The following is a 94,978-nucleotide window of genomic DNA, read 5'->3' as shown; positions in this document are numbered from 1 at the left end:
GGGGGAGGTAGGCGCTAACCCGTGTTCCGTGTCCTCCCCCTCCGTCACCTGCGGTGACACCTCCCCCTGGCGGGGGAGGATCAGAAGTTTCGCCGTCTCGATACGCTGGCTGCAGCGACTACGTAGGACGAACGGATGGGGTGAGGGCCGGGGCGTCTACCGCCGGTCGCGCAACCACACGAGGACCGCTGCCGCGACGCCGACCCCGGTCCCGATCAGAAACCCCGGCGTCGCCTGCCCGATCGCGAAACCGACTCCCGCGCCGCCGAGCATGCCGAGCGCAACGAGGAATCCGCCCGCGGCACTGGGGTCCTTGTGGGGGGGAAGGGGTTCGCGGGAAGTCGGATCGGCCATCGCCCTGTCCTGCCACGCGCGACCGTGGGATGCCAGTCACAGCGACATGCCCACGTCTACGCCGCGCGCGTTCGGCCGCGCCGACGAAACGTGGCGGAAATACGGCGTTACATACTGTTCCGCCACGACAAGCCCGGCTAGGAGCCGGATATGGTGTTCCGCGTCGCGCGAGCCGGGCCGGCCGCCGCCTTTTTCGTTCTGACGACCGCCGTGGCCGCGTCCGGGGCGGGGGCGCAGACCGCGCCTGCGCCTGCGCAGACCACACCGGCCGATACGCCGATGTCGCTGGATCCCAATTCGCCGCTCGCCGCGCTGCCCGATATCGGTGTCGCCTGGCCCGATCTTGCGAGCGCACCGATCGACCCGGCGACGACGATCGCGACGGTCGATGCCAATACGGAGAGCCGCTATGCCTGGCGGATCGACGGCATCGACGGGATCAACGACACGCTGCTGCGGCAGCGGTTCGCCGCGCTGTCGACGCTGGACGCGAACGATCACCAGCCCGCCAACGCTGCGCAACTCGATCGCCGCGCGCACGAGGACGCCGACCTGCTCAACAGCCTGCTGCGCGCCGCGGGCTATTACGATGCCGCCGTCGTCACGCGGGTCGAGCCCGGCGCGAAGCCGATGGTCGTGCTGTCGGCGGCGCCGGGCACGCTCTACACCTTCAAGGGGGTGACGATCGACGGCCTCGCCGCTGCGGGCGACAAGGCGCCGGACCTGGCGGCCGCGTTCGGCGTGAAGCCCGCGGATCCGGTCAATTCGGACGCGATCGTCGCGGGGCAGGCCAAGCTGACGACGCAGATCGGGCGCGAGGGGTTTCCGTTCGCCAAGGTCGGCGATCCGGCGATCGTCGTCGATCACGCCACCCGCACCGCGACGCTCGATCTGTCGGTGGAGCCCGGCGGCGCGCGCAAATTCGGCGCGATCCGCGCGTTGCCCGGCAACCGCGTGTTCGGCGCGGATCATGTCGCGGAGATCGCGCGCTTCTCGCCCGGCGATATGTACGACGCGGCCAAGCTCGACGATCTGCGCCGCGCGTTGGTCCAGACCAGCCTCGTGTCCGCGGTCGATCTGAAGCCGGTGCAGGGCGCCACGCCCGACACCGTCGACGTCGCGGTCAAGCTCGATCCGGCGCCGCCGCGCACCGTCGCGGGCGAGCTCGGCTATGGCACGGGCGAGGGCGCACGCGCGGAACTCAGCTGGACGCATCGCAACCTGTTCCCGCCCGAGGGCGCGCTGACGGTGCGCGGCGTGCTGGGGACGCAGGAGCAGCTCGGCTCGATCGTGTTCCGGCGCAACAATTTCCACGCGCGCGACCGGGTTCTCACGCTCCAGGCGTCCGGGGTGCATACCAATCGCGATGCGTATGACGCGAAGACCTTCTCGCTCGCGGGCAGCCTGGAACGGCAGACCAACATCTTCTTCCAGAAGACCTGGACCTGGTCATTGGGCGCCGAGCTGATCGCATCGGACGAGCGCGACGTCATCGTATCGACGGGCGCGCCGCGGCGGCGAACGTTCTTCATCGGGGCGCTGCCGACCACGCTCAATTACGACGGCTCGGACGATCTGCTGAACCCGACCAAGGGGTTCCGCCTTGGTGCGCGGCTCAGCCCCGAGGTCTCGTTGCAGAATTCGGTGTTCGGCTATGCGCGCACGCAGTTCGACGGCAGCGTGTACCAGCCGTTCGGCGACCGCGTGGTGCTCGCGGCGCGCACCCGGCTCGGCACGATCGTCGGCGCACCGCGCGACGAGGTCGCCCCCTCGCGGCGGTTCTACGCGGGCGGCGGCGCGTCGGTGCGCGGCTATGGCTATCAGTCGATCGGGCCGCGCGATCCCAACAACGACCCGATCGGTGGGCGCAGCCTGACCGAATTCTCGATCGAGGCGCGCGTGCGCGTCCTGGGCAGTTTCGGGATCGTGCCGTTCCTCGACGCGGGCAACATCTATACGTCGCCACTGCCCAAATTCACCGGGCTGCAATACGGCACCGGTATCGGCGTGCGCTATTATTCGAACTTCGGCCCGATCCGGCTCGACGTCGGCACGCCGATCAACCCGCAGCCGGGCGATAGCCGCATCGCGGTGTACGTATCGCTGGGGCAGGCGTTTTGAGCGAAGACGCCGCTCTCCCAAAGCCTCGCATCGCGTGGTGGCGGTGGATCGTCAGCGCGGTCATGGCGCTGCTCGTGATCGTCGGGACCGCATTGCTGATCGTCGACACGGGAATCGGCCACCGCTTCGTCGCGGACCGCATTGCGGCGATCAGGACCGCCAACGGGCTGCGCTTTACGGTCGGGCGGATCGAGGGATCGCTGTACGGCGATACGCGGTTGGTCGATTTGCGCGTGTATGATCTGGAAGGGCTGGTCTTCCAGGCGCCCAATGTCGAACTCGACTGGTCGCCGTTCGACTGGTTTTCGAACCGGCTCGAGATCCAGCGGCTGATCGTCGATCGCGCGATCCTGACGCATACGCCGCGGACTCGCCCGTCGCAGACCCGTGGCCCGATCCTGCCCGATTTCGATATCCATATCGGCCAGCTCTCGGTCGGGCGGCTGACGCTGGCGAAGCGCGTGCTGGGGACGCAGCGGATCGGCACGCTCGACGGACGCGCCGACATCCGCTCGGGGCGCGCGCTGGTCGACCTGAAAGCCCGCGTCGCCGGCAGCGACGATCTGAAGCTGCGGATCGATGCCGAACCCGCGCGCGACCGCTTCGACATCGACGTCGCCGCAAAGGGCGCGGCCAACGGCGTCCTCGCGCGGATGGTCAGGGCGAAGGGCCCGGTCGCGCTCGCGGTCACCGGCGACGGCAGCTGGGCGAAATGGAGCGGCCGCGCGAACGGCATGATCGGGACGACCCGAGTCGTCGACCTCGCGCTCGCGCAGGTTGCGGGGCGTTACACGCTGTCGGGCACGCTCTCGCCGTCGTCGCTCCTCAAGGGCAGGCTGCAACGGCTGACCGCGCCGCGCGTGCTCGTCAACGGCAGCGCCGGGTTCGCCAACCGCCGGCTGGACGGTACCCTCTCGCTGCGCACGCCTGCACTCGCGATCGACACAACCGGCATCGTCGATCTCGGCACGAACGCGTATCGCAACGTCCGGATAAAGGCGCGGCTGCTGAGGCCGCAGGCGTTGTTCGACACCATGACCGGCAACATGGTCGAGCTGCGTGCGATCCTCGACGGGCCGTTCGCGACCGCGGCGTTCGACTACCGGATCGATGCGGGCCGTTTCGCCTTCGATCAGACCGGGTTCGAGAACGCGCACGCGGCAGGCAAAGGGCGCCTGTCCGCCGCGCCGGTCACCGTGCCGATCCGCTTCACCGCCGCGCGCGTGACCGGGGTCGGCAGCGTGGCGGGGGGCATCCTACGCAACCTGTCGGTCGACGGACTGCTCCGCGTGACGCCGACGCTACTGACCGGCGACGCGCTCCGTTTGCGGTCCGACAAGCTCAGCGGCAGCATCAATCTGGCAGTCGATCTGCGCAGCGGCCAGTTCGAGGTTGGTATCAACGGCGGGCTCGGGCGGTATCTGATCCCCGGCCTCGGCATCGTCGACGTCAAATCGACGTTGCGCGTAGTGCCCGGTCCGAACCGCAAGGGCACGCGCGTGATCGGGCAGGGCAGCGCGCAGATGGTGCGGCTCGACAACGCGTTCTTCCGCAGCCTCGCGGGCGGCCTGCCGCGAATCACCACCAATCTCGAACGCACCACCGACGGCGTGCTGCACTTCACCAACCTGGTGCTGACCGCGCCGCAGATCCGGCTGACCGGCAACGGCTATCGCAGGCGTGACGGGACGTTCCACTTCGAGGGCGGCGGGCGGCAAGCCACCTACGGCCCGGTGACGCTGAACCTCGACGGTCAGATCGAGAAACCGGCGCTCGACCTCGTTTTTGCCAGCCCCAACGCCACGCTCGGCCTGTCGAACGTCCGCGCGCATCTCGACCCGACGCCGCAGGGCTTCGCGTTCACCGCGGCGGGCGGATCGCGGCTGGGGCCGTTCACCAGCAACGGCGCGATCCTGCTGCCACCGGGCGCGGGGGCGACGATCCAGATCGCGGCGCTGAACGTCGCCGGGACGCGCGCAAGCGGCGCTGTCGCGGTCGTCGATGGCGGCTTCAACGGACAGTTGGCGGTCGCGGGCGGCGGTATCTCGGGCGAACTCCTGTTCCGCCCGGTCGGGCAGATCCAGCGCATCGAGGGACATCTCGCTGCCAAGGCCGCGACACTCGACACCGTTACGCTGCGCCAGGGTAAGCTCGATTTCGTCACCTTGCTCGATCCCGCCGGCACGTCGATCGAGGCGAAAGCGACCGGCCTCGGGCTGCGTCGCGGCCCGCTCAGCCTTGCGCGATTCACCGGCGCGGCCTCGCTGCGCGGCGGCGTCGGCACGATCCGCGCGTCGATCGCGGGGTCGCGCGGGCGGGCGTTCGATATCCAGAGCGTCACGCAGGTCACTGCCAACAGCTACGCGGTCTCCGCGCAAGGCACGCTCGACGGTCGCCCGCTGAAACTGCTCACTCCCGCGGTCCTGACCCAGGCCGAGGACGGCTGGCACCTCGCGCCGACCAGACTCAGCTTCGGCGGCGGCGAGGCGCAGGTCGGCGGGCGTTTCACCGGCAATAGCACGGCGGTCGACGCCAGCCTGACGCGCATGCCGCTTGCATTGCTCGACATCGGCTATCCCGGGCTGGGGCTCAGTGGTTCGGCGTCGGGTCGCGTCAACATCGCCACCGCGAACGGCGCCGCGCCGACCGGCAAGGCCGATCTCACGATCCGCGGGCTCAGCCGCGCTGGTCTCGTCCTGTCGTCGCGTCCGATCGACGTCGGTGTCGCTGCGGTGCTCTCGCCCGACAAGCTCGGCGTGCGCGCGGTGATCGCCTCGGGCGGCAAGACGATCGGCCGCGCGCAGGCACAGCTGGCACCGTTGGGGCAGGGGGACCTCGCCGCGCGCATCACCAACGCGCGCCTGTTCGGTCAGCTTCGCTACAGCGGGCCTGCCGACACGCTCTGGCGGCTCACCGGGGTCGAATTGTTCGACCTGTCGGGTCCGGTCGCGATCGGTGCGGACGTCGTCGGCACGCTCGCCAACCCGACGCTGCGCGGCGTCGTCCAGGCGAACGGCGCGCGGATCGAGAGCGCGACCACCGGCACCGTCCTCACCAACGTGCAGGCGACGGGTCGGTTCGGCGGATCGCGCCTCGTGATCGACCGGTTCGGCGCGGATGCGGGCAAGGGGGGCCGGGTCACCGGCAGCGGCCAGTTCGAATTCGCCGCCGCGGCGGGGATTGGGCTCGACCTGACGCTGCAGGCCGACAAGGCGGTGATGATCAATCGCGACGATATCGGCGCGACCGTCTCGGGGCCGCTGACGTTCAGGTCTAACGGCTCGGGCGGCACGATCGCGGGCGACGTGGTGCTGAACAAGAGCCGCTACCGTCTCGGCCAGGCGACCGCCGCCAGCGCGGTGCCGCAGCTCAACATCCGTGAGATCAACCTGCCCGACGGCGGCGAGGAAGTCGCGACGCCGACCAAGCCTTGGGCGCTGGCGATCAAGGCGCGTGCGCCGAACCAGGTGATGGTCAGCGGCCTGGGGCTGACCAGCGAATGGTCCGCCAACCTCCAGATCGCCGGCCAGCCCGACAATCCCGCGATCACTGGACGCGCCACGCTGATTCGCGGCGATTACGAGTTTGCCGGTCGCCAGTTCGAGCTCGCGCGCGGTGTCATCCGCTTCGACGGGCAGGTGCCCGCCAACCCCGCGCTCGATATCGAGGCGAATGCCGATTCGACCGGGCTCAGCGCGTCGATCCGGGTGACGGGCTATGCGCTCAAACCCGAGATCGGTTTTACCAGCACGCCCGCTTTACCCGAGGATGAGCTGCTCTCGCGGCTGTTGTTCGGCACCTCGATCACCAATCTTTCCGCGCCCGAGGCGTTGCAGCTGGCCGCGGCGGTGGCGGCGTTGCAGGGGGGCGGCAATGGCCTGAACCCGATCAACGCGGTGCGCCGCGCCGCCGGGCTCGACCGCCTGCGTATCCTGCCCGCCGATCCGCAGACCGGGCAGGGTACCTCGATCGCGGCGGGCAAATACGTCACGCGGCGGCTGTATGCGGAGATCGTCACCGACGGGCAGGGCTATTCGGCGACTCAGGTCGAGTTCCAGGTCACGCGCTGGCTATCGCTGCTGTCGAGCATATCGACGCTAGGCCGCCAGAGCGCGAACGTGCGCGTGTCGAAGGATTATTGAGCACCCCCGTTCGGGCTGAGCGAAGTCAACGCCAACTCCGGTGGGCAGGCCCTTCGACTTCGCTCAGGGCGAACGATAAGAGAATTTTTTCGGTTTAGGACCCAGTCATGAAGCCCGTCATCTTCGGCCTGTCCGGCCCCGTCCTCACCGCCGCCGAGCGCGCGTTCTTCGCCGCGTGCGAGCCCGCTGGCTACATTCTGTTCAAGCGTAACATCGTCGACCGCGCGCAGGTCCGCGCGCTCACGGATTCGCTGCGCGCGCTGGCGGGTCGTGACGATCTGGCGATCCTGATCGACCAGGAGGGTGGCCGCGTCGCGCGGATGGGGCCGCCCGAATGGCCGGCGTTTCCGGCGGGGCCGGTGTTCGACGCGGCGTATGAGCGCGCGCCGATGACCGCGATCCAGGCGGCGCGCGCGAACGGGCAGGCGCTGGGGGTGATGCTCAGCGAGGTCGGCATCAGCGTCGACTGCGCGCCGCTGCTCGACGTGTCGCAGCCCGATACGACCGAGGCGGTGTCCTGCCGGACCTACGGGTCGGACCCGATGCGCGTTGCCGCGCTCGGCCGTGCGATGCTCGAGGGGCTGGCCGAGGGCGGCGTCGTCGGGATCGTCAAGCACATGCCCGGCCATGGTCGCGCGAAGCTCGACACGCATCATCACCTGCCGACCGTGACCGCGACCGATGCCGAGCTCGCGGTTGACCTCGAACCCTTCCGCACGCTCAATCAGGCGCCGATGGGGATGACGTCGCACATCGTGTTCGATGCCTGGGATGCCGATCGCCCCGCGACCTTGTCGCCGATCGTGATCGATCGGATCATTCGCGACCGGATCGGATTCGACGGGCTGTTGATGACCGACGATATCGACATGAGGGCGTTGTCAGGAACGGCGGGCGACAAGGCGGCCGGCGCGATCGCCGCGGGGTGCGACGTCGTGCTCGATTGCTGGGCGCGGATGGACGAGATGGTCGAGATCGCCGATCGGCTCGCGCCGATGTCCGCCGTGTCGCGCGCGCGGCTCGATCGGGCGATGGCGTCGGTCGGCGGCGGCACCGGCGATCTTGCCGCGCTGATCGCCACGCGTGACGCCTTGTTGCAGGCGTCGGGCGCGGCGTAGCCAGCGGCGTTAGAAGGACTCGAACCCGTCGTCGTCGAACGTTGCCGCATCTGCCATCGCGGCAACCTTCGCGGGCGGTGACCAGGCCTCGCGCCGCGGCGGTTCCGCCCAAACTGCGCTGCGCCCGCCGCCATAGCCGCCCGCGGACCGGTGGGCGTACTGCGTCGGCTGTGCTGACGGTGCGCCGTGGCCGGGCGCAGCGCCGATGCGGAACTTCGCGGCCTGGTCCGACAGCGCGGCGACCTCCGAGGTCAGGTTGCGCGCGGCGGACGACGCCTGCTCGACCATCGCCGCGTTCTGCTGCGTCGCCTGGTCCATCGCGGTGACCGCGGCGCTGACCTCGGTTATGGCGGTCGATTGCGCGCGGTTGTCATCGGCGATTTCCGCGAGCAGCGCGTGCACGCCGCGGACGTCCGCCGAGATCGCCGACAACGCGCCGTCGACGCGCTGCACGCGCTCCACCGCGGTGCCGATATCGGCCTGCGTCGCGGTCAGCTGGTCGCGCGCGCGCCCGGCCTCTTCCTCGGCGCGCATCGCGAGCGCGGACACGAGATCGGCGACCACCGCGAACCCGCGTCCGGCCTCGCCCGCACGTCCCGCCTCGACCGCGGCGTTCATCGCCAGCACGCGTGTCTGGAACGCGATCTTGTCGAGCCCCTCGATCACGCTGTCGATTCCCTTCGCGCTCTCGCTCACCCGGGTCATCGCCTGGACCGCCTCGTCGGCGATCACGCGACCGCCGGCGACCGTGGCGATCGCGCCGTCCGCGCGCTCGACCGTCTGCCCGGCGGCGACCGCGGTCGCCTGCAACCGCTGGTCCATCTGCGCGATCGCGGCGGCGGTCTGTTCCAGGCTGGCGGCATTGCCTTCGGTGCGGCGCGCGAGATCCTCGCTCGCCTGAGCGATCTCCCTCGATCCTGTGCTGATCGTCGTCGTCGCCTGCGCAACCGATCCGATGACGTCGCGCAGGCTGTCGATCGCGCTGTTGAAATTATCCTTGAGCCCGGTGAACGGCGCGTGGAGATCGGCGACGATCTCCACGGTCAGGTCGCCGTCCGCCAACGCGGTGAGCCCCGTGCCCAAGCTGTCGACGATCAGCGTAGCCTGCGCCCGTTTCTCGGCGTCGGCCGCCTGCAGCTGGTTGCGGAACGCCAGAATGGCCCTGGCCATGTCGCCGAGTTCGTCGCCGCGATCCGCCCCCGTCACATCGGCCGCGAGATTGCCGTCCCCGAGCGCGCGCATCGTGTCCGCAAGGCCGATGATCGGCTGCACGACGCGCCGCGCCGCCATCGTCACGAAGACGATGGTCCCGGCACTGCCGACCGCCAGCGCGATGACGAGAGCGACCATCGCGATCGTGCCGATCCGCGCCGCACTGCGCGCGGACCGCTGTGCATTCGCCTCAATCGCCGCCCCCGCCGAGTCCATCGCGACGTCGAGGCGGCGGAACCGATCGAAGAAACCGGGCAGCATCGCGCGCGCAGCGGCGGGATCGGTGCCGCTGCGATCGACGAGCTGCGTGGCGGACCGGACATAGGCGCGCGTCGGCGCCGACAGCCTGGAGGTGGCCGCGGCGACCGAGGCGTCGCCCGTATACGCGGCGTCCGCCGCGATGCGTTTGCGCAGCGCGACGAGATGCGCGCGGAAGTCGTCTGGGATCTCGTTGCGTCCGAGCATGCCCCCCGGCGCTGCGACCTGGAATGCGGCGAGCACGTCGCTGCGGATCGCATCCTGCATCATGGCCGCGGCTTCGTGATTGGCGAACAGTGCGGTCGCCGCGGTATGGCGGTGCGACGCCGCCGTCTGCATCCAGGCGGCGGCGATGCCGGTCGCGCCGCATAACAGCACGAGTCCGAACAAAACCGCCCCCGCAATCCGGATGGCACGGTTCAACGACGCATCGCGCGTTCTGGAACTCGGCTGTGACATGGTTCGGCAACCTCTTCCAGGCTCGGGCGGAATGACATTCCTATAATAGGACAGGTTGAGCTGACCCGAGGATCGCAGAGCAATATTGTGTCGGCATACGTCGCATCCTGCCGGCATTGCGCCGGTCGGGGGCCCAGGCGCCTTCTGCCGCTGCGCGCTGCACCCGATCGCGGCCGTCGCGCGCTGTCGACCGCGTGTCGATCGAGCAGGAATCCGCCGCTGCCCAATCGGGTGCGATGCTGTACCGTCGGGCGATGGACGACGCACACTTGACGCTAGACCTGGACGGTTGGGAGGGGCCGCTCGACCTGTTGCTGACGCTGGCGCGCGCGCAGAAGGTCGATCTGCGGCGGATCTCGATCCTGGCGCTGGTCGAGCAATATCTGGGCTATGTCGAGACCGCGCGCGCGCTCAAGCTCGAGCTTGCCGCCGACTATCTCGTGATGGCGGCGTGGCTCGCCTATCTGAAATCGGCGCTGCTGCTGCCCCGCGATCCGCTGGCCGACCCCGATCCCGAGGCGCTGGCGTTGCGGCTGCAGCGCCGGCTCGAGCGGCTGAGTGCGATGCGCGAGGCGGGCGCGCGGCTGATGGCGCGCGATCGCAGCGGGCGCGACGTGTTCTCCCGTGGCGCCCCCGAAGGACTGCGGACGGTGCGCAAGGCGGTGTGGCAGGCCGAGATCTTCGATCTGATCGCTGCCTATGGCCGCATCTCGGCGCGGACGCGGCCGGTGATGCACGTCGTCGCCGATCGCGAGGTGATGACGCTCGAGGCAGCGCTCGACCGCGTCTCGACGCTGATCGGCGAACGGATCGACTGGAGCGCGATCGAGAGTTTCCTGCCCGAGGCGGGCGAGAAGTTGCGACGTTCTGCGCTCGCGTCGAGCTTCGTCGCCGCGCTCGAACTCGCGCGACAGGGGCGGATCGAACTGCGCCAAGCTGCGCCGTTCGCGCCGCTCTATCTGCGCGCTCGCGCATCGTCCCGCGCATCGTGACGCCGCCCGATGCCCTCACCCGCGCGGTCGAGGCGGTGCTGTTCGCCACCGACGCGCCGCTCACCGTCGATATGATCCGTGCGCATGTCGGGGCAGGCGATGTCCGCGCCGCGCTGAACCGGCTGGCGGACGACTATGCGGGCCGCGGGATCGTCGTCGTCCGGCGCGGTGATCGATGGCAATTCCAGACCGCCCCGGAGATGGCGCACATGCTGCGCCGCGACCGCGAGGAGCCGCGCCGACTGAGCCGCGCGGGGATCGAAACGCTCGCGATCATCGCCTATCACGAGCCGGTCACGCGCGCGGAGATCGAGGCGATCCGCGGCGTCCAGATCTCGAAGGGGACGCTCGACGTGCTGATGGAGGCGGGCTGGGCGAAACCGGCGGGGCGGCGCGATGTCCCGGGGCGGCCGCTGATGTTCGCGACGACGCCCGAATTCCTCATCCATTTCGGGCTGACGAGCCGCCGCGACCTGCCGGGAATCGACGATCTGCGTGCTGCCGGGCTGCTCGATCCGGTCGATCTCGCCTTTGATCGGCTCGAAGACGGCGAAGATCGAGCGGGGGATGGCGAGGTGGCTGGCAATGCGGCGAGATGAGGCTTAGATAGGGTTCAGTTTCCAGGAGAATTGCCATGGGCGGTTTTAGCCCGATTCACTTGCTCGTCCTCGCGGTCGTCGCGATCCTCCTTCTCGGCGGTGGCCGGTTCTCGAACCTGATGGGCGACGTCGCCAAGGGCGTGAAAAATTTCAAGAAGGGTATGTCCGAGAATGACGACGACACGCCCGCCAAGCCTTCGGCCCGGATCGAAGCGCAGAAGTCGGCCGATCCGGCGTTCGACCGCGACGGCAATCGCGTCCGCGACGACCGTCCTGCCTGAAGCCGGCGGACTTGACGACTTTAGATAGGCGCGGCTGAATGTTCGATATCGCGCCCTCCGAGTTTCTGCTCGTGGCCTTCGTCGCGCTGGTCGTGATTGGCCCGAAGGATCTGCCAAAGGCGATGCGCGTGGTCGGCTATTGGGTCGGCAAGGCGCGTGGTGTCGCGCGCCAGTTTCGTTCCGGTTTCGATTCGATGGTTCGCGAGGCCGAACTCGAGGAAATGGAAAAGCGCTGGGCGGCGGAAAACGAACGGATCATGCGCGAGCATCCGCAATCTGGTCCGGGCGCGGAGACTACGCAGGTCGTGCATTCGCCGGAGACCGAGGAGCATCGTCGCGATTATCGCTCGATCGACGCGGTCGATGATCATACGAGCGAGCCCGTGATGGTCGAGAAACCGGTTGTCGCCGCCGCGCCGCCGCACGCATCGCCTGCCGCCGCGGACCCGCCCTTTGAGGACCCCGGTGTTGACCCGATCGCGCCGCCGGCGGCTGTTCCGGTCGTTCCGGCGATAGGTCATCCCGATGACAAGACCGGCAAGTCCGACGTCGCGTCGTCATGAGCGGGACTGCCGTAAGCGTGACCCCCGTGATCGCCTCCAATAACGCCGAAAGCACAGCATGAGCGAGATCGACGCAAGCCGGGCGCCGTTGCTCGACCATCTGATCGAGCTGCGGCGGCGGCTGCTCTATTGCATCGCCGCGCTGATCGTGACGTTCGGAATCGCGATGTACTTCGCCGAGGATATCTTCGGCTTCCTCGTTCACCCACTGCTCGCGGCGGGACAGAACAAGGTCATCTATACCGAGATTTTCGAGGCCTTCTTCGTCCAGATCAAGGTCGCGTTCTTCGCCGCCATGATGCTGTCGTTCCCGGTGATCGCGAACCAGCTGTGGCAGTTCGTCGCCCCCGGCCTCTACAAGAAGGAGAAGCGCGCGCTCCTGCCATTTATCCTCGCGACGCCGGTGCTATTCCTGACCGGCGCGGCAATGGCCTATTACATCGCCATCCCGATGGCGCTGCACTTCCTGCTCGGGTTTGACGGCATGGTCGGCGGCATCCACCGCGAGGCATTGCCCGCGATCGGGAACTACCTGTCGTTCACGATGCAGTTCCTGTTCGGCTTCGGCATATCGTTCCTGCTGCCCGTGCTGCTGATGCTGCTCGAGCGCGCGGGGATCGTGACGCGTAAACAGCTGATCGGCGCGCGGCGCTATGCGATCGTCGCGGCGTTCGCGATCGCTGCGGTGCTGACCCCGCCGGATATCGGGTCGCAGCTGCTGCTCGCGATCCCACTCGTCATCCTGTACGAACTCGCGCTGATCGGAATCTGGTTTACTGAACGCAGCCGGGCCAAAGCCAAGGCGGTCGAAGGCGAGTCCACCGACATCGTCGAAAGCTGATCTTCGGTCGAGCACCGAAACGAAAACGGGGTCCGGTGCGTGTGCACCGGACCCCGTCCCGTATCGGAAGCGCCAGGGCTTACTTGGCGTTGTCTGCGGTCTTTGCGACGGTCTTGCCTGCCGACGCGACGTCCTTGCCTGCACCCTCAACCGTGTTGCATGCCGACACCATGAGCGCGCCCGCGACGACGACCAGTCCAACCAACTTACGCATATAACTTCCTCCAAGACGGGCTTGAATGCCACCGGAGGTGCAATGTTCGGGGGGCGTATTCGTTCCGATCACGAAACCAGAATGCCGCTATTTCGCGCGGCATGCGAACCGTCACGGCCGATCGAACGATAAAGGCCCGGAAGCATCACCGGGGGGGGGAGGGTGCTGCTTCCGGGCCTATGACTTGGACAGCGAGAGCGGGGGGGCATAAAGTCGCTGTCCGAAATGTTGAACGGCGATCGCGCTGATCCGTTCCCTATCGATTATGATTTTTTGAAAAAAAGTTCGGCCCTGATCTCGGTTAATTACTGAACTTGCTACGAATTAATCGCGACCTTTAACAGCGAATGCGATTTCATACGCGCCAACCAGCGGGTCGTGATGCAACGGGGCGCGCAACTGCCGCGACAGGCCTTCCATGACGCGGCCATAGCGCGACGCCGCCTCGCGCAGCGCGTCGCTTTCGACCAGCGCACGCGATACGACGCGGAGCAGCGCACGATCGGGCAGGTCCGACGGTTTGACGACGATCCGGATCTGTGCGGCGGGATCGCATGTCATCGCCAGCTCGATCGTCTCGGTGGCGAGGAACGCGATCGCGACCGCGACGTCCTGATTGACCAGGTACGGATCGATGTCGAGCGTGATGCCCAGGCCATGCGAGCGATCGGAGGCGGTCGCGCGGATGTTCGCCGAGAGTTCGCCGATCATCGTCCGCAGGTTAAGGCCACGGTTTTCTTCGAGTTCGGCGAAGTGATTGCGGTGGACGACCGCCAATGCGTCGACGCGGCGCTGGATCGAGGCGTAGGCGGCGGTCGCGTCCGCGCTCGGCGCACTGCGCGCATGGAAGTTGATCAGGCTGGAAATGACCTGCAGGTTGTTCTTCACGCGATGATGGACTTCGCGCGTCAGCTTGGTCTGGCGCACCAACCCTTCGGCAAGGCCCGCTTCGTGCAGCGCCACAGTCTGGCTGATCGCCTGGAAGGTATCGCCGAGCTCGCGGATTTCCTGCGCAGGCAATGTACGGACGGCGCCCAAATCGAGCGCCTCGCCCGGCGTGAACGCCGCGACCGCGCCCCGCAGTCGGCGTAGCGGTCGGATCAGGAGCCGGTCGACGACGAACCAGGCGATGCTCGCCGCGGCGATCCACATCAGCAGCGGTAACAGCATCGCGACGACCAGCGACGACGTCACCGGAGCGCTGCGGATGCTGGTGCGCAAGGCAATGCCGGCGATCCCCAGATCAGTCCGCATCGTCTCCATGCGGTCGAGCGGACGCTCGTCGGGGATCGTCTCGAGCGTCAACGCATCCTGATCGAGAACCAGTGCGCTGCCGAAGATCAGCGCACGGCTCGACGGACGCCCGATCCGTTCGAGAAACGGCTGCGGGAAATAGGCGCGCGCCGACGTATCGCCACCGGGGCCGGAGATTGCCAGTACAAGACCGCGACGCGGAATGATTGCCGCGGTAATCGGCATATCGTCCTGATGCAGCGTGACGGGATTGGGGATCGGCGTTCCGCACAGGACGGTGCCGTCGCGGTCGGTGATGACGAAACGCGTTCCCGCGGAGGATTGCTGCGCGAAGACGCCCTGCGCACGCGCGCAACTCGGTGCATCGGCGGGGTCGTTACCCAGCGCGTTCACCGCCACCCGGAGCGCGGTCATATCGCCGACCAGCTCGATCGCGATCGCGCGCGCGCTTTCGTTCGCCGTAACGCGCAGACGCGCACGGGCTTCGGTATCGGCAAGCCGTGTGGTCTGGAACGTGGCAAACACTGCGATCAGCGCCAGTGGGAGCAACGCGGCGCTCAAGATAAGGAACAGCTTCGCGCCCGTAGGCAGGCGTCCCATTGCGGCCGTCAGACGCGTTTCCCCTGGTCCGCCGACGTCCGATGACGGCGTTGGCGCGCTATCCGGCATCGATTGCGAGGCCATGCGGCCCGCGCTCAGTCGAGCTTGCCGAGAAGGTCGAGCAGATCGTCCGGGATCGCTTCGTCGACGGTCTTCTGATATACCGAACGCAACGCCGATCCCATTTGCTGGTCCTTATCCGGAACCTGCGCGGGTTTCGTGGCAGGCACCGTATTCTGCGTGTCGTGGCCCAAACTCAAAACTTCCCCCTGCACGACGCGAACCGAGCCATCTGGCAAATCATGTCACATAGAGACGATACACGCCGCCTGCTCGACGGATATCAAGCGGGCGGCGGAGTCGCCAAAGATGTTCGTGAAACCAAACACGCTGTCGTTAGTTCCACGCCTGAGCGAAAAACACGTCCTCGTTACCGGTCGGCTTGCATGCTGACAGGCGAATCGGGCGGGGTAGTGGTTTTCGGGCGCGTGGTTTTTCGGCCGCCGCCATTGCAATGACGCGAGCCACCCGACACATGAAGGGCCGCGTAGATCAGGGAGTATTCGTTACCCATGTCGCTTGGACAGCAACTTGCACCGCACCTTCCCTTTTTGCGGCGCTATGGCCGGGCCCTGACCGGCAGTCAGATGCACGGTGATAAATACGTGCGCGCCACGCTCGAGGCGATCGTTGCCGCGCCCGAGGAATTTCCGCGCGACGTCGATCCCCGTCTCGGACTCTACCGCATGTTCCAGGGTATCTGGAACTCGGCGAATTTCGACGAACTCGCCGACGAGGGCGCGAATGATGCGGAAGGCCATGAGGCTGTCGCGCGCGCACGGCTTTCGCGGATGACGCCGCTGTCACGCCAGGCGCTTCTGCTGACCGCGATGGAAGGCTTCACCCCCGAGGATGCCGCGTATCTGATCGAGGTCGAGACGAGCGAGGTCGACGACCTCGTCGCCGAAGCGTTGACGGAAATCGAAAGCCAGACGCGCGCCAAGGTTCTCATCATCGAGGACGAGCCGATCATCGCGATGGATATCGAGACGATCGTTCGCGATCTCGGCCACGACGTCACCGGTGTCGCCGTCACGCGTGACGAGGCAGTGGCACTGGCGATGGAAATGCGGCCCGGCCTCGTTCTTGCCGACATCCAGCTCGCCGACGACAGTTCGGGTATCGATGCCGTCAAAGATATCTTGGCAGAGTTCGAGGTCCCGGTGATCTTCATTACCGCCTTCCCCGAGCGCTTGCTGACCGGTGAACGTCCTGAGCCGACGTTCCTGATCACCAAGCCGTTCCAGCGCTCGACCGTGAAGGCCGCAATCAGTCAGGCGTTGTTCTTCGATCAGGCGACCGTCCCCGCCGTTTAACGGCCGCGGCGTTCAATACCGCTGGCAACCGCTTGATTGTGTGGCGGTATCGCTGCATCCTGGGTCCGCTTCCACAAATGGTTGCGGACCCAAAACGGTTTTCGAGGGTTTACTCGCTATGGCTGACCCGAACGAACGCATTCACATCGAGACGAACGACGCGCGCGCTGGCGCTACACCAGGCATTACGCGCTACATTCTGGCGATCTCGCTTGTCCTCGTAATCGTTATCTTTGGTTTTCTCGTCCTGCGCTGACCTGGGTTTACCGCGGATGACTGGCATTGGCGGTTGGAGCGCCTATGTCTGTCGTCACGCGATATATCCCGCGGGTCGGCGACGACGCCCGCAAAGTATGACGACTATCGGAATTGATAGGATTTCCATGATTCAGCCTGCTCCACACGCCGATGACGACGGTGACATCGACGAAGTCGTCGCGCCGGTGGAGCATGTCTCGCTGTCCGATGCGGAGTTCAAAGTTCAGCTCGCGCAAGTGATCCCGCATCTCCGCGCGTTTGGACGCTCGCTGTCGGGTAGCCGCGATCTTGCCGATGATCTGGTTCAGGAAACGCTGCTCAAGGCGTGGGCGGCGCGGTTGCGTTTCCAGGCGGGAACCAACATGCGGGCGTGGACCTTCATCATCCTGCGCAACCTGTATCTGTCGCAGATGCGCCGCGCGCGCTTCAAGGGCGAGTGGGACGATCTGGTCGCCGATCGCATCCTTGCCGCGCCGGCAAGCCAGGATCGGCACGTCGAGCTCGGCGATATGCAACGTGCGCTGATGCATCTCCCGCAGCCCCAGCGAGAGGCGCTGATCCTGGTCGGTGCCGGCGGCTTCGCCTATGAAGAGGCGGCTGAGATTTGTAACGTCGCGGTCGGTACGATCAAGAGCCGGGTCGCGCGTGGCCGCGTCGCGCTTGAGACGATACTGACCGACGGATCGCTGCCGTCACGCCGCGACCACGAGACCGATACCAGCAAGACCGCGCTCGACTCAATCATGGGGGATGTCGAACATCTGAGCCGCGGGCGATGACTCGCGCAGGTCGCTAGAAATTTGGCTGGTCTGGCATATAAATTGACGTATCTTGGAAACTGTCGGCGCGTTTCGATCAAATTTGCCAAAAGATGGTTGGAGTATAATAGGCGCTACGTCTTGTTTGGCCAACTGGGGCCATTTCTCATGTGTTACCTCGTCACCATCCTGACGGCGTCTTGATCAATGAATACTCCGGCCCGTGCCATCGAGTCGGCTCAGTAGTTGGGCCATGTCGTCGGGCACGCTATTCTGTTCGCTAAAGGCATTGCGCAACGCATGACCGACCGCGTCGGTGACGCGCGGCCGCCGTACGACCTGTTGGCCATCCGTTTCGCGTTTGATCGTGAGAGAAGAATACATCATACCGCGCACAACGTGCGACGGCGCAGTTCGTTGCTGTCGTTTGTCAAGCGATACTTTTATTATCGAGTATTGCGGGATGACCAGAGTGAACACTGAACATAAGTTAAATAACGCGATCGATCGCGCTCGCCGGTGGTCGCCATTTCTGTCGATGATCCTCGACCGCGAGCCGGCGATCGCGCAATCCCTCGCCCAAGGTCATCTCGATCTGGACCTGTCGAGCGCCGCGCTGGACATGCCCGTTGCCAAGCGGCTGCGGCTTGCGCGACGCGCGATGGCGCTCAACGTTGCGATCGGCGATCTCGCGGGGGTTCTCGATCTCACCGCGGTGACGGGCGCGTTGACGCGGTTTGCCGATCAGGCGCTCGATACCGCGATCCGCGCTGCCATCGAGGAGCGGACGCCGGGGGCCGAGCCGCTTGGCTTCACCGCGATAGCGCTTGGGAAGCAGGGGAGCGGCGAACTCAATTATTCATCCGATATCGATCCGATCCTCTTGTTCGATCCGGTGACGCTGCCGCGAAAACCGCGCGAGGAGCCCGAACAGGCCGCGGTCAGGATCGGCAAGCGCGTGGTCGAACTGCTCCAGGCCCGCGATGGCGATGGCTATGTCCTGCGCGTCGACTTGCGGTTGCGGCCGTCGCCCGAGATCACACCGATCGTCCTGCCGGTGGAGGCGGCGATCGGCTATTACGAGGCACAGGCGCTGCCGTGGGAGCGGGCCGCGTTCATCCGCGCGCGCGCAGCGGCGGGCGACATTGCGCTGGGCCAGCGGTTTCTCGACACAATCCGCCCGTTCGTCTGGCGGCGCGCGCTCGATTTCGGTGCAATCGGCGAGATCCGCGGTATCTCGGCGCGTATCCGCGACCATCATTCACAGGGGCAGGCGTTCGGCCCGGGCTATGACCTCAAGCGCGGGCGCGGCGGCATTCGCGAGGCGGAGTTCTTCGCGCAGATCCACCAATTGATCCACGGCGGCCGTGATGCCACCTTGCGCGCGCCGGCGACCCGCGACGCGCTCGCCCGGCTGGCCGGGGCGGGTTGGATCGGTACCTCCGAAGCGCAGGCGCTGATCGACGGTTATACGCTGCTCCGGACGATCGAGCACCGCGTGCAGATGATCGACGATCGCCAGACGCACGCGCTACCGACCGGCGACGCGCTCGACCGTGTTGCGAAGCTGCACGGGCTGGATGATGCAGGCGCGTTGCTGGCGCTTCTGTCACCGCACGTCGCGGCGACCGGGCGCATCTACGACGCGCTCGACGACACGGAGCGGCCTGCGTTCTCGCATGACGCGGTGACGCTGGAGACCGACCTGGCCGCCGCCGGGTTCGTCGCGCCCGAGCCTGCGCGTCGCCGGATCGAAGCATGGCGGGGGGGCGCCTACCCTGCACTGCGCAGTCCTGCCGCGCGCGAGGCGCTGGAGGCGGTGCTCCCGACTCTCGTCAACGCATTTGCCACCGCGCCGGTGCCGCAGGCCGCGTTGCTGAGGCTTGATGCGCTGCTCGAACGCCTGCCGAGCGCGATCAACATCTTTCGCCTGCTTGAGGCGCGGCCGGGGCTGGCGACGTTGCTCGCGGCGATCCTCAGTCACGCGCCGACGCTCGCCGACGATCTCGGGCGGCGGCCGGACCTGCTCGACGGGCTGATCGATGCCACCGCGCTTGAGCCGGTCGACGACATCGCGGCACTCGAGGCGTCGATGCGCGCGGGCGATGCCGGCGGCGATTATCAGGCGCGGCTCGATCATGTCCGGCGGGTGGTTGGTGAACGACGGTTCGCGCTAGGGGCGCAGATCGTTGCGGGAGCGTCGGATCCGCTTGACGTCGCTGCCGGCTATGCTCGCGTTGCGGAGGCGGCGATCGCGGTACTCGCGCGCGCGACGATCGACGAGTTCGCCAAGGCGCATGGGGCGGTGCCGGGCAGCGAACTCGTCATTCTGGCGCTCGGCCGGATGGGCGGGGCGATGCTCACGCACGCATCCGACCTCGACCTGATCTATCTGTTCACGGGGGACTTCACCGCAGAGTCCGATGGCGCAAAGCCGTTGGGTGCGACGCTGTATTACAACCGCCTGGCGCAGCGCGTGACCGCGGCGCTGTCGGTCGCGACCGCCGCCGGGCCGCTATACCAGATCGACACGCGGCTGCGGCCATCGGGCGGGCAGGGGCCGCTGGTCGTCACGCTCGACAGCTTCGCCCGCTATCAGCGCGAAGATGCGTGGACGTGGGAGCATATGGCGCTGACCCGCGCGCGCGCGGTATTCGGCTCGATGGCCGCGCGTACCGCGGTCGCGGATACCGTGCGTACGGTGCTCGAGGGCGACCGCCCGACGCGGGACGTGGTGGCCGATGCCGGGTCGATGCGGGCGGATATGGCGGCGCACAAGCCACCCAAGGGGCCGTTAGACGCCAAGCTGCTCCCCGGTGGGCTCGTCGACCTCGAGTTCGCGGTGCACGTCGTCCAGCTGGTCCATCGTACCGGCTTCGATGCCGACCTCGGCAAGGCAATCGATACGCTGATCCAGCGAGGGCTCGTCCCGGCGTCCCTACGCGGCGCGCATGACGTGCTGACCCGGTTGCTCGTCACGCTCCGGCTCGTCGCGCCCGATGCCAGTCCGCCGGGCCATGCGACCGAGGACCTGATCGCGCGTGCGATCGGGGTTGCCGATTGGCCCGCCGTGGTTGCCACCCTCGAATCGACACGGCAGGAGGTAAGCCGGTTCTGGGCTGAATTGACGGGAGAGCAGGATGGATGAAGGCGCTAAGATTCCCGACGTGACGGTCACGATCGACGCCGCGGACGTGTCGCTGGCGAACCTGGGCGCACCGCTCGTGGTGTATTTCTATCCGAAGGACGACACCGCGGGCTGCACCGCCGAGGCAAAGGACTTTTCCGCGCTCGCCGAAGCGTTCGAGTCGGCCGGTGTGACGGTCGTCGGCATCTCGAAGGACACGCCTGCCTCGCATGCGAAATTCATTGCCAAGCACGCGCTTGCAGTTCGTCTCGCGAGCGATGGCGAGGGCGTCGCCTGTGATGCGTTTGGCGTCTGGGTCGAGAAGGCGATGTACGGCCGCAAATATATGGGCATCGAGCGCGCGACTTTCCTGTTCGGCGCCGACGGGACGCTGGCAAAGGCGTGGCGCAAGGTCCGCGTGCCCGGCCATGCGGAGGCGGTTTTGGCAGCCGTAAAGGCCCTATGAAGACTAGGTAGTAACACGTGGAGATTCGCCGACATTTCGCGCCGAAGATCCGAGGTCTCATCCTGTTCCACGGCAATCGTATCAATTCGCTTCAACTCGCCGCAACAACCTGCCGCTCCGCCGCGCGGACGGCATAATGCTATTGCTCGGGGCAGTGGGATCCGGCCTAACCCACAATGTCTGGTGCGCGGAGGGGCTGCGAGTCAGGACAGAGTTTCGGAGCCGTCCGCTGCAAGGGCGAACGGCCCTGTATTTTTTTGTCGGGGACCAATGGTCGATTTTACCGGTGCAGCGATCGTGACCCGTCTCAAGGGCGTGATCGTGGTGTATAAGGCGTTTACGGGTCGCCGGTTGGCAATGGCCGCGACGGTGATGGGTCTGGCCGCTTTTGGCGCCGCGGCCGAGGCGCAGGTCGCGCCGCACGCCACCGCGGAAAAGGTCGCGTACCGCTCGGTCGAGACCGGCACGGGCGGCCCGATGATCGCCGCCAACACCGTAGAGGCGAGCGCCGATCTGCGCGCCGACGCGCAGTTCCGCACCTTGTTCCAGACCTGGAAGAAGCTCGACGCTACGCAGCAGGGCGTGATCGCGATCCCGTCGGTGCAGCCGGTTCACTCGCTCTCGTTCACCAGTAATTTCGGCATTCGCTCGGATCCGTTCCGCGGCACCGCGGCGATGCATGCCGGCGTCGACATTCCCGGCCCGATCGGCACGCCGATCTATGCGACGGCAGACGGTATCATCGCGCATGCGGGTCGTCAGGGCGGCTACGGCAACATGGTCGAGATCAGCCACGGCAAGGGTATCGCGACGCGCTACGGCCATCTCTCGAAGATCCTTGTCGGTGACAATGTCCGCGTCACCCGTGGCCAGTTGATCGCGCTGATGGGCTCGACCGGCCGCTCGACCGGGTCGCATCTTCACTATGAGGTGCGTATCGACGGGCATGCGGTGAACCCCATCCCATTCCTGACGACCGCCGATTACCTGCTCGCGGCACAGGATCGCTCGGTCAACGCGATCCCGGTCTCGACCGGCGGCCCCGCCGCGCAGGACTAATGGGGGCACGAGCCCTCCCCCAATAACCCCAAGCCCGACCCGTCATTCCAGCGAAAGCTGGGATCTCCCTCCACGGGGACGGACCATCGATAGAAGACAATGGCGGCCCCGCGGTCGCGCCGACGAGCCAGCCCTCCGCCCCACGGGCAAGCCCAAGGTTGCCGCGGATAGCGCAACCTCCTATCTCCAGCCCATGGCAACGCTGGCTCCCGACATCATCCTCACCCCCTCCGCCGCGGCGCGCGTCGCCGCGATCGCCGTCAAGCAGGGGAAGCCGGCGATCCTCCGGCTGTCCGTCGACGGTGGGGGCTGTTCGGGGTTCCAGTACAAGTTCGGTTTTGCCGATTCTGTCGAGGACGACGACGTGATCGCGGAACATGACGGCGTGAAGCTCGTCGTCGACAGCGTCAGCATCGACCTCGTCCGCGGATGTGCGGTGGATTACGTCGAGTCGCTGGCCGGGGCCGCGTTCAAGGTCGAGAACCCGAATGCCGCGTCGGGTTGCGGTTGCGGCTCCAGTTTCTCGGTCTGATCGCCTCATGAAAATCGTCACGTACAACGTCAACGGCATCAAGGCGAGGTTGGCGCGGCTGATCGAGTATCTCGTCGAGGCGCAGCCCGACATCGTCTGCCTCCAGGAGCTGAAATCGAGCGACGATACGTTCCCGATCGCCGATATTGAGGCGGCGGGGTACGGCGCGATCTGGCATGGCCAGAAGGCGTGGAACGGCGTGGCGATCCTCGCCAAGAGCGGAACGCCCAAGGTGCGCCAGCGTGGTCTCGACGGCGAACCCGAAGACGAGCACAGCCGATATATCGAAGCGGAGATTGACGGCCTGATCGTCGCCGCGCTCTATCTCCCCAACGGCAACCCGCAGCCCGGTCCGAAGTTCGACTATAAACTACGCTGGATGGATCGCCTCGCCGACCGTGCCCGCGTGCTGCTCGCGGAGGAAAAACCGGTCATCCTCGCGGGCGATTACAATGTCATCGCCAACGACGACGACACCTACTCGGTGCGCGCGATGCAGAACGACGCGTTGATGCAGCCCGAAAGCCGCGAGCATTACCGTGCGCTCGTCGCGCAGGGTTGGACCGACGCGCTGCGCACGCAATTTCCAAAGGGTGGCGTGTGGACGTTCTGGGATTATCAGGCCGGCGCATGGCAGCGCGACGCAGGCTTCCGGATCGACCATCTGCTGCTCAGCCCGCAGGCTGCCGACCGGATGATCGATGCCGGCGTCGACAAGGCGTATCGCGGCCGTGAAAAGGCGAGCGACCATGCGCCGACCTGGGTCCGGTTGCGATGAGCCGAGCGCTGCTCGGCGTCGCGCTCGCCACACTGGGTTTCGCCGGTGCCGCGGCGGCACAGGAGCGGGACTATTGTCCCGACCGGCCGGGCATCGATACGCCGGCCTGCACGATCGCACCGGGTCGCATCTCGGTCGAGACGTCGCTGGCCGACTGGACGCGCGACAACCAGCCCGGATCGCGTGAGGACAATATCCTGTTCGGCGACACGCTGGTCCGGGTCGGTCTCAGCGACACGATCGAGGCGCGGATCGGCTTTACGCCGTTCGGGCATGACCGGATGCGCGATCCGAGCGGGGTTGAGACGGTCGACGGGATCGGCGACGTATCGCTGGGCATGAAGGCGAACCTGCTCCACCCCGACGGATCCGACCTGTCGGTCTCGGTCCTGCCGTTCGTGACGCTGCCGGTCGGGCGATCTGCGATCGGTGCGGGTGACTGGGGGGCGGGGTTTCTCGTCCCCGTGACGTACGAATTGTCGGATGCCGTATCGCTTGACCTGACGCCGGAGATCGATGCGGCGGTCGACGAGGGCGGCAATGGCCGCCATCTCGCCTATAGCTCGACCGCTGGCCTGTCCGTGAAGGTCGCCAAGGCGTTCACGCTGACCGGCGAGGTGCAGGCGTTGCGTGACGACGACCCCGATCGGCATGCGACGCAGGCGGTGGCGGCGCTGTCGCTGGCATGGATGGCGAACGACGATCTGCAGTTTGACATATTCGGCGCTGCCGGGCTGACCGCCGATACCCCCGATGCCCGGCTCTATGCCGGCATATCGCGCCGCTTCTAGGTGCTGGTCGGCCTGCTCCTGCTGCAAGCGGTAGCAGGGCCGCCGCTCCCGCCCGAATTGCGCAGGCGCAGGCCGCGCGCGACGATGCCGTGCCCGGTCCAGACCGATCCCGATGGCGAAATCGTCGTCTGCGCGCGGCCGACCGACCAGCGGCTCGCGACGCTGGGCGCGCCGGTCCAGCCTTTACGCGGCGATCCGCTGTCGTTCCGCCTGCCAGGCGGGGGCAGGGGGAATGTCCATGCGATCCGCACCGAACTGCCCGGTGCGTCCGGGCAGGGGGTAGCGGTGACGCTCAAGATCCCGTTCGGGAAGGGAAAGCGGGAGTAGCGCGGGCATTCCGCCGCGGGTCTCCGCCACCCTATTCTCCCGCGAAGGCGGGAGCCCAGACCGGGTCTTCGCCTTCGCGGTCAAACATTGTCGCGCGCGTTCTACAGCGTCCGTTCATAGACCTGATAGACCTTGTTCACCCGGCTCTCGATCGTCTCGGCGATCGATCGCATCCCCTGGTTGTCGTCGAGGATCCAGCCGATCTCCGCGCGCTGGGCGCCGTAATGCTCAACCGAGGCGCGGCGGATATATTCGATCATCATGAAGGCGAGCTGGCTCGCCATCCGCGACGCCTGCAAGTCCTTGACCACCCCCATCAGCGGCACGCGCACCGTCCGCACCTTGGGTTTGCGGAGCCACCACAACAGCTTGGCCCAGCCGAACGGGAACAGGCTGCCCTTCAACGGCTTGATCGCCTCGTTCAGGTCGGGGAGCGTGATCATGAACGCGCAGGGCCGGCCGTCGACCTCGGCGATGCGGATCAGGTCGTTGAAGACGATCGGCTTCAGCTTGACGCCGACATCCTTGATCTCGGGCGGGGTGAGGGGCACGAAGCCCCAATTGTCCTTCCACGCATCGTTGAGGATCGACAGGATGATCGCCGCCTCCTCCTCGAACTTCGTCTTGTCGACGTTGCGGATGACGATGCGCGGGTTCTTCTCGCCCGACTTAATGATGCGCTGGACGATCGGCGGGAACTGCTTCGTGACGTCGACCTCATAGGTCATCAACTGCTTGATCGGGCGATACTGTGCCCATTCGATCCAGCCGCGATATTCGCGCTTGGCATGCCCCATCATGATCGTCGGCGGATGATCATAGCCGTCGATCAACAGCCCCGGCTCCTCCCAGATCGACATGCTGATCGGGCCGAGCGCGCGCGTCATGCCCTGATCGCGCAGCCAGCCTTCCGCGCGCGCGAGCAGCGCCTGGAAGATGTCCTGGCGTTCGGCCTCCATCAGTCCCCATTGGCCGACGCCGGGGCCGAAGCCCTGCTCGGCGGGCATCGTCAGCGCGAGCGTATCGATGTGCGCGGAGATGCGACCGACCACGCGGCCATCCTCCTCGGCGAGGAACTGCTGCACCTTGGCATGGCTGAACCAGCCGTTCTTCTCGGGCGTGATCAGCCCGAGCGCCTCCGACTTCAGCGGCGGCACCCAATTGGGATCGTCGGCATACAGGCGGAACGGCAGATCGATGAAGATCTTGCGATCCTTCAGCGTCTCGACCGGTCGAATGATGATGTTAGCCATGTGTCGTTCCCGAATACGCAGTCGCGCGTGTCTAGCCAGCGTGGCCGACAAAGGCGAGAGTCACATGGATCATCGTAAAAACCTGTCAGGGTGATCGTGTTTCCTTGGAGCGGCGGCAGCGACACGGCCTGTAAATGCCACGCTGCGGCCACTATCTTCGGGCAATGGATATGCCCATGGACACCTCGCTCAGCCTCGCTCGCGGCACGGCCGCTCCCGTTCCAGCCACACCCGTAGCCGGTGCCGGGGTGGTGCGTATCGCCGACGACAAGGCGATGCTGCGCGCGGCCGCGGATCTGACCCGCGATCTCGTGAAGCCGCGGCCGATGGTGTATTGGGGCGACCTGATCGCGTCGGTCGCTCTCGGCTATGGTGCGCTGGTTGTGGCGGCGACGAGCGGTTCGACCGCGGTCGTGGTGGTCGCCGCGATCGTGTCGGTGCTCGGGCTGTACCGTGGCTTGAGCTTCATCCACGAAGTCAGTCACATGAAGCATGCGTCGGTGCCCAACTTCCGGCTGTGCTGGAACATCCTGGTCGGCGTGCCGATGATGACGCCGTCGTTCATGTATGAGGGCGTTCACAACCTGCACCACGCCAAGACCCGCTATGGCACGGTCGAGGATCCCGAATATCTACCGCTCGCGCTGATGAAGCCGTGGACGTTGCCGCTGTTCATCGTCGTGTCTGCGCTGGCACCGATCGCGCTGCTGATCCGGTTTGCGGTCCTGTCGCCGCTCTCGCTCCTGTCGCCAAAGCTGCGGACGATGGTGGTCGAGCGTTATTCGGCCCTGGCGATCAACCCGCAATTTCGTCGTCGTGCGCCGGAGGGCGAGGCGAAGGCCTATTGGAACCATCTCGAAGTCGCTGCGAGCCTATGGGCGATAACGCTGATCGGCATCACCGCGGCGGGCGTTCTGCCGCTGCGCGCGTTCCTGACGATCCTCGGCGTGGCATCGGCGTTTGCGGTCCTCAACCAGGTCCGCACGCTGGTCGCGCATCTGTGGGAGAATGACGGCGAGACGATGACGGTGACCGCGCAGTATCTCGACACGGTCAACGTGCCACCGCCGGCTTTGCTGCCGGCGCTGTGGGCGCCGGTGGGGCTGCGCTATCACGCGCTGCATCACTTGTTGCCGGGGCTCCCGTATCACGCGCTGGGTGAGGCGCATCGCCGGATCTCGGCGGAGCTGGATGCAATGTCGCCTTATCACAAGGCGAGCTATCCCGGGCTCCCGGGTCTGGTCAGCAAGATCGCGCGCAGCACGATGGTCCGCCGCTGAGACCGGCCTCCCGCGTTGGCCCGCGTTGCGAGGCCAAAAGCTGGATTATTCCTCGGAGCGGATCAACACCGCTTCGCCGATCAACAAGAACAGCAGGAACGGCGCCCACGCGGCGAGGAACGGCGGGTAGGCGCCGAGATTGCCCATCGCGAGCGCGAAATTGTCCGCGACGAAGAACGCGAAGCCCAGCGCCATGCCGATCACCGCGCGGACGAACAGCTTGCCCGATCGCGCGATACCGAAGGCAGCGACCGCGCCGAGCAGCGGCATCAGCACCGATGAGAGCGGCCCCGACAGCTTGTGCCACAGTGAACCCTCGAGCGCCTTGGTAGGCCGGCCAGCGTCGGACAGGTCGGCGATCGCGGCCTTGAGCGCGCCGAACGACAGCCCGTCCGCATCGACGCTCGCCAACGTGAACTGATCGGGTCGAACATCCTTGCCGATCACCACGGAGCCGAGCTTGGTATCGGTGCCGCGTGCGACGTCGAACCGAGTCGCAGGGCCGACCAGCCAGCCGCCGGCGGGGGCGCGCTTGCCATGATCGGCGCGCAGGATCGCTACGAGGTTACCGCCGGTCCGATCGTACAGCGTGATCCCGCCAAGCCGGGTCGCGTCACCGCGGCCTCGGATCTGCGCCACCTCGATCAGGTCGTCACCGTCGCGCACCCACACATTGGCGCGGTCGCCGCGATCGATCGGCAGCTTGCCATAATTCACCTTCTGCCACTGGTTCAGCGTCGCGGTCGCGCGCGCCACCACCCGGTCGTTGAAGACGAAGCTGATCACCGCGACGCCGAGGCTGGCGACCAGCAGCGGCGCGAGCACCTGGTGCGCGGACAGGCCCGACCCCTTCAGCGCGACGATCTCGCTGTTCTGGTTCATCGTGATCAGCGTCAGGATCGTGCCGAGCAGCACCGAGAAGGGCAGGAAGCGCGAGACGATCTGCGGCACGCGCAGCGATACATATTGCCACACCTGCGCATCGCCATTGCCCGGGAAGGCGAGGATGTCGCCCGACTCGCTCAACAGGTCGAGCGCCTGGAGGACGAGCACGAGCGCGGCCAGCACGGCGAACGTCCGCAACAGGAACATCCGGCCCATGTAGATCGCGACCGTGCGCGACGGGAAGAAGCTGACGGTTTTCATGCGGCCTTGCTCTTGCGGAAGCCCGGAATGCGTTTCGTGATGGCCTTGAACGTCTTCGAGAAGACGCGTTCGAGCGCACCGATCGGCTGGCCGCCCGGGACATAGGCGATCGTGTAGTACATCCACAGGATCAACCCGGCGAAGATCGTGAACGGCACCCACAAGGCAATGATCGGGTCGATTCGGCCAAGTTCGCCGACATCGGCGGCGTACTGGTTCACCTTGTGATAGGTGACGATCATCACGATCGACAGGAACACGCCGAGCGCGGACGACGAGCGCTTGGGCGGGACTCCGAGTGCGAGCGCGAGCAGCGGCAACAGGAACATCGTCGCGACTTCGGCGAGGCGGAAATGGAATTCGGAGCGGCTGCCGTCGCGCTGCTCGAGCGTCGCGCCGCGTTGGCCCTGCTTTGCGAGTTCGGGCAGCGTGTATTCGAGATTGCGCCCGCCGCGGACTCGGAAGCTCTCGAACTTGGGCAGGTTGATCGGCAGATCGTGGCTGGTGAAGGTGAGCACGCGCGGCGTCTTGAACTCGGGTCGGTTGTGGACGAGCGTGCCGTTGGCGAGCCGGAAGATGATGACGTTGGGATCGTCGGTCGCCAGGAACTTGCCCTTCTCCGCGGTCACGCCCAGCCAGTCGCCAGTCTGGCTCTGCGCATGGACGAAGATGCCCGACAGCTCGCGGCCCTTGTCCTTGCTCTCCTCGATCCGCAGGGTCATCTTGCTGCCGAGATTGGTGAACTCGCCGACCTTGATCGACGCGCCGAGCGCCCCCGTGCGCAGCTCGAACCGGAGCCCCTCGTAATAATAGCGCGCGATCGGCTGGACATAGCCGACGATCGCGAGGTTCAGCAGCGCCAGCGCGATCGTGTACATATAGGGCACGCGCAGCAGCCGGTTGTAGCTCATGCCGACGCCGCGCAGCACGTCGAGCTCGGACGAGGTCGACAGCCGGCGGAAGGCAAGCAAAATGCCGAGCATCAGCCCGATCGGGATGCCTAGCCCCAGATATTCGGGCAGCAGATTGGCGAGCATCCGCCACACGACGCTGATCGGCCCGCCCTGCGTCGCGACGAAATTGAACAGCCCGAGCATGCGATCGAGCACGAACAGCATGACCGCGATCAGCAGCGTCGAGAACAGCGGCACCGCGATCAGCCGGGCCATGTAGCGGTCGATGGATTTCATGCGCGGATAGGGCTCGGTATGCTGGGTCGCGCGGGTATAGGGGGGCGGGGGCAAAGCGTCATCCCCAATCGCATCGGCTTAGTGAACGATCATTCAGCGGCGATCCGGTCGCGCGCCATCGGGCGATCCGTGGCCAGCGCCGTCATGACCGCGCGCTCCAGCGCCATGAGCGTGAACGGCTTGCGCAAGACCTCGTGCCCACCGAACTGCGCGACGTTCACTTCGCCGGCGAACCCGGTGACGAACAGCACTGCGACATGCGGGTAGAGCGGGGCAAGCGCGGCGATCATCTCGGGGCCGGTCTGGCGTGGCATCAGCACGTCGGAGATGATCAGCCCGATCGACGGATTCTCCGCCAGCAGGGCAGGGGCGGCAAGCGGATCATCGCACGCGATCGGGTGATGTCCGATCTCCTCCAGCGCGCCGGTCGTCGCCGCCAGCACGCGCGGATCGTCCTCGACGACCAGGATATGCAACAGGTCGGGCGTCGTCGGTGCGGCCGGCTCGGCTGTCGCGACCAAGGCGGTCGATAGCGGAACGGCGGGCAGTGCTGCGGCGCGCGGAAAATAGAGCGTGACCGCCGTGCCTTCGCCCGGCGCGGAGACGATGCCTACCTCGCCCTGCAACTGCTGGACGAGCGCAAAAATCTGGCTCAGGCCAAGCCCGGTCCCCTTGCCGACTTCCTTGGTAGTGAAGAACGGCTCGAACACGCGCTCGGCGATGTCGGGGGCCATGCCACAACCGTCGTCATCGACCCTGATCGTCACATAGTCGCCCGCCGCACACCGTCCGACCTGCTCTGCGAGCAATGTCGTCGTGCCGGTAGAGACCGTCAGCGTGCCACGGCCGTTCATCGCATCGCGCGCGTTGACCGCAAGGTTAAGGACCGCATTCTCAAGCTGGACACGGTCGGCGCGGATGCAGCCGCCGACGGCATCGTCGCGGACGATGACCGTGATCGCATCGCCGAGTGTGCGATCGAGCAGGTCGGACATGCCGCAGACTAGCGCGGCAGCGTCGATCGTCTCGGTTTTCAACGACTCCTCGCGGCTGAAGGCGAGCAGGCGGCGGGTCAGCGCTGCCGCCCGGTTCGCGCCCTCGGTCGCGCTGTCGATGTGGCGGCGCGCCGTGACAGGATCGACCGCGACACAGCGGCGCGCAAGTTCGAGCCCTCCGAGCACCACCGCCAGCATGTTGTTGAAGTCGTGCGCGATGCCACCCGTGAGCTGGCCGACGGCCTCCATCTTCTGGATCTGCCGCAGCTTGGCTTCCTGCACGCGCAGTTCGGCGGTGGCGGTGGCGACCGCGGCGGTCAGTTCGTCGGCGCGCTCGCGTTCGAGCTCGGCATCGGCCTGCGCGACCGCGCGATCACCGACCGCCCGGATCGTGAGCCAGCCGAGCATCAACGCGCCCAGCACGATCAGCACGCCGAACACCGCGAGCACCCCCGCGATCCAGCTGGAGCGTTCGACCGAGCCCATTGCCGCCGCCGTCCGGTCGTCGAGCAGCGCACGTTCGCGGGCGATCAGCGTGTCGAGCGTGGTGTTGATCTCGGTGAGCGTCGGCGCTTTGCGCCCCTGGTAATAGCGCGCGAGCGCCTGGCCGTTCTTGCCATAGCTCGTGTTGAGCGCGGTCAGCGACAGCTCGCGGCCGCGTGCGTCGTATGCGGCGCGCAGCCGGTCGATCCGCGGTTGCTGCTCGGCATTGTCGTTGGTGACCTGGTCGAGCCGGTCGATCTGCGTGCCCGCCAGCAGCCATTCGTCGAAGTACAGCTGGCCGAGCTGCTTGTCGCCGCTGATGACATAGCGGCCGAGCGACGCCTCGGACCGCGCGATCGTCCCTGACAGCGTGCGGGCGAGGATCATCACGTCATAGCTGTGCGCCTGCAATTCGAGCGCGCGATCGCGCTGGCGGTTGGCGTTGCCCAGCGTGACGATGAGCGCGACGAGAACCGCCGCGCCAAGCAGCCCCATCGCGACGAGCATGACGATCCGCCATGTCGTTCCGTCACCTGACGTCGCGGTTCTGGCCTCGCTTCGCATCACGCGTACATCCTAGCGAGTCGTTGCCACCGCGCAATGATTTCGATTTCGGGGGGAGGGTGACTGGTTCCTCCGGGGTGGAGATGACCCAAAGCCGCCGCCATCCTGACCAAAGCCAGGATGACGAGGTCCCGGTACGAAACTTACCCCCCGCCCGTTAGCTGGGCTTAGTCGATCACGCCGACCGCGCGGCCCGCAGCCTCGAACATCGTGAGGATCTTCGCGACCTGCGCGTCGGTGTGCTCCGCGCACAGCGAGCAGCGTAGCAGGAACGTGCCGGCGGGCGTTGCGGGCGGGCGCGCCATGTTCACGTAGAGACCGCCCTCGAGCAGCGACTGCCAGATCGCGATCGCCTGTTCCTGGTCGGTCAGGATGATCGCGATGATCGCCGAATCGGACGTCTCGGTGCCGAGCTTGAAGCCCATCGCCTTGAGACCGGCATGCATCGCCCGTGCGTTCTTCCAGAGTTGCGCGCGCTTGTCATGCGCGGTCATCAGCTTGCGGATCGAGGTGGCGGCGGTGGCGACGACCGACGGCGGCAGCGAGGCGGTAAAGATGTAGGGACGGCAGGCGAAGCGGACCATCTCGAACTTGGGATGGTTCGACACGACGAACCCGCCGACCGTGCCGACCGACTTCGAGAAGGTGCCGACGACGAAATCGACTTGGTCGGTCAGCCCCATCTCCTCGTACACGCCGCGGCCATTGGGGCCGAAAAAGCCCATCGAATGCGCCTCGTCGACCAAAACCATGCAGCCATGCTTCTTGGCGACCGCGACCATTTCCTTCAGCGGCGCGATGTCGCCGAGCATCGAATAGACGCCTTCGAGCACCACCAGCTTGCCGGCTTCCTTGGGCAGGCGGCCGAGCCGTTTGTCGAGATCGGTGACGTCGTTGTGGCGGAAGCGGACGATCTCGGCATTGCCCTGCTTGCAGCCGTCGTAGATCGAGGCGTGGCTGTCCGCGTCGAGGATGACGTATTCGCCCTTGCCCGCGAGCGTCGAGATGATCCCGAGATTGGCCATGTAGCCGGTCGAGAACACGATCGCGCCGGTCATGTCGTAGAAGTCGCGCAGGGCTTGCTCGACGTCGATATGGTCGTGGAACGTGCCGTTGAGCATGCGGCTGCCGTTGGTGCCCGACCCGAACTTATCGAGCGCGTCCTTGCCGGCCTGGATGACGTCCGGGTCGAACGTCATGCCCATGTAGTTGTAGGTGCCGAGCAGGATTGTATCCTTGCCGCGGATCACCGCCTGCGTGGGCGACTTCACCTCGTCCATCACGATCGTGAACGGGTTGCGCACGCCGGACCGTACCAGCGCCTCGCGTTCGGCGATGAGGCCGTCGAACTTCGACATCAGGTCGCGTTCGGGGGCGACCTCGGCGATGTCGAGGGGGAGGGCGTGGGCGGTGGTGGCGGCTTCGGTCATGTTCGGTTCCAGATCAGGACGGTATCGCCCCCTGCCGTTCGCCCTGAGCGAAGTCGAAGGGCCTTGGTACCATGTGCTTCGACTTCGCTCAGTACGAACGGGTGGGGGGTATGGGCGTGCTCAGGCGGCCTTAAGCTTCGCGACCGCGTCGACCAGCTGGCCGACGGTTTCGATCTCGGCCTGCATGTTCATCGTGATGATGATGTCGAATTCGTCCTCGATCGCGGCGACGAAATCCATGACGGTAAGGCTGTCCCATTCGAGATCGCCCTGGAACGTCGTCGCATCGGTGAGCGCGACGCCCTTCTTGTTGAAGGGCTCGATCTGCGCGGTGACGGTGTCGTAGATCTGCTGACGGTCGCTCATGATAATCCCTTCGGTGTCGCCAGCATCCCTGACAGGGAATTGCGGCGGCTTTTCGGCGCTATAGCAGCCCCGCGGCGCGATACCATGCGGCGGTTTGCGCCAGCGCTTGGCGGGTCGGGACGCTGGGAGTCCACAGCGCAGGCGGGGGTGGCTTGTGCGAGACCCAGTCGGGGTGGCAGAAATAGCTGACACGGTCGCGCGTCAGCTTTGCCTTGCGGCGCCGGACGAGCCGGTCGGCGGCGGACGCAAGCTTCAACAGGGGGCGGGGTGTCGAGAAGACCTTGACCGGCTTGCCCACCGCCCCGTTCACGGCCGTGCCGATCGCGAGCGCGAAGTCACGGTTGTCCCACCCGTTCGGCACCCCGTCGTCGGGTTCCATGATCGCCGGTGTATCGGCACTCTCGGCGAGCGCGAGCAGCAGCGCGGTCAGGTCCTCGACATACAGCAACGAGACGCGCGTGCCCTTGGGGGGCATAGGCACATAGCCCGATCGCGCAGCCTTGAAGACGTCGAGCAGGTCGTGATCGCGCGGGCCGAAGATCGCGGGCGGGCGGACGATCGTCCAGTCCAGCGCGGATATCTGCACGCGCGTTTCCGCCTCTGCCTTCGACCAGCCGTAATTCGACAGTGCCGGCTCGCGCGCGGCGAGCGAGGAGACGTGGACGAAGCGGCGGATGCCGGCATGCTTCGTCGCCTGGAGGATCCCTTCGGTACCGGCGACATTGCCGTCGGCAAACCCCGCGCGGTCGGCGGCGTTGACCACGCCGGCGACGTGGATCACCGCATCGGCGCCTTCTACCAGCGTAGCGAGGCTCTTTGGACGATCGAGCGCGCCCTCGACCCACGTCACGCCGATGCGCTTGGCCTGCGGCTTGCGGGCGAGCGCGCGGACGGTATGGCCGGTCTCCAGCGCGTGGTCGATCAGGTGGCTGCCGACGAACCCGGTGCCGCCGGTGATTGCGAGGATCATGACCGTGCTCTCGAGGTAGCTGTCCGCCAGATCGAAGCTTGTTCACCCGCGAAGGCCGGTACCCAGACGGGGCACCGGCCTTCGCGGGTGAACGTTGCGCGGCTGGTCATACCAGCGCCAGGTGATTGCGGTGTACCAACGCGGATCTTGGAGCGTACCCCAGGATCGCCGCATGATCGTCACTATGGCGACCGAGCAGACGCACAGTATCTGCCGCGTCATACTCGGCAAGCCCGCGCGCGATCGTACCCGCAGGTCCCTCGATCGTCACCAGATCGCCGCGCGTGAAACCGCCGTCGATCCGGGTCGCGCCGGCCGCGAGCAAACTCCGGCCCTGGCCGAGCGCTGCCGCAGCACCCGCATCGACATGGATCGCCCCCTTCGCGGTCAGCCCACCCGCCAGCCAGGCTTTCCGCGCAGACGCCGTGCGCTCGGCGGTGAACATCGTGTGGCGGGCAGGGGTCGACAGCGGGTGCGCGATCCGACCCGACGCGATCGCCAGCGGGATGCCCGCCCCGGTCGCGATCCGCGCGGCGGCGATCTTCGAGGCCATGCCGCCCGATCCCATCCCCGAGCCCGATCCGTCGTCCGCCATGCCCGCGACCGCGTCGATCCGGGGGACGGTGGCTATATGAGTCGCGGACGGATCGGTGTGCGGGTTGGCGGTATAGAGTCCGTCTACGTCGGAGAGCAGGATCACGCCCTGCGCGCCCGCCGCCTGCGCGACGCGCGCGGCGAGGCGGTCATTGTCGCCGAAGCGGATCTCCTCGGTCGCGACGCTGTCATTCTCGTTGATGACGGGGACGACCTTGAGCGACAGCAGGCGGTTGAGCGTGGCGGCGGCGTTGAGGTAGCGGCGGCGGTCTTCGAGATCGTCGAGCGTGACGAGCATCTGCGCGGCGTTGAGCCCCTGCGCCGCGAGCAGTTCGGCCCAGACCTGGCTCAGCGCGATCTGGCCGGTCGCGGCGGCGGCCTGCGCGTCCTCGAGACTCGCGCGTCCACCCTTCGACAGGCCGAGTCGGCGCGCGCCCAATGCGATAGCGCCGGACGATACGATCGCGATCTGTTGGCCCTCAGCGGTGCGCCCGGTGATGTCGGCGACGAGGCCCGTAAGCCAGTCGCGTCGAACGCTGCCGTCGGGATCGACGAGCAGCGCCGAGCCGATCTTCACGATCAGCCGCGCGCAAGACGACGGTGGAAACATCATGCGTTCCCCTCCCGCTTGCGGGAGCGGTTAGGGGAGGGGAGGGCATGACCTGTCATCGAGAAAGCCCTCCCCCGACCCCTCCCGCAAGCGGGAGGGGAGAAATTCGGAGCAGACCCACTTCCCAAAGGGGAGAGGGCTAAGAAGGCCCCTACAGCGGCGACCATGCGACCGGGACTTCGCCCTCTTCGAGGTCCTTCGCCGCGCCCGGCGCCGGGCCGATCGCGCCGATCAGCTTGTCGAGCACCGCCTCGATCCCCGCACCGCTCGCGCCCGAGATCGCCATCACCTCGGCGCCGCTGGCTTCCGCCAGCTCCGCCGACAGCGCCGCGATCAGCTCGGCATCGAGCATGTCGATCTTGTTGAGCGCGACGATGACGTTCTTGTCGGTCAGCCCCTCGCCGTAATTCGCCAGCTCGTCGCGCACGATCCGGTACGATTCGGCGACGTCCGCGTCGTTTGCGTCGACCAGATGCAGCAACACCCGGCACCGCTCGATATGTCCGAGAAACCGGTCGCCGATGCCGGCACCCTCGGCCGCGCCCTGGATCAGGCCCGGAATATCCGCGACCACGAACTCGCGCTGCTTGTGACGCACCACGCCCAGCTGCGGCCGCGTGGTCGTGAAGGCGTATTCGCCGACCTTGGCCTGCGCGTTGGTCACCTGGTTGATGAAGGTCGACTTGCCCGCGTTCGGCAGCCCGACGAGACCCGCATCCGCGAGCAGCTTCAGTCGCAGCCAGACCCACGCCTCGCCATAGGGCCAGCCGGTGCCGTGCTGGCGCGGGGTGCGGTTGGTCGAGGTCTTGTAGCTGGCGTTACCGCGCCCGCCGTCGCCGCCGCGGAACAGCACTTCGCGCTGGCCGACCTGCGTGAAGTCGATCAGCACCTCTTCCTTGTCCTCCGACAGCACCTGCGTGCCGAGCGGGACGCGGATCACGAGGTCCTCGCCGCCCGCGCCGGTGCGGTTCGAGCCCGAGCCGCCCGAGCCGCGCGGCGCGCGGAAATGCTGCGTGTAGCGGAAGTCGATCAGCGTGTTCAGGCCGGCGATGCACTCGAACACGATGTCGCCGCCCTTGCCGCCATTGCCGCCATCGGGGCCGCCATATTCGATATATTTCTCGCGGCGGAAGCTGACGGCACCGGGGCCGCCCTCACCCGAACGAACGTAGATCTTGGCTTGGTCTAGAAAATGCATCGCCGCCCCATAGCGAAATTGGCGAAAATCGCCAGTGTCTGCGATTCGGGTTCCCGGGCCGGGTTGCTCAGGCCGATGGGCCGGCGGCGGCGTCCTTGCTCGCGAGCAGTGCGTCGAGTGCGAGTTCGCGCGCTCTCGACGCGGGCAGGCCCAGCGCGCGGGCCATCGGCGCCCCCATCAGCGCGTCGCCGAGCGCCATCAGCACCAGCGTCAACGTCTGGTCCTGGATCGGCTGGTCGCCGGGCATGTCACCCTCGGCGAGTTCGTCGACCAGATCGTGGATCGCGGTGAGAATCGGGTCGAGCGCGTCGGTATTGCCCGACAGGATCATCCAGCTCGCCAGCGCGCCCGCGCCGCCCTTGCCGAACGCGTCGAACGTCATCTCGACGACTTCGCGCGGATCGAGCTCGCCAGCACGCACGCGCAGCACCGCGGCGCCGATCGTGCCGACGATGTCCGCCGCCATCCGCGTGATCAGTGCGGTGTGCAGCGCCTCCGCCGAGCCGAAATGGTGGAGCAGATTAGCATGCGTTCGCCCGACCCGGCCTGCCACCGCCTTCAAGGTGACGGCGCTGGGGCCGCTTTCGACAAGCAGCGCACGCGCGGCTTCCACGGCGGCGTCACGCGATTCGGTGGGGGAGAGGCGCTTGCGCGGTGTTGACGTCACGGACCGGGAAACCTATTTACATCAATGTAAGTAACGAATGTTGATCCCTGTTTGGAGGTTTCCGTGGCGAAAGCAACCACGCCGGCCGATCTGACGATTACCCCGCGCGACCGGCGCTTCGGTCGGGGCGCGATGATTCGTCGCTGGTGGCTGAACGACGATCCGATCGCGACCGCGTTCTACAACGCGCTGTCGGTGACGTTTCCCAAGGGCGAAGGCTATTTCGTCGATAGCGTGCGCAAGTTCCGCGACGACACGCCGCCCAAGCTGACCGCCGAGATCAACGCCTTCATCAAGCAGGAGGTGATCCACACGCGCGAGCATGTCGCGTTCAACCGCCATGTGACCGACCAAGGCTATGACGTCGCGCCGTTGATGGCGGATGTCGATGCACAGTTGGCGATCACCAAGGACAAGCCCGCGATCGCGAGTCTCGCGGCGACCACCGCGCTCGAGCATTTTACCGCGATGCTCGCGCACGAACTGATCGCCAACCCGAGGCATCTCGCGGGCGGCGACGAACAGGCGGCGGCATTGTGGCGCTGGCATGCGGCGGAGGAGATCGAGCACAAGGGCGTCGCCTACGACACTTGGCTGCATGCGACTCGCGATTGGCCGCGGCTGCTGCGATGGCGGATCAAGTCGCGGGTGATGCTGATCACGACGTGGCGCTTCTTCACCGGGCGTGCGCGTGGGATGGCTGAACTGCTGCGGCAGGATGGCCTGACCGGGCCGCGGGTTTGGGCGCGGATGGCGTGGTATGCGTTTGGCAATCCGGGAATGGCGCGCAAGGTTGCAGGCGTCTGGGCGGCGTATTTCCTGCCGGGTTTCCACCCCTGGAAGCATGACGACCGCGCGCTGATCGGGTTGGCCGAAAGCGAATATGAGGCGGCGGTGCTGCCTGTGGCGAAGCGAGTGGCGGCGGTGGCGTGACGCGGTCCGTCATCCCGACCACATCCTAGGTCACCCGCGAAGGCGGGAGCCCAGAATCGCAACCGGCACCGACCGCGACTCCTGACCCCCGCCGTCGCGGGGGAACCGCGGAGATGAGCCGCACCGTCGCCAGATGTACCACCCCGGCGGAGGCCGGGGCCCAGCTGGAAAGGGTCTGGTAACGGAGCATTGAGCTCCGTCAGCAACGTTCCCCAATTGGGCCCCGGCCTTCGCCGGGATAGTGGGTCATATTCTAAGGGCTGCCGCGCGATTCACGCCGCCATCGGCATCGGCGCGCATCGATCCTCATCGAGATCCAGCTCGAACATCACTGCAGGCGCCTCGCCACCGCGCCCGCGCGAGGTCCGCGGCTCGATCCGGCCCGTTGGCCGGAACCCGAGCTTTGCCAGCACGCGCCCCGATGCCGGGTTGTCGACGAAGTGAAACGCATCCAGCCGCCGCAATCCCAGCGCATGTCGGGCCATCGCCACCACTGCCTCCCCAGCCTCGGTCGCATAGCCGCGACCCCAGGCGTCCGGCGCCAGCCAATAACCGAGCTCATGGCCCGTCTTCGCCGCCCGGATGGCGATCCCGCCGACGAGTCGTGGCGTACCGGCGTCCATCGTCTCGATCATAAAATGCGGATCGTGCGCGCCGCGCGGCTGCGCCAGGAACGCCTCGGCATCGCCCAGCGTATAGGGCCAGGGCGCACGCGCCAGCTTGGCGATCACCGATTCGTGGCCGATCGCCCGCGCCAATGCAGGCGCATCTTCCGGCCAGCCCGGCCGCAACGTCAGTCTCTTGGTGCGCGCGAACACGGCTCTCTCCTTCACGCATCGCGCCTGACGCCCTGCCATGTCCGGATGACAGGGCAGCGACAGGCGAGGGGGAGGGAGCAATAAAAAAGGGAGCCGGGGTGACCCGCCTCCCTTGTTCAGGTTCGCTTTCGCGACCCGGGTCACCCTGGTGGGCAACCCGGATGGTTACCCGATGTTATTCGGCTGCTGCTGCCATGTCGGCACCGTCTTGACCGGCGTCGTTCGCTGCCATCTCGACCGAGCAGAACTTGCGCCCAAGTTTGCCCTGGCTGAACACGACGCGACCATCGACCAGCGCGAACAGCGTGTGGTCCGTGCCGATGCCGACGTTCGTGCCCGGGTAGAACTTCGTCCCGCGCTGACGCACGAGGATGTTGCCGGCGACGCACGCCTGGCCACCGAACTTCTTGACGCCGAGGCGACGACCGGCCGAATCGCGACCGTTGCGCGAAGAGCCGCCTGCTTTCTTATGTGCCATCTGAAGCTACTCCTTATGCCTGAGCGGCCGGGGCGGTGTCGCCCTGGTTGCTCTTGGCGGTCTGGCCACCAACGCTGACGATCTTCAGGATCGTGTGCTGCTGGCGATGGCCGTTCTTGCGACGATAGTTGTGACGACGACGCTTCTTGAAGACGATGACCTTGTCCGCCTTCGCCTGCGCGATGATCTCTGCGGCGACGGTGAAACCCTCGACCGAGCGCAGCTCCGAGCCTTCGCCCGCCAGCAGCACATCACCCAGCGTCACCGACGCACCTGCATCGCCCTCGATCTTCTCGACGACGATCTTATCTCCGGCGGCGACGCGATACTGCTTGCCGCCCGTGCGCACGACTGCGAACATGGCCCTTGTCACTTTCCAAATACATGTGCCCCACGAACGCAGGGTCCGCCGGGAGAAGCCGGGCAGCTAAGCGAGGGGGGCGGCGTTGTCAACCGCGAACGGGCGCGGCACGACGGTTTAGGAGCAAGGAAACGATGCGCTTCGCCACGCGCCGGACCTGGTCCGCAAGCAATGGCGTCGCGAATCAGCATGGCGTCGCGCATCACTAGCGACGATGGACGCCGGACCATCACGCCCCGCTGGCAAGGGAGGTGATTCGCCTCAGTGGCGGTGGACCTGCCGCAACGCGTATCGCCCGTCCGCATAGTCGCTGAACAACCCCGAGATCGCGGGATGATCGACGGGCTCGTCGCTATCGTCGGGGACCAGATTCTGCTGGCTGACATAGGCGACGTAGCTCGACTCCATGTTCTCCGCGAGCAGATGGTAGAAGGGCTGGTCCTTGCGCGGGCGAATGTCCTCGGGGATCGCCGCATACCATTCGTCGCTGTTCGCAAACACCGGATCAACATCGAAGATCACGCCGCGGAAATCGAACAGGCGGTGCCGCACCACGTCGCCGATCGAAAAACTTGCGTGCGAGATCGGCGGCGCGACCACCTCGACGGGGATAAGCGGGCTGGTGATGTCGTGAGCGATACTGTCGTGTCGGGGCATATCCGTCAATTTAGGGTCTGTTTTGCGCTGCACAAGGAAAACGCGTCAGGCGGTGCGTGTGAGGCCAAAATCCGCTTGCGTCCCCGGGGGCACTTCATTAGAGGCCGCGCTTCGACCGATCGGAGGCGCTGTTCGCAGAGCTTCGGATGACCTGCGGAGAGGTGGCAGAGTGGTCGAACGTACCGCACTCGAAATGCGGCGTACCCGCGAGGGTACCGTGGGTTCGAATCCCACCCTCTCCGCCACTACTGTCCTAAGTGATTGTTCCCCCTCAACTCTCTCGCAAATCGTCGCTTTTCACCGTCCGGGTGTTACGAAGCGATGCTACAAAATGCGATTGATGGCCCGTGTCCGAACAACCAGTGATGGGGGAGGCGAATCGTCGTCCCAGCCGGGCTTCGATCGACGATCGGCAAAACGAACCTCACGCAGGGCCTTGAGCGGCTTCCAAAAGCTGAGGTTAATCGTCGCGCAGGCCCAGTAATCGAACGATTCCAAGCCCAGATTGCGCGGGCGAGCGGAGGGTCAGGCGATGAGCCAGCGGACGGGGACACGGCTCCTCGTGCAACCGCGTCTCACAGCGCATCGGTTATCGTCAGGCCGACGCTGATGGCATTATTTGACGGCTATGTTCGAGAGCGGCAGCCGTCACCGGCCACGATCAAACGGTGGCGGCCCGTGATCGCCAATCTGGCTCACCATCTAGGTCATAATGAAGCCCCGCGGGTCAGCGCCGATGACACCGTAGATTGGAAAGAGGCGCTTATGGACCATGGCGTAAGCGGTCGAACCATCCGGGGAACTCTATCTGGCGGCGGCGAAAGTTATGTTCCCTTGGGCTGTCGAGAACCGCAAGCTGGCAACGAACCCGGCGACGGGATTTTTAGTTTGCGTTCCAAAGCGCGTCCGGTCTCGGGGGCCGAGCTTCACCGCAATGGAGGTGCGCACCATTCTGTCTGGGTCGCTTGTCATGGATCAGGGGCGCGTCAGCCCCGAGCATGCACTGGCTCGACGATGGATACCTTGGATGTGCGCCTATAGCGGTGCGCGTGTCGGCGAAATCGCCCAGATGCGCGGGTCCGACATTGTCGAGATAGAAGGAGTGTGGGCAATGCGTATCACTCCGGAGGCCGGGTCAACGAAGAACGGGCACAGCGGGATCGTCGCTCTGCACCCGCACCTACTGGAGCAGGGTCTGCTGACGATTGCCCGCCGAGCCGGGGTAAGCCGATCATCTATGACCCCGAGCGGACGCGCGGAGGTTTGGCTGGAAACGCGCACCATAAGAAGGTCGGCGAGCGGTTGGCCGGATAGGTGCGCGATTTGGGGGTGGACGACCCTCACGTCCAACCGAACCATGGCTGAAGGCACCTGTTCAAAACGTTAGCCCGTCGAGCGGGGATCGCGCCGGAGGTGCGACATGCTATTCAAGGGGACGTGCCGCGTAGCGTAGGCGAGGCCTATGCCGAATGGCCAATCGATGTCCGCGCGCAGGCTATCCGCTTCTTGCCGAGATTTGATGTGGGATAGGCGATCCCTGAAGTCGTCCCCGCAGGCGGGAACGAGTGTCAGTTTATAGCACCCAGACGTTGAAAAAGCGACGATGTGCGAGAGAGTTGAGGGCGAACAATCACTCGGGAAAGTAATGGCGGAGAGCGTGGGAAGCCCTGCTCCAAGCCCGATCTCTCTGCGTCACGTGCGATTTCAAGGTGGGCGGATAGCAGATTGTCGCGCTGGAAGTGCTGCTTGCTGCCGTCATCTCAAGCGGCATCTCGCATGAATGCCCGGTCGTATCGGAAACGACCGGTTTCGATACTATGTGTGAGGAGGTCGTGCTGATGCAGTCCGACATTCACAGCATGTTCGATGCCGGATGCGATTTCCTGGCTCCTGTCTGTCACCACGGCAACACGCTGGTGATAGGGCCGGACCGCTATCGATTCGGCGATTACCGAAGGCTGGGTCTGCTGCTGTCGATCCGCGTCATCGTATTCAGGACGCCGTCGATCGCGTGGATCGCTCCGCGGACAGCGGGCACAGCTTACGATGATGTCTCTCTTCCCATTGATTAGCCATCGTCGGCAGCCGGCGTTAAATGGCCGGAATGATGAAGAGCCAAATCAATCCGCGCGTGTTTTGGGGTGCGTCCGCCATCATTGCCTTGCTCCTGGCGACGACGCTCGCGATGCCGGGTACCGCAGACGCCGCTTTCAAGGCGGCGCAAAGTTGGGCGATCGACACCTTTGGATGGTTCTACGTTGCATCGGTGGCCGTATTCCTGGTGGTGGTGCTCACACTGGGTTTCGGGCCGGCAGGTAAGCTGAAGCTCGGGCCGGATGATTCCGAACCCGATTTCCCGTATCTGTCATGGCTTGCGATGCTCTTCGCCGCAGGCATGGGCATTGGGCTCATGTATTTCGCCGTGGCCGAACCTATCCAGCATTACATCAAGCCCCCAGAGGCCGAGAGCGGCACCATTCTGGCCGCGCGCGAGGCGATGGCAATCACCTTTCACCATTACGGTGTTCATGCCTGGGCTATCTATGCCCTGGTAGGGCTTAGCCTGGCCTATTTCACCTATCGGAAGGGCATGCCGCTGACGTTGCGGTCTGGCTTGTTGCCGATCCTGGGCAAACGCATCAACGGTCCGCTGGGGGACGCAATCGACATCTTCGCGGTGTGCGGGACGGTCTTCGGCGTCTCGACCTCCCTCGGCTTCGGCGTCTCCCAGATGACCGCGGGCCTCGCTTATAACTACGGCCTGCCCGATACGATCACGACCAAGGTCATCGTGATCGTGCTCGTCATGGGGGCTGCCACGATGTCGGTGCTGAGTGGCGCAGACCGCGGCATCCGGCGCCTGTCAGAACTCAATCTAACGGTCGCCGTGCTGCTAATGCTGTTCGTTATGGCGGTCGGCCCGACGCTGTTTCTGCTGCGTGCGCTGGTGCAGAACTTCGGCCTGTACCTCGACCATTTCGTGATGCGCACCTTTACCCTGTACGCCTACGAACCACGCGCGTGGATGGCGGACTGGACATTGTTCTACTGGGCGTGGTGGATCGCATGGTCGCCATTCGTCGGCATGTTCATCGCCCGTATTTCGCGCGGGCGGACGATCCGTGAGTTCGTCATCGGCGTCCTGTTCGTCCCCACCGCCTTCACGTTCCTGTGGATGACCGTCTTCGGCAACACTGCCATTTCGCTAGATCTGGGCCCTGCGGCAGGCGGGATCGCAGATGCGGTGCAGGCGGACCTGTCCACGGCCCTGTTCAAGTTTCTCGAATATCTGCCGGCCGCAGGCGTTACCTCCACACTCGCGATCGCACTGGTTGCAATCTTCTTCATCACCTCTGCGGATTCGGGAGCACTGGTGATCGACACGCTGGCATCTGGGGGTGCCGAGGACACGCCGCGCTGGCAGCGCGTCTATTGGTGTGTTCTACTGGGCGTCACGGCTACGTTGTTGCTGGTGGCGGGGGGACTTGGCGCGCTGCAAGCCGCGACGCTGCTCGCAGCGCTGCCATTCTGTTTCATCATGCTGCTGCTGGCGGTCGGCCTCGTTCGCCAGACCAACGCCGATCTGGCCGGCATAACGCTGGCGGACGACGCGCCTGCGGTTAGCGAACGGATCAAGCGACTGCTCGTCCCGGCCCGTCGTACCGACATCATCGAACAGCTGGCGCGTAACGGGGAACCGGCGATCAGGTCGGTATATGACGCTATGCAGGTAGAGGGCTGGACGACCAATGAACTAGCGGTTGAGGAGGGCCTGATCGTGCTAACGGTCGGCACTGGCGGTGACAATTCATTCGTCTACCGTCTGGCGCCACGAGCCCGACCTCTTGCAGCCTATACCGCATTGGAGGCGTCGGAAGCCCGCCGCACCATGGCTTGGACGTTGGCAGCGCAGACGAATAGCGGAACCCGGTTTCGCGACCTGACCGGCTTCTCTTCTGATCAAATCGTCAGCGACGTGCTAACCCAACTGGAACGATGGCGTCTTGCTGGAACCACAGGCGCTCGATGATGCCGTGAGTTAATGAGGCGCTGCCTCCCGCAAAAGCTGAACGGTCATTGCTGGAAAGGTGCGTAGCCAAAGGCTTACGCCCGATTGCGCTAATCACAGCGTAACATGCCTTGGCGTCGCACGGCTTTTGGCCGTACTCGTGCTAACGCTGCTTTTGTGGATCGCGGTATGGATGTCCGGTATCGACGCGACGGTCGCCGGCGAGCTGGCCGCCCGCCTGGACCCGATCCGCAAGCCACACGGCGCGCCCGATGCGAAGAATTCGCCGCTGCATCCGCTCAAGCATGGCTTGCAACCCAGGTTGGCGTTCGTGATCGTGCCGATCATCGGGTTTGCGAATGCCGGAGTTGCACTTGGTGGCGTGGGCGCGGGCAGGCTGATGATGCCGTTGCCCGCCGGCGTCGCGGCCGGGTTGTTCATCAGCAGACAGGTTGGTGTGCGCGGCGCGGTCTTGGGTGCCACAAAGCCAGGCCGGGCATCCCGTCCGCGCTGGGCATCATGGGGGCAGCCCTATGACGCCGCGCCGTCGTGCGGGATCGGCTTTACGATGAGCCTTTTCAAAGGCGGCCTCGCTTTTGCCTATCCCATGTCGGTTGACGAGGTGAAGATCGGCGCGCTCGCGGGCTCGATCCTATAGGCGCTGGCCGGCTATACCGCCCGGCGGATCGCCGCCAGCAAACCTTAACGCCCTGTTGGCACTACCTCGATGATCCGGTCGCCGGCTTCCAGCACGGCGACTTGCGGCTGCCAGAAACCGTAGCGCTGGTCGCCGCGATAGATACGCAGGCCGAGGCCGGTAGCAATCTTTGATAGCGGCTGGCCGATCTCGTGCGGTGCGACCGCGCGTTCGTGCAGCGACACCGCGCCGTGGAGCCCGGCCAGGTCCATCATATAGTCGGCCAGATGCGGACCGCTGGTCGAGCCGGCGAGCAGCAATCCTGCGAAGCTGGCCGGGTTGATGACGGTATTGGCACCCGCCTGAGTCGCGAGCGCCTCATTATCCTCCGACCGGATGACGACGCTGATCGGCAGGTCGGCGGCAAGACGCCGTGCGGTCAGCACGATCAGGATCGACGTATCGTCACGCCCCGCGGCGACGATCAGCGCGCTCGCGCGGGCGATCTTTACCGCCTCCAGAGTCGCGTTGCGCGTGGCGTCACCGGCCAGCACGACGACGCCATCAGCCTCGGCTTTGTCGAGTGCATCGGCGCGTGGGTCGATCACGACGATCTCACCGGGCTTGCGATCCCGCCGTATGAGTTCGGCTACCGCTTCCATGCCGCTGGTGCCGTGACCGGCGACGATGACGTGACCGTGAAGGTCGCGTTGCAGGACGCGCATGCGCCACTTCTCCCAAACCTGCTTGAAAACGAAGTTATACGCGGTGCCGAGAAAGATCAGCCACACGAACAGACGGACCGGCGTCACCACGAACGTATCGAACAGTCGCGCCCGGTCGGTGACGGGCACGATGTCGCCATAGCCGACCGTGGTGACGGTGATCATCGTGAAATAGACGACATCGATCAGGCTCACATGGCCGTCGCTGTTGTCGCGCAGGCCTTCCCGGTCGAACCAGTGGACCGCCAGCGCCACCCCGATCAGCGCGAGCGCGAGCAGGATGCGCCATGACAGCGCGAGCCACACGGGTGTCCGGCTGCGTTGACGCAACATCGGTAGAAGCTCTGTAGATTTCCGGTTTCGGGGCGGCATGAATGCAGGTTTAGCGCGTATCGAAGCGTTGGACAGCCATCTGTCTTCCTGCCAGCAACGGCAAAACAGGTGCGCAGGCGAGTGACGTGGTCGATAATCTGGTGGCGATAGTCGCTGCGCATCAGCCGATGCTGGGCCTCGCCTTCGTGGCCGCGCTCTTGATCGCGTTTGCGACCGGGCGGTTTCCGCCGGTGACGATCGCGGTGTTCGGTGCGGGCGTGATGATCGCGCTGGGTTGGCTCACCCCCAAGCTCGTCACTGCGGCCTTTGCCAATTCCGCCCCTATCACGATCGCGGCGTTCTTCGTTCTCTCGGGCGCACTCGTTCGCCCCGGCACGATCGAGGCGCTAGCCAGCGTTATCGTTCGCCGAGCGGCAAAAGCGCCGAGACGGACCGTTGCTGAAATGCTGGCAGGGGCTGCGATCGCGCCGGCCTTCATCAACAATACCCCGGTCGTGATCGTGCTGATCCCGCATGTGTGGCGCCTCGCGAAAACAGTGGGTATCCCGGCGACACGGCTGCTCATTTCACTGTCCTACCTGTCCATCCTGGGCGGCACGATGACGCTGATCGGTACCTCGACCAACCTGCTCGTCGATGGCGTGGCGCGCTAACGGGCAGGCTGCTTTCGGCATCTTCGAGATCACCGGGGTCGGGCTAGCCGCCATGCTGGCCGGCGTGCTGACGATGCTCGTGCTGGGGCCAAAGCTCCTCCCGGCACGGCCTGACAACGAGATAGCAGATCGGCATCACCTCGATCGTCACAGCGCAAGGGATGGCCCGCTGGGGCGACCCCGCCGGGTCCGCGCCGGAAAGAGCCGTCGGAAGGTGACGGAGCGCCACCCGCGGGGCATAAGCCCAACGAATGAATGATTTGGCCGCTGCACGATCCGACCTGACCAACCGATTGGCGCGCCTCGCGCTGTATCGCTGGTGGCGACGATCGGTTGTGGGCCGGGTCGATCATGAAACGGTAATCGCGCGGATCGTCGAAGATAGCGGATGGTCGCCGCGCTACGCGTTCATGACGATGATGTCGGCGGGTATCGCCGTGCTCGGTCTGCTGCTGTCTTCGCCAGCCGTAGTCATCGGCGCGATGCTGATCTCGCCGTTAATGAGCCCTATTCTCGGCTTCGGTTTCAGCCTCGCGCTCTTCGATTTCGGCGAGCTGCGTCGGTCTTTGAAGGCCTTGGCGCTGGGCGCTGTCGCAGCGATTGCGTTCACCGCGCTGATCGTCACCATCTCGCCGCTTCAGGCGCCTACCGCGGAGATCGTCGCGCGGACCAGACCCAATTTGTTCGATCTTGCGGTTGCGCTTTTTGCAGCGCTTGCCGGAAGTTTTGCGATCATCCGCGGTCGCGGCGAGACGATCGTCGGTGTCGCGATCGCCACCGCGCTGATGCCGCCACTCGCGGTCGTCGGCTACGGCATCGCAACGCGCAATATGCCCGTGGGGGCAGGGGCGTTCGCGCTGTTCGTCACCAATTTTATCACCATCGCGTTGTCGGCGACCGCGATGGCGCGCTTCTATGGGTTCGGCCATCACCTGTCCCGGCGGCAAAGCTGGATGCAGACGATCGTCTTGCTCTTCGTCTTCGTCGCGATGGCAGTTCCGCTTGGCATATCGCTGAACACGATCGGACGTGAGGCGGTGGCGGTCTCGCAGGCGCGCTCCCTGCTGACGGCCAAGTTCGGCGACGAAGCCCGCGTCACGCAGCTCGATCTCGATTTTGCCGCCCAGCCGCTGGTCGTACGGGCCGTGGTGATTACCCCGCGTGGTAAGATGCAGAAGACGCCGATGATCCAGGCGGCGCTGATCGAGACGCTTGGCCGCCCCGTCCGGCTCGATCTCGATCAGATCCTGCTCGAGCCGGGGGCAGGAGCATTGGAGGCACAACGCGAAGAGCTTCGTCAGGCGGGCGATACCCCCAGTCCCGAAGCGCAGCGCATAAGGTCTCTAGCCAAGATGATTGCCCTGGTGACGGGTATCGCGTCCGACGAGGTCACGATCGATCGTGACCATCGCCGCGCTACCGCGTCGGCCGCGGCGTTACCCGGAGCGACTGTTGCGACCTATCGTACGCTCGAGGCACGCGCGGCGGCAGAGACCGAAGGCTGGTCGGTCGTGATCGTACCGCCGCAGGGGCCGCTGCCCGAGATCGCGTTTGCCGACAATGTGGACGCGCTGGACGATGCGGCCCGCGCCGGCGTCGCGACGTCGATCTGGGCGGCACGGCGCTGGAACATGCCGGCGCTTGGCGTGCCGGGCCTTCCGGAGGGGCAGGCGCCGGCGGCACCGAGCCTTCCCCAGCGCAGGGCGCTTGCGATCGCGACGCTGATGCGCACGCAGGGCCTCACCCCCGTTCCAGCCCCGCCTGCCGGCCAGCGTTTCGCGCTCGTCACCGGCGTGACGGCGCCTGCGCAATGATCGGCGGTCTCGCGCTCACGCCGTTCGCTGCCGCCGCGATCCGGATCGTACTCGCTGCGGCCCTCGCGCTGGGTCTTCCCGATGGTCCGGCACGGTCGGTCATTCTCGCGGCGACGTATAGCGTCGTCCTCTTCTGCGTTATCGGCCAGGGCGGCACCATCAAGCGCGTCCTCGAACGTCTGACAGCCAAGGAAACGACCCGATGAGGGCACGATTGCTCCGTCTCGCCCACCAGTTGCGCGAGAGCTACTGGTTCGTCCCCACGGTGATGGCAGTCGGCGCCCTGCTGCTCGCGGCCGGTATGGTGTGGCTGGACAGTCATCATGCGACGCAGTGGATGGACCGGCTGCCGTGGCTCTATGCCGCACGCCCCGACGGCGCGCGCAGCCTGTTGTCGTCGATCGGCGGGTCGATGATCGGGGTCGCCGGCACGACCTTCTCGGTAACGATCGCCGCCGTCGTCTACGCATCGGGACAATATGGCCCGCGGCTGTTGAGCAACTTCATGTCGGACCGGGGCAACCAGGTGACGCTCGGCACCTTCATCGCGACCTTTCTCTATTCACTGGTCGTGGTGCGGACGATCCGGTCACCGGGTGAGGCCGCGGGGGAGGCGGCGTTCGTGCCGCAGCTGGCGGTGCTGGTCGGCGTGCTCCTCGTATTGTGCTCGATCGCGGTGCTGATCTACTTCATCCACCACGTTCCCAGCCGTATCCACATCAACAGCGTGATCGAACGTATCGGCGATAGTCTGTTAAAGGAAATCGACGAGCGATTTCCCGTGTTCGTCGGCAAGGCGCTAGACCAGCGCGACGACGACCGTATCCCCGACGCGTTCCGCCCCGACGCCAGCACCACTGCGATCGAGCGCCGGGCTGGTATCCGTGCCAAGCATACCGGCTATATCCAGCTGATCGACGAGGACGCGCTGATCTGCGCCGCGCGTGAAAGCAAGCTGGTCTTGCGGCTGCAATATCAGTCCGGCGACTTCGTGCATCGCGGCAGCATTCTGGTCGAGGCGTGGCCCGGCGACGCGCTCGAGGATGAAGCACAGACCGCTCTACGCGCCGCCTTTGCGATCGGATCGCGGCGAACAGGCATGCAGGACCTGCGCTTCCTGATCGACGAACTGGTCGAGATCGCGGCGCGCGCGCTGTCGCCGGGCGTCAACGACCCGTTTACTGCCAACTCCTGTCTCGACTGGCTGGGGGCGGCGCTGTCCGATCTCGCACGGCGCGACCTGCCGTCGCGGCTGCGCGCCGATGACGACGGGGAGCTGCGGGTCATCGCGCATCCGCTGACCTTTGCCGGGTTCATCGACCGGGGGTTCGGCGCGCTGGCGCAATATGCGTCCGCCGACATGATCGCGGGCAAGCGTTTCCTCGCCGCGCTAGGGGACGTCGCGCTGAGCTGTGGCGCCGCATCGCGGGTTGCGATCCTCGCCAAGCAGGCCAGCCAGTTCCGCGACCTCGCCGATGGCGCGCTGAAGGGCTCGAACCGCGATGCCGTTCTCGACCGCGCGGACGAGTTGCTGCGCGCACTCGCCCAACCCGATTACAGACGCCGGCTTCGCGACAGCCAGGCTTGGCTGGGAGGTACTGCATGATCGTCGCCATTGCACTGGTCGTCGCCCTGATCGTCACGCTGGCGCTGACCTTCGGCACGTTCGCACGGAGCGACGGATGGCGCGCGACCGTAACCCCGCTCGCGTCGATCATCGGCTCCGGGTTCCTGATCTGCGGCCCGTTGCTCGCGCGCGAATTCGGCAGCGCCGCGATCCTTGCGATGGCGACGCTGCTTGCGATTGCCTACGCCGCAGGCTGGGTCATCCGGTTCAACATCGTTCACGTCGAAAATCACCTTGCGAACGCGCCGTTCAACGATCCCATCGCCTGGATCGCGCGGATCACCCAAGGCGTGCTCGCGCTCGCCTATGCGGTGTCGGTCGCCTATTACCTGAAGCTTCTCGCCGAATTCTCGCTGAAGCCGGTGTCGATCGACCCGGCGTAGCAGCCAGTTGCCGCCAACATCATCGTCCTCATGACCGTGCTCGCGCTCGGCGGGAGTCTGCGCAGGGTCGAGCATCTGGCGCACGGGACGGTGTCGATCAAGATCGGGATCATCTCGGGCCTGCTGGTCGCGCTCGGAATCGCCTGGCTGACGAATGGCATCACCGACCCGTTGCCGCCGGTGCGGCTGTCCTGGGCGAGCATTCCGATGTTGCTCGGCCTGATCATCACCGTGCAGGGGTTCGAGACGTCGCGCTATCTCGGGCATGACTACCCCGCTGAGATGCGGATCCGGACGATGCGTCACGCACAGTGGATCGCCTCGGGCATCTACCTCGCCTTCATCGCGCTGCTGACGCCGTTCCTGTCGCGGGCTGCAACGACGGAAGGCGTTGCCGGTATTCTCGACATCATGGATTTGATCGCGCCGGCGCTAGGTATCTTCGTCCTGATCGGTGCGGTGTCGAGCCAGCTGAGCGCCGCGGTCGCGGACGAGGCAAAGATAACCCCGTCGCGCGTGCGGGTGGTGCTGCGGCGGCATGGATCACCGTGCGACTGGCGCATACGGCAAGCCGCCCGCACCGCGCTCCACCGCTTGGCGGAAGCCTCCGAGGGAACCAGAGCGGGTCACCGTCCGACCATCGAGGCGTTCGACGGACCCCGGACTGTTGGATTCGAGCTGTAAGCCAACCGGCGGAAGGCTGGCGGGATCGGCTACGATCGGACATGGAGCCGGGGTCGACGTCGCCTAGGAGTACGCACCCCATGTTTCTGAAAGGTGCGTTTGGTTTGGCGCTTGCCGTGATACTCGGCAGTTGCTCGAAACCCGCAGTGTCGACAGTAAGCCTGTCACCGGACGGAACCATCGGTATCGACGCCGGAATCTCGTCTGCCGGCGCGTTCCAGGTTTCGATCCAGCATCGCAACAAAACGCTGATCTATCCGTCACCGGTAGGGATCCTCCTGGCAGACCGTCCCTTCAGGTCTCTGGTGGAAACAGGCCGCCAGGCCTTCGTCCCGGCGTTCGGCTGCTCAGGCGAGCGGCTGAGCGCCCGCGAGAAGGTTCAGGGTGGTCGGATGGTCGTCCTCGAGACTAGCGCCTGCGATGACGGTGCAGCATTCCGGCTTATCGTCCCGGCGATGGCGGGGCCGGGCAAATGGCGTGTCACCGGAGAGTCGACCCGCTTTGTCACGGCGCGCAACGACGCCTGTCTGGGCGTTCGCCATGCGGAGTTCTTCAACAGTCACGAAGGCGACTACCGGCCCGTTCGCCTGCGCGCGCTGACGCACGACGATCTCTACGATCTCCCCCTTACCTGTGCGACCGGTCAGGCGGGCGAAACCTATGCGCTTACCGAGAGCAACATCGAAAATTACGCCGCTGCGTATCTGACGGGTACGGCATCTGGTGACGGCGTCTCGATCCGACTGACGCCGCGCCCCGATGACGACCGTCTGGCCGCCATATTACCGGTCCGGCAGCCGATCACGACGCCGTGGCGCATCGTGATGATCGCCGACCGCCCGGAACGGCTGGTTGAAAATCAAATGGTTCAGCGGCTCGCTGCAAAATCGCGGCTTGCCGATACGACGTGGATACAGCCTGGCAAGGCCGCGTGGGGTTGGTGGTCGGGCCTGCTCGCACCGGATGTGCCCAATGCCGGTCATAATATGGCGACGTACCGGCGCTACATCGACTTTGCCGGGCGCATGGGGCTCCGCTACTATGTCATCGATCAGGGCTGGGCATCCACGCCATCGGGGAGGGGCCGTCCTGCCGATGTGCTGACCCCGGCCAAGGGCATCGACGTGCCTGAACTGGTCGAATATGCCCGGCGCCGCGGTGTCAGGATCTGGTTGTGGACCGACTGGAAATCGCTCGACGGACGCATGGATACCGTCCTGGCGCGCTGGCAGGGCTGGGGCGTGGCGGGGATGAAGGTCGACTTCATCTATCGCCAAGATCAGGCCGTCGTCGGTTTTTATCACCGTCTGCTCGCCACGGCAGCCCAGCGCCGCATGCTGATCAACATGCACGCCGCGTTCGTGCCGCATGGGCTGGAAACGACGTACCCCAATTTCCTCACCCAGGAAGGGGCGATGGGCAACGAGTATAACCGTTGGAGCCGCAAGGTCACCGCGGGCTATGATGTCAGGGCGGCCTATACGCGTGCGACGATCGGGCCGATGGATTATACGCCGGGCGGGTTCCGCAACGTCACGCCGGCCGCGTTCTCGCCGCAGGCGCCTGCTCCCGAGGTGATGACGACGCGGGCGCATCAACTCGCGCTGTTCGTGCTCTATCCCAGTCCCCTGACGAGCCTTGCCGACGCGCCGGTTGCGTATCGGACATCAGACGGGCGTTGGGCGCCAGGCGTCACCTTCCTCCGCGACGTGCCGACCACATGGGACGCAACCCGCGGCATTGCGGGTGCGATGGGCGAATGGATCGCCGTCGCTCGCCGCAAAGGCAACCGTTGGTACGTGGGCGCGATAACCGACGGCAGGACGAGGGCCGTTTCCCTGCCACTCGCCTTCCTGAAGGACGGACGGTGGACGGTCCGCGCCTGGCTTGACGGCACCACGCCCACCGCGCTCGATCGACGGACAGGCGAGGTCGGCGCTACCGGCACACTGGGCGTCCGCATGTCCGCAAACGGTGGTGCTGCCCTTATTTTCGAACGACCATGAGTCGAAGCCCCACGTGCTGATGGCAAGGTGACGTTCTCATAACTGGGATATGTCAGGGACCAATATCGATAGCATCGGCATTTGCAGGCAACTGTCTCGCCCCGTCGTCATCGTCCTGCACCCACCCGTCGATGCCAAGCCGGTGACACTCGAGACTATGGGGCGACGCGCGTTTGGCAGCCTGTGGGGCCTACCGGTTCACCGTCGGGCCGTCTTGGTGAGGCTCAGTCATGGGCGCTGACTGAGTCTCTGATATGGGGTGGAAGCGCAGATCGCGCTGCGGCACCGGCATCGTGACGCCGTGTTCCTTGAACAGGTCCCAGATGCGAAAGAACACGTCGCTCGTGACGTTCCCGACTCCCGCTTCGGGACTGTCGATCCAGATCCGCAGGTCAAATTCGACCCCGTTGTCGCCGAACGCCTTGATCCAGCAGACAGGGGCAGGGTCGGTGAGCACGCGTGGCGAGACGCTCGCGGCCTCGACCGCAAGCCTTTGCGCCAGCCGCAGATCGCAATCGAACGAAACCCGAAACCCGACATGAACCCTGACGTCCCGGCTCGAGAAGGACCAGTTCTCGACTTCGTCGGTCATCAGCCGTTCGTTCGGGATCAGATGCTCCTTGCCGTCACGGGTCAACACCGAAACCGCGCGGACACCGATCTTGTTGACCCAACCGAAGGTATCCCCGACCGCGATGACGTCGCCGGGCTTGATCGATCGATCGAGCAGCAGGATCAGTCCCGCGATCAGGTTGCCGAGTGTCTTCTGGAGGCCGAAACCGATCGCCAGCCCGAACGCTCCCGAGAATACGGCAAGCGCGGTGAGATCAATGCCGAGCAGGTCGATGCCGATGAAAATCGCGAAGGTGACGACCGCGATCTGCGCGAGCTTCTGGAACAGCACCCGTTGCGCCGCATCGAGCACACGTGCCTGGCCGATCCAGCGTAGGATCAAGCCGAGCAACGCGCGGGCGGCGAGGAACAGGAGAAGCGACAACCCCACCGCGTTGACGACGTCGAGCAGCGAGATGCGGCGGGTGCCGATACCCATGCTGGCGCGGTCCAATCCGGCTACCAACGGGGTCAGGCCACCCAGGCGACTTGCGAGCACGATGAACAGCAACGCTGCCGCGATCAGCGACGCCGGCCGGCTTTGCAGGCCAAGCGAACGGGCATTTCATACGCGAACGCGGCAACGGCGATGGCGAGCGCGGCGGCGAGAAGAAGATCTGCGCCCGGGTCCAGGCCACGGATGCCGAGGAACGCCGCCAGAATCAGGGCTGTCACGCCGGAGCGTGTGAGCGCCATCAGCCGCGATGAGATCACGTCAGCATATTTCGGCGCCAAGGCAGGCAGAAGGTATCGGCAGGCGAGGCGCGCTGCGAGGACGCCAAGAAGAAGCGCGGTACTCAGGATCGCGACAGCGGCAATCAGGTCATGGAACGGTAGCGCCGCCCAACGGTTCAGATAGCTCTGCCACCAAGCAACATGGTCCAACCGGTTTCTCCAATGCCGGTTCCTTAGCGCTGTTCGCCTGACGCGGAAATGCGCTCTCCTTGCTAAAACGTGATGCAGATATCATCGCCTTTAATGAACGTACGTTCAGGTTTCTGGTTGAGAGCGTCGACCCAGGGGCGTGGACCGTGCAAGGACGAGCCTCACGGCCTCTGGAGAATTGACGATGGCCCTGATGGCCCTGCTGCTATTGCCGTTCGCTGCCGCGGCGCTGTTGGCGCTTTGCGCGCGCACGTCGCGCGGCGTCCATATGGCGATCGCGGCAGGGGCGAGCGCGGCGGGGCTGGTCGTGCTGCTGGTCGCGGCGCCGGCCGTGCTTGCGGGGACACCGATGGTCACGCGGATCGGCTGGGTGCCGGCGCTTGGGCTGAATCTGGACCTCTGGCTCGATCCGTTGGGGTTGCTGTTCGCGGGGCTGATCCTCGGGATCGGCCTGCTCGTCGTGATCTATGCGCAGGGGTATCTTGCGAAAAGCGAGGCGACGGGGCGGTTCCTGTCATGCCTGATGCTGTTCCAGGGGGCGATGGTCGGTATCGCGCTGTCGAGCAACATCCTGTTGATGCTCGTCTTCTGGGAATTGACCAGTCTTTCGTCGTTCTTGCTCATCGGGTTCTGGCGCGATCGTGCCGATGCCCGCCAAGGCGCGCGCATGGCGCTGGCGATCACGGGCGGTGGCGGGCTCGCGCTGATTGGCGGCATGCTGCTGCTCGGCCAGGCGGCGGGGTCCTATGACCTCGCGACGATCCTCGGTCGCGTCGACCAGGTCCAGGCCTCGCCGCTCTATCCCGCGATCCTCCTGCTCGTCCTGCTCGGCGCGTTCACCAAGTCGGCGCAGTTCCCGTTTCACTTCTGGTTGCCGCACGCCATGGCTGCCCCGACCCCGGTCAGCGCCTATCTGCACTCTGCGACGATGGTGAAGGCCGGCGTGTTCCTGCTGGCGCGGCTCTGGCCGGTGCTCGCGGGGACCGAGCCATGGTTCTACATCGTCGCCTCGACCGGCCTGGTCACGATGATCTTCGGCGCGGCAGTCGCGCTGTTCCGGGATGATCTGAAGGCGATCCTGGCCTATTCGACGATCAGCCAGCTCGGGCTGATGGTGATGCTGCTCGGGTTCGGCACGCCCGCCGCCGCCACCGCCGCGATCTTCCACATCCTCAACCATGCCGCCTTCAAGGCGGCGCTGTTCATGAACGCGGGCATTGTCGATCACGAGACGGGCACGCGCGACATCCGCCGGCTCGGCGGGCTGGCCGCGCTGATGCCGATCACCGCGACGCTGGGGACGCTCGCGGTCGCGGCGATGGCGGGACTGCCGCCGCTTGGTGGGTTTATCTCGAAGGAGATGATGCTCGAGCAAAGCGCGCATACCGTCTTTGCGGGTCAGGCCCTCGTCGTGCCGCTGCTGGCGACGATCGCGGCCGTCCTGTCGGTTGCCTATTCGCTGCGCTATGCCACCGGCCTGTTCTTCGGCACACGCCGCACCGGCGAGGTTGCCGCGCCGCACGACCCGAACATGGCGATGTTGGCGCCGCCGGCGATACTCGTACTGATTGCGCTCGCGCTGGGTCTGCTGCCGATGACGGTCGCCGGGCCGCTCGTCGCGGCTGCGGCCGGCGCGGTGGTCGGTGGCCCTGCACCCTCGCTGGACCTGGCGCTCTGGCACGGCATCAATCCGGCACTTGCGATGAGTGTGGCCGCGGTCGCGATCGGTGCCCTCCTGCTTTGGCGACGCGCACCGATCGCGGCATGGCTGGACGGCCGGGCGGCGCTAGACGCCCGGCGCATGTTCGACGCTGCGATGGAGGCGATCGTCGGCGGTACGCGCCGGTTTACGCTCGCGCTGCATGCCGGATCGCTGCAACGCTATCTGCTCGCACTGTTCGTGGTGGCGATCGTGCTGGGCTTCGACGCGGCGCTGACGCCGGGTGGACTGCCGGGCGGGGTCCGGCCGACGATCCCGGCCTCGCCGGTCGCCGTCGTTGCGTGGATCGCGCTGGTCGCGGCCACGCTGGTCGTCGTCATCCGGCAACGGCAGCGTTTTCTCGCGCTGATCGTCATCAGCGTCATCGGCCTCGTCATCGCGCTCATCTTTGTCCACCTTTCGGCGCCCGACCTCGCGCTGACCCAGGTCGCGGTCGAGGTCGTCACCATCCTGCTGATGCTCTTGGCGCTCCACCTCCTGCCCAAGGCGCCGCCGAGCCTGTCGAGCGTATCGCGCAAGGTCCGTGACGCCGTCGTCGGCATCGTCGCAGGGATCGGCACCGGCTGGACCGCCTGGGCGGTGATGACGCGCGAAACACGCGACACCGTGTCGTCCTATCATTGGGCGAACAGCTATTCGGGCGGCGGCGGCAAGAACGTCGTGAACGTGACCCTCGTCGATTTCCGCGCCTTCGACACGCTGGGCGAGATCATCGTGCTGGGCATTGCGGGGCTGGCGATCTTCGCGCTGCTGGAGCCCGCCGCTCGGGGCGTCGCCGGGCGACGGCTGCGCGCATGGCGGGAAGACCTGCCGCATTCGCCCGAGCGCCATCCGATGATGTTCGTCATGGCGGCGCGGTTGCTGATGCCGCTCGCGCTGCTCGTCGGCATGTACATCTTCCTGCGGGGGCATAATCAGCCGGGCGGCGGTTTCATCGCGGCGCTGGTGTTCGCGATCGCGATTCTGCTCCAGTATCTCGCCTCGGGCTTCGACTGGACCGACGAGCGGCGCCGGATCGGGGAGCATCCGCTGATCGCGTCGGGCGTCCTGATCGCAGCCGCGACCGGACTCGGTTCGCTCGTCTTCGGTGCGCCGTTCCTGTCGAGCAGCTTCGGCTATTTCGACGTGCCGCTGATCGGCGAAGTCGAACTGGCGACCGCGACGCTGTTCGACGTCGGCGTGACGTGCGTGGTGCTGGGCGCCGTCATGATGGCGCTGGCGCAACTCAGCCACGTCGCCCAGCGTGCCGCGCGCCACGCCGAGGCCAATGACGAGACGGACGCCATCGACGGAGAGCAGACGCGATGAGCCTGGAATTCCTGATAGCCAGCGCGATCACCGTGCTGACCGCGGGCGGCGTGTATCTCAGCCTGCGCGGTCGCACCTTCCAGGTCGTGCTCGGGCTGACATTGTTGTCCTATGCGGTGAACCTGTTCCTGTTCGCGATCGGTCGGCTGGTCATCGATCGGCCGCCGCTGTTCACAAAGGGCGTGACCGAGCATGCCGACCCCTTGCCACAGGCGCTCGTGCTGACCGCGATCGTCATTACCTTCGGCATGACGGCGCTGGTCGTCATCCTGTCGCTGCGCAGCTTTCTCGAAAGCGGTTCGGACCAGGTCGACGGCATCGCCGACGCGGCCGAGACCCCGGACGACACAAATTTCCGGAAAAACCCGCAATGACCGCGCTCGATCATCTCGTCATCGCGCCGGTCGTGATCCCCGCGGTCGTCGCGCCGTTCGCGCTGCTCGCGATGCGGCGGCGGCGGCGGGTCGGCGTGGCGATCTCGCTTGCCGGGTGCGTCGTGCTGCTCGTCGCCGCGGTCGCGTTGTTCGGCGTGGCGCAGGACGACGCGATCCGCGCCTATCCGCTCGGCGGCTGGCCCGCACCGTTCGGTATCGTCCTCGTGCTCGACCGCCTGTCGGCGATGATGCTGGTGCTGGCGTCCGTCCTTGCGCTCGTCGTGATGATCCATGCGATCGTGACCGCGGTCGATCGCAAGGGCTGGCATTTCCATCCGCTCTTTCATTTCCAGCTGCTCGGCCTCAACGGTGCGTTCCTGACCGGCGACCTGTTCAACCTGTTCGTGTTCTTCGAGGTGTTGCTGATCGCCTCCTACGGCTTGATGCTCCACGGGCAGGGTGGCGCGCGGCTGAAGGCTGGCGTCGCCTATGTCGTCGTGAACATCGTCGGCTCCGCGATATTCCTGATCGCGCTGGGGCTGCTCTACGGCCTGACCGGAACGCTCAACATGGCCGATCTCGCGCGGCGGATCGCGGTGCTCGGCGCGCCCGATCAGGGGCTCGTCCGCCTCGCCGGGCTGCTTCTGCTTACCGTCTTCGCGCTGAAGGCCGCGGTCGTGCCGCTCCATCTGTGGTTGCCGCGTACCTACGCCGCGACGATGCCCGTCGTCGCCGCGCTGTTTGCGATCATGACCAAGGTCGGCGTCTATGCGATGATCCGCACCGTGCCGCTGATCTTTGGCGACGCGGCGGGGGCGGCGGCCTGGGTGCCCGCCCCGTGGTTGCTGCCTGCGGCCGTGCTGACCGCGGTCATCGGCTTTGCCGGGGTGCTAGCGGCGCGCGCGATGCGTGAACAGGCTGCGTTCGCGATCCTGGGATCGACGGGGACGCTGTTGCTCGCGGTTTCGTGCTGGACGCAGGCGACGACCGCGGCGGCGCTCTTCTATCTCTTCCACGCGACGCTGGCCGGTGCCGCGCTGTTCCTGGTGGCGGACGTGACCTTGCGCCGGCGCGGTCAATATGGCGACGCGGTCGTACCCAGTCCGCGCTTCGAGGGACAACAGGCCATCGGATTGCTGTTCCTCGGTGCGACGATCGCCGCGGTCGGCCTGCCGCCGCTATCGGGGTTCGTGGCCAAGCTGTTCATCCTCCAGACGACCGCTGGCACCCCGGGCTGGATCGTGATCTGGGCGACCGTGCTCGGTACGACGCTGATCGGCGTCATCGGCTTTTCGCGCAGCGGCAGCACGCTGTTCTGGAAGCCGGCAGCCGAGGATGCCGATTCGATCGCGTGCCCCGACCGAACGCGCGCCGAACTCGCCGCGCCTGTCCTGCTGGTGGCATTGCTCGCGGTGCTGACGCTGGCCGCCGGCTGGGCGACCGCACAGACCCAGGCGACCGCCGCACAGATCTTCGCGCCCGAGCGCTATGTCGCTGCCGTTCTGCAGAGAGACCCCCGATGATGAAGCGCGTCCTGCCGCACCCCGCTCTGTCGGCGATGCTGGTCGTCGTCTGGCTGCTGATGGCCAACGAGATCACGCTCGGGGGCTTCCTACTCGGCGGGCTGTTCGGGTTGATCCTGCCCAAGTTCACCGAACCCTTCTGGCCCGATCGGCCGCGGGTCCGGTTCGGCCGCGCGGCGATCGGCTATGTCGGCATCGTCCTGTTCGACATCGTCGTCGCCAATTTCCAGGTTGCCCGCCTCATCCTGTTTCGCCGCAACCGCGATCTTCGGTCGCGCTGGCTGGTCGTTCCGATCGACCTGCAGACACCCGAGGCCATCACGGTATTGGCAGGCACGATCAGCCTGACGCCGGGCACGGTATCCTCCGACGTTTCGGCGGACGGTCTCTCGTTGCTGGTCCATGCGCTAGACGTCGACGACCCGGACGCGGAGATTGCCCGGATCAAATCGCGCTACGAAGCGCGGCTGCAGCGGGTGTTCGCATGATCGCCATCGCCCTTCAGGTCGCGACGGGGTGCGTCGCGCTCGCGCTGCTGTGCAACGGATGGCGCCTGCTCAAGGGGCCGGCGCTCGGCGACCGGATCGTCGCTCTCGACACCATGGTCATCAATGCGATCGCGCTGATCATATTGATCGGGATGATCGGCGAGACCTCGAGCTATTTCGAAGCGGCGCTACTGTTGGCCATGGTCGGTTTCGTCAGCACGATCGCCTATTGCAAGTTCATCCTGCGCGGGGACATCGTCGAATGAGCCAGCTTGTCGATATCGCCGTCACGGCGTTGGTGCTGCTTGGCGCCACTTTCGTCCTCATCGGCAGCTGGGGGCTCGTGCGGCTCCCGTCGACGATGGAGCGATTGCATGGCCCGACCAAGGCTACGACGCTGGGGCTGGGGTCTCTCCTGCTGGCATCGGTCGTCTATTTTCACGGCCGGCTCGGCATCTGGACGGCGCATGAGTTGTTGATATCGCTGTTCCTGTTCATCACGGCGCCGATCTCGGCGAACATGATCGCAAAGGTTCATCTGCACCGTCTTCGCATCGCGGAGATCGTGGAGCCCGACAGCATCGCCGGCCCGCCGCCAAGGCCCGAGGGCGATGGCGACTGGGCGACGTTCGAGGCCCCGAAGCGGAACACGCCAGCCTCCACCGCCAATAGCTGACGCGTTCGATAGGCATTTCACCAGAGAACAGCTGCAACGGACCGCCGTGCGCGCGGACGATGCAGTGACCACGCGTTATCTGTGCCGTCGGAGCAGGACGGCGATGTGGCTTGCGCTGTCCTGGCGCAGGTTGTGGCACCGGTAGCGCGATCGACTGTCTTGTGACTTTGACCGGAATAGCGGAGTTATGGTTGGGGTGGCGCATCCTTCTGCGCCGCAGGTTGGGCGGCTTCGGCGCGGTTCATGCCCTCGACCTCGGCAGCCGTCTTGAAGTCCAGCAATTCGACCTGGAAGACGAGATCGGAATTGGCGGGAATAGGCCCCGAAGCCTGGGCGCCATACCCCATGGCTGCCGGAATGCAGAAACGCGCGACCCCGGACCGGGCCATCGTCTGTAATCCTTGCGAGAACCCCGGAATCACGCCGTTAACTGGCAAAGGAGACCGCATTCCCTGGTCGAACACGGCCCCTGTCGTCGCGAGATAGCCAATATAATTTACCAGCACGACATCGCCTGCTGCCGGCTTGGCCCCGGAGCCTGCTCGCAGCATCGTCGATCCCAAGCCGGACGGTGCCGTCGTTGAACACCGCCGTTGCGCTGCCGGTACCACGGGGTTCAGCGGCAACGCGATTATCGTGTTATCCGTCTTGGCATTGGCCTGTCCTGCGGGACGCGGCTTCTGCGCTGGGTTCGCCGCTGCGGTCGCCGGCAGCAGAGCAGTGAGTAGCGGCAGGATCGCGGCGAGGACGAGGCGGGATGAGGCGTGCGAAATGAATGGCATGGCCCCGGCTATATGCAAGGCGCGCTGTCGGCGCCAACTCGTTATCAGGCGAGATGCCACTCCGTCCCCTGGGAACAGCGTCTGCCCGCCGGATCACCGCTTGTGGCGGGACAGGCACGTCCACATCACCTCGTTGCTAACGACCGACCAACTATGCCGCCCGCCCCGCATCACGCGCGCAGCGACGGAGGTGCGGTCGGCGCATTGTGCGTACCTCTGTTCGTACGAACAGGCAGTGACGGCGCGCGCATATGGTCTCGAGCAGCCGTCCAAGGTCGCCCAGCGGTGCAGCGCTGCCGACTGCGAATACTGCCAATAAGTTGCGCCAGCGCCACCCCCAGCGATCGGGTTGGTCGTGTCAGCATCTCCTGCGAAGGTCAGGCCGGGCATAGGCTACGCCGGTGCGACAGTCGCGGGACCGGCTTGTCTCGAATCGGCCGCGAGTACGCGCGTTCCGGCTTCGACGACGGTGATTGACGTCCCGGGATCGTTGATTGCGGGCGACAGCGCGCGACGCAATCTCCGATCGGACCTCAGGCCAAAGCGTGGGTCGTGATCGCAAGGGTGCCTGTCGGGGACTGTAAAGACTCCCTGGATCCGACCGAACTGACCCGCGTCGGGTCTTGTCCGCGAGCATCGGAATAGATCGTCGGCGGCCGGGTCATATTCACCACGCCAATCAGCATATCCGGGGCAATGTTCGTTCCATCGTTTCTTCGATGTCCGAGCGTAAAATTGCTAGTGGTCTGTCTTCTCCATGTCTGACGACCAGCTGGCTCATACAAAATGCGGTGTATTTGATGATGAGCTATCGTATGGACTCAAAAAATACTTTTACATTTTAGAATATAGAGGTGCTATCTCGGGCCCTACTCTCTAAGCCATTATTTGCCTAAATGGCGGGAACTCCAAATATTTCGGACAAAGCGCCGCGTTGTACCGTGGTGGTGCGAACTGCGATTGATGGCGCATGTCCGAACGTCGAATGATGATTGGATTCTTATTTCTGCATGCGGCAAAACGCTATGTCGGCCGCGGATGGTCTGGCTGGGCTTCATGATACTCGTCCGACGTCTTGCGCCCGCGCGCCGACGCGTCGTTTCGGTTGCCCCCGATCCGACGCCGGCGCACACTAGGGTGGTCTACCAATGAGGAACAATCGCATGAACGCTACCGATGACCGTCGCCGAGCCGGAAGAAGGCACCTCTTGATTGCGGCCGTCGTCGTTCTCGTGGCGATCACAAACTATACCGGCGTGAAAGACGCTGTTCGCGACTTTGAGCATGGCTTCCGGGACGGCTTCGGCGGGCGTTGAGCGGCGCGCCCTCCAACCCGTGTCGCCTATCAAAGCCTGCAACAGGCTGACCGCTTTCCCGCTACGGCCACAGCATCGAGCCCGGCTTGCTTCACCCGTGGCGCGACGGGTTCAGATCGCGTCCGCGATGGGACGGACATGGCCTCCGCCGGCACGTTGGCGTCGATGTGCGCCATCAGCGTCGCAACGATCACCTTCCCGTGACCGTGATGCTAGGGATCGACCGCGATATCGATGATGTGGAGGAACAGCGCTCCGTCTCCGCATGATGCGACCCATGCCGACCGTCCGGTCAATCCTCTCGCCACGACCACGTCGCGACAGCAGCTGCGGCGCGCATGTGCGCAAGGCGTGACCGCGACCTCGCTCTGCCGGCAGGCGCCCGCGACGTTTGCCGGCCAAGTATAGTGGCAGGTTTTATCTTCGGCGATGCGCAGACTCGCGCGACCAACGCTACGCTGGCGACATTCCAATAGGCATCATCAAGTTCAGCGGTTGCGAGAAACTTTACCGGACAAGCAAACGCCCGGACCGTTGCCGATCCGGGCGCCTGCGTGACGATCGCTCGTCAGCCCCCATTTTTGTGCTTCCGCTCTGCACCTTGGGTGCGGCGTAAAAGCAGTCCCCGAACCACGGCCGTTGCCTGTGTCTCAGCGAGGTTTTTGCTAGTTATGTCAGCGGGCTTTGTCACGGTATTTGCGAGAGTGCTGGCACGATTGGATAGGCCCTGTGGCGATTGCGCAACATACCAATCTAGCCATGCGGCAGGACGCAACCAATGGCAGCGCGTGACGCGGGCGCGGTTGCCTCGCGCGGGGCCGCGTCCTAGAGCCACTGGACTGTTTCCCTAACGATCGAACCCGGTTGCCCATGATCCTGTCCCGCTACGAACGGATGATAGCCCGCCGCTATCTGCTGCCGGGCAAGGGCGAGGCGTTCATCTTCCTCGTCGCCTCGATCAGCCTGGTCGCGGTGATGCTCGGCGTCGCCGCGCTCGTCATCGTGATGAGCGTGATGAACGGCTTCCGCGCCGAACTGTTCGACAAGATCGTCGGGCTCAATGGCCATGCGGTGGTGCAGGGAGTCGGCGGCAAGCTGCCCGACTGGCGCGAGATCGTCGCGCAGGCGCGTTCCACGCCGGGCGTGACCAGCGCGGTGCCGCTGATCGAACAGCCGCTCGCCGCCACCTATAACGGGCGTGCCGAGGCGGTGCTGGTGCGCGGCATGCGCGTCGACGACATCCGCCGCAATTCGACGATCCAGAACAAGATCGTGATGGGCTCGCTGTCCTCGATCACGCAAGGGTCCGGCCGGATCGCGATCGGCTCGCGGCTCGCCGAATCGCTCGGCGCGCAGGTCGGGTCGGACATCTCGCTGTTCAGTCCTCAAGGGCAGACCACGCCGTTCGGCACGGTGCCGCGGATCGTCAGCTACACCGTCGGCGCGATCTTCGAGATCGGCGTCTATGATTACGACAAGGCCTACATCATCATGCCGATCGAGGATGCGCAGACGCTGCTCCTGATGGGCGACGCCGCGGGCATGGTCGAGCTGAAGACGGTGAATGCGGACAAGGTCGGCGAAATCCTCAAGCCGCTCGCCGACAGGATCGGCGGCCGCGCGATCATCCAGGACTGGCGGACGATGAACGCGCAGCTGTTCGAGGCGCTCGCGGTCGAGCGGGTGGCGATGTTCACCGTGCTGTCGATCATCATTTTGGTCGCGGTGTTCAACATCCTGTCGTCGCTGATCATGCTGGTGCGCGCCAAGACGCGCGACATCGCGATCCTGCGGACGATGGGCGCGACGCGGGGCGGGCTGATGCGGATCTTCATCGTCGTCGGCACGACGATCGGCGCGCTCGGGACGCTCGCGGGTCTCGTGCTCGGCTTCATCTTCCTGTTCTACCGCCAGGGGGTGGTGAACTTCGTCCAGCTCGTCACCGGCCAGAACCTGTGGGATCCCTCGATCCGCTATCTGACCGAACTTCCGTCGAAGACCGACCCCGTCGAGATCGTCGTGATCGCGGCGATGGCGCTGATCTTCAGCTTCCTCGCGACGCTCTATCCGGCCTGGAAAGCGGCGAGTACCGACCCCGTGCAGGTGCTGCGTTATGAATAATGGCCTGAAGATCGACCGCCAGATCGAGCGCGACCATGGCTATGTCCTCCAGACGAGCGGGCTGACCAAGAGCTTCACGCAGGGTGGCGCGACGATCGACGTGCTGCGCGGCGTGGATCTCGCGATCGCACCGGGCGAGATCGTCGCGTTGCTCGGGCCGTCGGGGTCGGGCAAGTCGACGCTGTTGCAGGCGGTCGGGCTGCTCGAAGGTGGCTTCCAGGGATCTATCAAGATCGCGGGGACCGAGGCGTCGAAGCTCAACGCGCATGAGCGCACCGTCGTGCGCCGCGACAGCCTGGGCTTCGTGTACCAATTCCATCACCTGCTCCCAGATTTTAACGCGACCGAGAACGTCGTCCTGCCGCAGCTTGTCCACGGCGCCACGCGCGCCGAGGCGGATGCGCGGTCGGCGGAGTTGCTGACTCAGCTCGGCCTCGGCCACCGCCTGACGCACCGCCCGAGCCAGCTTTCGGGCGGCGAGCAGCAGCGCGTCGCGGTCGCCCGCGCGCTCGCCAACAAGCCCGCGCTGGTGCTGGCGGACGAGCCGACGGGCAATCTCGACGAGCATACCGCCGACATCGTCTTTGCCGAGTTCGTCCGGCTGGTGCGCGAACAGGGCACCGCGGCGGTCGTCGCGACTCACAATGAACGGCTCGCCGCGCGGATGGACCGCGTGCTGCGGCTGCACGAGGGACGGCTGGCATGAGCTGGGACGCGACGCCGACACTCGTCGGGCGTCACGTCACGCTCCGCCCGCTGGTCGCAGACGACAAGGACGCGTTGGTCGCCGCCGCGTCGGCGGACGATCTGTGGGACCTGTTCTACGCCAATGTCGCGATGATGAAGGCGCCCGATCGCTGGTTCGCCGCCGCGTTGCGCGAACAGGATTTCGGCCGCGCGCGGATCTTCGCGGTGGTCGCGGGCGACGCCGTGGTCGGCTCGACCCGCTTCATGCGGATGAACGCCGGCAACAAGCGGCTCGAGATCGGCGGCACCTTCTACGCCACCGCGGTACAGCGCACCGGCGTCAACACCGAGGCCAAGCTGATGCTGCTGACCCATGCGTTCGAGACGCTCGGCTGCGAATGCGTCCAGATCCGCACCGACAGCCTCAACAAGCGGTCGCAGGCCGCGATCGAGCGGCTCGGCGCGAAACGCGACGGCGTGCTGCGCGGGCATCAGGTGATGGCGGACGGCCGCTTGCGCGATACCGTCGTGTACAGCATCTTGGCGCACGAATGGCCGGGCGTGCGTCAGAACCTGACGTATCTGCTGAGCCGCCACGGGTGTGCTGCATGACCGCGATCACCGATTTCACCGTCAAGGCCGCCGACGGCACGCCCGCCTCGCTCGAGGCGTATCGCGGCAAGGTGCTGCTGATCGTCAACACCGCGTCGAAATGCGGGTTCACGCCGCAATATGAGGGGCTTGAGGCGCTCCACCGCGACTATGCCGAGCGCGGGTTCGAGGTGCTCGGCTTCCCGTGCAACCAGTTCGGCGGGCAGGAGCCGGGCGATGCGGCGGAGATCGCGAATTTCTGTTCGCTGACCTACGACGTGACGTTTCCGGTGTTCGCGAAGGTGGACGTCAACGGGGGGGATGCGGACCCGTTGTTCGAGCGGCTGAAGGCGGATGCGCCGGGCGTGCTGGGGTCGAAGGCGATCAAATGGAACTTTACCAAGTTCCTCGTCGATCGGGAGGGGAGGGTCGTCGATCGCTATGCGCCGACGACCAAGCCTGCGGATATTCGGGCGGATATCGAAAAGCTGCTCTAAAGCGGCTGCCACCACCGGCACATCGGCTACCACCCCGGCCCGTCCTACCACCCCGGCGAAGGCCGGGGCCCAAATGGAAAGGTCGCAGTAACGACGCGCAGGCCTTAGTTCGCAACGCCCCCCAATTGGGCCCCGGCCTTCGCCGGGGTGGTGGTGGTGGTGGTGGTGGTGGTGGGCAGCACCCTCACCAAAAGGGTGTTCCCCCGCGAAGGCGGGGGCCCAGACTGGACTCCCGCCTTCGCGGGAGAACAATGCTAACCGAAAACGCGAGCGCGCCCGTCTTGCGTGCCGGCGCCGTCCTCAACCCACACTCCCGTCATCCTGACGAAAGTCAGGATCCAGAGTCACGCAGTCCGCCGTCCGCGGCTCTGGATCCTGGGTCGAGCCCAGGATGACGGGGGCAGGGCGGACGACCCCCGCGCCCCCGGCAACCCCCGCCTCGGTTCGTCGCGTCGGCGCGTGCATCGCCCCCCAACGCGACTGGTCGAATCACGCTCGAGCGCCTACCTGCAATCGATGCATTCCGGTTACGTCCCGCTCCGCGTCTTCTCCTGCTACACCATGCTCGACGGCGCCATCGATCCGAAGGCGATTGCCAAGCAGGCGCGCGCGCTCGGCTTTCCCGCCGCGGCGCTGACCGATCGCAACGGGCTGTATGCCGCGATGGCCTATTCGGACGCCGCCAAGAAGGACGGCGTCCAGCCGATCATCGGCGTGATGCTCGGGGTGAGCCGCCCCGACATGCCCGACGGCGTCGCCACCCCGTTCGACTGGATCGCGCTCTATGCGCAGAACACGACCGGCTACGACAATCTGTGCGCGCTCGTCTCGATGGCGCATCTCGACCGCCCGATCGAGATGCCCGCTCATGTCGATTTCGCAGCGCTCGAGCGTCACACCGACGGGCTGATCGCGTTGACCGCGGGGGGCGAGGGCGGTCTCGCGCGGCTTTTCGCCGAAGGGCAGCCCAACCGTGCGCGCGCCTATCTCGACCGGCTGCAGGGGCTTTTCGGAGACCGCCTCTATATCGAGCTCTCGCGCCGCGGCGATGCGACCGAGATCGCCGCCGAGGCGGCGCTGATCGATATCGCCTATGAGCGCAACCTGCCGCTGGTCGCGACCAACCCGTGTTGCTTCACCGAAAGCGCGTTCGGCGACGCGCATGACGCCATGCTCTGCATCGCGCACTCGACCTATGTCGAGACCGAGGACCGCATCCGCAGCTGTCCAGAGGCCTGGATGAAGCCGGCCGCGGTAATGCACGAGATGTTCGCCGACCTGCCCGAGGCGATCGCCAACACGCTCGTCGTCGCCCAGCGCTGCGCGGTGATGGCGCCGTACCGCAAGCCGATCCTCCCCAGCCTCGCCGGCGATATCGAAGGCGAGGCCAAGCTGCTGCGCGACGACGCCGAGGCCGGTCTCGAAAAGCGTCTGGCGCGGATCACCGAGCTTCACGGGGAAGGCGAGGACGGCTGGCGCGAGGTGTATCGCAAGCGCCTCGCGTTCGAGGTCGACGTGATCGTCCAGATGGGGTTTCCCGGCTATTTCCTGATCGTCGCCGACTTCATCAAATGGGCGAAGGATCACGACATTCCGGTCGGCCCGGGCCGTGGCTCGGGCGCAGGCTCGGTCGTCGCCTGGGCGCTGACGATCACCGATCTCGATCCGATCAAGCTGGGGCTGCTGTTCGAGCGCTTCCTGAACCCGGAACGTGTGTCGATGCCCGACTTCGACATCGATTTCTGCGAAACCCGCCGCGTCGAGGTGATCCGCTACGTCCAGGAGAAATACGGCCGCGATCAGGTCGCGCAGATCATCACCTTCGGAAAGCTGAAGGCACGCGCGGTGCTCAAGGATACCGGCCGCGTGCTGCAGATGAGCTATGGCCAGATCGACCGGCTGGCAAAGCTCGTCCCCAACCACCCGACCGATCCCTGGACGCTCGAGCGCGCGCTGAACGGTGTCGGCGAGCTCGCCAAGGAATATGCCAACGACAATGGCGTGCGAAAGCTGCTCGATCTGGCGATGAAGCTGGAGGGGCTGCCGCGCCACTCGTCGACCCACGCGGCCGGCGTGGTGATCGGCGACCGGCCGCTCGCGCAGCTCGTGCCGCTCTACCGCGATCCGCGCTCGGACATGCCCGTCACGCAGTTCGACATGAAATATGTTGAGGGTGCGGGCCTCGTGAAGTTCGATTTTCTCGGGCTGAAGACGCTGTCGGTGCTGCAGAAGGGCGTGCAATTGCTCGCCAAGCGCGGCGTCAAGGTCGATCTCGACGCGCTCGAATGGGACGACGCCGGCGTCTACGCGCTGCTCCAGAAGGGCGACACGGTCGGCGTGTTCCAGCTCGAATCGGAGGGCATGCGCCGCACGCTGTCCGCGGTGCGACCGTCCAATTTCGGCGACATCATCGCGCTCGTGTCGCTGTACCGACCGGGCCCGATGGACAATATCCCGTCGTTCGGCAGGCGTAAGAACGGCACCGAGACGATCGAATATCCGCACCCTGCGCTCGAAACGATCCTGTCGGAGACCTACGGGATCTTCGTGTACCAGGAACAGGTCATGCAGGCCGCGCAGATCCTCGCGGGCTTCTCGCTCGGCGGCGCCGATCTGCTGCGCCGCGCGATGGGCAAGAAGATCAAGGCCGAGATGGACGCGCAGCGCGCGATCTTCGTCGAGGGCTGCGCCAAGGTGAACAATATCCCGAAGGCGAAGGCGAACGAACTGTTCGACTTGATCGACAAGTTCGCAGGGTACGGCTTCAACAAGAGCCACGCGGCCGCCTATGCGCTGCTCGCCTATCAGACCGCGTGGCTGAAGGCGCATTACCCGCACGAATTCTTCGCCGCCTCGATGTGCTACGATCTGCACCAGACCGACAAGCTGGCGATTTTCACCGACGACATGCGGCGTCTGGGGATCACGTCGCTGCCGCCGTGCATCAATGCGAGCCAGGCCGAGTTCGACGTCGAGGCGCATGAGGATGGGCTCGCCGTCCGCTATGCGCTCGGCGCGCTCAAGAGCGTCGGCGAAGGCGCGATGGAGAAGCTCGTCGTCGAGCGCGTCGAGAACGGTCCGTTCGCCGGGCTCGACCAGCTCGCCAAGCGCGTCGATCCGCGTCTGCTCAACAAGCGCCAGCTCGAGACGCTCGCGGCTGCGGGCGCGTTCGACTCGTTCGAGCCCAACCGCGCCGGCATCCACGCGACCGCCGAGACGATCCTCGCGATCGCCGCGCGCACGCACGAACAGAAGACCAGCGGGCAGGGCGGGCTGTTCGGCGATGCCGAACCCGCGGGCGATGCGATCAAGCTGCCGCCGTCGGTGCGCTGGACGCTCAGCCAGCGGATGGACCAGGAAAAGGAGGCGTTCGGCTTCTATTTCTCCGCGCACCCGGTCGATCGCCACCGCCACATCGCCAACAGCCACGGCGCGCGCGCCTATACTGCGCTGTCCGAACTCAACATCCCCGACGACGGCAGCCGCGCGGGCGCGACGATGGCGGTGCTGGTCGAGGACGCGCGCTACCGCACCTCCGCGCGCGGCAAGCGGTTCATGATGGCGCAGTGCTCGGACGCCAGCGGCCAGTTCATGGCGACGTGCTTCGACGAGCAGGTCTCGAAGGATCTCGAGGAAGCCGCCAAGGCCGGCGGATGCGGGCTCATCACCGTTGAGCTCGATCGCAAGCCCGGCGAGGACACGCCGCGCGTCAGCATCAAGCGCATCCAGCCGTTCGAGGGGCTCGCCAACCTCGCGCGATTCCAGGTGGTGGTGACGATCTCGGACATGGCCGCGTTCGCCGGGCTCGCATCGTTGCTCGCCGACCATCGCGGTGCGCGCGGCGAGGTTCGCGTGAAGGCGCAACTGCCCGATGGCGAGCTGTGCGTGCTGCTCGGCCGCGACTTCCTGCTCGACGGCGAACTTGCGGAGCACATCGAGTCGTTGCACGGTGTGACCAAGGTAGAGCTAAAGACCTCTGAAACGAGGCTCGCTCTGGTCGGATAACTGCTTGGGAGAGCGTGAATGCGTGGTGGAATGCAGGATTTCGAGCTTCGAGTCCCCCGGCTGATCGACCACGCCGCCCGCGAACACGGCCATCGGGAACTCGTCAGCTACTGGGCCGACGGCCGCGAGACCCGCACGAACTGGTCCGGTGTATCGCGCGACGCCCGCAAGCTCGCGCAGGCGCTCGAAAAGCTCGGCGTCGCGGCCGGTGACCGCGTCGCGACGCTGGCGATGAACCACGCGCATCACCTCGTCGCCTGGTACGGCACGATCGGGATGGGCGGCGTGATCCACACGATCAACCCGCGCCTGTTCGACGAACAGCTCGTGTACATCGCCAACCACGCTGAAGACCGCGTGATGCTCTACGACAAGGCGTTCCAGCCACTCGTCGACCGTCTGCGCAGCCAGTGGACCAGCGTCCGGCATTATATCTGCTTCGACGACCTCGGTCCCGACGGTTTCCAGGCGCTGCTCGACGCCGAGGATGGCGATTACGACTGGGTCGAAGGGCCGGAGCGCGATCCGTGCATGCTCTGCTACACCAGCGGCACCACGGGTAATCCCAAGGGCGTGCTCTACACGCACCGCTCGACGATGATCCACGCGATGGCCGAGGTCGCGCCCTGGGTGTTCGATCTGTCCCCCAATGCCGTGGTGTTGCCGGTCGTGCCGATGTTCCACGCCGCTGCCTGGGGGCTGCCGTTCGCCTGCGCGCTGTCGGGGGCGAAGGTGGTCTATTCCGCGGTCAACGATCCCACGGTGCTGTGCCGGCTGATGAACGACGAGAAGGTGACGCACTCCGCCGGCGTGCCGACCGTGTGGCTTGCGATGTTCGGCCATATGGACGCGACCGGCGATGCGCCGCGCCATCTGAAGCAGGTGACGATCGGCGGATCGGCGGCGCCGCGCGCGATGATCGACCGGATCATGCGAATGGGCGCCACCGTGAAGCATCTCTGGGGCATGACCGAGACCTCGCCGATCGGCACCGCAGGCTTCGCGCCGCCGCACTGGGACGACATGACGCACGACGAGAAGCTCGATCTCGTCGGCAAGCAGGGCAGCGTGCCCTTCGGGATCGAACTGCGCATCGTCGACGACGAGGGGAAGGTCCTCCCGCGCGACGGCTCGATCGCGGGCAAGCTCCAGGTCCGCGGGCCGTGGGTGGTCCAGCGCTATTTCGGCGCGGACGCGGATGCGGTCGACGCGGACGGCTGGTTCGACACCGGCGACGTCGCGATGCTCCACACCGACGGCACGATGCAGATCACCGATCGCTCGAAGGACGTCATCAAGTCCGGCGGCGAATGGATCAGTTCGGTCGATCTCGAAAACGCTGCGGTCGGCTGTCCCGGCGTCGCGGAAGCGGCGGCGATCGGCGTGTATCATCCCAAATGGGACGAACGCCCGCTGCTGATCGTGGTGCGCAAACCCGGCGGCGACGTCGGCGATCAGGCGATCCTCGATCACCTGTCGAAGCACGTCGCCAAATGGTGGCTCCCCGACGCGATCGTCTTCGTCGATGAGCTGCCGCACACCGCGACGGGGAAGCTGCTCAAAACGGCGTTGCGCGACCGCTTCAAGGATTTCGCGCTGGCGGCGGCGTAAGGCGGCGGCGTTCGACTGACTCGCCGCGCCACTGACGTTTGAGACACCGAAGTCGGCCACAGCAACGTCCGTCATCCCAGCGCAAGCTGGGATCTCCCGGTTCGGGTCTCGGCGCACACCACGCAGAGATCCCAGCGTTCGCTGGGATGACGGATCGGGCGAAGCGGCGGACGGGAGAGGTTGGTCAATACGCCGAAGGGAGGCACCACGGCGTACTAACCCGCCCCAACATTTCGCACTTGCACAATGCCTACGATCCAGCGAGCTTGTCACAATGACAGTCGGCCCCCCGATCCTGCGTACCGGCGCGAACGAGGCGAATGCCGTCACGCTGCCCGCGCGGCCGGAGGCGCTGCGTCTCGATCCCGCCGAAACCGCGGTGATCGTCATCGACATGCAGAACGCCTATGCGTCGCCCGGCGGTTATGTCGACACCGCCGGCTTCGACATCGCCGGATCGGCCGCCACGATCGCGCAGATCATTAAGGTCCTCGCCACCGCGCGCGCCGCGGCGATGCCAGTGGTCTTCCTCCAGAACGGCTGGGACGCGGACTATGTCGAGGCGGGCGGTCCCGGCTCGCCGAACTGGCACAAGTCCAATGCGCTCAAGACGATGCGCGCGCGTCCCGAGCTGCACGGCCGCTTCCTCGCGCGCGGCGGGTGGGATTACGAGATCGTCGACGCGCTGAAACCCCAGCCGGGCGACATCCGCGTTCACAAGACGCGCTATTCGGCGTTCTTCAATTCGCAGCTCGACAGCATCCTGCGGTCGCGCGGCGTCCGCAACCTCGTCTTCGTCGGCATCGCCACCAATGTCTGCGTCGAGAGCACGCTGCGCGACGGCTTCCACCTCGAATATTTCGGGGTGATGCTGGAGGATGCGACGCATCACCTCGGGCCGCCCGAGATGCAGGCCGCCACCGTCTACAATGTCGAGAAATTCTTCGGCTGGGTCAGCACCGTCGGCGATTTCTGCGGTTCGTTCGGGCAGTTGCCCGGATGACGTATCAAGAATACCCGTTCGTGCTGAGCGAAGTCGAAGCACCGCCACCCCCCATGCCCTTCGACTTCGCTCAGGGCGAACGGAGGTAGAGGAGCCGATCATGCCGTTCGACGCCATCAACCCGCCGCAGTTCCCGACCCCGATCGCACCCTATTCGGCGGCGGCGAAGGCCGGCAACACGGTGTACGTCTCGGGGGTGCTGGCGCTGGGCGAGGGGGGCATCGTGTTGCATGTCGGCGACGCCGCGGCGCAGACCCGCGCGGTGCTGGAGACGATCAAGACCACGCTCGAGGCCGCGGGCGCGACGATGGCGGATATCGCCTTCAACCATATCTTCCTGAAAGACCTCGCCGACTATGCCGCGTTCAACACGGTGTATGCGGAGTATTTCCCCGGCCCCAAGCCCGCGCGCTACTGCATCAAGACCGAGCTGGTGAAACCCGACTGCCTTGTCGAGATCGCCAGCATCGCCCACCTCGCCTGATGCCCGACGCAGGCGGCATCCACTGGGAGTCGCACGGCCAGCCGGACGGGCCGGCGATCCTGTTATCGAGCGGTCTTGGCGGATCGGGCAGCTATTGGCAGACCAATCTCGCCGCGCTCGGCGCCCGCCACCGCGTCATCACCTATGATCACCGCGGCACCGGTCGCTCCGATCGCCAAGTCGCGGGCGATCTCACCGTGGAGGCGATGGCCGCGGACGTCGTCGCGCTGATGGATGCGATCGGGCTCGATCGCTGCACCTTTATCGGCCACGCGCTCGGCGGGCATATCGGGCTCGCGCTCGCGCTCGTCGCACCCACTCGGCTCGACCGGCTCGTCGTGATCAACGGCTGGGCCAAGCTCGACCTCCACACCGCGCGCTGTTTCGACACGCGGCTCGCGCTGCTGCGCAACAGCGGTCCGCGCGCCTATCTCCACGCGCAGCCGCTGTTCCTCTACCCGCCGCAATGGATCGCCGATCACCACGACGCGCTCCAGGACGAGGAGGAGGCGCTGCTCGCGCACTTCCCCGGCGCGGACATGATCGAGCGTCGTGTCGCGGCGGTGCGGCGCTTCAACATCGCCGGCCGCCTCGACGAGATCCGCGTGCCGACTCTGCTGGTCGCGTCTGACGACGACATGCTGGTGCCGCCGTCCGCCTCCGAAAAGCTCGCCGCGGGCATACCCGGCGCGCTGCTCGCGCGGATGGCGGTCGGCGCGCACGCCTGCAACGTGACGCGGGCGGCGCATTTCAACATGTGGCTGCTCGACTGGCTCGACGGCGAATAGGAGCGGCATATGCAGGTCGGCGTCTTCGTTCCCATCAACAACAATGGCTGGCTGATCAGCGAGACTGCGCCGCAGTACAAACCGAGCTTCGATCTCAACAAGGCGATCGCGCAGGCGGCCGAGAAGCATGGCCTCGATTTCCTGCTGTCGATGATCAAGCTGCGCGGCTTTGGCGGCAAGACCGAGTTCTGGGACTACGGGCTGGAGAGCTTCACGCTGATGGCCGGGCTTGCCGCGGTCACCGAGCGGATCAAGATCTTCGCGACCTGCCCGACGCTGCTGATTCCGCCCGCGTATGCCGCGCGGATGTGCAACACGATCGATTCGATCAGCCATGGCCGGTTCGGGCTGAACCTCATCACCGGCTGGCAGCCGCCCGAATATACGCAGATGGGGATGTGGCCCGGCGACGAACATTTCCGCAACCGCTACGCGATGCTCGACGAATATGCGCACATCCTACGCGAGCTGTGGGACGAGGGGACGTCCGACTTCAAGGGCGACTATTACCAGATGACCGACTGCCGCGTCTGGCCCAGGCCGACCGGCGACATGAAGATCATCTGCGCGGGATCGTCCGACGACGGCCTCGCCTTCTCCGCCAAATGGGCGGACTATGCGTTCTGCCTGGGGAAGGGCGTCAACACGCCCACCGCGTTCGCGGTCAACAACGAACGCCTCGCGGTCGCGACCGCGAAGACCGGGCGCGACGTGCAGGTCTTCGTCCTGATCATGATCATCGCCGCCGAAACCGACGACGAAGCGATGGCCAAATGGCAGCATTACAACGCTGGCGTCGATGTCGAGGCGATCGCGTGGCTGATGGATCAGGGCGCGAAGGATACGCACAATAAGGACACCAACGTCCGCCAGCTCGCGGCCCCCGAGGGCGCGGTGAACATCAACATGGGCACGTTGGTCGGCTCGTACGAAAGCGTCGCGCGGATGCTCGACGAGATGGCCGCGGTGCCGAACACCGGGGGTGTGTTGCTGACCTTCGACGATTTTCTGGAGGGGGTGGAGGCGTTTGGGACGCGGATCCAGCCGCTGATGACGAGCCGGGTGAGTGTAGCCTGAGGCTGCACGCGCCTGCACCAGAGCCGCGCGTTGCCCATCGCCAGCGTCTCTCCTGCTAAAAGTGGATGGCAGGGGCGGGGGAAGAGCGAGCGGTTGAACGAGCGCCATCCATGCACCACCCCGGCGAAGGCCGGGGCCCAATTGGGGGACGGTGATAACGATGCGTAGCTGTCCGTTACTGCGACCTCTCCACTTTGGCCCCGGCCTTCGCCGGGGTGGTGAATAGCGTGGCGTGACTGCACCCGGAACGTCGTCCGTCGCGCGCGCTTGCGCCCCACGCAACCCTGTTTCCCCGCGAAGGCGGGGACCCAGACTGGACTCGCGCCTTCGCGGGAGAACAATCAGCGCGATGACCGGAGGCGCTAAGCCGAGCGCGGCGTACGCTTGGCCTTCCGGATGCGCGGCTCGACCAGCATGTCTGCCGCCTTCTTGATTTCCTGCCGAAGCTCGTCGCGCTTCTCGTGGATCGACGCGATCACCGGGCCCATTGCCACGCCGAGATCGACCAGCACCGCCTCGGCCAGCTGGAGCGAACTCTCCAGCGTCTCGGGCACCGCATCGGTCACGCCGGCGCGGTAGAGCTCGGCAGCATGTGCGGTATCGCGGGCGCGCGCGACGATCGGCAGGTCCGGCGCCAACGCGCGCACCCGCCGCGCGAGCCGTACCGTCAGCACCGGGTCGTCCATCGTCAGAATCAGCGCCTTGGCGGTGTGCAGCTTCAGTCGATCGACCAGCTCCGCGCGCGAGACGTCGCCGAACAGCACCGGGTGCCCTTGCCGCCGCGCGGCTTCGACCGAGTCGATGTCCGCCTCGACCGCAACATATTTCTGCCCGTGGATCGCGAGCATGTCCGCCACCATCCGCCCGACCCGGCCAAAGCCGATCACGACCGTGCCCGGCCCCTCGTCGTCAATCTCGATATCGCCCGGATCGGCTACCGACCGGCTCTCCAGGTGACGCGAGACGGTGCGGCCGAGCTTGGCGAGCAACGGGGTGATCGTCAGCCCGATCGCGGTGACGGTCTGCCAGAACGACGCGGTCGACGGCAGGATCAGCTGCGCCTGCGCGGCGGTGGCGAGCACGATCAGCGTCGTCTCGGACGGGCTGCCCATCAGCAGGCCGGTCTCGGCCGCCACGCCGCGCCGCGAATTGGCCACGCGCAGGAACAGGAACGTCACGATCGCCTTGACCGCGACGACGCCCGTCACCGCGAGCAGCAGCGACGGCCAGTTCTGCGCGATCAGCCGCAGGTCGAGGCTCATGCCGACCGAGATCAGGAACACGCCGAGCGCGAGGCCCTTGAACGGCGCGGTGATGACCTCGACCTCGCTGTGATATTCGGTCTCGGCGATCAGCAGGCCTGCGAGCAGCGCGCCGACGATCGGCGACAGCCCGGCGGCGGTGGTCGCGACGCTGGCGACGATGACGACCAGCAGCGACGCCGCAAGGAACAGCTCGGGGCTCTTGGTCCGCGCGGCCTGGCCGAACAGCCGCGGCAGGACGACACGTCCGCCGACATACATCGCGACCACCGTCAGGCCCCCGCGCAACGCCACCCCGGCGATGTCCGCCCAGCCATCGGCGCTCGCGGTCGGCGCGAGCGCACCGAGCACGAAGATGATCGGGACGAGCGCCAGATCCTCGAACAGCAGCATCGCAAACGCGCCGCGGCCGACCGCGCCGGTGGTGCCGACGAGCGGCAGGACCAGCGCGGTGGACGAGAGCGCGAGCGCGAAGCCCAGCCCGATCGCGCCGGCCCATCCCTGGCCGATAAAGTGGAGCGCGACGCCGATGATCAGCGCGGAGCCGATCAGCTCGGCCGCGCCGGTACCGAACACCAGCCGCTTCATCGACCATAGCCGCTTGAAGGAAAGTTCGAGCCCGATCGAAAAGAGCAGCAGGATGATCCCGAACTCGGCGAACGGCTCGATCGATTCGGGGTTCGAGATAGTGAGGTAATACAGCCACGGCGCGACGCCGGTGAGGGCTCCGAGCCCGGCGGGACCGACCAGCAATCCGACCAGGATGAACCCGATGACCGGGCTCACCCTGAATCGGGCAAATGCGGGGATCACCAGCCCGGCAGCGCCGAGAATGACGAGCGCATCGCTGAAACCGTGATTGTCGAGCCTGAGTGCCATCCGCCTACCCTAGGGGCAGGGCGGTGCGGTTAGAAGCCGCATCAGTCCTCCTTGGTGGAAAGACCGCCTTTCGCCGCGAGCACATAGGGCTTCACGCTCTCGGGCTTGTTCATATAGGGGGTCCGCCGCGCGGCCTTGAGCCGATCCTTGCCGAAGCGGTCGAAGCACACCTGATCGCTCTGGTTGCCCCCGATCACGTGATAGGCGTCGGAATCCTCGCCCACATACAGCGCGACATGGCCGCCGCCCGGCCGGATGAAGGTCAGCACGTCGCCCAGCGCCGGCTGTCCCGCGGGTTCGCCAAACTTGCCCCAGTTCAACGCCCAGAGCGGATCGACCGGGGGCGTCTTGCCGGCGCGCTTGGCGACGATCGCCATGAACAGCCCGCACCAGGGAATCGAATCGGCGGTGAACACGTCTTCGACCTTGCCGCCGAGTTCGTCGGCCCAGCCGAGGATCGTCGGGTTGTTAACGGCACCGGGTTTTTCGAGGACGCCGACCAGCTTGCGCGCCTCGGTCACCACGCGCGGCAAGGTGCCGACGGTATCGAGCCAAATATAGTTCTTTGACGTGATAGGCATCTGCTGTCTCCGGATCGTCGCCAAACGCAAAAACCCGGAGCGTCTGGGACGCCCCGGGTGATGTATTGGTTGGGTAGTCGGAGAAGTACAGGCCGATCGCGTCGGAAACGATCGCGATCGGCCTGTCTATAGTCGGGCTATAGTTATGCCCAGTTGGCCATTTCGGTTTCAAGGTTCGCGCGGACCTGCTCGAAGAACTGCTCGGTCGTCATCCAGGGCTGGTCGGGGCCGATCAGGATCGCGAGATCCTTGGTCATGTGGCCGTTCTCGACGGTCTGGACGCAGACGCGCTCGAGCGTCTCGGCGAACTTCGTGACGTCGGGCGTATCGTCGAACTTGCCGCGATACTTCAGGCCACCGGTCCATGCGAAGATCGACGCGATCGGGTTGGTCGAGGTTGCCTTGCCCTGCTCGTGCATGCGGAAGTGACGCGTGACCGTGCCATGCGCGGCTTCGGCCTCGACGGTCTTGCCGTCCGGGGTCAGCAGGATCGAGGTCATCAAACCCAGCGACCCGAACCCTTGCGCGACCTGGTCCGACTGGACGTCGCCGTCATAGTTCTTGCAGGCCCAGACGAACTCGCCGTTCCACTTGAGTGCAGAGGCCACCATGTCGTCGATCAGGCGGTGCTCGTAGACGATGCCCGCTTCCTTGAACTTGTCCTTGAACTCGGCCTCGAACACTTCGGCGAACAGATCCTTGAAGCGGCCGTCATAGGCCTTGAGGATCGTGTTCTTGGTCGACAGGTACACCGGCCACTTCAGGTTCAGGCCGTAATGCATCGAGGCGCGCGCGAAATCGCGGATCGAGTCGTCGAGATTGTACATCGCCATCGCGACGCCTGCGGACGGGAACTGGAACACCTCGCGGTCGATCGTCGCGCCGTCATCGCCTTCGAAAACGAGACGCAGCTTGCCGGGGCCGGGGACGAGGAAATCGGTCGCGCGATACTGGTCGCCGAACGCGTGACGGCCGACGACGATCGGGTGAGTCCAGCCCGGGATCAGGCGCGGGACGTTCTTGATGACGATCGGCTCGCGGAAGATCGTGCCGCCCAGGATGTTGCGGATCGTGCCGTTCGGCGACTTCCACATCTTCTTCAGGCCGAATTCGGTCACGCGCTGCTCGTCGGGCGTGATCGTCGCGCACTTGACCGCGACGCCGTGCTTCTGCGTGGCGAGCGCGCTGTCGATCGTGACCTGGTCGTCGGTGGCGTCGCGATGCTCGACGCCGAGATCGTAATAATCGAGCTGGATGTCGAGATACGGCTTGATCAGGCGCTCACGGATCCATTCCCAAATGATCCGCGTCATCTCGTCGCCGTCGATCTCAACGATCGGATTCTTAACCTTGATCTTCGCCATGTGCGCGTCCTTCGGGGAGGGGTTTGGGGAGCGTCTAGGGGAGCGCGCCGCGTCGATCAACCGTTGGGCACCCCCCGAGGCAAGCATTGCGCAACCGTTGGCCCTGTCAGGAAAAGCCGGTTCATCGTTGTATCGCGCGTCGTGCACGGATAGACCCGCGCGTTATGGCATCGCTCGACAAGCCGCCCGTCACGACCTCCACGGTCAAATGGCGATTTCCCGCAGTCCATCCGGAAGGCCACAAATACGTCGCGATCGCGACCGGCATCACGCTGCTGCTGACGATCGTCAGCCACGTGCTGTTCTGGCCGATGGTCGGCGTGGTGATCTGGGTCGCGACGTTTTTCCGCGATCCGGTCCGCACCACGCCGCAGGGCGAGGGGCTGGTCGTCGCACCGGCGGACGGGCTGATCACGATGATCCAGCGCGTTCCCATCCCGCGCGAACTCGCCGGCGAGAATGGTCTGGGTGACGCGCCGCTGGTCCGCGTCTCGATCTTCATGTCGGTGTTCGACGTGCACATCAACCGCACCCCGATCGCGGGGACGATCCGTCAGGTGGTCTATATCTCGGGCAAGTTCCTCAACGCCGATCTCGACAAGGCGAGCGAAGAAAATGAGCGCCAGCATTTCGTGGTCGAGGACCGCAGCGGAATGCGGATCGGCTTCACGCAGATCGCCGGCCTCGTCGCGCGCCGTATCCTCGGCTTCGTGAAGGCGGGTGACATGGTCGCAGCCGGGCAGCGGATCGGCCTGATCCGGTTCGGCAGCCGTGTCGACGTGTATCTGCCCGACCATGTCGTGCCGCAAGTGTGCCTTGGTCAGCGCAGCATCGCGGGCGAGACCATTCTCGGTCGCGTCGGTGGCGTGCCTGTCGGGGGTATCGCGCAGTGATGGACCGCAACGACATTGACGACGGCTCGACCGATTCGATCGAAGGACGCGGGCGTGGCCGCTTCGGCCGCACGCGCCGTGCGCCGCGTGGGCTTCCGTTGCGCGCGGTGGCGCCGAATGCGGTAACCGCGCTCGCGCTCTGCTCGGGTCTCAGCGGCGTGCGATTCGCGATCGGAGGGCAGTGGGAAAGCGCGGTTGCGATGATCATGGTCGCGGGCGTGCTCGACGGCCTCGACGGCCGGATCGCGCGGATGCTTCATGGCGAGAGCCGGTTCGGTGCCGAGCTCGATTCGCTGTCGGACGCAATCTCGTTCGGCGTCGCGCCGGCTTTGATCGTCTATCTCTGGTCGCTCGCAGCGCTGCCGCGGGTGGGCTGGATCTGCGCGCTGATCTTCGCGGTATTCTGCGCGCTGCGCCTCGCGCGGTTCAACGCGAAGATCGACGAGAGCCACCAGCCGCATAAATCGGCCGGGTTCCTGACCGGCGTGCCCGCGCCCGCGGGTGCCGGCCTTGCACTGATGCCGATGTTCTTCTGGTTCTGGACCGACGAGGCGCGCTTCGCATCGCCCTATTTCGTCGCGCCGTGGGTCGCGTTCATCGCGTTGCTGATGGTGTCGAGCGTCGCGACCTATTCCTGGGGCTCGCTCAAGCTCCGCAGCAACGTGCGGTTCGAGGCACTCGCGCTCGTCGTCCTGCTCGGTGCCGCGATGGTGAGCGCGCCGTGGCATACGCTCAGCATCATCTGCGTCCTGTACCTGATCTCAATGCCGTTCAGCATCGCCAGCTATGCCAAGATCAGGCGGCAGCGTTCCAGCGGCGCGCGGACGACGGAGCCTTCGTCGACGCCCAGCGCCTGACGGCGATCCGGCGCTCGGCGACAGCAAGCGTCCGGAGCGGCTGGAAGGCGGGTTCGACATTGCCCAGCGCGAGCCGGACAATGCGATCCCATTGCGGCGCGATCGACGATACGATCATCATGCCTGCGACCGCGAATGCACCTGCAAAAACCATGAAGCTCAGAACCAACATCACGTCCGCCTTCCTATGAGTTGCGAACAAATTCCTAATATCCGCAAACACTTGGTCAGAAACATCGTTCCACTCGTCGCATTTCGAATCTCGCCCTGCCGGGGTGATTCCGCGCCGAGTCGAACATCTGTTCCTCTCTGAGCCCTTTATGTTCTCATTGCGTTCCGTGAGTCAAGCTGTGGTTGAGCGATTGCCTTTCGGATAAAGCCACGCTAAGGGGCGCGCCTCTAACCCCGCATGGGAAGCATCATAGCCCGGTGCGTCACGGTCATTCGGCCAGGACGTCATCCGCTTCCCAGAGGCACAACCGGAAGGATATATCCCTATGGCGGCACCAGTCGTCTCCATGCAGCAGCTCATTGAAACGGGCGCGCATTTCGGCCACCAGACTCACCGGTGGAACCCCAAGATGAAGCCTTACATCTTCGGCGATCGTAACGGCGTCCACATCCTCGACCTCTCGCAGACCGTGCCGTTGTTCGCACGCGCGCTCGAGTTCGTCTCGTCGGCCGTCGCCGGTGGTGGCAAGGTCCTGTTCGTCGGCACCAAGCGCCAGGCGCAGGAGCCCGTCGCGGACGCCGCGCGTCGCTCGGGTCAGCACTTCGTCAACCATCGCTGGCTGGGCGGCATGCTCACCAACTGGAAGACCATCTCGGGTTCGATCAAGCGTCTCAAGACGCTCGAGGAAATGCTGTCGGGCGACACCGTCGGCCTGACCAAGAAGGAAGTCCTTCAGCTCACCCGCGAGAAGGACAAGCTCGAGCTTTCGCTCGGCGGCATCCGCGACATGGGCGGCATTCCCGACGTGATGTTCGTGATCGACGCGAACAAGGAAGAGCTGGCGATCAAGGAAGCGAACACGCTGGGTATTCCCGTCGTCGCGATCCTCGATTCGAACGTGTCGCCGGACGGCATCGCCTTCCCGGTTCCCGCGAACGACGACGCTGCCCGCGCCATCCGCCTGTACTGCGAGGCGATCGCGATCGCCGCGACGCGTGGCGGCCAGGAGCAGCAGCGCCGCACCGGCACCGACATCGGCGCGATGATCGAGCCGCCGAAGGAAGAGGCCGTCGCTGAGCCGGTCGTCGAGGCAACCGCCGACACGGCGCAGGTTGCGGCGAATGCGGATACCGCTGCCGAGTTCGCAGCCGAGGGTGAGCGCCAGATCGACGCGTAAGCGTCGTCGCCGAACCGTCATGCGGGCGGGGTAGGGCATTCGCCTTACCTCGCCCGCAACTACATTCAGACCTAAACAAGGATGAGAGACATGGCCGATATCACGGCAGCAATGGTCAAGGATCTGCGCGAAAAGAGCGGCGCGGGCATGATGGATTGCAAGAAGGCGCTCAGTGAGAACGCCGGCGACATGGATCAGGCGATGGATTGGCTGCGGACCAAGGGTCTTGCTGCTGCCGCCAAGAAGTCCAGCCGTACCGCGGCCGAGGGCCTGGTCGGCGTCGCCGTGTCGGGCACCAAGGGAGCAGCGGTCGAAGTGAACTCGGAAACCGATTTCGTCGCCAAGAACGACCAGTTCCAGTCGTTCGTCCGTGACGTGACGCAGATCGCGCTCGCGAAGGGCGGCGACATCGAGTCGCTCAAGTCGCAGGCGATGCCATCGGGCAAGACCGTCGAGGAAGTCCTGACGAACAACGTCGCGACGATCGGCGAGAACCAGTCGCTGCGCCGCTCGCGCACGCTGGAAGTCAGCAAGGGCGCGGTCGTGCCCTACATCCACAATGCAGCCGCGCCCGGCCTCGGCAAGATCGGCGTGCTCGTCGCGCTTGAATCGGAGGCTTCAGACGAGGTTCTCCAGGCGCTCGGCAAGCAGCTCGCGATGCACATCGCCGCTGCGTTCCCGAAGGCGCTGAACGAAGCCGACCTCGACGAGTCCGAGATCGAGCGCGAGCGCGCGATCGCGACCGAGAAGGCTGCCGAGTCGGGCAAGCCTGCCGACATCATCGCCAAGATGGTCGAGGGCGGCATCGCCAAGTACCGCAAGGAGCATGCGCTGGTCAGCCAGCTGTTCGTGATGGACGGCAAGACCAAGATCTCCGACGTCGTCGCCAAGGCCGGCAAGGATGCGGGCGCCGAGATCAAGCTGGTGGACTATGTCCGCTTCCAGCTCGGCGAAGGCATCGAGAAGGAACAGTCCGACTTCGCCGCCGAAGTCGCTGCCGCTTCGGGCGTTCCGCAGGCCTAAGCCGACTTCCTCCCTCGCCCCTCCGGGGAGAGGGAAGGGGCTCGCGGCTACTTGGCCGTGGGAGGGGTGAGGGGAGTGGCAAGGTCTCGAACCTCACGCCCCCTCATCCGGCCCTGCCGGGCCACCTTCTCCCCAAGGGGCGAAGGATTAAGGCGGTGGCACTCCACCTGCCTCGTCATCCTCGCGCAGGCGGGGATCCATATCCTCCCCGGGCGGTGATCGATCGCGACGCCAGCCGCTATGGGTTCCCGCCTCCGCGGGAATGCCGGTAATGTCTTGTGCGCACTCCTGCGACGGATGATTTTCCGTCGCTTTGCCGTCCAGATTCGGTGCAACCGCCGCGCAGCGCTTCCCATCGCCGCCCCCGCCGCCTAAGGTCCGCGCCGCCCCGCCAATCACAATTCGAGATTTATGACGCCTCCGCGCTACAACCGTATCCTGCTGAAACTGTCGGGCGAGGTCCTGATGGGACCGTCCGGCCTGTCGATCGATCCCACAGTAACCGCGCGCGTCGCGCAGGAGATCGCGGACATCAAGGCCAAGGGCTATGAGATCTGCATCGTCGTCGGCGGGGGGAACATCTTCCGCGGCATGGCCGGCGCCGCACGCGGCATGGACCGCGCGACCGGCGATTACATGGGCATGCTCGCGACCGTGATGAACGCGCTCGCGGTGCAGAACGCGCTAGAGCAGATCGGCGTTGACACGCGCGTCCAGTCTGCGATCCCGATGGCGAGCGTGTGCGAGCCGTTCATCCGCCGCCGCGCCGAACGCCACCTCGAAAAGGGCCGCGTCGTGATCTTCGCGGCGGGTGTCGGCAGCCCTTATTTCACCACCGATTCGGGCGCCGCATTGCGTGCCGCCGAGATGAAGTGCGACGCGCTGTTCAAGGGCACATCGGTCGACGGCGTCTACAACGCCGACCCGAAGACTCACCCCGACGCGGTGCGGTACGAAACGGTGTCGTACAGCCGCGTGCTGTCCGACGACCTCAAGGTCATGGACGCGAGCGCAATCGCGCTGTGCCGCGACAACAATATCCCGATCGTCGTCTTTAACATCCGCGAACCCGGCAATCTCGCCGCTGTGCTGGCGGGTGATGGTGTGTCGACGGTCGTTCAGAACGAGCAGGAGCTTTAAGATGGCCGCATACGACAAGACCGATCTGGAACGCCGCATGGCAGGCGCCGTCGAAGCGCTGAAGCATGATCTGGCCGGCCTGCGTACCGGCCGTGCGTCGACCGCGTTGCTCGATCCTGTGATGGTCACGGTGTACGGCTCGTCGATGCCGCTCAACCAGGTTGCGACCGTGTCCGCGCCCGAGCCGCGGATGCTGTCGGTGCAGGTCTGGGACAAGTCGAACGTCGGCCCGACCGACAAGGCGATCCGCTCGGCGGGCCTCGGGCTCAACCCGATCGTCGACGGCCAGACGCTGCGTCTGCCGATCCCCGACCTGACCGAGGAGCGCCGCAAGGAACTCGCCAAGCTTGCCGGCCAGTATGCCGAAAAGGCGCGCATCGCGGTCCGCAACGTGCGCCGCGACGGGATGGATTCGCTGAAGGTCGATGAGAAGAAGGGCGTGTTCGGCGAGGACGAGCGCAAGCGTCACGAAACCGAAGTCCAGAAGCTGACCGACAGTATCATCGCCGAGCTCGATGCGACCGCGACCGCCAAGGAAAAGGAAATCCTGGGCAAGTGAGGCCGTTGGCCTCTTCGACTGCGCCGTTGGCTGCCGTCCCGTCGGGCGGGGCGGTGCCGCGTCATGTCGCGATCATCATGGACGGCAATGGCCGCTGGGCGAAGAAGCGGTTCCTGCCGCGCTTCGCCGGGCACAAGGCCGGCGTAGAGGCGGTGCGCAAGGTCACGCGCGCCGCACGCGCGATGGGGATCGAGGCGCTGACGCTCTACGCGTTCTCGTCGGAGAATTGGCGGCGTCCGCCCGAAGAGGTCAGCGACCTGATGGGGTTGCTCAGGCATTTCATCCGCAGCGATCTCGACGAACTGGCACGCGAGAACGTCCGTCTGCGCGTGATCGGCGATTATCACAGCTTCTCGCCCGATCTGGTGGCAATGGTCGACGATGCGATCGCGCGGACCGCGAGCAATACCGGCCCCATTCTGGCGATCGCGCTTAACTACGGCGCGCATGCCGAGTTGGTGGGGGCCGCGCGGCGCCTGGCGGAGCGCGCGCGCGACGGTGCACTCGACCCTGCGAGCATCGACGCGACGACGATCGAGGCGGAACTCGATACGCACGATCTGCCGCCGCTCGATCTGATGATCCGCACCTCGGGCGAACAACGGCTGTCGAACTTTCTGCTGTGGCAGGCGGCCTATGCCGAGTTGCTCTTCGTCGACACGCTCTGGCCCGATTTCGATGCCGCCGCGCTCGCCGATGCGGTCACGGCGTTCGGGCAACGCCAGCGCCGCTACGGTGGTCTGTGACTCCGCTGTTCCCGCGCGAGCGCGGGGGGGCGGGGAAAAATACTCGGTTTGGAGTGGCCTTTTGACGACTCTGCCAGACCCGGCGAACGCGCCCGATCAGGTGCTGCGAACGCCTTCAAACCTCAAACTTCGGATGATCGCCAGCGTCGCGATGATCGTCGTTGCCAGCCTTGCGCTGACGCTTGGCGGGATCGCGTTTTGGCTGTTGGGCGTGGTTGCTGCGCTGTTCATGATGGCGGAATGGTCGACGCTGCACGGTGCCGACGCCAAGACCAAGCGGATGACGCAGTTCGCGCTGTCGGTGCCGCTCGCGCTGATGGCACCCGCATCGCTGATCCTTGTGATCCATGATTTCTTCACGCTTGGCCTGCTCGCGGGCGCGGCGTTCTTCGTCGTCATCACCACGCGCCGGCCGCAGCTCGCGCTTGGTATCCTGTACTGCGGGCTTCCCGTGCTGGCGCTGATGATCATCCGGCGGCAGGACGACGGCATTCTCTATACGCTCTGGGCGCTGTCGCTGGTGTGGGCGTGCGACATCGGTGCGTTCTTCACCGGGCGGACGCTGCGCGGGCCCAAGCTCGCGCCCGTGATCAGCCCGAACAAGACCTGGTCGGGGCTGATTGGTGGCGTTGTGCTGGCCGGTGCGGTCGCGGCGGTCCTGCACACGCAGCACGGCTTGCCGATTCGGCTGGCGCTCGCGACCCCCGTGCTCGCCGTGCTGGCGCAGATGGGCGATCTTTATGAGAGTTGGATGAAGCGGGTGGCGGGTGTGAAGGACAGCGGGAATATCCTGCCGGGGCATGGCGGCGTGATGGATCGGCTCGACGGACTGGTCCCGGTCGCGCCGGTCGCGGCGTTCCTCGTCCTGTTGCCGCATTTCTACGCATGAAGAGCGTGACGATTTTGGGCGCGACCGGCTCGGTCGGCACGTCGACGCTCGACCTGATCGAGCGGGAGCCCGACCGTTTTCGCGTCGTCGCGCTGACCGCGAATTGCGACGTGGCCAAGCTCGCCGCCGCCGCGATCCGGACCAAGGCGGAATTTGCCGTCGTTGCCGATGCGGGCTGCCTTCCCGATCTTCGTGACGCGCTGGCCGGCACGGGGATCCGTGCGGGTGGCGGCGCCGAGGCGATCGCCGAGGCGGCAGCGTCGGGCGCCGATTGGACGATGGGCGCGATCGTCGGGTGCGCGGGGCTGAAGCCGGTGATGGCGGCGATCGAGCAGGGGGGCACCGTCGTCATCGCCAACAAGGAGCCGCTGGTCTCCGCGGGCGACGTCATCCTCGCCGCGGCGAAGCGGACCGGCGCGACGCTGCTCCCTGCCGATTCCGAACATAACGCGATCTTCCAGTGTTTCGACGCGAGCCGGCCCGAGCGCGTCCGCCGGATCATCCTGACGTGCAGCGGCGGCCCCTTTCGCGACTGGACAACCGAGCAGATGCGCGGCGTCACGCTCGAACAGGCGGTCAAGCATCCCAACTGGTCGATGGGCGCGAAGATCTCGGTCGATTCGGCGACCTGCATGAACAAAGGCCTCGAACTGATCGAGGCCGCACGGCTGTTCCCGATTCCGCACGACCGGATCGAGATCGTCATCCACCCGCAATCGGTCGTCCACAGCCTCGTCGATTACGTCGATGGGTCCGTTTTGGCGCAACTTGGTCCCCCCGACATGCGGACGCCGATCGCCCACACACTAGCATGGCCCGACCGGATGGCGACGCCGATGGCGCCGCTCGACCTGGTAGCGATCGGCCGACTCGACTTCGAGGCCCCCGATCCGGTGCGCTTTCCGGCGCTGCGACTCGCGCGCGAGGCGTTGGATGCGGGGGGCGCGCGGCCGGCGATCCTCAACGCCGCCAACGAGGTCGCGGTCGAGGCCTTCCTCAAGCGCCGCATTCGTTTCCTCGAAATTGCCGCAATCGTGGAGGATACGCTAGAACGCTACAACCCGGCCGCACCGGACAGCGTCGATGCCGTACTGGCGATCGACGCCGAGGCGCGGGTCCTGGCGGGCGAGCGTGTGAAGGATTGCGCGGTTTGATCGAAACACCCGGTATCCTGTTGACCGTCCTGTCGTTCGCCCTGGTGATCGGGCCGCTCGTGTTCGTGCACGAGATGGGGCATTACCTCGCCGGACGCTTTTTCGGGATCAAGGCGGATGCGTTCGCGATCGGCTTCGGTCGCGAGATCGCCGGATTCACCGATCGCCGCGGCACCCGCTGGAAGTTCGGCTGGCTCCCGCTCGGCGGCTATGTAAAGTTTGCGGGGGACATGAACCCGGCGAGCCAGCCCTCGGCCGAATGGCTGTCGCTGCCGGCCGACGAGCGCCAGCGCACCTTCCAATCGAAGCCGGTATGGCAGCGTGCGATCGTCGTCGCGGCAGGGCCGGTCGTCAATTTCGTCGTCGCGATCCTGATTCTCGGCGGCTTCGCCCTGGCTTATGGCGACATCCGCATGCCACCGGTCGTTGGCGGCACGGTGCCTGGCAGCGCGGCCGCGGCGGCGGGATTGCAGGTCGGCGACCGGATCACCGCGATCGGCGGGCGGTCGGTCGAGACGTTCGACGACCTCGCTCGCTTCGCGCGCATCCGCGCCGGCGAGCGCACGCAGATCGATGCGGTGCGCGGCGACCAGATGGTCTCGCGCGATCTCGTGATCGGCACCGAGCTCCAGCGCGATCGGTTCGGCAACGAATACAAGATCGGTCGGCTGGGGATCGCCGGCGCCAAGCCCGTGATCGTCCCCGTCAGCCTGATCGAGGCGCCGGTCGTCGCGGTGAAGCGCACGGGGCAGATCGTCTCTATGATGGTCGAGACGCTCAGTCAGGTCGTCACCGGGCGTCGGTCGGTGAAGGAACTCGGCGGCCCGCTGAGCATCGCCAAGGTGTCGGGCGAGCAGATGTCGCTGGGGCTCGATGCCTATGTGTTCCTGATCGCGCTGGTTTCGATCAATCTGGGGTTCATCAATCTGCTGCCAGTGCCGATGCTCGATGGCGGTCATCTGTTCTTCTATGCGATCGAAGCGGTGCGCAGGCGCCCGGTCGAGCCGCAGGTGCAGGAATGGGCGTATCGCGGTGGCCTTGCGGCGATCCTGGCGCTGATGCTGATTGTGACCTTCAACGATCTCGGCAATTTCGGGCTCTGGAAGAATCTGGCTGGCTTGATCGGCTGACCTCGATAGGGCAGGGCGGGCGCGCCTTGTATGTGCACGTTTTTAGGGTGGGTTTGGTGACAGCGATCAACGGTTACGATTTCGCGCGGAAGGGCGCCCTGCTTTTGGCAGGCACGATCCTGTCCGGCGTGCCCGCGTTCGCGCAGACGGCGCCTACGGCACCAGCTACGCCCTCGTCGACCACGCCGCCCGCGCGGAACGCGGTCAACGGTGCGACGAATGCTGTAACGCCGGTAACGGCGCCCGTATCCGTCCGGACGATCAAGACTTTGCGGGTCGAAGGGTCGCAGCGCATCGAGCCCGAGACGGTGCTGTCCTACACCAAGCTTCGGCTTGGCATTCCCTACACGGCCGAGACGCTCGACCAGGCGCTGAAGGATCTTCAGGCGAGCGACCTGTTCGCGGATTATTCGATCGCCGGCGTCGAAGACGGTAACATCGTGTTGCGCGTCCGGGAGAACCCGATCATCAACCGCGTGATCATCGAGGGCAATAAGGCGCTCAAGAGCGACAAGATCACCAAAGAGATCAAGCTCGCGCCGCGCCAGATCTTCACGCGCACCGCGGTCCGTCAGGACATCTCGCGGATCATCGAACTCTACCGCCGTCAGGGGCGCTTCGCGGCAGTGATCGACCCGAAGATGGTCAATCTCGACCAGAACCGCGTCGACGTCGTGTTCGAGATCAGCGAAGGGCCGAAGTCGAAGGTCCGCCAGATCAACATCCTCGGCAACGAGGTGTTTTCCGACGATCAGATCCGTGGCCAAATGGCGACCAAGCAGGCGCGGCTGTTCCGCCTCCTGTCGTCGGCGACCAGCTATGATCAGGATCGCCTGTCCTACGACCAGCAGAAGTTGCGCCAGTTCTACCTGACGCAGGGCTATGCCGATTTCCGCGTCACCTCGGCGGTCGCCGAACTGACGCCGGATAAAAAGGACTTCATCATCACGTACGTGGTGGAAGAAGGGAAGCGCTACAAGTTCGGCGACGTGACCGTCGACAGCCAGATCCGCGACTTCGACAACTCGAAGCTCGCCGCTACGCTGCCGCTCAAGAAGGGTGATTGGTACAACGCCAAGCTGGTCGAGGATTCGGTCGATAACCTTAGCCAGACCGCGGGCCTGTTCGGCTACGCCTTCACCGAGGTGAACCCGGAGTTCCAGAAGGACGCCGAAACGCTGACGATGGGGATTAATTTCAACATCGCCGAAGCCAAGCGGACCTATGTCGAGCGGATCGAGATCAACGGGAACACGCAGACGCAGGACAAGGTCGTCCGCCGCGAGATCCGTCTGGCGGAGGGCGATGCGTTCAACAGCTTCCAGGTGAAGCGCTCGCAGGATCGCATCAACTCGCTCGGCTATTTCGCCGACAAGATGGAGATCAAGCAGCTGCCGGGTTCGGCGCCCGACCGCGTGATTCTCGAGACCAACCTCGAAGAGAAGTCGACCGGCGAGCTCCAGCTGTCGGCAGGCTATTCGAGCCTCGAACGCTTCATTATCCAGGCGAACATCACGCAGCGCAACTTCCGCGGCAAGGGTCAGGAACTGCGTGCGGGCGTGAACTATTCGAGCTATTCGAAGTCGGTCGAGCTGGGCTTCACCGAGCCGTATCTGTTCGACAAGAACATCGCGCTCGGTGGCGACATCTTCCGTCGCGATTACAACTCGTTCAGCTTCAGCGGGAACGATCGCCAGACCAATTATTCGCAGGTCTCGACCGGCTTCCAGTTGCGCGCCGGTGTGCCGCTCACCGAATTCTGGTCGCTGTCGGGTCGTTATGGTCTGTCGTACGATCAGGTGACGCTCGACAACCAGTTCTTGAACGCGGACGGCACGTGTAACAGGCTCCAGGCCGGTAATTATCTGTGCGATGCGATCGGCAATCGCTGGACGTCGTCGATCGGCTACTCGCTCAGCCGCGATACGCTCAACAGTCGCCTGCGCCCGACCGCGGGCTCGCGTTTCTCGTTCAGCCAGGATTTCGCCGGGCTTGGCGGCGACGTGAAGTATCTCCGTACGCGTCTCGAAGGATCGAAATACGCGAACCTTGGTAGCGGCTTCATCGGCTCGATCATTGCGGAGGGTGGCTATATCCATCCGCTCGAAAAGAGCCCGGGCCCCGGACGCGACCCCATCCGCATCACCGACCGCTTCTATCTCGGCGAACCGCAGTTCCGCGGCTTCGACATTCGCGGCGTCGGACCCCGCGTCTTGCGAGCTGCGTATATCAACAATGCCGACGGCACGCAGTCGGTGCAGACGAGCCGCGACCAGCTGCAGGACGACGCGCTCGGTGGTCGCGCTTATTATCTGGCCCGCGCGGAGATCGAGATCCCGTTGGGGTCGGGTGCACGCGAGCTGGGGCTGCGTCCGTCGATTTATGCGCAGGTGGGCAGCCTCTTCGGTATCAAGAAGCCGCTCCCGACCGCAGATTTTCCGTTCACGCTCGATAAAAACGGTAACCGGGTCTACCAGGCCCTGCCGCTTCGCGACGGCGCAAACAACATCCTGTACAACAACGTCTACACCCCGACGGGCACGACGGTACCGGTGACTCGCCTGACGACGTGCTCCGCGGGCTATTCCGCGACGCCCACCACCGGAAACGCAGGGTGTGTCGGTGGCGAGTCCAACACGGTCGCGCCGGGTACCGCGCCATTCCAGGAGACTTTCCTCGGCAATTCGGCCAAGCCGCGTCTGTCGGTCGGTATCGGCGTGAACTGGAACTCGCCGTTCGGCCCGCTCCGGATCGATCTCGCCAAGGCCTTGCTCACCCAGAAGGGTGACGACCCCAAGCTTATCACTTTCAACGTAGGGACACAGTTCTGATGACGACGTTCAAGACGCTTCTCCTCGCCGCAGCGCTCGTCGCACCGGCTGCCATGACCGCGACCGCTGCTGATGCACAGGTTTCGGGCGTGGCCGTTGCCGACGCGCAGGGCGCGATCGCCAACTCGAAGGCCTGGAACGCGGCTCGCGCCCAGATCGAGACGACCTACAAGGCACAGCTCGACCAGGCCGAGACGCGCCGCCAGGCCGTCGCGCGCGAGCTCCAGCCGCTGGTCACCGCGTTCCAGACCGCACAGCGTGCGCCCGGCGCGACCGAAGCGACGCTTCGTCCGCAGGCTCAGGCGATCCAGACGCGCGAGAATGCCGCCAACCAGGAACTCGCTCGCCTGACGCAGCCGGCGCAGCGCGCACAGCAATATGCGATCGAGCAGATCCAGGCGAAGCTCAGCGACGCCGTGACTGCCGCGGTGCGCGCGAAGAACGTCAGCCTGTTGCTGCGTCCTGAGGCTGCGCTGTTCGCACAGCCGACCGCCGACATCACCGCCGCGATCACGACCGAGCTCGATCGCCTGGTGCCATCGGTCAGCACGGCCGTGCCCGCGAACTGGCAGCCGAACCAGCAGGGTGGCCAGCAGCAGGGCGCCGCGGCGGCGCCAGCCGCGCGTGCGCCAGCCGCGACGCGCACCCCGCAGGGTCGCTAAGCCGAACCGATGAGCGAGATCGACACTGCCGACAACGCGGCTGAGTCCGACGGCAAGACCGGCATGGGCCCGCTCGACATAGGGCGCGTCATGGCGGCCTTGCCGCATCGCTACCCGATGCTGCTGGTCGATCGTGTCGAGGATCTGATCCTCGACACGTCGATCACCGCGATCAAGGCGGTGTCGATGAACGAGCAGTTCTTTCAGGGGCATTTTCCCGGTCGGCCGATCATGCCGGGCGTGTTGATCGTCGAGGCGATGGCGCAGGCTGCGGGAATTCTCGCGGTCGAGTCGCTGGGGCTCGCGGGCTCGGGCAAGCTTGTCTATTTCATGGCGATCGACGGCGCGAAGTTTCGTAAGCCCGTCGAACCTGGCGTGCTGCTCAAGCTCGAGGTGAATTTCGTCCAGAAGCGCAGCGCGGTGTGCAAGTTTGCCGGCCGCGCCCTGGTCGATGGGCAATTGGTGGCCGAGGCGAACTTCACGGCGATGATCGCCGACCCACCCAAGGCCTGACATCGAGGCAATCTTGTCAATTCAGGCGCGTCCGTGTACGGGCGCGCCTTCCATTTCAGGCTGGTCGGAACCAGCCACCTACCGGAGAAGTCCCATGAAGGCCGATACGCATCCCGATTATCACATGATCACCGTCCAGATGACCGATGGCAGCAAGTACCAGACTCGCACCACCTGGGGTAAGGAAGGTGACGTGATGACGCTTGAGATCGATCCGCTCGCGCATCCGGCATGGACCGGCGGCCGTGGCACGATGCTGGACACTGGCGGGCAGGTTGCGCGCTTCAACAAGCGCTTCGGAGGCGGTCTCACGCTGCGCAAGTAAGTACGCAAACTCCTCAAAACGGGTTCGAATTTCTCCAAAATGGCTGCGTTTGTTAACACAGCGTTAGCCATCGGCGACTTAGACTGGGTTCATAAGAACGAGGTCATCATGTTCGCCGCCGAATTCGAACCCGCAGAAAGTTCAAGCCGGCGCCGCTCCCCGCGTGCGCCGGTTTCGCTTGATGTGCGGATCGGCAAGGCGGGACGGACGCTGTGCAAGGTCGTCGATCTCTCGGTGCACGGCGCACGCCTGCAGACCTATTCGGCGCTCAAGCGCGGTACCAGTATCTGGTTGACCCTTCCCCAGATCGGACAGGTCGTTGCCGAGATCATGTGGGCCGACGATTTTACCGCCGGCTGCCAGTTCCGTACGCCGCTTCCGATCGAGGCCTTCGAAGCGCTCGTCGGTAAGGATGCAACGCACTGAGCTGTCTCGGGCGTGACCGCTTGTCGGCGGTTTGCCACTATCCAACGATTTACGACCGGCCCAGTGATCCAGCCCCTTCGCAAAATCGTTCACGATGCCTGCAAACGCATTCGCCGACCATGGCCTGATACAAACTCCCGGTTCTGACGCGGTCATCCCGATCTGCCGCTCGTCTAAGACCGCGCGCGTCGGGCATCCTGTTTTACGACCATGTGGCACGCTCGCTTGTGGCCAGCTTGGATCTGCGCTGAGATGGTGCCCGTAGGTGCACGAGGGCGAAGCCTGGGGCGCGCTGTGGCGCCAGAAATTCAAAAATTGCCACAAATATGCAAAAAAGCGTTTGACGGGTTTGTGGAGTGGTCCTAGAGGGGTGTCACCGCAGCGAACGGCCCCATGGTCTGGTTGCTTCGGTCGCAAAAAACCAGATGCTCCAAGCTTCTCGAAAGGGAGGTTATGCGAGTGTCGGTATTTTTGTCGGCTCTTTGACATTGTAGGTTTAGATG

General features: G+C 65.6%; 90 protein-coding genes, 1 tRNA gene and 1 pseudogene. 63 read left to right on the top strand and 29 right to left on the bottom strand.

Annotation, left to right across the window (positions count from 1 at the left end; translation table 11 throughout):
• Positions 1-156: 156 nt before the first annotated feature.
• Positions 157-354, bottom strand: a complete 198-nt coding sequence (locus ASE88_RS15970) for a hypothetical protein (protein ID WP_055880930.1) — start codon at positions 352-354, stop codon at positions 157-159.
• Between the two features lie 150 nt (positions 355-504).
• Between ASE88_RS15970 and ASE88_RS15965 the strand changes: the two genes are divergently transcribed.
• From ASE88_RS15965 to ASE88_RS15955, 3 genes are all read left to right on the top strand, one after another.
• Positions 505-2,475 carry an autotransporter assembly complex protein TamA gene (locus ASE88_RS15965; protein ID WP_056479816.1) on the top strand — a complete coding sequence of 657 codons (1,971 nt, stop codon included), beginning with the start codon at positions 505-507 and terminating at the stop codon, positions 2,473-2,475.
• 62 nt (positions 2,476-2,537) lie between these two features.
• Positions 2,538-6,617 (top strand): translocation/assembly module TamB domain-containing protein, encoded by a 4,080-nt coding sequence (locus ASE88_RS15960; protein WP_056479813.1) that lies wholly within the window; start codon positions 2,538-2,540, stop codon positions 6,615-6,617.
• Positions 6,618-6,724: 107 nt separating this feature from the next.
• Positions 6,725-7,735 carry a glycoside hydrolase family 3 N-terminal domain-containing protein gene (locus ASE88_RS15955; RefSeq protein WP_056479810.1) on the top strand — a complete coding sequence of 337 codons (1,011 nt, stop codon included), beginning with the start codon at positions 6,725-6,727 and terminating at the stop codon, positions 7,733-7,735.
• A gap of 9 nt (positions 7,736-7,744) precedes the next feature.
• Here ASE88_RS15955 and ASE88_RS15950 read toward each other — a convergent pair whose 3' ends face one another.
• Entirely contained in the window at positions 7,745-9,628 is a 1,884-nt protein-coding gene (locus tag ASE88_RS15950; RefSeq protein WP_321163432.1) for a methyl-accepting chemotaxis protein, read from the bottom strand.
• 290 nt (positions 9,629-9,918) lie between these two features.
• Between ASE88_RS15950 and ASE88_RS15945 the strand changes: the two genes are divergently transcribed.
• Genes ASE88_RS15945 through tatC form a run of 5 tightly spaced genes read left to right on the top strand, consistent with a single transcriptional unit; the run spans position 9,919 to position 12,940 of the window.
• The gene (locus tag ASE88_RS15945; protein ID WP_056480361.1) at positions 9,919-10,656 is read left to right on the top strand and encodes a segregation and condensation protein A; all 738 of its coding nucleotides are present in this window, start codon (positions 9,919-9,921) and stop codon (positions 10,654-10,656) included.
• The gene (scpB, locus tag ASE88_RS15940; protein ID WP_056479807.1) at positions 10,653-11,255 is read left to right on the top strand and encodes an SMC-Scp complex subunit ScpB; all 603 of its coding nucleotides are present in this window, start codon (positions 10,653-10,655) and stop codon (positions 11,253-11,255) included. The genes ASE88_RS15945 and scpB overlap by 4 nt, the downstream gene beginning before the upstream one ends.
• Positions 11,256-11,290: 35 nt before the next feature.
• Positions 11,291-11,536: a Sec-independent protein translocase subunit TatA gene (locus ASE88_RS15935; RefSeq protein WP_055880913.1), complete on the top strand. Its 246-nt coding sequence runs from the start codon at positions 11,291-11,293 to the stop codon at positions 11,534-11,536.
• A 38-nt stretch (positions 11,537-11,574) separates the two neighbouring features.
• Entirely contained in the window at positions 11,575-12,099 is a 525-nt protein-coding gene (gene tatB, locus ASE88_RS18480) for a Sec-independent protein translocase protein TatB (protein ID WP_082466607.1), read from the top strand.
• Positions 12,100-12,157: 58 nt separating this feature from the next.
• Positions 12,158-12,940 (top strand): twin-arginine translocase subunit TatC, encoded by a 783-nt coding sequence (tatC, locus tag ASE88_RS15925; protein WP_055880910.1) that lies wholly within the window; start codon positions 12,158-12,160, stop codon positions 12,938-12,940.
• Positions 12,941-13,019: 79 nt separating this feature from the next.
• Here the strand turns inward: tatC and ASE88_RS15920 are convergent, their stop codons facing one another.
• From ASE88_RS15920 to ASE88_RS19625, 3 genes are all read right to left on the bottom strand, one after another.
• Entirely contained in the window at positions 13,020-13,154 is a 135-nt protein-coding gene (locus ASE88_RS15920; protein WP_056479804.1) for an entericidin A/B family lipoprotein, read from the bottom strand.
• A 324-nt stretch (positions 13,155-13,478) separates the two neighbouring features.
• Complete coding sequence (locus ASE88_RS15915; RefSeq protein ID WP_055880905.1) at positions 13,479-15,008, bottom strand: sensor histidine kinase; 1,530 nt, start codon at positions 15,006-15,008, stop codon at positions 13,479-13,481.
• Positions 15,009-15,103: 95 nt separating this feature from the next.
• Positions 15,104-15,307 carry a NepR family anti-sigma factor gene (locus tag ASE88_RS19625; protein ID WP_156348386.1) on the bottom strand — a complete coding sequence of 68 codons (204 nt, stop codon included), beginning with the start codon at positions 15,305-15,307 and terminating at the stop codon, positions 15,104-15,106.
• Positions 15,308-15,580: 273 nt separating this feature from the next.
• On the opposite strand from ASE88_RS19625, the gene ASE88_RS15910 reads away from it, so the two are divergent.
• The 3 genes from ASE88_RS15910 to ASE88_RS15900 all read left to right on the top strand — a co-directional run bounded on the left by ASE88_RS15910 (position 15,581) and on the right by ASE88_RS15900 (position 17,421).
• Complete coding sequence (locus ASE88_RS15910; protein ID WP_056479801.1) at positions 15,581-16,384, top strand: response regulator; 804 nt, start codon at positions 15,581-15,583, stop codon at positions 16,382-16,384.
• A 118-nt stretch (positions 16,385-16,502) separates the two neighbouring features.
• Positions 16,503-16,640: a hypothetical protein gene (locus ASE88_RS19260; RefSeq protein WP_055880899.1), complete on the top strand. Its 138-nt coding sequence runs from the start codon at positions 16,503-16,505 to the stop codon at positions 16,638-16,640.
• Positions 16,641-16,767: 127 nt separating this feature from the next.
• Positions 16,768-17,421 carry a sigma-70 family RNA polymerase sigma factor gene (locus ASE88_RS15900; RefSeq protein ID WP_055880895.1) on the top strand — a complete coding sequence of 218 codons (654 nt, stop codon included), beginning with the start codon at positions 16,768-16,770 and terminating at the stop codon, positions 17,419-17,421.
• A 183-nt stretch (positions 17,422-17,604) separates the two neighbouring features.
• Here ASE88_RS15900 and ASE88_RS19015 read toward each other — a convergent pair whose 3' ends face one another.
• The gene (locus tag ASE88_RS19015; RefSeq protein WP_162233425.1) at positions 17,605-17,880 is read right to left on the bottom strand and encodes a hypothetical protein; all 276 of its coding nucleotides are present in this window, start codon (positions 17,878-17,880) and stop codon (positions 17,605-17,607) included.
• Here ASE88_RS19015 and ASE88_RS15895 point away from each other — a divergent pair.
• The 7 genes from ASE88_RS15895 (at position 17,864) to ASE88_RS15865 (ending at position 24,480) form a co-directional block, all read left to right on the top strand.
• Positions 17,864-20,548, top strand: a complete 2,685-nt coding sequence (locus ASE88_RS15895) for a bifunctional [glutamine synthetase] adenylyltransferase/[glutamine synthetase]-adenylyl-L-tyrosine phosphorylase (RefSeq protein WP_056479798.1) — start codon at positions 17,864-17,866, stop codon at positions 20,546-20,548. The genes ASE88_RS19015 and ASE88_RS15895 overlap by 17 nt on opposite strands.
• Positions 20,541-20,993 (top strand): peroxiredoxin, encoded by a 453-nt coding sequence (locus ASE88_RS15890; protein ID WP_055880887.1) that lies wholly within the window; start codon positions 20,541-20,543, stop codon positions 20,991-20,993. The genes ASE88_RS15895 and ASE88_RS15890 overlap by 8 nt, the downstream gene beginning before the upstream one ends.
• 270 nt (positions 20,994-21,263) lie before the next feature.
• Positions 21,264-22,052, top strand: coding sequence for a M23 family metallopeptidase (locus ASE88_RS15885; RefSeq protein ID WP_055880884.1), 789 nt, complete (start codon positions 21,264-21,266; stop codon positions 22,050-22,052).
• 193 nt (positions 22,053-22,245) lie between these two features.
• Positions 22,246-22,584: an iron-sulfur cluster insertion protein ErpA gene (gene erpA, locus ASE88_RS15880; RefSeq protein ID WP_055880881.1), complete on the top strand. Its 339-nt coding sequence runs from the start codon at positions 22,246-22,248 to the stop codon at positions 22,582-22,584.
• Positions 22,585-22,591: 7 nt separating this feature from the next.
• Positions 22,592-23,362, top strand: coding sequence for an exodeoxyribonuclease III (gene xth, locus ASE88_RS15875; RefSeq protein WP_055880879.1), 771 nt, complete (start codon positions 22,592-22,594; stop codon positions 23,360-23,362).
• Positions 23,359-24,153, top strand: coding sequence for a transporter (locus tag ASE88_RS15870; RefSeq protein WP_056479796.1), 795 nt, complete (start codon positions 23,359-23,361; stop codon positions 24,151-24,153). The genes xth and ASE88_RS15870 overlap by 4 nt, the downstream gene beginning before the upstream one ends.
• Before the next feature lie 84 nt (positions 24,154-24,237).
• On the top strand, positions 24,238-24,480 hold the full coding sequence (locus tag ASE88_RS15865) for a hypothetical protein (protein WP_162233427.1): 243 nt from the start codon (positions 24,238-24,240) through the stop codon (positions 24,478-24,480).
• Positions 24,481-24,581: 101 nt separating this feature from the next.
• Here the strand turns inward: ASE88_RS15865 and ASE88_RS15860 are convergent, their stop codons facing one another.
• Positions 24,582-25,733, bottom strand: a complete 1,152-nt coding sequence (locus tag ASE88_RS15860; protein WP_055880870.1) for a hypothetical protein — start codon at positions 25,731-25,733, stop codon at positions 24,582-24,584.
• A 164-nt stretch (positions 25,734-25,897) separates the two neighbouring features.
• On the opposite strand from ASE88_RS15860, the gene ASE88_RS15855 reads away from it, so the two are divergent.
• Positions 25,898-27,013 carry a fatty acid desaturase family protein gene (locus ASE88_RS15855; protein WP_235527979.1) on the top strand — a complete coding sequence of 372 codons (1,116 nt, stop codon included), beginning with the start codon at positions 25,898-25,900 and terminating at the stop codon, positions 27,011-27,013.
• Between the two features lie 45 nt (positions 27,014-27,058).
• Here the strand turns inward: ASE88_RS15855 and lptG are convergent, their stop codons facing one another.
• The 9 genes from lptG to ASE88_RS15810 all read right to left on the bottom strand — a co-directional run bounded on the left by lptG (position 27,059) and on the right by ASE88_RS15810 (position 37,226).
• Positions 27,059-28,159 carry an LPS export ABC transporter permease LptG gene (gene lptG / locus ASE88_RS15850; RefSeq protein ID WP_056479793.1) on the bottom strand — a complete coding sequence of 367 codons (1,101 nt, stop codon included), beginning with the start codon at positions 28,157-28,159 and terminating at the stop codon, positions 27,059-27,061.
• The gene (lptF, locus tag ASE88_RS15845) at positions 28,156-29,349 is read right to left on the bottom strand and encodes an LPS export ABC transporter permease LptF (RefSeq protein WP_200910274.1); all 1,194 of its coding nucleotides are present in this window, start codon (positions 29,347-29,349) and stop codon (positions 28,156-28,158) included. Before lptF ends, lptG begins: the two co-directional genes overlap by 4 nt.
• Positions 29,350-29,438: 89 nt before the next feature.
• On the bottom strand, positions 29,439-31,391 hold the full coding sequence (locus ASE88_RS15840; protein ID WP_056479790.1) for an ATP-binding protein: 1,953 nt from the start codon (positions 31,389-31,391) through the stop codon (positions 29,439-29,441).
• A 167-nt stretch (positions 31,392-31,558) separates the two neighbouring features.
• A complete protein-coding gene (gene spt / locus ASE88_RS15835) occupies positions 31,559-32,821 on the bottom strand; it encodes a serine palmitoyltransferase (protein ID WP_056479787.1) in 1,263 nt (420 codons plus the stop codon).
• Between the two features lie 120 nt (positions 32,822-32,941).
• Positions 32,942-33,187, bottom strand: a complete 246-nt coding sequence (locus ASE88_RS15830; RefSeq protein WP_055880859.1) for an acyl carrier protein — start codon at positions 33,185-33,187, stop codon at positions 32,942-32,944.
• 58 nt (positions 33,188-33,245) lie between these two features.
• Positions 33,246-34,157: an NAD-dependent epimerase/dehydratase family protein gene (locus ASE88_RS15825; RefSeq protein ID WP_055880856.1), complete on the bottom strand. Its 912-nt coding sequence runs from the start codon at positions 34,155-34,157 to the stop codon at positions 33,246-33,248.
• 106 nt (positions 34,158-34,263) lie between these two features.
• Positions 34,264-35,364 carry a glutamate 5-kinase gene (gene proB, locus ASE88_RS15820; RefSeq protein WP_056479784.1) on the bottom strand — a complete coding sequence of 367 codons (1,101 nt, stop codon included), beginning with the start codon at positions 35,362-35,364 and terminating at the stop codon, positions 34,264-34,266.
• A gap of 148 nt (positions 35,365-35,512) precedes the next feature.
• Positions 35,513-36,559, bottom strand: coding sequence for a GTPase ObgE (obgE, locus tag ASE88_RS15815; RefSeq protein ID WP_055880849.1), 1,047 nt, complete (start codon positions 36,557-36,559; stop codon positions 35,513-35,515).
• Between the two features lie 67 nt (positions 36,560-36,626).
• Positions 36,627-37,226 carry a TetR/AcrR family transcriptional regulator gene (locus ASE88_RS15810; protein ID WP_082463480.1) on the bottom strand — a complete coding sequence of 200 codons (600 nt, stop codon included), beginning with the start codon at positions 37,224-37,226 and terminating at the stop codon, positions 36,627-36,629.
• Between the two features lie 63 nt (positions 37,227-37,289).
• On the opposite strand from ASE88_RS15810, the gene ASE88_RS15805 reads away from it, so the two are divergent.
• Positions 37,290-38,159 carry a metal-dependent hydrolase gene (locus ASE88_RS15805; protein ID WP_082466606.1) on the top strand — a complete coding sequence of 290 codons (870 nt, stop codon included), beginning with the start codon at positions 37,290-37,292 and terminating at the stop codon, positions 38,157-38,159.
• A gap of 272 nt (positions 38,160-38,431) precedes the next feature.
• Here the strand turns inward: ASE88_RS15805 and ASE88_RS15800 are convergent, their stop codons facing one another.
• The 4 genes from ASE88_RS15800 to hspQ form a co-directional block, all read right to left on the bottom strand.
• Positions 38,432-38,977 carry a GNAT family N-acetyltransferase gene (locus ASE88_RS15800; protein WP_235525889.1) on the bottom strand — a complete coding sequence of 182 codons (546 nt, stop codon included), beginning with the start codon at positions 38,975-38,977 and terminating at the stop codon, positions 38,432-38,434.
• A 175-nt stretch (positions 38,978-39,152) separates the two neighbouring features.
• Positions 39,153-39,455 (bottom strand): 50S ribosomal protein L27, encoded by a 303-nt coding sequence (gene rpmA / locus ASE88_RS15795; protein WP_056479778.1) that lies wholly within the window; start codon positions 39,453-39,455, stop codon positions 39,153-39,155.
• 13 nt (positions 39,456-39,468) lie between these two features.
• Complete coding sequence (gene rplU, locus ASE88_RS15790; protein WP_055880834.1) at positions 39,469-39,816, bottom strand: 50S ribosomal protein L21; 348 nt, start codon at positions 39,814-39,816, stop codon at positions 39,469-39,471.
• Between the two features lie 261 nt (positions 39,817-40,077).
• Positions 40,078-40,473: a heat shock protein HspQ gene (hspQ, locus tag ASE88_RS15785; protein WP_055882303.1), complete on the bottom strand. Its 396-nt coding sequence runs from the start codon at positions 40,471-40,473 to the stop codon at positions 40,078-40,080.
• 155 nt (positions 40,474-40,628) lie between these two features.
• Between hspQ and ASE88_RS15780 the strand changes: the two genes are divergently transcribed.
• The 4 genes from ASE88_RS15780 (at position 40,629) to ASE88_RS15765 (ending at position 45,140) form a co-directional block, all read left to right on the top strand.
• Positions 40,629-40,718 (top strand) — tRNA-Ser (locus tag ASE88_RS15780).
• 1,593 nt (positions 40,719-42,311) lie between these two features.
• A complete protein-coding gene (locus tag ASE88_RS15775) occupies positions 42,312-42,545 on the top strand; it encodes a hypothetical protein (RefSeq protein WP_156357067.1) in 234 nt (77 codons plus the stop codon).
• Positions 42,546-42,577: 32 nt separating this feature from the next.
• Positions 42,578-44,503, top strand: a complete 1,926-nt coding sequence (locus tag ASE88_RS15770; RefSeq protein ID WP_082466605.1) for a BCCT family transporter — start codon at positions 42,578-42,580, stop codon at positions 44,501-44,503.
• 58 nt (positions 44,504-44,561) lie between these two features.
• Complete coding sequence (locus ASE88_RS15765; RefSeq protein ID WP_268795227.1) at positions 44,562-45,140, top strand: Na+/H+ antiporter NhaA; 579 nt, start codon at positions 44,562-44,564, stop codon at positions 45,138-45,140.
• Positions 45,141-45,184: 44 nt separating this feature from the next.
• Here the strand turns inward: ASE88_RS15765 and ASE88_RS15760 are convergent, their stop codons facing one another.
• Positions 45,185-46,177 carry a potassium channel family protein gene (locus tag ASE88_RS15760; protein ID WP_235527978.1) on the bottom strand — a complete coding sequence of 331 codons (993 nt, stop codon included), beginning with the start codon at positions 46,175-46,177 and terminating at the stop codon, positions 45,185-45,187.
• Positions 46,178-46,317: 140 nt separating this feature from the next.
• Here ASE88_RS15760 and ASE88_RS19010 point away from each other — a divergent pair, with 140 nt between their 5' ends.
• The 7 genes from ASE88_RS19010 to ASE88_RS15720 all read left to right on the top strand — a co-directional run bounded on the left by ASE88_RS19010 (position 46,318) and on the right by ASE88_RS15720 (position 53,344).
• Entirely contained in the window at positions 46,318-46,830 is a 513-nt protein-coding gene (locus tag ASE88_RS19010) for an SLC13 family permease (protein ID WP_235527977.1), read from the top strand.
• Positions 46,831-47,081: 251 nt separating this feature from the next.
• Positions 47,082-48,644 carry a DUF389 domain-containing protein gene (locus ASE88_RS15745; protein ID WP_055880807.1) on the top strand — a complete coding sequence of 521 codons (1,563 nt, stop codon included), beginning with the start codon at positions 47,082-47,084 and terminating at the stop codon, positions 48,642-48,644.
• Positions 48,641-48,850 carry a hypothetical protein gene (locus ASE88_RS15740; RefSeq protein ID WP_055880804.1) on the top strand — a complete coding sequence of 70 codons (210 nt, stop codon included), beginning with the start codon at positions 48,641-48,643 and terminating at the stop codon, positions 48,848-48,850. Before ASE88_RS15745 ends, ASE88_RS15740 begins: the two co-directional genes overlap by 4 nt.
• Positions 48,847-50,250: a DUF2254 domain-containing protein gene (locus tag ASE88_RS15735; protein ID WP_056479756.1), complete on the top strand. Its 1,404-nt coding sequence runs from the start codon at positions 48,847-48,849 to the stop codon at positions 50,248-50,250. The genes ASE88_RS15740 and ASE88_RS15735 overlap by 4 nt, the downstream gene beginning before the upstream one ends.
• The gene (locus ASE88_RS15730; RefSeq protein ID WP_055880799.1) at positions 50,247-50,654 is read left to right on the top strand and encodes a hypothetical protein; all 408 of its coding nucleotides are present in this window, start codon (positions 50,247-50,249) and stop codon (positions 50,652-50,654) included. The genes ASE88_RS15735 and ASE88_RS15730 overlap by 4 nt, the downstream gene beginning before the upstream one ends.
• Before the next feature lie 30 nt (positions 50,655-50,684).
• On the top strand, positions 50,685-51,338 hold the full coding sequence (locus ASE88_RS19620; protein ID WP_055880796.1) for a hypothetical protein: 654 nt from the start codon (positions 50,685-50,687) through the stop codon (positions 51,336-51,338).
• Between the two features lie 41 nt (positions 51,339-51,379).
• Positions 51,380-53,344: a glycoside hydrolase family 97 protein gene (locus ASE88_RS15720; RefSeq protein WP_082466603.1), complete on the top strand. Its 1,965-nt coding sequence runs from the start codon at positions 51,380-51,382 to the stop codon at positions 53,342-53,344.
• 190 nt (positions 53,345-53,534) lie between these two features.
• On the opposite strand, the gene ASE88_RS15715 is transcribed toward ASE88_RS15720, so the two are convergent.
• A complete protein-coding gene (locus tag ASE88_RS15715) occupies positions 53,535-54,395 on the bottom strand; it encodes a mechanosensitive ion channel family protein (RefSeq protein WP_156357066.1) in 861 nt (286 codons plus the stop codon).
• An 83-nt stretch (positions 54,396-54,478) separates the two neighbouring features.
• Positions 54,479-54,841, bottom strand: a complete 363-nt coding sequence (locus ASE88_RS15710; RefSeq protein ID WP_056479748.1) for a hypothetical protein — start codon at positions 54,839-54,841, stop codon at positions 54,479-54,481.
• A gap of 184 nt (positions 54,842-55,025) precedes the next feature.
• Between ASE88_RS15710 and ASE88_RS15705 the strand changes: the two genes are divergently transcribed.
• From ASE88_RS15705 to ASE88_RS15680, 6 genes are read left to right on the top strand one after another with little or no spacing between them, the layout of a single operon-like run.
• Positions 55,026-57,869 (top strand): monovalent cation/H+ antiporter subunit A, encoded by a 2,844-nt coding sequence (locus ASE88_RS15705; protein WP_056479745.1) that lies wholly within the window; start codon positions 55,026-55,028, stop codon positions 57,867-57,869.
• A 2-nt stretch (positions 57,870-57,871) separates the two neighbouring features.
• Entirely contained in the window at positions 57,872-58,243 is a 372-nt protein-coding gene (locus ASE88_RS15700) for a Na+/H+ antiporter subunit C (RefSeq protein ID WP_056480356.1), read from the top strand.
• Positions 58,240-59,766, top strand: coding sequence for a monovalent cation/H+ antiporter subunit D (locus ASE88_RS15695; RefSeq protein ID WP_056479742.1), 1,527 nt, complete (start codon positions 58,240-58,242; stop codon positions 59,764-59,766). The genes ASE88_RS15700 and ASE88_RS15695 overlap by 4 nt, the downstream gene beginning before the upstream one ends.
• Entirely contained in the window at positions 59,763-60,254 is a 492-nt protein-coding gene (locus ASE88_RS15690) for a Na+/H+ antiporter subunit E (protein ID WP_055880783.1), read from the top strand. The genes ASE88_RS15695 and ASE88_RS15690 overlap by 4 nt, the downstream gene beginning before the upstream one ends.
• A complete protein-coding gene (locus tag ASE88_RS15685) occupies positions 60,251-60,520 on the top strand; it encodes a K+/H+ antiporter subunit F (protein ID WP_055880778.1) in 270 nt (89 codons plus the stop codon). Before ASE88_RS15690 ends, ASE88_RS15685 begins: the two co-directional genes overlap by 4 nt.
• Positions 60,517-60,930: a Na+/H+ antiporter subunit G gene (locus ASE88_RS15680; protein WP_055880774.1), complete on the top strand. Its 414-nt coding sequence runs from the start codon at positions 60,517-60,519 to the stop codon at positions 60,928-60,930. The genes ASE88_RS15685 and ASE88_RS15680 overlap by 4 nt, the downstream gene beginning before the upstream one ends.
• A gap of 185 nt (positions 60,931-61,115) precedes the next feature.
• Here the strand turns inward: ASE88_RS15680 and ASE88_RS15675 are convergent, their stop codons facing one another.
• Both ASE88_RS15675 and ASE88_RS19910 read right to left on the bottom strand, forming a co-directional pair.
• Positions 61,116-61,712 (bottom strand): FKBP-type peptidyl-prolyl cis-trans isomerase, encoded by a 597-nt coding sequence (locus tag ASE88_RS15675; protein ID WP_056480353.1) that lies wholly within the window; start codon positions 61,710-61,712, stop codon positions 61,116-61,118.
• A 393-nt stretch (positions 61,713-62,105) separates the two neighbouring features.
• Positions 62,106-62,372, bottom strand: a pseudogene (locus ASE88_RS19910) (DUF2254 family protein); the annotation flags it as partial.
• A 503-nt stretch (positions 62,373-62,875) separates the two neighbouring features.
• Here ASE88_RS19910 and ASE88_RS19000 point away from each other — a divergent pair.
• The 11 genes from ASE88_RS19000 to rutA all read left to right on the top strand — a co-directional run bounded on the left by ASE88_RS19000 (position 62,876) and on the right by rutA (position 75,892).
• Complete coding sequence (locus tag ASE88_RS19000; RefSeq protein ID WP_156348380.1) at positions 62,876-63,028, top strand: hypothetical protein; 153 nt, start codon at positions 62,876-62,878, stop codon at positions 63,026-63,028.
• An 870-nt stretch (positions 63,029-63,898) separates the two neighbouring features.
• Complete coding sequence (locus tag ASE88_RS15670; protein WP_056479739.1) at positions 63,899-65,149, top strand: lipoprotein-releasing ABC transporter permease subunit; 1,251 nt, start codon at positions 63,899-63,901, stop codon at positions 65,147-65,149.
• A complete protein-coding gene (locus ASE88_RS15665) occupies positions 65,142-65,855 on the top strand; it encodes an ABC transporter ATP-binding protein (RefSeq protein WP_056479736.1) in 714 nt (237 codons plus the stop codon). Before ASE88_RS15670 ends, ASE88_RS15665 begins: the two co-directional genes overlap by 8 nt.
• Positions 65,852-66,448: a GNAT family N-acetyltransferase gene (locus ASE88_RS15660; RefSeq protein ID WP_056479733.1), complete on the top strand. Its 597-nt coding sequence runs from the start codon at positions 65,852-65,854 to the stop codon at positions 66,446-66,448. The genes ASE88_RS15665 and ASE88_RS15660 overlap by 4 nt, the downstream gene beginning before the upstream one ends.
• A complete protein-coding gene (locus ASE88_RS15655) occupies positions 66,445-66,924 on the top strand; it encodes a glutathione peroxidase (RefSeq protein ID WP_055880758.1) in 480 nt (159 codons plus the stop codon). The genes ASE88_RS15660 and ASE88_RS15655 overlap by 4 nt, the downstream gene beginning before the upstream one ends.
• Before the next feature lie 516 nt (positions 66,925-67,440).
• Complete coding sequence (dnaE, locus tag ASE88_RS15650; RefSeq protein ID WP_056479730.1) at positions 67,441-70,929, top strand: DNA polymerase III subunit alpha; 3,489 nt, start codon at positions 67,441-67,443, stop codon at positions 70,927-70,929.
• An 18-nt stretch (positions 70,930-70,947) separates the two neighbouring features.
• Positions 70,948-72,540 carry a long-chain fatty acid--CoA ligase gene (locus tag ASE88_RS15645; protein WP_056479727.1) on the top strand — a complete coding sequence of 531 codons (1,593 nt, stop codon included), beginning with the start codon at positions 70,948-70,950 and terminating at the stop codon, positions 72,538-72,540.
• Positions 72,541-72,814: 274 nt separating this feature from the next.
• The gene (rutB, locus tag ASE88_RS15640) at positions 72,815-73,543 is read left to right on the top strand and encodes a pyrimidine utilization protein B (RefSeq protein ID WP_056479724.1); all 729 of its coding nucleotides are present in this window, start codon (positions 72,815-72,817) and stop codon (positions 73,541-73,543) included.
• A gap of 100 nt (positions 73,544-73,643) precedes the next feature.
• Positions 73,644-74,027: a pyrimidine utilization protein C gene (gene rutC, locus ASE88_RS15635; protein WP_056417107.1), complete on the top strand. Its 384-nt coding sequence runs from the start codon at positions 73,644-73,646 to the stop codon at positions 74,025-74,027.
• Positions 74,027-74,815 carry a pyrimidine utilization protein D gene (rutD, locus tag ASE88_RS15630; protein ID WP_056479722.1) on the top strand — a complete coding sequence of 263 codons (789 nt, stop codon included), beginning with the start codon at positions 74,027-74,029 and terminating at the stop codon, positions 74,813-74,815. The genes rutC and rutD overlap by 1 nt, the downstream gene beginning before the upstream one ends.
• Positions 74,816-74,824: 9 nt before the next feature.
• The gene (gene rutA, locus ASE88_RS15625) at positions 74,825-75,892 is read left to right on the top strand and encodes a pyrimidine utilization protein A (protein ID WP_056479719.1); all 1,068 of its coding nucleotides are present in this window, start codon (positions 74,825-74,827) and stop codon (positions 75,890-75,892) included.
• Positions 75,893-76,254: 362 nt separating this feature from the next.
• Here rutA and ASE88_RS15620 read toward each other — a convergent pair whose 3' ends face one another.
• From ASE88_RS15620 to ASE88_RS15610, 3 genes are all read right to left on the bottom strand, one after another.
• On the bottom strand, positions 76,255-78,033 hold the full coding sequence (locus tag ASE88_RS15620; protein ID WP_056479716.1) for a cation:proton antiporter: 1,779 nt from the start codon (positions 78,031-78,033) through the stop codon (positions 76,255-76,257).
• A 41-nt stretch (positions 78,034-78,074) separates the two neighbouring features.
• Positions 78,075-78,614 carry a TIGR02594 family protein gene (locus tag ASE88_RS15615; protein WP_056479713.1) on the bottom strand — a complete coding sequence of 180 codons (540 nt, stop codon included), beginning with the start codon at positions 78,612-78,614 and terminating at the stop codon, positions 78,075-78,077.
• A 143-nt stretch (positions 78,615-78,757) separates the two neighbouring features.
• On the bottom strand, positions 78,758-79,978 hold the full coding sequence (locus ASE88_RS15610) for an NADP-dependent isocitrate dehydrogenase (RefSeq protein ID WP_055880724.1): 1,221 nt from the start codon (positions 79,976-79,978) through the stop codon (positions 78,758-78,760).
• A 164-nt stretch (positions 79,979-80,142) separates the two neighbouring features.
• Between ASE88_RS15610 and ASE88_RS15605 the strand changes: the two genes are divergently transcribed.
• Both ASE88_RS15605 and ASE88_RS15600 read left to right on the top strand, forming a co-directional pair.
• Positions 80,143-80,871 carry a phosphatidylserine decarboxylase gene (locus tag ASE88_RS15605; RefSeq protein WP_055880719.1) on the top strand — a complete coding sequence of 243 codons (729 nt, stop codon included), beginning with the start codon at positions 80,143-80,145 and terminating at the stop codon, positions 80,869-80,871.
• Positions 80,871-81,728, top strand: a complete 858-nt coding sequence (locus tag ASE88_RS15600; protein WP_055880716.1) for a CDP-alcohol phosphatidyltransferase family protein — start codon at positions 80,871-80,873, stop codon at positions 81,726-81,728. Before ASE88_RS15605 ends, ASE88_RS15600 begins: the two co-directional genes overlap by 1 nt.
• On the opposite strand, the gene ASE88_RS15595 is transcribed toward ASE88_RS15600, so the two are convergent.
• On the bottom strand, positions 81,667-81,900 hold the full coding sequence (locus ASE88_RS15595) for a hypothetical protein (RefSeq protein WP_055880713.1): 234 nt from the start codon (positions 81,898-81,900) through the stop codon (positions 81,667-81,669). The two genes, ASE88_RS15600 and ASE88_RS15595, sit on opposite strands and share 62 nt — an antisense overlap.
• Positions 81,901-82,225: 325 nt before the next feature.
• Between ASE88_RS15595 and rpsB the strand changes: the two genes are divergently transcribed.
• From rpsB to ASE88_RS15530, 13 genes are all read left to right on the top strand, one after another.
• Positions 82,226-83,077, top strand: coding sequence for a 30S ribosomal protein S2 (gene rpsB, locus ASE88_RS15590; protein ID WP_056479710.1), 852 nt, complete (start codon positions 82,226-82,228; stop codon positions 83,075-83,077).
• A gap of 90 nt (positions 83,078-83,167) precedes the next feature.
• Positions 83,168-84,100, top strand: a complete 933-nt coding sequence (gene tsf / locus ASE88_RS15585; protein WP_055880706.1) for a translation elongation factor Ts — start codon at positions 83,168-83,170, stop codon at positions 84,098-84,100.
• A 411-nt stretch (positions 84,101-84,511) separates the two neighbouring features.
• Positions 84,512-85,240: a UMP kinase gene (gene pyrH / locus ASE88_RS15580; RefSeq protein ID WP_056479707.1), complete on the top strand. Its 729-nt coding sequence runs from the start codon at positions 84,512-84,514 to the stop codon at positions 85,238-85,240.
• Position 85,241: 1 nt separating this feature from the next.
• Positions 85,242-85,799: a ribosome recycling factor gene (frr, locus tag ASE88_RS15575; protein WP_056479704.1), complete on the top strand. Its 558-nt coding sequence runs from the start codon at positions 85,242-85,244 to the stop codon at positions 85,797-85,799.
• Between the two features lie 26 nt (positions 85,800-85,825).
• The gene (locus ASE88_RS15570) at positions 85,826-86,545 is read left to right on the top strand and encodes an isoprenyl transferase (RefSeq protein WP_082466602.1); all 720 of its coding nucleotides are present in this window, start codon (positions 85,826-85,828) and stop codon (positions 86,543-86,545) included.
• Between the two features lie 133 nt (positions 86,546-86,678).
• On the top strand, positions 86,679-87,434 hold the full coding sequence (locus ASE88_RS15565; protein WP_055880693.1) for a phosphatidate cytidylyltransferase: 756 nt from the start codon (positions 86,679-86,681) through the stop codon (positions 87,432-87,434).
• A complete protein-coding gene (locus ASE88_RS15560; RefSeq protein ID WP_056479701.1) occupies positions 87,431-88,588 on the top strand; it encodes a 1-deoxy-D-xylulose-5-phosphate reductoisomerase in 1,158 nt (385 codons plus the stop codon). The genes ASE88_RS15565 and ASE88_RS15560 overlap by 4 nt, the downstream gene beginning before the upstream one ends.
• The gene (gene rseP, locus ASE88_RS15555; RefSeq protein ID WP_056479698.1) at positions 88,585-89,718 is read left to right on the top strand and encodes an RIP metalloprotease RseP; all 1,134 of its coding nucleotides are present in this window, start codon (positions 88,585-88,587) and stop codon (positions 89,716-89,718) included. Before ASE88_RS15560 ends, rseP begins: the two co-directional genes overlap by 4 nt.
• Before the next feature lie 53 nt (positions 89,719-89,771).
• Positions 89,772-92,549: an outer membrane protein assembly factor BamA gene (gene bamA / locus ASE88_RS15550; RefSeq protein WP_056479695.1), complete on the top strand. Its 2,778-nt coding sequence runs from the start codon at positions 89,772-89,774 to the stop codon at positions 92,547-92,549.
• Positions 92,549-93,211 (top strand): OmpH family outer membrane protein, encoded by a 663-nt coding sequence (locus tag ASE88_RS15545; protein ID WP_055880676.1) that lies wholly within the window; start codon positions 92,549-92,551, stop codon positions 93,209-93,211. Before bamA ends, ASE88_RS15545 begins: the two co-directional genes overlap by 1 nt.
• Before the next feature lie 63 nt (positions 93,212-93,274).
• The gene (gene fabZ, locus ASE88_RS15540) at positions 93,275-93,724 is read left to right on the top strand and encodes a 3-hydroxyacyl-ACP dehydratase FabZ (protein WP_055882297.1); all 450 of its coding nucleotides are present in this window, start codon (positions 93,275-93,277) and stop codon (positions 93,722-93,724) included.
• Positions 93,725-93,818: 94 nt separating this feature from the next.
• Complete coding sequence (rpmE, locus tag ASE88_RS15535; protein WP_055880673.1) at positions 93,819-94,049, top strand: 50S ribosomal protein L31; 231 nt, start codon at positions 93,819-93,821, stop codon at positions 94,047-94,049.
• Positions 94,050-94,088: 39 nt separating this feature from the next.
• Complete coding sequence (locus ASE88_RS15530; protein WP_235527975.1) at positions 94,089-94,475, top strand: PilZ domain-containing protein; 387 nt, start codon at positions 94,089-94,091, stop codon at positions 94,473-94,475.
• Positions 94,476-94,978 lie beyond the last annotated feature (503 nt).

This window comes from Sphingomonas sp. Leaf38 (assembly GCF_001421825.1).
GTDB lineage: Bacteria > Pseudomonadota > Alphaproteobacteria > Sphingomonadales > Sphingomonadaceae > Sphingomonas.
Note: the sequence above shows the minus strand (reverse complement) of the source record. Positions and strands in the feature narration are given on the sequence as shown.

Bases quoted from the DNA above. Each gene is read 5' to 3' on its own strand.
- ASE88_RS15970 (WP_055880930.1), bottom strand. From the start codon at position 354: ATGGCCGATCCGACTTCCCGCGAACCCCTTCCCCCCCACAAGGACCCC.
- ASE88_RS15965 (WP_056479816.1), top strand. From the start codon at position 505: ATGGTGTTCCGCGTCGCGCGAGCCGGGCCGGCCGCCGCCTTTTTCGTT.
- ASE88_RS15960 (WP_056479813.1), top strand. From the start codon at position 2,538: ATGGCGCTGCTCGTGATCGTCGGGACCGCATTGCTGATCGTCGACACG.
- ASE88_RS15955 (WP_056479810.1), top strand. From the start codon at position 6,725: ATGAAGCCCGTCATCTTCGGCCTGTCCGGCCCCGTCCTCACCGCCGCC.
- ASE88_RS15945 (WP_056480361.1), top strand. From the start codon at position 9,919: ATGGACGACGCACACTTGACGCTAGACCTGGACGGTTGGGAGGGGCCG.
- ASE88_RS15935 (WP_055880913.1), top strand. From the start codon at position 11,291: ATGGGCGGTTTTAGCCCGATTCACTTGCTCGTCCTCGCGGTCGTCGCG.
- tatB (WP_082466607.1), top strand. From the start codon at position 11,575: ATGTTCGATATCGCGCCCTCCGAGTTTCTGCTCGTGGCCTTCGTCGCG.
- tatC (WP_055880910.1), top strand. From the start codon at position 12,158: ATGAGCGAGATCGACGCAAGCCGGGCGCCGTTGCTCGACCATCTGATC.
- ASE88_RS15920 (WP_056479804.1), bottom strand. From the start codon at position 13,154: ATGCGTAAGTTGGTTGGACTGGTCGTCGTCGCGGGCGCGCTCATGGTG.
- ASE88_RS15915 (WP_055880905.1), bottom strand. From the start codon at position 15,008: ATGGGACGCCTGCCTACGGGCGCGAAGCTGTTCCTTATCTTGAGCGCC.
- ASE88_RS15910 (WP_056479801.1), top strand. From the start codon at position 15,581: ATGTCGCTTGGACAGCAACTTGCACCGCACCTTCCCTTTTTGCGGCGC.
- ASE88_RS19260 (WP_055880899.1), top strand. From the start codon at position 16,503: ATGGCTGACCCGAACGAACGCATTCACATCGAGACGAACGACGCGCGC.
- ASE88_RS15900 (WP_055880895.1), top strand. From the start codon at position 16,768: ATGATTCAGCCTGCTCCACACGCCGATGACGACGGTGACATCGACGAA.
- ASE88_RS15895 (WP_056479798.1), top strand. From the start codon at position 17,864: ATGACCAGAGTGAACACTGAACATAAGTTAAATAACGCGATCGATCGC.
- ASE88_RS15890 (WP_055880887.1), top strand. From the start codon at position 20,541: ATGGATGAAGGCGCTAAGATTCCCGACGTGACGGTCACGATCGACGCC.
- ASE88_RS15885 (WP_055880884.1), top strand. From the start codon at position 21,264: ATGGTCGATTTTACCGGTGCAGCGATCGTGACCCGTCTCAAGGGCGTG.
- erpA (WP_055880881.1), top strand. From the start codon at position 22,246: ATGGCAACGCTGGCTCCCGACATCATCCTCACCCCCTCCGCCGCGGCG.
- xth (WP_055880879.1), top strand. From the start codon at position 22,592: ATGAAAATCGTCACGTACAACGTCAACGGCATCAAGGCGAGGTTGGCG.
- ASE88_RS15870 (WP_056479796.1), top strand. From the start codon at position 23,359: ATGAGCCGAGCGCTGCTCGGCGTCGCGCTCGCCACACTGGGTTTCGCC.
- ASE88_RS15865 (WP_162233427.1), top strand. From the start codon at position 24,238: ATGCCGTGCCCGGTCCAGACCGATCCCGATGGCGAAATCGTCGTCTGC.
- ASE88_RS15860 (WP_055880870.1), bottom strand. From the start codon at position 25,733: ATGGCTAACATCATCATTCGACCGGTCGAGACGCTGAAGGATCGCAAG.
- ASE88_RS15855 (WP_235527979.1), top strand. From the start codon at position 25,898: ATGGATATGCCCATGGACACCTCGCTCAGCCTCGCTCGCGGCACGGCC.
- lptG (WP_056479793.1), bottom strand. From the start codon at position 28,159: ATGAAAACCGTCAGCTTCTTCCCGTCGCGCACGGTCGCGATCTACATG.
- lptF (WP_200910274.1), bottom strand. From the start codon at position 29,349: ATGAAATCCATCGACCGCTACATGGCCCGGCTGATCGCGGTGCCGCTG.
- ASE88_RS15840 (WP_056479790.1), bottom strand. From the start codon at position 31,391: ATGCGAAGCGAGGCCAGAACCGCGACGTCAGGTGACGGAACGACATGG.
- spt (WP_056479787.1), bottom strand. From the start codon at position 32,821: ATGACCGAAGCCGCCACCACCGCCCACGCCCTCCCCCTCGACATCGCC.
- ASE88_RS15830 (WP_055880859.1), bottom strand. From the start codon at position 33,187: ATGAGCGACCGTCAGCAGATCTACGACACCGTCACCGCGCAGATCGAG.
- ASE88_RS15825 (WP_055880856.1), bottom strand. From the start codon at position 34,157: ATGATCCTCGCAATCACCGGCGGCACCGGGTTCGTCGGCAGCCACCTG.
- proB (WP_056479784.1), bottom strand. From the start codon at position 35,364: ATGATGTTTCCACCGTCGTCTTGCGCGCGGCTGATCGTGAAGATCGGC.
- obgE (WP_055880849.1), bottom strand. From the start codon at position 36,559: ATGCATTTTCTAGACCAAGCCAAGATCTACGTTCGTTCGGGTGAGGGC.
- rpmA (WP_056479778.1), bottom strand. From the start codon at position 39,455: ATGGCACATAAGAAAGCAGGCGGCTCTTCGCGCAACGGTCGCGATTCG.
- rplU (WP_055880834.1), bottom strand. From the start codon at position 39,816: ATGTTCGCAGTCGTGCGCACGGGCGGCAAGCAGTATCGCGTCGCCGCC.
- hspQ (WP_055882303.1), bottom strand. From the start codon at position 40,473: ATGCCCCGACACGACAGTATCGCTCACGACATCACCAGCCCGCTTATC.
- ASE88_RS15775 (WP_156357067.1), top strand. From the start codon at position 42,312: ATGCAGTCCGACATTCACAGCATGTTCGATGCCGGATGCGATTTCCTG.
- ASE88_RS15770 (WP_082466605.1), top strand. From the start codon at position 42,578: ATGATGAAGAGCCAAATCAATCCGCGCGTGTTTTGGGGTGCGTCCGCC.
- ASE88_RS15760 (WP_235527978.1), bottom strand. From the start codon at position 46,177: ATGTTGCGTCAACGCAGCCGGACACCCGTGTGGCTCGCGCTGTCATGG.
- ASE88_RS15745 (WP_055880807.1), top strand. From the start codon at position 47,082: ATGAATGATTTGGCCGCTGCACGATCCGACCTGACCAACCGATTGGCG.
- ASE88_RS15740 (WP_055880804.1), top strand. From the start codon at position 48,641: ATGATCGGCGGTCTCGCGCTCACGCCGTTCGCTGCCGCCGCGATCCGG.
- ASE88_RS15735 (WP_056479756.1), top strand. From the start codon at position 48,847: ATGAGGGCACGATTGCTCCGTCTCGCCCACCAGTTGCGCGAGAGCTAC.
- ASE88_RS15730 (WP_055880799.1), top strand. From the start codon at position 50,247: ATGATCGTCGCCATTGCACTGGTCGTCGCCCTGATCGTCACGCTGGCG.
- ASE88_RS19620 (WP_055880796.1), top strand. From the start codon at position 50,685: ATGACCGTGCTCGCGCTCGGCGGGAGTCTGCGCAGGGTCGAGCATCTG.
- ASE88_RS15720 (WP_082466603.1), top strand. From the start codon at position 51,380: ATGGAGCCGGGGTCGACGTCGCCTAGGAGTACGCACCCCATGTTTCTG.
- ASE88_RS15715 (WP_156357066.1), bottom strand. From the start codon at position 54,395: ATGGGTATCGGCACCCGCCGCATCTCGCTGCTCGACGTCGTCAACGCG.
- ASE88_RS15705 (WP_056479745.1), top strand. From the start codon at position 55,026: ATGGCCCTGATGGCCCTGCTGCTATTGCCGTTCGCTGCCGCGGCGCTG.
- ASE88_RS15695 (WP_056479742.1), top strand. From the start codon at position 58,240: ATGACCGCGCTCGATCATCTCGTCATCGCGCCGGTCGTGATCCCCGCG.
- ASE88_RS15690 (WP_055880783.1), top strand. From the start codon at position 59,763: ATGATGAAGCGCGTCCTGCCGCACCCCGCTCTGTCGGCGATGCTGGTC.
- ASE88_RS15685 (WP_055880778.1), top strand. From the start codon at position 60,251: ATGATCGCCATCGCCCTTCAGGTCGCGACGGGGTGCGTCGCGCTCGCG.
- ASE88_RS15680 (WP_055880774.1), top strand. From the start codon at position 60,517: ATGAGCCAGCTTGTCGATATCGCCGTCACGGCGTTGGTGCTGCTTGGC.
- ASE88_RS15675 (WP_056480353.1), bottom strand. From the start codon at position 61,712: ATGCCATTCATTTCGCACGCCTCATCCCGCCTCGTCCTCGCCGCGATC.
- ASE88_RS19000 (WP_156348380.1), top strand. From the start codon at position 62,876: ATGAACGCTACCGATGACCGTCGCCGAGCCGGAAGAAGGCACCTCTTG.
- ASE88_RS15670 (WP_056479739.1), top strand. From the start codon at position 63,899: ATGATCCTGTCCCGCTACGAACGGATGATAGCCCGCCGCTATCTGCTG.
- ASE88_RS15665 (WP_056479736.1), top strand. From the start codon at position 65,142: ATGAATAATGGCCTGAAGATCGACCGCCAGATCGAGCGCGACCATGGC.
- ASE88_RS15660 (WP_056479733.1), top strand. From the start codon at position 65,852: ATGAGCTGGGACGCGACGCCGACACTCGTCGGGCGTCACGTCACGCTC.
- ASE88_RS15655 (WP_055880758.1), top strand. From the start codon at position 66,445: ATGACCGCGATCACCGATTTCACCGTCAAGGCCGCCGACGGCACGCCC.
- dnaE (WP_056479730.1), top strand. From the start codon at position 67,441: ATGCATTCCGGTTACGTCCCGCTCCGCGTCTTCTCCTGCTACACCATG.
- ASE88_RS15645 (WP_056479727.1), top strand. From the start codon at position 70,948: ATGCGTGGTGGAATGCAGGATTTCGAGCTTCGAGTCCCCCGGCTGATC.
- rutB (WP_056479724.1), top strand. From the start codon at position 72,815: ATGACAGTCGGCCCCCCGATCCTGCGTACCGGCGCGAACGAGGCGAAT.
- rutC (WP_056417107.1), top strand. From the start codon at position 73,644: ATGCCGTTCGACGCCATCAACCCGCCGCAGTTCCCGACCCCGATCGCA.
- rutD (WP_056479722.1), top strand. From the start codon at position 74,027: ATGCCCGACGCAGGCGGCATCCACTGGGAGTCGCACGGCCAGCCGGAC.
- rutA (WP_056479719.1), top strand. From the start codon at position 74,825: ATGCAGGTCGGCGTCTTCGTTCCCATCAACAACAATGGCTGGCTGATC.
- ASE88_RS15620 (WP_056479716.1), bottom strand. From the start codon at position 78,033: ATGGCACTCAGGCTCGACAATCACGGTTTCAGCGATGCGCTCGTCATT.
- ASE88_RS15615 (WP_056479713.1), bottom strand. From the start codon at position 78,614: ATGCCTATCACGTCAAAGAACTATATTTGGCTCGATACCGTCGGCACC.
- ASE88_RS15610 (WP_055880724.1), bottom strand. From the start codon at position 79,978: ATGGCGAAGATCAAGGTTAAGAATCCGATCGTTGAGATCGACGGCGAC.
- ASE88_RS15605 (WP_055880719.1), top strand. From the start codon at position 80,143: ATGGCATCGCTCGACAAGCCGCCCGTCACGACCTCCACGGTCAAATGG.
- ASE88_RS15600 (WP_055880716.1), top strand. From the start codon at position 80,871: ATGGACCGCAACGACATTGACGACGGCTCGACCGATTCGATCGAAGGA.
- ASE88_RS15595 (WP_055880713.1), bottom strand. From the start codon at position 81,900: ATGTTGGTTCTGAGCTTCATGGTTTTTGCAGGTGCATTCGCGGTCGCA.
- rpsB (WP_056479710.1), top strand. From the start codon at position 82,226: ATGGCGGCACCAGTCGTCTCCATGCAGCAGCTCATTGAAACGGGCGCG.
- tsf (WP_055880706.1), top strand. From the start codon at position 83,168: ATGGCCGATATCACGGCAGCAATGGTCAAGGATCTGCGCGAAAAGAGC.
- pyrH (WP_056479707.1), top strand. From the start codon at position 84,512: ATGACGCCTCCGCGCTACAACCGTATCCTGCTGAAACTGTCGGGCGAG.
- frr (WP_056479704.1), top strand. From the start codon at position 85,242: ATGGCCGCATACGACAAGACCGATCTGGAACGCCGCATGGCAGGCGCC.
- ASE88_RS15565 (WP_055880693.1), top strand. From the start codon at position 86,679: ATGATCGCCAGCGTCGCGATGATCGTCGTTGCCAGCCTTGCGCTGACG.
- ASE88_RS15560 (WP_056479701.1), top strand. From the start codon at position 87,431: ATGAAGAGCGTGACGATTTTGGGCGCGACCGGCTCGGTCGGCACGTCG.
- ASE88_RS15545 (WP_055880676.1), top strand. From the start codon at position 92,549: ATGACGACGTTCAAGACGCTTCTCCTCGCCGCAGCGCTCGTCGCACCG.
- fabZ (WP_055882297.1), top strand. From the start codon at position 93,275: ATGGGCCCGCTCGACATAGGGCGCGTCATGGCGGCCTTGCCGCATCGC.
- rpmE (WP_055880673.1), top strand. From the start codon at position 93,819: ATGAAGGCCGATACGCATCCCGATTATCACATGATCACCGTCCAGATG.
- ASE88_RS15530 (WP_235527975.1), top strand. From the start codon at position 94,089: ATGGCTGCGTTTGTTAACACAGCGTTAGCCATCGGCGACTTAGACTGG.